We start from the raw sequence: 99,662 nt of genomic DNA on the forward strand, positions 1-99,662 counted from the left end.
TTATTGTATTTTCTCGTGTTTTATACGATGTTTCAAACATTCGGAAGCCAGGCTGCGCTTCAGGAAGCCGGCTTTTTCTATACTATTTTGCTGCTGATGCTGATTCTGCCTCTGCATCTGGTGCTTCACTGTCTGCCTGTATGGGCTGCCGGGAAAAAAGCGAAATTTGGCTTTCGCCGTTCCCAGTGGCCGTTTTTATTTTACTCGGTCAAGGAGCCTGTACCTAGAACGCTCAGCCTCGTTTCTACGCTTTTCCCGGCTGCCGTCTTGACACTCACTGCATTCGCAGCAGCAGCGCTGCTCCCTGCCTACACGCATGTCATCGGCATTGTTTCTGCTTTTCATTTTGGGCTCTGCACCTATGACTTCTTTACCGCCCGTCAAATGTTTGCAGCTCCTAAGGAATGTCTGATTGAAGACAACCGCTCAGGCTTCCACATCGTGCAGCCGATCCGTGAAATAGAATCAACCGGTACAGAGTGAGTAAAAGCCAGCCGCTAACTTGGATTCCCGTTAGCGGCTGGCTTCTTTTATCTGTGCTTTATCCGTACGGATTTCAGCAACTTAATCAGCAGGCGTGATGCGAAAACGAAGTTCGTCATCAGGCAGGTCAATGACTTCTGCATAAATAGCTGTATCACCGGTATCCAACTGGGCCAGGTCCATGTATAAGGCAGCTTCTTCAGGAACGGGTTCAATCCACTCTGGCAAGTCGAGCGAATCGCCTATCAGCTGAAACACTTGAGCTGCCGGCAAGTCTACCCCTCCGGCACGAAATCCGTCTTCGTACAGCCAAATATTACCGTTGTCATCTACTTCCGGCTGGAACTGTACCTCAACTGGTATATTGATGCCGAAAAGCCGGAATTCCGACGTGAAATAGACGGCATCTTCCAGATACAAATCAAACTCTTCTGCATCCTCCTCTTCCAGTTCACGCTGCAGCCAGTCATTTGCATCCGCTCTCGTCGTTGTGACTGTGAGAGACGGCGATTCGGCCACCTGTCTGTCCGGTACGGTAAACGTCTCTTCAGGCTCTGCTGACAAAAGGTGATTAAGCCATAGCCAGCCGCCTGCGGTCACGAGTATTACTCCTGTCAGCAGCACAAAAAAAGCGGTTTTCCATCGATTCATTTTTCTCCCCCTGACGTGACTGTTCATTTCAATTAAGGCGTATCTCTGGTACACTAATAGTGTCTTTATCCTATTCCCTGTACAGCAAAAACGTAACGTTGATTTACAGGCGCCGGTTTAACCGGTCAGACCAGGAGGCTTGTATATGTATATTCCCTATATCTTGTTCGCGCTTTTCTATTTATTCGTTATTAATACGATGACGAATACGCTGTGCGTGACAAAAGAAATTCCTGATGAGAAACAGCCAAAAATTTTCCGTACCGTAAACGTGCTGATCACCATCTTAATTACGACCTCTTTCGTTCGTATTTATCTGGTGTAGCTCTACTCGGAACATGCCGCCGGTCTTGTGACCAGCGGCGTTTTTATTGGTTTATCCTTTCCATTCAGGAAGCGTGTTAGTTGACAGAGTAAGCTTCCCGACTTGCCGGGTTTATGCTACGATAATGACAGAAGATGTAAAGGAGTGGCCAACATGAAAACTGTTCTCCTGATCGGAATCCTTCTGCTCGCTGCCTGCTCGGAGCCGGAGTCCGACTCGACTGAAAACAACCCGAATGCAACGGATCCGGACAATGCGAATGAGAATGACGCAGTTGACAACCTGGAGGATGAAAACAATCTCGAGGAAGAGCCTGCAGCTGTGGCTGAAGTAAACGGTGAATTGATTGACGAGCAAACGTTTCATGAGGCGCTTCGTGAACAATACGGCGAAAATGTGCTGCAAGTTCTGATCCAGGAAAAAGTGTTTGAAAAAGAAGCAGAGGAGCTCGGCATTACTGAGGAAGAAGTTCAGGCTGAAATTTCTTATTTGATGGATACGATGGGCATCGAGGAAGAAGAAGAATTTTACACGATGATGGAAATGCAGGGAGTCCAATCAGAGTCTGAGCTTCGAAAGAGAGTGCTCCAGCATTTAGTTATGCAGGAAATGACCGGCCACGACGGTGAATTCAGTGAAGAAGATCTGCGGGAAGAGTATGACCGTGGTGCTGAACTGACAGCCCGTCACATTTTGACTGGTGACAGAGAAACGGCTGAAGAAGTGCTTGATCAGCTGGAAGAAGGCGAATCATTTGCTGATTTGGCTGAATCCTATTCGCAGGATCCCGGCTCAAGCAGCGAAGGCGGAGAGCTTGGTACATTCGGCAGAGGAACGATGACACCTCCTTTTGAAGCAGCTGCCTTCCTGCTGGAAGACGGTGAATACAGCGAGCCGGTTCAAAGCCAATTTGGCTATCACGTTATCGAGGTAACCGATCGAACACCGTTTGATGAACCTTTTGAAGAGGTACAGGACCAGCTGCAGCAAAGTCTCAGCGACCGCTATCAGTATCAGGTGAACCGAATCCAGGAGTCGATGATGGATGAGGCTGATGTCACGATTTTAGATGAGGACTTCCAATCTATTTCGGATGATCAACCATAAAATGGGTTTGCCTCCATGTAAACAGGGTACATGAGTTGTACCAATACTTATTATATGGAGGTTTTTGAATGACCCCTGTCAGACTGCACGAACTCAGCTATGGCGAAATACATCAGATTCTCGTGGAAACCGTGCTGGATCAGATGGAGCAGAGCGTTGAGCAAAGTCCGCTCGTCTATTTTCCAGTTGTTCATGAGCGGGTAGAATCGTTCCTGCTAGTCAATTGGAAGGACGTCTTTGAAGACTGCCGTACTCTCACTGTGGAGGAGTGGAAGCAATCCGAATGCTTCAAGCTGTTTGAAAGGGAGGTTCTCCATGAGTGCCTGTCCAACCGTTTTGAACAGAATATGACGGACCGGCTGTTCTCAGAGGATAAAGAAGCGAACGTATAGACAACGCACATACTTACTATAAGAAAAGGCTGTACGCCGAAGCAGATTGCTTTTGCGTACAGCCTTTTATATTCATAAATTCTTGGCAGCACTACTGCTGGTTTTCACATGTTTGGATGATAAAAACTGCGCTGTTCCATTGCAAAAATCCGCTCTGAAAATTCGCCGGGAGAGGTCCGTTCCAAGGCGCGGTCCATCATCGCCATCCGGGCATCGATATTATCAATCATGTGAAGCATTTCCGCCTCTCGAATCATCGGCGGCTTAGGGCTGCCCCACTCCCCTTTCCCGTGATGGGACAAGATCATATGCTTAAGCAGAAGAATTTCTTCTCCTTCAATTTGCAGTTCTGCTGCTGCGGTCTCAATTTCTACATGCATCATCGAAATATGTCCAAGCAGCTTTCCTTCCAGCGTATATTGAGTACCAAGCGGCCCCGTCAGTTCATTCACTTTTGCAAGATCATGCAGAATAATACCGCCGTAGAGTAAATCTTTATTGAGCGATGGGTACAATTTGGCGAACGAGCGTCCCAGTTCAAGCATCGACACGACGTGATAAATCAAGCCGGAGGAATATTCATGATGATTTTTAACGGCCGCAGGCGATACTAAAAACGCTTCCTGATGCTTCTTTAACAAATGCCGGGTTAACCGCTGAATTTTAGGATTGTCCATCGCAAACAGATACTCGTTTACTTTTTCAAGCATCGCCTCGATACTCATTGGAGCGCTCGGCATATAATCCTCAGCCCGTTTGTCGTGAGCCGGCCGCACCGATTTCAAACGAAGTTGACGCATCCCCCGGTAATCCTGTACATCTCCCTGCACATAGATGACCGTTCCTGTTCGGTAAACAGATTCATCCTCCGGCTTCACTCCCCACATTTTTGCCTCAATGTCACCCGTTTTATCGGTCATCATCAATGACAAAAATGGTTTTCCATTGCTTGCTATCCCTTTTTTGGCTTGTTTAATCAGCAGAGCCAATTCAACCGTTTCTCCTATTTGATAGTAGCCAATCCCTTTTTTCAATGTCGAAACGCCCCTTTATGATTCCATTTTTTCCAGTATAGCACACACGTTCGTCACAGCGCACGGGGGTGGAAATTCCATCCGAATGAAACAGGAGCTGCCCCATTGACAGCTCCTGTTCAAGTGTTTGTTTACGTGCCGTATCCTTTTACATCATCAGTTCCTTCACCGAGAGCAGGCTGATTCGGAAAACGGATGGTAAACGTCACTCCGTCCCCTTCATTTGTTACTTCTGCCTGTCCTCCGTGCAGTTCGGCTATGCTTTTCACAATCGCAAGTCCCAGACCAAACTGCCCTTTATTGCCTTTTCGAAACGGCGTGAACAGATGTTTAAGCTCATCATTCGGAATCGCTTCCCCATTGTTATGCACGTGAATCAGGTTTTCATCAGCAGTTGCTTCAGCCCGCAGCTCAATGGCATCTACCGCATAGCGAAGCGCGTTTTCTACAAGATTTTCCAAAAGTACCCCGAGCTGATCTTTATCAGCCTCGAACATCACATGGTCTCCTGCAACGAAAATAGAAACGTCTTCACGAGTCATTCGAAACCGCTGCTCCACCTTATAGGCAATGGAGCCGAAAGGGAACTCCGTCTTTTCCATCGGCGCTTCCTTCAGCGAATCCAGCTTAGTGTAATAGAGCATATCCTTCACACGTTTTTCCATCCGGTTCGACTCTTCAATAATGATATCCATCGTCTGATCGACGTCTTCTTTCGGCGTAATCCCATCTTTAACAGATTGCGCATAGCTTTTTACGATCATAATCGGTGTTTTCAGTTCATGAGAGGCATGCTGCATAAAAGTCTTTTGAGCCGAATCGTACCGGATCAGGTTCTGCCGCATCTTCTCGAATTGGTTGGACAGCTTTTCGAAATCCTCATCGCCGTCCCAATAGAAAGGCTCCTTCCAGTTACGTTCGGCAATTTGCTCAAAATGATTTCCAAGACTCGTCAGCGGCTGTCTTAAGTAATGCTTCAGCCAGAAAGCAGGCACAAGACTCATTAACCCTGCAAACAGCATAATATAGCTGAGCTGGCCCCAAAGCCGATCTACCATTTGGTCCCGATAGGTATCCCACATATAGGAAATATGATAGGCTTCCCCGTTTGTAGTGTACACTTTGTAGACAACATAAAAAAGCGTGGCACCATTATAGGTGAGCTCATATCTGCCGCGCCTCGTCATCTGCTCCTGGGCTCTCGCTCCCATTTCCTGCAGGGCCTCATCCGGTACCGGCTCTCCTTCACCTTCTAATGTAGCAAGCTGGTTCATAAGAAAAAAGTGGAACACAGAGCGAGCCGCTTCCCGTTGTTCAATAAAGTCCATTTCTGTCTGCGGCGGCACGACATGTTCTCCGCCTGGATTCGCGTACCGCATTTGTTCCTGCTCGATAATGCGGTACGTTTCTTCTGTCAGAGCACTTTTTAGTGAAATCGGATAGATTACACCGATCATCAGGGCGACAAGCAGCAGAATCGAAATAAACGAAAACCAGATCCGCTGAGTCAGGTTCAACCGAATCATGATGAGAGAACCCGGTACCCGTATCCGTAGAGTGTTTCAAGATGTATGCGCGGCAGCTTTTTGCGGACACGCCGTACAACGTCGTCCACTGCCCGCTCCGATCCGAAATAGTCGGTGCCCCACACATATTCAATAATCGTCTCTCTGGACAAGGCGTCTCCAATATGGGAGGTGAGCAGAATGACCAGATCCATTTCTTTAGTAGTCAGTTCAATATGTGATTCGCCGTCGTGCACGGTTCGCGAGGTAGGGTCAATTGTATACCCATTCAGTTCAATTTTATCTTTATCTGTTTCATTCGGAGGATAAACCCGCGAAAGCATCTTCTTCGCCCGGATAACAAGCTCTTCAGGAAGAAACGGCTTCGCTAGATAATCGTCGCTGCCTAGCTCCAGTCCGAGAACCCGGTCCAGGTCTTTATCACGGGCAGAAATGAAGATTACCGGCGTATCGGCTTCAGCCTTAATTGACTTCAGCAGCTGATAGCCGTCCATGCCAGGAAGCATGATGTCCAGAATCCAAAGGTGCGGCGGCGTGGAAATATGTTCAGACGCATCTTTCCCATCAGTAAAGTGCTGCACCTCCCATCCTTCCTTCTCCATATATGCCTTAATTACTTTTCCGAGATTTTCTTCATCTTCTACTAAATTAACAGTAAACTGACTCATACAATTTCCTCCTTCATCAACGGCTTTCGTTTGCTGCAAGCATGAAGCCGCGGTTGCTGATAGTGACAGTAGTTTCATCTATTTTAATATACTACGCGTCATTTTGAAAATCCGATGGGTATTTTACACGAAATTCAGTAAATCAGCGCTCCAGCAGATGCCTTTTCCCTCCTGCTGCCTGCAGCCACTCTTCTTCGATCTGACCGTGGCAAGTAAAAAAAATAAGCTGAGAAGGGTGTGCTGATGCCTCCTTGAAGAAAGCAGTACGGCGATCTTTATCCATGTTAACGACAGGTTCATCCATGATGAGCGGGAACCGTTCCCGTTCTGCAGTAAGCGACAATCTCAGTGCTGTATACAGCAGCTCTCTCGTTCCGCGGCTCAGCTGGTCCGGGTTAAACAGCTTGCCTGTATGGGATTCTGCTGCAAACGAACCCTCTCCAGGCATCGATATAGAGACATACCGTCCTTTCGTCATTCGATTAAATAAATCAGACGTGCGCTTCATCACAGCTGGAAGCTTTTCTTTTTCATACGTATCCGTCAGCTTCTGCACAGCAGCACCGGCAGCTTCCAGTACAGCCCATCTCCGGGCAGATGATGCTAGTGACTCCTGCAATTCGTAATACTGCTGGGTTAATACTTCATAGGTGCCTTCCTCTTCAAGCTGTTTGATCAACAGTTTCGTTTCAGCGGACTTCCTTTCTGTCTGCACAGCTTTCGCTTCCAGTTCCTGCAGCGATTCTTCCAGTTCATCCAATGCCGCTGCCTCATAAGGTAATTCCAGCAGCCTTAAAAGCACTTTACGATCGGGGACAAGATCAAGCATTCGGTTGAAGCAGTTTTCTGCTTCCAGTTCTGCTTCTCGTCCCGCTTCAAAGCGTCGCAGCAGCTGATCAAATGCGGTCCGATCTTCCTCGTCTGCTTGACGTCTGAGCTCTGCCAGCTCTCGTTCCAGTGAGGAGAGACGGGTTTCGATCGCGTTCAGCTCTGTCTGCTGGCTGCGAAAGCGCCGCTGCTCTTCTTCACTGGCAAGACTGCTTCGTTCGAGCCGTTCGAGCTTAACCTGCAGTATTCCTTCCATCTCAGAAGGAGAGGATGCATTTCCAGCATAAGAAGCCGCTCCTTCCATCAGTGCATCGAGCTTGCCGGCTGAAATCCGATACTCTCTTTCATAAGAGGCTGTCTTATCAGCGGCTTTGTCATAGCGCTGTTTTAACGATAATAACGTCTCTCGTTCGGCTGTTGATAGCTCGTAATAAGCATCACCTGGCGCTTCTTGTGGCTTGTTTTTCAGATAGAGTGAAACAGCGGCTGAAATGACGCCTCCGATCAATGCCAGAACTGCCGTCACATATTCTGCTGCAAGAAAGCCTGCGGCTGCCAGCATGAGCAGAATGGTTGTTGGAAGCCACCAAGTCAGCGATGGCAGCCTGCCTCCAAGCTCCGCGGTACGTTCAGCAAGCACGTCAGCCGCAGGCAGCTGCCGAAGGGGTATTGCAGCAGGATTTTCCTGTTCAAGCGTTTGCTGCTCCTGCTGCAGCTGTGCTAATGAAGCACCTGCTTCTTCCAGCTGATTATCCAAAACACGCCGTTCAGGAAATGCTCGCACAAGTGTCCGCAGTCTGGCAAGTTCAGCCTCTTCCTCAAATGCAGCCGGCTGCTTCATCGTATTTAGCAGAGTTCGCTTCTTCTCATAAAGATCAGCCTGCAGCTCTTCTTTTTCACGGTAAGCTGCTGCTGTTGTAACGGAGAGAAGACCGGAATCTGCAGCCTTTGCTTTCCAGTTCAGCCAGTTTACTTTGATTGGCTGCAGTTTTGCTAAGATCTCAGCTTCCCGTCGTTTTGCTTCACCTGTTTGCCGCTTGGAAGTGATCGTCTTTTGCTCTTCTTCGAGCAGCGCGTCTTCTTCTTTTAATTGTTCATATCGATCCAGCTCTTGTTCTGCCTGTTTGATCTGCTGTTGCAGCTGATCCAGCTTCGCAGCCGTTTCATTCAGTTCCGTTTTTCTGCCGCGCGGTTTAAAGAGTTTTGTACGGTCTTTGCTGCGTCGTTTATCCTCTTCGATTAACCGTTTAAGTCCGCTGAAAGATGTATCATAAAGCAGACTGCCAACCTCCTGAGAATCGCGCTTCTGCATGTCCTGAAGGTGATCAAGGTCCAATCGGTACAAAGAACGAAAAATAGGCAGACTGATGTCGGTAAGCAGTTCACCGTGATACGGCTCACCGTTGCAGTAAATGCTTCGCTCACCGCGGATCGTCCGTTTTTGTTCCCGCTCAATCAGCCAGCTTGTGCCGCTTTCCTCAAAAAGCAGCGAACCGCCGGCTCCTGTCATCTCCTGGTCCGAAAAACCGAACAAAACTCCTTCGATGAACGCCATAATTGTCGTCTTGCCGGCTTCATTTTTCCCTGTGAAAATCGTGCGGTTTTCCAGCTCCCAAAACTGGTCTTTCCATTTATAGTAGGAGCGAATATAAATACGGGTCAGCTTCACTTGGAGGTCCCTCCTGCCGAGATCAGTTCACGCCATACATCCTGCCAAAACAACTCATCTTCCTTCAAACTATCCGGCAGGTGTCTCGAAATAACCGGATGCTTCGTCAACTGGTGCAGGGAGCCGTCCGCCTTCATATCGTTAACGGCCAGTTTTAATTCGTGCTGCAAGTCGCTCGCTAACGCTTCAGATTCACGCTCTGTATGGTTGAAAATCTTATCGAGAATAATGCCTGATGCCTCTGCTTCGTCTGCAAGCATCAAATGAAGGTCAACCTGGCCTGACGTCTCAAGTCCGGCAATAGATAATGTGCCTGCCAGAATAATGCTGTAAAGCGTATTCGTGTTTAACCCGGCAAAACAGGCTGAAACGAGCTCGTCTATCGTTTCAATTCCCGTGCAGTCAATCGAGACATTCTCACGTACAAACGGAGCTGTTTCCATAAAGGTGACCGCCGGAGGTCTGTCTGCTTCAAGTTCGACCATCAGCACTCCCTTCGCTCCCGTTTCTTTCCGGCTTGCTCCAATTATACTCCCGGGGTAATGAATCGGCGGTACTTTCGAAAGCTCGCTTCGCTGATGTATATGACCGAGCGCCCAATAGTCAAAGCCAGCTTCTTTCAGCTCCCGCAGCTGAAATGGAGCATAGTCGTGCGCCGCCCCAGCTGCCTCCTGGCCATGCAGCAGGCCGATATGAAAACCATTATCGGGCTGCAATTTCAGCTTGTTTATTGGTGAATCCGGATGAGAAGAGCCTGAGTAACTGAACCCATAAAGATGCACGGTTTCTTCCCTGCATGAGAGCGTTACCCGCTCGCCTTCCTCTGAAAACACGTGTACATTTTCCGGCATCGGCAACGCGGCACGTCCGCTGATTACCGGATCATGATTCCCATGAATGATGTATACCGGAATGTGGCGGCGGGCAAGTTTTTCCAATTCGCTGCGCAGATACCGCTGGGCTGATAGGGACCGCGTTTCGTAATGATATAAATCTCCGCTGATCAGCATAAAATCGACACGTTCTGCAGCTGCTGTCTCACACGCGTTCGAAAAGGAAACCTTTGCCGATCTTTGAAGTGCAGCTTTTTGTTCAGCTGGAACGGTTTCCGGGATGCTCACCGGACGATCTAAGTGAAGATCGGCACAGTGTATAAAACGAATCATGGGGCATGCCTCCTGAAAATCAGTAATGAATACTCATTCACTTTATGATAAACTATTTAAAAAGGCTCTCGCTCAGACGGCCGTGAGGAGGATCATGCATGAAGACCTATTATTTAACCGCCTACAGTAAAAAGGGCGACCATCTGCTGAACGAAACGCTTGAAGCTGAAAACGATGAGGAAGCCGGCAAAGCAGCACTCGCGAGACTCAAAGAAGAGGATCTCGAGCACGTGCCGAGCAGACTCGTCCGCTCTTCAGCCGGTCTCGTACATTTTCATCCGTAAGAGCGCTATTCTTTAATCGTATAAAACGTTCCTGACGTTCGGCTCAGAATTTCGCCTTGATCATCTTTGATCGTACATTCTGCAAATTGGACACCGCTGCCTTTCTTCAGGAAGGCAGCTTTTGCGTGCAGGGAACCGCTCCTTGATGTCCGCAGGAACTGGGTTTTCAGTTCGAGCGAAACGGAGGGCCTCTCATTGAAGGCTGCACACAGATGTCCGAGAGCTGTATCAGCAATGTAGGTGATGATCCCCCCGTGTATAAAGCCGACCGGATTAAACATCAGTTCTGTCACGGGAGCATCCAGATGAACCTCTTCGCTCTCCGCTATGTAATCAAATTCAAAATCAAACAAGGAGTACAAAAAGACATCCGGTGATCCGTCTTCATGTGCCTTCATCGCTTGGCGTACTTTTTCAATAAGCTCTTCTTCTCTCATTGACTTTCCCTCCTGTTTGCCGCTTTAAGGCAGCGGTTCCTGCTTCTAGTGTATCACGAACGTGTATTCTGCTGAAACAGAACTTAGGCAATCCAGCCGAACATGAAAAAAGCGCCGGTTCCTTTGCAGGAACCGGCGTTATCGTTACTATTATCCGTTCTGTTCTTCTGTTCCATAAAGCGCTTCTAGCGGGCTCGTGATAATCTTGTTGATCTCACCGACGAGCTGGCTCATGCGCTGTTCTTCTTCCATGAGCTTCATGATCTGTTCATGCTGCTGTACCAGTTCAAACTGCTTCTGAGCCTGCTGTACTTCTTCCTCAGAAATTTGTTCTCCCTGCATTTGCTTCTGTTGAAGGTCCATCTGAACGCTTCGGAAATTATCGAGCATTTTTTTTGCTACTTCATCGTTTTCGATATCTTCATGAAGCTGCTTCAGCGTTGTAAATTCTTCACTCGCCTGCAGCGCTTCTGCAAGCTCATTGGCCTTTTCAAAGTGGTCTGCCATTCGAAAAATCCTCCTTGGTTTTTCAGCGCCTTTGCGCTGTGCTATTCAAGCTCCGTTAGACTGTAACATAAATGGGCGCGGAATGCATCCCATCAGAAAATAAACAGAATAAAGATCCCTTGGATCAGTCCCACTAATGCCCCGATCAAGCCACCCAGTACAGCGATCATCTTCAGCTCGCGGCGTGCGATAATTAACAGCATCTCTTCAAGCCGAGAGAGAGGGAACGTGTTAACTTCTTTTGTAACAAGCTCTTTGATCCCAATCTGCTTCATAATGGATTTAATATAGCGTGAAAGAATCGTCGAGGCGGATGCCAGCACGGATGGAATGACCGTTTTGTTTAACAATTCTTCATATCGCATGCTCCATCCGGAAATAGGACCGCCCCATTCGCCGATTACCGGTGTACGGCCGACCGCTGATTCCGTTAATTTCGTGAGCCATTCCTCCAGCTTCTCATCGCTGACATAGTCATCTGCAGATGTTTCCAGAATCCCCTTCCATTCCCTGTGCATGAGTTCAATAAGAAGCTTTTTTGTCTGCTTATCCTGTAAGAACCGCACGAGCTCTCTGGAGATCAGCTCCCCCATGGAGAACCGTTGAGCCACTCTGCTGAACATTGTTGAGACACTTCCTCTGGAACGAAGGTACGTTTTCAGCATACTGTCTATTTGATTTATTCCTTCCGGGGACGCGACATAGTCGGTACCCTTCGTGACAATCTGATCCGCTAACAGCGGAAAATAAGATTCACAGCGGTCAATCCAATTATCCGGAACCCAGTTTTGGAAGGGCTCGCGGCTGTATTCCTGAATGATCACGCGAAGTCTGTCTGCTAAACCTCGTTCGACGGATTTGCGGAGCGACAACAGCTGATCCTTCATGCCGAGGTGTTCTTCCATCCACTCATCAAGCGTACGCTCCTCTTGCAGCAGGTCCTTGACTCCCTCCTGCAGACGACCCTGAACTTCTTCAAACAAAATTCCGTCTCTCAGCTTCTCCTGCATGCCTTCCGGAGTCACTAAATGATCTTCAACGAGCTTTCCCAAATTGTCGGCAATCTCGCCGCGCCGCTTTGGAATAAGCCCGGGTGTAAATGGAATTTGGAACGATCCGATAAACCATGGGCGATAAGGCCTGAACAGCATTCGGATCGCTATGATATTTGTACCTCCCCCTACAATTGACCCGATCAGGATCAAGAGGAGCAGGATAGTCCAGTCACTCATACAATCATCCCCCTGCACGGCTGCTTATGATAGTATAACGTACGCGACAGGTGAAAACCAACGAATCCTGTTAACGCGCGGGCTGGTTCATGGTACGATAAAAACAGCTTTAAAGGAGGGACACGTGATGATTCAGCATTTTCAATGGAAGGAGCAGCCGTTCGGCTGGAACTTCCACTTCTATTATAAACAGGTGAGATACCGCGGGATTTATCAAAAAGATGGAAAAATTGTATGGAAGCAGCCTGATGCTATTGACGATCAGTCTTTTTTAGAGTCGTCTGTGCATGATCTGATGCTCTATCATGTCTATGAGGATCACCGGCAATGAAGCGTTTTACAGTCACCAGAGGCTCCGAAACGCACCACATCGAGCCGGAAGAGCTCAATCAGGAGGAGCTTCAGCTTCTGCAGTCCATTCTCGATCGGCAGCAGCCTGCCCAGGATTTTCCGCTTCCGAATGATCCGCTTGCTCTAGCGCTGCACCGGCTGCTCGTACTTGAAGAAGAGGTTCCCGAGACGGCATGGAGCGAAAAGCTTTCATTCCCGCTGCGAGTGATTCACTTTCGTTTTCCAAAACAAATTGACGAGCAGGAGGCATTCTCCCAGGCTGCTTCTTCTCTTTTTCCGGGAAGCAGGTTTATGCTTTGGAAATCTCATCGGGACAGCATGATTCTTCAGGAAACGGACGATGCCTTTGAAGATGAACTGAACCTTTCCTCTGTAGTCGATACACTGGCAGCAGACTTTTTCGTTCGTCCTTCCGTCTGTGTCGGCTCCATGATTTTGTCTCCCCAAGGATTAAAAGAGCATATTGACTGGGAACACCAGCTGTTTCACGATACGGCAACTGCCTTCCCTAAAAAACATACCTTCCTTGAACAAGAGCTGCTGCTCTATTTCATGCTGAGCCGGTTTACCCCACAGACGATTACCCAGATTCGCCGGCAGCTGAAGCCGGTCGAGGAAGAAAGCGAGCTGCTCGAGTCGGTGCGATGCTTTCTGGAATGCAACCTGAACATCAGTCTTGCTGCCAAAAAAATGTTTATGCACCGGAATTCCATGCAGTACCGGGTCGATAAATTTATTGAGAAAACGACGCTCGACATCAGGCAGTTTCAAAACGCAGCTGCTGTCTACCTCATGCTTTTGACAATGCCTTCTTCCGGCAGCCGTTCTTGAAACAACAGCGTGAACAAAGCCTAATCAAGAGATCGAGCTGTTGACAAAAGCACGGTATGTGCCTGTTTATTCGTTTTTACGCGGTCCTTCTTCGTTCGCGCGCAAATGCGTTCCACGTCCAGAAGCGAATTGGTTCTTCACGCCCCAGGCGAATGTCGCAAAGCATGGGCCTCACCATTTGTAGATAAGCCGTTGCACAGGTGGAGGAACGCAGGCTCGTGCCTGACGACATCAAGAGCCTTGATTTCGGTTGTCAGCAGGGACTGTATGCACTTTTGTGAAAGCGCATGCATCTTGCACAATCAACAGCCAGTTTTTTTGTGCACGGTTACCATAGATATGAAAACCCTTACAGGATACACTGATTACAGATTAGAAAATGAGTTTGTGGGAGGAATTAAAATGGCTGATATTACGTTTAAGAATTTGTACAAAATTTACGACGGTGATGTACAGGCAGTTACTGACTTTAACCTGGACATCGCTGACAAAGAATTCATCGTCTTCGTTGGACCATCAGGCTGTGGAAAATCGACAACGCTTCGAATGGTAGCCGGTCTTGAAGATATCTCAAAAGGTGACCTTTACATTGGAGACGACCGTGTCAACGATGTGGCACCTAAAGACCGAGATATTGCAATGGTGTTCCAGAACTATGCGCTTTATCCACACATGAACGTATATGAAAACATGGCGTTTGGGCTGAAGCTGAGAAAATTTCCTAAGCAGGAAATTGACGAACGCGTCCGTAATGCTGCCAAAATTCTTGGCCTGACTGAGATGCTTGACCGTAAACCGAAAGCAATGTCCGGTGGTCAGCGTCAGCGTGTTGCCCTCGGTCGTGCCATCGTTCGAAATCCAAAGGTATTCCTGATGGATGAGCCTCTTTCCAACTTGGATGCGAAGCTTCGTGTGCAGATGCGTGCAGAGATCATCAAACTTCACCACCGGCTGCAGACAACTACCATTTACGTTACACATGACCAGACAGAAGCGATGACGATGGCTTCCAGAATCGTCGTCATGAAAGATGGTCTCGTACAGCAGGTCGGTGCTCCGAAGGACATTTATGATTATCCGGAAAATATTTTCGTCGGCGGATTCATCGGCTCTCCTGCCATGAACTTCCTCCACGGAAAACTGACTGGAAATACATTCAGTATCGGTGAGCATACCGTTACGATTCCAGCCGGCAAGATGAAAATGCTTGAAGGCTACGACGGCAGAGATCTTGTACTTGGTATTCGTCCGGAAGATTTCCATGATGAACCGGTCTTCCTGGATGCAGCTGAGAACAGCCGCTTTACTGCGACGATTGATGTAGCTGAACTTATGGGTGCGGAATCCTACCTCTACTCAAAAGTCAGTGATCAGGATTTTATTGCACGAGTCGATTCCCGTACGGATGTAACCGGCGGTACGAAAATTGATCTCGCATTTGATATGAACAAAGCTCACTTCTTTGATCCAGAGACTGAGCAGCGAATCCGCTGATTCCCTGTAACAGGGTTTCAATATTCCCCCTTTTTGAAGCTGTTCCAGCCATGCCGGCTGCGGACAGCTTCTTTTCATGTTTTTCTTTTCGCAGCAGTATGTTCATGCTAAACTAAAACAAACATATGTTTGCAGGAGGTCATTTATGAATTTTACTGCGATTGACTTTGAAACAGCATCAACTGAACAGGGAAGCGCCTGCGCTATCGGCCTTGTACGCGTTGAGAACAGCGAAATCACGCAGGAAGTCTACTCATTAATTCGTCCGTTTTCGCCGTATTTTGATCCAAAATGTGTACGGGTTCACGGGATAACGTGGGAGGATGTAAAGAGTGAGCCGACGTTTCAGGAGCTTTGGCCGGAGATCGAGCCGCTGATTCAGGATCAGCTTCTAATTGCACATAATGCAAGTTTTGACATGAAGGTTCTTCGTTCTGCTCTGCAGGTATGGGGGATCTCCGGTCTTTCTGCTGCTTATAACTGCTCGGTTCAAGTATCCCGGAAAACGTGGCCTGAATTTTATAATCATAAATTATCCACTGTAGCCCACGAGCTGTCGATTGATCTTAATCACCACCATGCACTGGATGATGCACGGGCAGCTGCATCCATCATTATAAAGGCTCAGGAAATTCATAACGCATTCTCCGAACAAGCCTTTCTGCAGCACCTGAACCTTCACAACGGCTCGATTGCACCCGGCGCCCACTTCACTCCAGCGGCCAACCGGAAGCGAAAGCAGCTCGCTCTCTCCTCAAACGGTCTTATTCAGTCGGACAGAAGATAAAAAAGAGCTGCCGCCGGATCACTCGATCCGGCGGCAGCTCTTTTCGTAGGCAGATTTCTAATTTAATGGCTTCGTGTAAGTCAATCCATGGAAAGCGGGGCGCCGGTTGCTTCCTGAATTTCTTCAGGTGTTGAACCATCAAGTATTTCATCAAGGACCAGACCGGTTTCGGTCACATCGATAACGGCTCGTTCGGTGATAATCCGATTAACAACGCCAAGGCCGGTTAACGGAAGGGAGCATGATTTTACGATTTTAGGTGTCCCGTTCCGGCTGACGTGGTCCATAATGATAATCACGCGTTTAGCACCGTGAACGAGATCCATAGCTCCTCCCATTCCTTTGATCATTTTGCCCGGTATCATCCAGTTCGCCAGATCTCCAGACTCGGAAACCTCCATTGCGCCAAGGATAGCCACGTCAATATGACCTCCGCGAATCATAGCAAACGATTCAGCGCTGCTGAAATAAGCGGCACCTTTCGCTTCTGTCACCGTTTCTTTTCCGGCATTAATCAAATCTGCATCGACTTCGTCGGCTTCCGGATAAGGCCCGATCCCGAGCAGCCCGTTTTCTGACTGCAGCATTACTTTTTTATCTGCATCCAGGTAATTTGCTACCATCGTCGGCATACCGATACCGAGGTTCACGTAATCGCCGTCTTTGATTTCTTTTTCAGCCCGTCGTGCGATTCGTTCGCGCTTTTCCTTTTTTTCCATCCGCTCTTCCTCCTTCATCAGGCTTCTTTCACGGTGCGCCGTTCAATCCGATTTTCCTGAACAGCTTCGATTATGCGGTTGACGTAGATCCCTGGTGTATGAATCGACTGCGGGTCAAGCGTTCCCGCTTCAACCAGGTTTTCTACTTCAGCGATTGTCACTGCTCCGGCAGCCGCAATCATCGGGTTGAAGTTTTGAGCTGTTTTACGATAAATTAAGTTGCCGTACGTATCACCAGTATGTGCACGTACGATGCTGACATCTCCGGTAATGGCATGCTCGAGTACGTACTCCTTGCCATCAAACGTTCTGACTTCTTTACCCTCTGCAATCGGTGTGCCGACTCCTGCAGGCGTATAAAAAGCGGGGATGCCTGCTCCGCCGGCACGGAGTCTTTCCGCTAAGGTTCCTTGAGGTACAAGCTCAACTTCCAGCTCTCCGTTGATCACCTGACGCTCAAATTCCTTATTCTCACCGACGTATGACGCATAAATCTTGTTAATCTGCTTTTTTTCAAGCAGCAGGCCGAGTCCCCAGTCGTCGACTCCGCAGTTGTTGGAAACAATCGTTAAATCTTTAACGCCGCTATCGACAAGCGCCTTAATGACATTTTCAGGAATGCCACACAGGCCAAAACCGCCGACGAGAATAGTCGAGCCGTCCTTTATATCAGCTGTGATGTCTGCCGTGTCTGTGTATAGTTGTTTCACAACGATCATCCTCTCCTGATTAATTACGCGCTATACGGGATAAATTGGACGCTTTCTCTCTGAAAAAACGACATCTTTACCGGCATACAGCTCAAACCGGGATGCCAAATTGTCTCGAAGCGCGCCTGCAGGTATGACATCGTCGACAATCATTTCGGATGCAAGCCTGTAAATATCTATGTTTTCCTGATATTCTTTCCGCTTCTCCGCTATAAAAGCCGGTCGGTCTGATTCGTCCAGCGCCGCTATTTTATTTGCATACACAGCGTTCACTGCTGCTTCAGGTCCCATCACTGCTATTTGAGCAGAAGGAAGCGCTATGCAGGCATCTGGTTCAAAGGCCGGCCCTGCCATCGCATATAAGCCAGCTCCATATGCTTTTCGCACGACTACTGAAATTTTAGGAACAGAAGCAGAAGACATAGCTGCTACCATCTTTGCACCGTGACGGATGATCCCTGCTTTTTCTACTCTCGTTCCAATCATAAAGCCCGGAACGTCAACGAGGAAAAGCAGCGGAATACCAAATGCATCACACATCGTAATAAATCTCGCTGCTTTATCGGCAGAATCGTGAAATAGTACGCCGCCCTTCTGCTTTGGCTGATTTGCGATAATTCCTACTGTGCGCCCTTCTATTCTTGCCAGACCGGTAATCAGCTCCTTTGCAAACAACGCCTTCACCTCAAAAAAGCTGCTTTCATCAATCAGTCCATCGATAAACTGATGCATATCGAATGGCACGTTCTGATTGGCAGGCACAAGCTTTTCCAAATCCTTTTCAACAGCTGGTACAGCTTCTTTTACTGCGGAAACTGTTTGATAGTTTTCCGGCATATACGAAAAATAAGAGCGGGCTGCTTCAATCGCTTCAGGTTCATCAGCCGCCAGTACATCCCCACAGCCCGAAACAGAGCAGTGCATTTTAGCGCCGCCCATTTCTTCAAGACTAACTTTTTCCCCAATGACCATTTCTGCCATTCGCGGAGAACCCAGATACATACTTGCATTGCCTTCTACCATGATGACGATGTCACAAAACGACGGAATATATGCTCCTCCGGCAGCAGAGGGACCGAACAACACACAAATTTGCGGAACCATCCCGGAAAGCTTTACTTGATTATGGAAAATCCGTCCGGCACCGCGACGGTTTGGGAACATCTCGATCTGGTCCGTAATCCTTGCTCCAGCGCTGTCTACCAAATAGAACATCGGAGCTTTCAGCTTTAGTGCGGTCTCCTGAATACGAATGATTTTTTCGACCGTCTTTGCCCCCCACGATCCAGCCTTCACGGTTGAGTCATTGGCCATTACACACACGGTGCGGCCGTCTACTTTACCGATCGCCGTGATAACACCGTCTGCAGGTAATCCTTCTGTCTCAGCGTTGGCAAATTTTCCATCTTCCTTCCACGAGCTGTCATCAAAAAGACGTGCAAGCCTGTCCCTGACAAACAGCTTGCCTTTTGAAGCATTCGCTTCATGATATTTCTCATTCCCGCCTTTTTCAATCTGCTCCACCCGCTCCTGCCAGGTTTTATCCAGTTTCAGCGTCATTCCTATCTCTCCTTATCAGCGTCCTGTAAATTCAGGCGGCCGTTTTTCCTTAAAGGCTCTTAACCCTTCAAGTCGATCTTCTGTCCCGATTGTCTGTTCATACTGCTTGCGCTCCAGCTCGAGCCCGGTCTGCAGGTCTGTCTGTATTCCCTGATTTACAGCTGTTTTTGCGGAACGAATGGCGAGTGGTGCACGGCTGTTAACGAGCCCAGCCATCATAGAGGCTTCCTCGTACAAGTGCTTCACCGGCACATATTTAAGGATCAGACCGCTTTCTTCCGCTTCATCTGCCGCAAGCTTGCGTCCTGTCAGAATCATTTCTTTTGCTTTCTGCTCCCCTATTAATCTCGGGAGCCGCTGCGTACCTCCAGCTCCTGGAATGATCCCCAAACCGGTTTCTGCGAGAGAGAAAAAAGCTTGATCGGTGCTGATTCGAAGATCACAGGCTAAAGCCAGTTCCAGACCTCCACCGATGGCATGGCCGTTTATAGCAGCGATAACAGGCTGCGGCATCTCGTAAACGCTTTCAATAAAGCTTCGAATGGAGGCTACTGCCTGCCATACTTCAGATTCCTGCATTTTAGAACGCTCTTTCAAATCAGCTCCAGCACAAAACACTTTCTTGCCCGCACCGGTTATGATGACAGAGCGGACAGCTGTGTCATGACGCCACTCCTGCAGGACGTCAGAAGCCTGTGCAATTAAGTCGCTGCTCAATGCATTCGCAGCATCCTCGCGATCCAGCGTAAGCCAGCCGGTCCGATCTCTTACTTCCGCCTGTATCATCATGCGCCATCCTCCTCTTCCTGCTGCAGCTGCAGCTGGTAGCTTGGCAGCTTAGTGCCGACGTGCGGCTCAATGTATTCTGCAGCTTTTACGAGCCCCTTTAGCGATACACCTGTTTTCACGCCGAGCGCATCCATCAAGTACTGCACATCTTCTGTCGCAACGTTGCCGGTAGCCCCTTTTGCATACGGACATCCTCCCAGACCCCCGTTGGCGCCATCAAATACTTGAATATTCTGCTCCAGACCGGCCATAATGTTTGCACAGGCGAGTCCGCGCGTATTATGGAAATGCAAAGCCAGTCTTCCTGTGGGTATGGTGGTTTTTAACTGGCGGATGACCTGCTTGACCTGAAGCGGATTTGCTACGCCGATCGTGTCTCCAAGCGACAACTCATCTACCCCCATGTCAAGCAGGGCATGTGCCGTCTTTTCCACCTGTCCGATCGACACCCTGCCTTCATACGGGCATCCAAAAACAGTAGATACATACCCTCTCACTGTTTTCCCCGCAGCTTTTGCTTCTTCAGCTACCTCCCGAAGGAGTGTCAGCGATTCTTCAGTCGACTTATTAACGTTCCGTCTATTGTGTGTGTCGCTTGATGAGACGAACAACCCTATTTCGTCGACGTCAGCACGAAGCGCGCGCTCAAGCCCTTTTGCGTTCGGAACGAGCGCCGCATACGTCACACCTTCTTTTCGCTTTAAATACCGGAACACATCGTCGGCATCAGCTAGTGCTGGGATCCACTTAGGTGATACAAATGACGACACTTCGATATAGGTGAGTCCGGCATCCGTAAGCTTTTCGATCCAGGCAACTTTTTTTTCCGTGGAGACAAGCGCCTGCTCATTTTGCAGACCGTCTCTAGGACCGACTTCCTTCAGAACAGCTTCCGCTGGAATCGTCATACGCCTGTCCCTCCTTAGCCGAGCTTCACTACGACATCTTCTTCATTCACAAAGCTTCCTTCTTCTACAAGTACTTCGGAAACGGTGCCGCTTTGTTCGGCTGCGATTGGAATCTCCATTTTCATAGATTCTAAAATCACAACTTCGTCACCCTCCTGTACCTCGTCGCCTACTTTTACGTTAATTTTCCATACGTTCCCTGCCATCGTTGTTTGAATGTCTGCCATCTTCTGCTCCTCCTTTACATTAATTCGTCTGCATTAAAAAGTGTGTATTTATTTCGGCACGCTGAAAACGCGGATCCTTCAACACCTCGATCAACATTGGGATATTTGTTTTGATCCCGGCTGTCTCCGCCTGTTCCAGTGCATCAATCAGCAGATTTACTGCCTGTTGTCTAGATTCGCCGCGGGCGATCACTTTTCCTACCATCGGATCGTAAAAAGGGCTGATCGTATCTCCTTCTACAAACCCCATATCATAGCGGATCCCTTCTACCTCAGGGAATTTCCAAGCTGTGATCGTTCCCGGAGAAGGGAAGAATGTTTTTGGATCTTCCGCATAAATTCGAGCTTCGACTGAAGCTGCTGCTGCATCAAACCGGACAGGAAGCTCGTCTAGTGCAGATCCGGAAGCAAGCAGGAGCTGCCATTCTACAAGATCGGTGCCGGTTGTTTCTTCAGTTACCGGATGTTCAACCTGTAAACGCGTGTTCATCTCCAAAAAGTATACATCCTCTTCGGCGCTTACGATAAACTCAACGGTTCCCGCATTCCGGTAGTGAATCGAAGCAGCGGCGCGGCGCGCTGATTCCTCAAGCGCTTCAATCGTTTCCGCAGCAAGAGCAGGTGCAGGTGCTTCTTCGATCACTTTCTGGTGCCGGCGCTGAACAGAACAATCCCGTGTCCCAAGCACTCGGACGTTGCCGTTTCCATCTCCAAACACCTGTGCTTCTACGTGGCGAGGATCAATGATGTATTTTTCGAGAAATAAATCACCAGATCCGAAAAAGGTCTCTGCCTTCTTCCGCACAGAAGCCGCTGCTTTCACAAGCTGTGTCTCATCGTCAACACGCTGCATGCCGATACCGCCGCCGCCTGCTGCTGCTTTCAGCATAACGGGGAAGCCGATGCTGCGAGCGGCAAGCACGAGTTCTTTTTCAGATTCTCCGTCAAGCACCCTTCCTGGTACAACTGGAACAGAGGCAGCTTCCATGAGTTTTCTCGCCTGAATCTTGTCTCCCATTTTTGCAATGGACTCAGGTGCAGGACCGATAAAAAGCATCCCTTCGGCTGCTACTCGTTCAGCAAACTCGGCATTTTCAGACAGCAGACCATAGCCGGGATGAATCGCATCAGCACCAAAATCCTTTGCCGCCTGCAGGACCGCGTCCATGTTCAAGTAGCTTTCTTTTACGCGGGCTCCGCCGATTTCCACTGATTCATCCGCCATCAAAACATGCTGAGCGCGGCTGTCAGCCTCCGAATAAACGGCGATACTGGTAATATCGAGACTGCGGCACGTACGGATAATTCGGCAGGCGATTTCGCCGCGGTTTGCAATTAACAGTTTATTGATCATATTTAGTTCCCCCTTCATCAGGCTTGTGGACAGCCGATTTCACGTGCAATGACCAGACGCTGAATTTCAGATGTGCCTTCCCCGATCTCCATCAACTTCGCATCCCGTAAAAACCGCTCGATTTTATATTCGCGCATATAGCCGTATCCGCCGTGTATCTGCAGCGCTTCATTACAAGCTCTCGTTGCAGCTTCAGATGCAAACAGCTTCGCCATTGCCGCTTCTTTTTTAAATGGCTTTTTATGATCCTTTAACCAGGCAGCCTTCAAAATCATGTTTTTAGCAAGCTCCAGCTCCATTGCCATGTTGGAAAGCTTAAATTGGATAGCCTGAAAGCTGCCAATGTGCCGCCCAAACTGCTTACGCTCATTGCTGTAAGCTAGTGCAGCCTCATAGGCTGCACGGCCGATGCCAAGTGCCAGTGCGGCAATAGAGATCCGGCCGCCGTCAAGCGTGTATAAAAACTGATTAAACCCTTTTTCCGCGTCCCCAAGAATGTTTTCCTCCGGGACTTCTACATCTTCAAGAATGAGCTCTGTCGTATTCGATCCTCTTACGCCCATTTTTTCGTACTCTGCTCTGATCGTAAGTCCTTTGGCATCAGCAGGTACAATAAATGCAGAAATTTGCTTTCGTCCGTTTTCACGCTCCCCGGTTACCGCTGTTACGATAATCGTCCTTGCATAGCTCGCGTTTGTAATCCAGCACTTTTCCCCATTGATGATATAGCGGTCGCCTTTCTTCACGGCCTTCGTCCGAGTTCCGCCTGCATCTGAACCGGCATTTGGCTCAGTCAAACCAAAAGAACCGAGCGTTTTACCTGATGCAAGCGGCGTCAGATGCTCTTGCTTCTGGGCTTGTGTGCCAAAATGATAAAGCGGTGACGCTCCGAGAGATACGGCTGCAGCATAGCTTAACCCGGTGCTTCCGCAAACTTTTCCGATTTCTTCAACTGCGAGGATATAGGAAATAGTATCTCCGCCAGAGCCGCCGTATTCTTCCGGAAATGGAATTCCAAGCAGACCAAGCTCCCCCATTTGCTTAAAAATCTCTTCAGGAAACCGTTCCTCTTTATCGATGCTGTCTGCAATCGGGGCAATTTCTTTTTCTGCAAAATCCTGTACCATATCTTGAATCATGCGCTGTTCTTTCGTCAGTTGAAAATCCATTCTCTTCTCTCCTCTCCATTATGTAAGGGCTTACATTTTACCGCAAATAAGAAACGGCACTGACTGAGCATTCGTTCAGATTGTACCGCTGTAAATAAAAGTATAATAGAGCGCATGTAAAATGTAAAGCTGCTCGAAAAATTGATTACGATCAGGGAAATGGCCGCTGTCAAAGCGGCCAGAACGTCATAATATCGAATACGCCGATAAAAATGATTAGAACGCCCGCTGCGGTTTGCACCCACTTACCGGCTTGCTTGCCTAATTTAACTGCTTTGCCTCCCAAGTCCAAATACCAAATAACAAATACAAGAAGCAGAAAAGGCAATGTTGTACCAGCTGCGAACAATGCCGGCATGATCGCTCCAGCAGGTGATGCCACTGCAGCCGGCATCATGAGGACGAAGAACAGAATGAACATCGTCGGGCAAAATGCGAGTGAGAAAGTAAACCCGAGCAAAAATGCCCCTCCTCCCCGTCTCGATTTTTTCTCAAATCGATATGGTATGCGGAAATTCAGAGGAAGAAATCCGGCTAGAAATAACCCGATCGCGATCAAAAGCGGCCCGATCATCCAGCGGAAGGGTTCAAAGAAAAGCGGGAGCTGCCGCTGGAATTCCTGTCCGAGCAAAAACACGATAAGTCCCAGCAGTGAAAAAGCTGCTGCTTTGCCTGCTAAAAACTGAACGGTGTCCAGCCAGGAAATACCTTTACGGATGGAATTGGAACCATAAAGCGTCATCGCTGTAATGTTGCCTGACAGCTGACAAGGAGCAAGTGCTCCGACGATTCCTAAAGCAAACGCATACAGCATCGGAAATGACTGGACGCTTTCAGCTGCATTCATAAATGGATCCCGTATAATCTGGATGATGCCGTCAACCGTTTCAAACATATAATTAATCCTCTCTTAAATGAAAGTGTGGAATAAACTGCTATTGTCTTTGCAACCGATGCATATGTAAAGTATATCAGGGTAATAGAGAGGTAAACACGTTAAAGAGCTGGAGGAATGATGATGCACATCTCTATTTTTGGCGCGACCGGCAGAACCGGAAGCGAATTTACTTCAAGAGCACTTCAGGCGGGCTGGACGGTGACTTTGCTGATCCGCTCACCGGAGAAGGTTCCTGAAGCGTGGAAAAATCATCCGTCCGTTACAATGATTACAGGAAACGCTCTGTCTAAGGATGATGTATCCAAAGCCATAGACAGCCGTACAGAAGCTGTTTTTTCCGCTCTCTCCACGGATAAGGCCGATGTATTAAGCCAGGCTGTACCTGCTATAACAGCCAGAATGCAGGAGCTGGGGATTTCACGATTTGTGTCGATTGGTACTGCTGGTATTTTAAATGCGATGCACACACCGGATAAATTTCGTTACGAAACGGATGAATCTAAAAAACCGATGACTCGCAGTTCGATCGAACACGCCTTTGTGTTCCATCATTTAACTGACAGTGAGCTGAACTGGACTATTTTTTGTCCAACTTATCTTCCTGACGGCACTGAAGCACGTCCTGTTTCATGGAAAATTGACTTTATGCCGAATGCAGGCAAGCGTATCACTCCTGCTTCTACTGCAGCTTTTGTTTTTGAACATTTTTTGAACCCTCAGTTTTCTCACTGTCGTGTCGGTCTGGCAGAGGAATCGGAGTCATAAACGGCAAAACCGGACCCGGGCTCACTTGAGCGTTTAGAGACCGCAAGCCCTGTTCCTGTTATTGAGAGCCGCTGCAAGTTCGTTCCCATCTGCCCCCATTTTAACAGTGTTTAACGCTGTCTAACAGGAGCAGGCTGGGCTATTTGTCAGATAAACCCTTTGCTTCGACCAAACGCCATCCAGTCCCGGCTGCTCGCTATATGCAGCTTTTTTGCAGCGCTGCGCCGGTGATTTTCTACGGTTTTTTCCGATATACCGAGCACTGCTGCTGTTTCCCGAACGGTGTAGCCGTGAATTCGCATACGAACAGCTTCTTCTTCTCTAAGCGTCAGTTCTTCAGCTGAGCTGCTTTGCAGGACTACTGCTCCCGGCTTCAGGTCCCCTCTCATAATACGGCTCAATCTTCGCATCCATTCGTCCAGCGAAAGGGTATCATAAAGCGGAAGGTCACGGCTTTTATCCTCTTCAGTCCCGATCAAATAAACGCCTGCTCCAGCTTCCTGGTGAAAGGAAGCCGGTGAAAGCGCACCTGGCAAGGCTGTATGAACGAAAATGTGTGTGAAAGAGTACAGTCTCATGCTTTTATACAACTCTTCGCGCGTGGCAGCTGTTACCATATAGTCAATGTCTCCCAAATCATACAGCAGCTGCACGAGTCCGTGCCTCATTAATTCGTGGTTCATGCCGATCAATACACGCATGTTAAAAACCTCCATTCACAAAACCGTCGTAAGCTGTTCAATAATTGCTCACAAATTCACATAACTTAGGGGTTATCCCCTATAAACGACCGTGATATTATCTATTATTATATATTTACGAGCGACTGAGCTCTACTATTTGAGTTTAATGACTGAGGGGGAGAATATATGTTTTTTGAGAACGATCCGGTCCTCTTAAGCAGAATACTTACCTATTTGACACTCGGGTTTCATGCTATATTCGCCACGATCGGTGTCGGGATTCCGATCATGATCGCCATTGCAGAGTGGATGGGGATTAAACGAAATGACCCGCACTATACGCTTTTAGCGAGACGATGGGCACGAGGGTTTGTGATCACAGTCGCTATCGGTGTCGTTACCGGTACTGCGATGGGACTGCAGCTAAGTCTGCTTTGGCCGAATTTTATGCAGGCTGCCGGCCACACAATCGGCTTGCCGATGTTTATGGAAGTTTTCGCCTTTTTCTTTGAAGCGATATTCCTCGGCATTTATTTGTACACGTGGGACAGGTTTAAATCGAAGATGCGCCATTTCCTGCTCGTTATTCCGATTGTAATCGGAGCGACAGCAAGTGCTTTCTTCATCACAACGGTCAACGCCTTTATGAATGCGCCGCAAGGTTTTGATATTATCGACGGCGTCGTTACAAATGTAAATCCATTAGAAGCCATGTTTAACCCGGCTACGCCGACGAAAATATCTCACGTGATCATTACGTGTTATTTAACAGCTGCTTTCGTGCTCGGTGCAATTGCTGCGGTGAAAATATTGCGCGGCAATAAATCCGTGTACCACCGCAAGGCCCTTCACATGACAATGGTTGCCGGTGCCGTATTTGCGGTTGGAACAGCTGTGATCGGAGATCTTTCCGGTAAATATTTGCACGAATATCAGCCTGAAAAGCTGGCTGCTGCTGAGTGGCACTTCGAAACTGAAACCGAAGCCCCGCTTATACTTGGCGGCATCATAAACGAAGATAATGAAATAAGCTATGCTCTGGAAATCCCTTACGCACTCAGTATCCTAGCAGGAGGGACGCCGGATACAGAAGTAATTGGCTTAAATGAATTTCCGGAAGAAGACCTGCCGCCGCTTTTTGTCCACTACTTCTTTGACTTAATGGTGTTTATCGGCATGTACCTCGCTGCCGTTAGTACACTGTTCGTCGTGATGAACTGGAAGAAGACGTGGAATGCCTTTAATAAGCCGCTGTTGATCATGGTCGCTGCTGGCGGACCGCTTGCGATTGTTGCCATGGAATCAGGCTGGATCTTCGCTGAAGTTGGTCGACAGCCGTGGATTTTAAATGGCATCATGCGAACCTCGGAAGGTGCTACTACTTCCGGACAAGTCGGATTAATGCTCATCCTGTTTGCTCTCTTATATACAGTACTCGCTGTTACATGCATCGGGGTGCTCCGTAAGATGTTTAAGCGCAACCCGGTTGAGCGGGAGATGTATAAGCGCGATATTCAAAACTATGAAGTAAAGTAATGACAGAGAAAGGAGTGGTCCGGTGTCATACGAAGTAATTGGAATTACAGTTCTCTGGCTGTTTTTATACGGCTACCTCATTGTTGCATCCGTTGATTTCGGCGCCGGCTTTTTCAGCTACTATTCGAAGCGAACGAAAAAAGATCACATGATTCACCCAATCATTCAACGCTATCTTTCACCGGTATGGGAAGTAACGAACGTATTTCTCGTATTTTTCTTTATTGGAATTGTCGGCTTTTTTCCGGAGACTGCCTATTACTACGGGACGGCACTGCTCGTCCCGGGCAGTATCGCGATAATTCTTTTAGCGATACGGGGCTCCTATTATGCGTTTGCCACTTACGGAGCTAAGGAAAGTAATTTTTATAACTTTCTGTATGGAGCAACAGGCCTGTTGATTCCGGCGTCGCTTACGACAGTACTGACAATTTCTGAAGGTGGCTACATTACCGTAGAAAACGGGAACGTCGAACTTTTATATGGAGAGTTATTCGGCAGCCTCTATTCATGGGGCGTCGTTATTCTTGCGATTGTCAGTGTTCTGTTCATCTCCGCTTCGTTTCTAAGCTATTATGCAGCACGGGCAAAGGATGAAACAGCGCTGAAACTGCTCCGAACGTATGCCCTCACATGGGCGTTTCCTTCTATCGGAATGGGAATCATTGTTTTCTTCCTGCTCGGAGGCCGAAATCCGGAGCATTTTGCCGGAATGCTCGACCTCTGGTGGATGTTTGCAATTTCAGCTGCTGCATTTACAACCGCATTCGTGCTGATTTTGAAAAAGCGAAACTACGGCATTGCCTTTATCATGGTCATGATCCAGTATTTCGCCGCATTTTTTGCCTATGGGGCTTCTCACCTGCCCTATTTGCTATACCCGTATTTAACTATTTACGACGGGTTTACGAATGAAGCGATGGCTACAGCACTTATCATCGCCTTCATTGCAGGTCTGCTTCTGCTCGTCCCATCCCTGTATCTGCTCATGAGACTATTTTTGTTTGACGCCGATTATGTTGAGGGTAGAAAATAACGAGAGGAGAATGATCCATGACTGATTTTCTGATATTTTGGGCCCCGCAGCTTGTTTTAGTCGCGTGTGTCGTGCTCGTCTTTTTGTGGGCTGCTAAAGGGAGGCCGCCGGCTTTCGTTCGGAACGCTGAAGCAGTAAACTACGATTCCGAGCAGGAAGCAGAGGCTTCTGCGCCGGAGCTTCACGATAAAAAGGCATCCGGCTCGTAAATCAAAACGGTCCTATTGTTTTGTTCAGCCTGAATGGCCTGTTCCGTTTCTGGAACAGGCCATTCAGGCTGTTGGAAAAGTCTTTCAACTTAATTATTTATTCGTTTGGTTGTTTTTCCCCTCTGTTAACCGAGCCTGCCGTGGGCTGGCCTTCAGCTATTTCTCAGGGTGACGTGACCCCTGTATGAAGGGAAGAAAGGCACGGCTTCACTCGGACACAGGCTTCTTACAAGAAGCCTTCAAGACCCAGTCCGGCTCCGCTCGTGCGTGGATGCCGCTCGCAGATCTGAGCGGCACGGAATCTTCAGGCTGCGTGGCTTCCACGTCCCCGCCGGACACGAAGGGAAAATGGATTTGTTTGTTGGAGAAAAACGTTCCGATCGGTAGATACGACTGTTCCATGGTACATGCGTGAAAGCACTAGTAATCCTTATTCGACATCGAAGCGTTGCCTATATAAAGGTTCCATCCATATGGAACAAGCACGTGTGAATCATCACCAGGCGTTTCAACCGGACTGGCAGCTGCCAAATTGGAGGATCTCGACTCCAGGAGGATCCGAACGAGGCGAAGATCCGGCGGACAGCAGGAGGGAGTGGTTAGCTGAGGCCGTTCCCTCCGGAAAGCGAGTGTCCGTAGATGCAGGCAGGTGCAACGTTATTCACTTAAAATGACTTTATCCATACTCTGTATGGCCTGTTCCGTTTCTGGAACAGGCCATTCTTTATTGGAGCTGTTAATAATCGTCTTGTTTTACCTTATCGTAAGCAAAATATGTTATAACTGTATTAATACATATCATACACTTCAGGGAGGCCACCTATGTTTTATCGTATTGATACGAAAAGCCCCACTCCCCTTTATGAGCAGCTTATTTTTCAAATCAAGGATTTATATATACAAGGTATTTTAGCACCCGGGGAAAAACTGCCCTCGATTAGAGAGCTGTCGTCAATCATTCTTGTAAACCCGAATACGGTCAGTAAAGCTTATCAAGAGCTCGAACGCCAGGGAATCATTTATACCGAACGCGGCAGAGGTACATTTTTAACTGAGAACAGAGCGCTGCTGCAGCAGGCACCGGAGCGCATGGAAATTAAGAAGCAGCTGAAAGAGCTTGTGCATCGAAGCCGCAGCTGCGGAATCGCGAAATCAGAACTGCTCCACTGGGTGGAGACAGCCAGTGAGGAGGTCGAGTCATGAACGTTCAGCATGTATCCAAAATTATTCATCATCGTACTATTTTAAAGGATATTGATTTCACCATAGAGAGTGGATCAATCATTGGCATTGTCGGCCGTAACGGAGCCGGGAAAACAACCCTGCTTCGCACCATGGCCGGTATTTTGAATCCTACTTCGGGCAATGTGCTCATGAACGAACAAAGTATTTTTACCCATCCTCATCTAAAAGAGAACATTATATTTGTGCCGGATTCGACCGAGGCGATGAAAAACTATTCCACTAAAGAAATGATTTTTCTCTATAAAACCATATACCCTCACTTTGATGAAGATTATATGAAAGAGCTCATGGATCGCTTTCAACTTGAGCAAATTAATAAGATCGGCAACTATTCCAAAGGGATGAAAGCCTTGTTTCAATTAATAGCCGCATTTGCTACAGGGGCCTCTTATATATTGCTGGATGAACCTACTGACGGACTGGATGTCATTGTTAAACGCCAGGTGCTGCAGTTATTAGTGGAAGAAGTGGCCGAGAAAGACTTGTCTGTCCTTATTTCGTCTCATCGTCTGGATGAGCTGGAGTTTATGGCAGATGAAATTATTATGATTCGTGAAGGTGAAGTTGACAGCCATTATAAGCTGGGCGATCTCAGCAGTCAGTATCGAAAGGCACAGCTTGTTCCATCGTCTCCTCTTCCTGATCATATTCGGAATAACTTATATATTCTCGACGAAACAGGCCGGGTATTAACTATTTTATTTAAAGCGGACAGCAGCATTGCAAAGGAGCTGGAGAAGAGCAACCCTGTTTTATTTGAAACGCTGCCATTGTCGCTGGAGGATTATTTTGTCGCTAAGCTTGGAGGTGACCGCCTTGCTGAATAAAGCACTGTGGTTTCAAAACTACAAGCAGTCCAAACTGCTGATCTGGGCGCTGTTCGTCTTATTTATTTTACAGATGCCAATTCAGGCGATTTTATCTATCGAAACGTGGAACGAACGGGCGGAGCAGGCTGGTGAAGCTGAAGAGTACGTTTACGAAGTACAGTCGTGGGACGTTCAGCAAATATTTTCGCAGGGGACGTTTACTATATTTATTGCGCTTGCCATTATCTTCTTTGCCGTTCTGCTTGTCGGTCTTGAACGAAATACGCGGCGCAACGACTTCACTTTTTCGTTGCCATTCAGCCGCAGGCAGCTCTATTTAGCAAAGTGGCTGCTTGGAACAGCTATCATAACCGTGTTTTTTATCCTTAACTTTCTGCCCGCCTACTTTATTATTTCTGCCTCAGAATTTGACTACGGACTGCATCTGGTGACGAGCCTGGAAATATTTTGGGCTCCTCTGCTTGGATATATTTTCTTTTTTACCTTTGCGTTGTTTATCGGCACGGTAACAGGGGAAATGATTTCGCAGACAGTTCTTACACTTATTACCGGTTTTCTGCCAATGATTCTACTGACTTTGACTCAGGAATTCATGCGCGTCCATAACTTTTATTTATTCTCACTTGGCTCTCAGCCGAGACCAATCGTTTATTTAACTCCGATTTACTATACGATTGGACAAATGGGGGAGTTGATCGGCATCAGCCTGGCCGTGCTGTTTACTGTTTTGTTCCTGTATGCAGGCGCAGTGCTGTACACTCGAAACAAAGTCGAACACAACGGCGAGTTTTTTATCTTCAAGCAAATTAATCCAGTCTTTTTTACGTTTCTTACCGTGATCGCCTCTCTGTTTGGCGGTAGTCTCGTCGCTTCGCTTGCACCTTGGAGTGCTGATGCCTTACGAATTATTGCTTACTGGATTGGGTTTACCACATTTTTGCTATTTGCTCTTCTTGCAGTCAGAAGGCTGATCACGATGAACGTTACTTTTCGTGGAAAACCTATGTAATTCTGCCAGCATTCGTCTATAAACTGCTGCAACATTCTCTTTTTCGCTGAAAGAAGTAAAACGGTTGCAAAGCTTGTATATACAAATTATAATGAAATCAGTTACGTTGTATATACAAGTTGCTGCTTTATGAAAACGGTTTAGGAGGGTCATACTATGGCAAAATATGAGCAGCAGGTTCGTGACATACTCGAAGCAATCGGCGGAGAAGAAAACGTCGAAAAAGTTACGCACTGTGTCACCAGACTGCGCTTTGCTTTAAGAGATGAAGACTTAGTGGATGAGGAAAAATTGGAAGCCATCGACATTGTAAAAGGCTCCTTTTCCACGAATGGTCAATTCCAGGTTATTATCGGCCAGGGAACGGTTGATCAGGTTTACCGCGATATGATGTCGGTGACGGACATAGGCGAATCATCAAAATCGGAGGTAAAGGATGCTTCTGCGCAGAAGATGAACCCCTTCCAGCGTGCAATTAAAACACTCGCTGATATTTTCATTCCGATACTTCCCGCCATTGTTACGGCCGGACTTCTGCTCGGTTTGAATAATATTCTTACCGGTGAAGATATCTTTTTTGATGGTCAGTCCGTCGTAGATGTATACCCGCAGTGGGCTGATCTTGCTGAAATGATCTTTATCATTGCTCACGCCGCCTTCCAGTTCTTACCTGCTTTAATCGGCTGGTCTGCAGTTAGACGATTTGGAGGCAGTGATCTGCTTGGTATTGTTCTCGGTTTAATACTTGTCCATCCAAACTTGTTAAGTGCCTGGGAATATGCGGACGCCCAGACGGCCGGAGAGGTTCCCGTCTGGAATGTATTCGGATTGAACGTGGAGGCTACAGGCTATCAGGGCCAAGTGCTTCCTGTACTCGCTGCGTCCTTTATCCTTGCTAAACTGGAGCTGTGGCTGCGCAGTAAAACACCTGATGCCATTCAACTGCTTGTCGTCGCTCCGGTTGCACTGCTCGTAACAGGACTAGTTACCTTTATTGCTATCGGTCCCATTACGTTTGCAGCAGGTAATGCGATCACGGATGGCTTTGTATGGTTGTTTGATTTCGCACCTGCTGTCGGCGGTTTCGTGTACGGACTTCTTTATGCCCCGATGGTTGTAACAGGGATGCACCACGCTTTCCTTGCAGTGGATCTGCAGCTTGTCGGCACAGGCGATGGAACATTCCTATGGCCGATCCTGGCACTGTCCAACATCGCTCAAGGTGCTGCGGCATTCGCTATGTTCTTCGTTACGCGCAATGAGAATGTAAAAGGTCTTGCCGGTACGTCAGGGCTTTCCGCATGGCTTGGTGTGACAGAGCCTGCGATGTTCGGGGTGAACATCCGCTTTAAGTTCCCATTCATCTGTGCGATTGCCGGTGCTTCTATTGCGGCAACGTACATTTCGATTAACCGAGTACTCGCGGAATCGGTCGGGGTCGGCGGTGTGCCTGGTATCTTCTCGATTCAGGCAGGTTCATGGCTCGAGTTCAGCATCGGTATGGTCATTGCGATCGTCGTTCCATTTGCGCTCACATTGCTTTACGGACGAACAATTGCAAAAAGCCAGTTTAAGTAAACCTGTCTTTGCTCCTGCAAAGGCTAATGATTAATTGATTAGAGAACAAGAGGACCTCTCCATTTGGAGGGGTCCTCTTGTTCTCTGTGAATTGACTGTGAATAACTTCCGCTGGTTTTCGTTTTTCTCTGTACTGCTTAACCAACTGTGTCTTTAATTGGACAAAGCAGCGAGAGCGACAGCGATTTTCGCGCCATTTTTCGCATTGTTTTCGACGAGCGCAATATTTGCTGTTAACGTTTTCCCGTCGCTGACCTCCTTCAGCTTATCCAGCAGGTAAGGCGTTGTCTCTTTCCCTTTAATCCCATCCTGTGCTGCTTCTGCGAGTGCTTCAGTAATTCGCTCTTCCACCCATTCTTTATGAAGAGCAGATTCAGATGGCACTGGATTTCCGATGACCGTTCCTCCAGCGAGGTCCATTACTTTTTTCTGCTTTAGAATACGAGCTGCCTCTTCTGGAGTTGAAACTGCTGCTGAAACGTCATAGCCGCTGTCCTCATAATAAAATGCCGGGAAACGGGAGGTCTGATATCCTATAACCGGTACGCCTTTCGTTTCCAGATACTCCATTGTTAAACCAATATCAAGTATTGATTTTGCTCCAGCACAAACTACCGCCACGTTCGTCTGAGCCAGCTCTTCCAAGTCCGCAGAAATATCCATCGTAGCTTCCCCCATGCGGTGAACGCCACCAATGCCTCCAGTGACGAAAACGTCGATTCCAGCCATTTCTGCACAGATCATCGTAGCTGCAACCGTAGTGGAACCATAGGCACGCTTTGCGAGCACGACAGGCAGATCCCGCCTGCTGACCTTTTCAACATCCTCTGCGTCTGCAAGTTCACGCAGCTCTTCTTCTGATAAGCCGACTCGTATTTCCCCGTGCATGATCGCAATCGTGGCAGGAACGGCCCCTTCTTCCCTGATAATTCGCTCTACGCTCATGGCCGTATCAATGTTTTCTGGATATGGCATTCCATGTGTAATAATCGTCGATTCCAAGGCTACAACGGGCTTGCCTGCGTCTAATGCTTCCTGTACATCATGTGACAGCTTTATCCATTCATTCATGTTATATCCCTGCTTTCATTCAATTTTAGCGGTGTCTTCTATTGTTTGCGCCTGCATCAGCGTGATCGGATGCTGCTTTCCTCGGATTCGACCACCTGTTTTGCAATATGCAGGGCATGCGGAAGCACCTCTCTTATCGGCTGTTTCCTGGCAAGTGCCTGAATCAGCACAGAGGCAAAGGCATCTCCTGCGCCCGTTACATCAACGAGCCGCTCCGAAGCAGGCACCGGAAACTGTTCGACACCTTCTTCTGTTACATACTGAACGGGGCGAAGTCCGTCTGTAATCACGGCCTCTTTCACACCAAGCTCCAGGAGATTCTCTGCTCCACCCTTAGTCAGCGCCTCTGCCTCCAGTCTGTTTAATACGATTAAGTCATATCCGCTTAACGTATCAGGGACGCGATCCATTTTAGCTGCAGAAACGGGTATAAGAACCAGCTTCTGCTCTGGACGCTTCCACTGAGCCAGGCGGCAGAGCGTCTGTTTTGGTAAATTAGTATCTGCAACCAGGACAGGAGCATGTTTTAATCTGCCCTTTTCCTCCTCCAGCACTTCAGGAGTAAACGCATCATAAATGTCCATATCTGCCAGCGCGAACAGCATCTCATGCCGGCCATCCAATACTACCGTATACGTGCCCGTGCTCTCCCCTCGCAGCTGCTTCACCACATGTCCGCTGTCCGGCAGCGATGCTATCACTTTTTCAGCTGCTGCATCTGCACCGGTTACGGTCATCAACGACGCACGCTGACCCAGCTGATTAAGATTCACACATAAGTTGCGTGCTACACCGCCCGGACTTTCGCTGCTCGTGACAGGATTTGAATCATACATCTGAAACGCATCAGCCGTCAGCTTGCGATCGAGGTTCGCTCCTCCCAAGCAAAAAACGCCAGCTGGTTCATTTACGATGTATGCTTTACCAGCAAGAATGCCTTCTTTGATAAGTGTTGAAATATAACCGGCGGCTGCTGAACGGGATAGACCGGTTTTTTCTGCGAGTTCTTTCTGACTAATAAAAGGATTTTGCTTGACTGCCTCCAAAATCTGCTGCTTTTTATCCATCAGGCTCCCCCTTCCTGTACCGTTATATTCCTCTTTACCCATTTTAAACTTTTGTTTATATTTAGTCAAATGTTTATTATGATTTCCCCTACATAAAATGATCCTTCGACGGGTATAGTAGAGATAGCACATTTTGAAGAGCAGGATTATACATATCCGTCAGGAGGGCTGCAGTGAAAAACAACGCATTATACCGTATTTATGTCATCGTACTCATGTTCATTAAATTTATTCTGCAGCTTTACTGGTTTAATAAACGAAATCCATCCTGGGATACCTCAACTCAGGAAAAATGGGAGAAGCTTGTTCAAAAACAAGCGAAAGAATACCGTATAAAAGCGCTCCATCTGGAAGGGCTGATGATCAAGGTTGGTCAATTTTTAAGTACTCGAGCAGACATCATGCCGGATGTATTTCTAAAAGAATTGGCTGACTTAATTGATCAGGTCCCGCCTGTCGATCCCGAAATCTCAAAAGGAATTATTGAGAAAGAATGGAAACGGCCGATCAGTGACTACCTGCAGGAAATCAGCGATTCTTCCATCGCCTCTGCTTCTATTGGAGAGGTGTTTAAGGGAAAATTAAAGGACGGACGAGAGGTCGCTGTGAAAGTGCAGCGTGCCAATATTGACCGCATTATTAAAACAGACTTCAAAGCACTGAAGCTGGTGCTCTGGATTACGAAAAAATTCACGAAGTTTGGAAAGGAAATCGATACGTCCGCACTTTACAAAGAAGTCGTCCAAGTCATCGGGGATGAGCTTGATTACGACAAAGAAATGCGGAACGCGCAAAATTTTCAGCGCCGCTTCTCTGGGAGCGACGCGTACTACATTCCTCAGGTTTATGAAGAATACAGCACTCATCGAGTGCTCGTGATGGAATGGATGGATGGGAACAAAATAACGGACCTTGCTTTTCTAAAAGAAAACGGAATTGACCGCAAAGACACTGCTGGAAAGCTCTTTCAATTTTTCGTTGATCAGCTTTTGGATCAGGGGAGGTTTCATGCTGACCCCCATCAGGGAAACATACTCGTACAGAAGGACGGAACGATCGTCATCCTGGACTTCGGAATGGTCGGTTATATTAATAAACAGGATTCAGCAAGCATTCGCAGAATGATTCAAGGATTTGTACTCGATGATTATCAGCTCGTCATTGATGAACTGCAGCAGCTGGGCTTCCTGCTCCCTCATGCGAATAAGTCAAAACTTGAATCAGTCCTCCGCAATTACGTTAATATGTATTTGTCATCAGATATTTCCGAGCTTGATCAGGAAATTGTAGAGGAGATCTTCGAAGACCTGCAGAAAATAGTTAGAGAGCAGCCGATCCAGCTTCCAGCTGAATTTGCTTTCCTCGGTCGTGCCGCTTCTATCGGGCTTGGCGTTATAACGATTGTCGATCCGGATATCGATTTCATAGAGCTCGGTAAACCAGTCGTCATGGAATGGCTCGACGAAGCAGATGAGCGTAAAGGAAGCATCCAGGCTCAAGTGTTAAAAGATTCGCTGAAGCCGATGCTATCTATTCCCCGTAACGTCAACGAGTATCTGGAAGCACCAAATTATGCACGCAGGTCTGCCGAACGGAGGCAGCTCAGATCGTTTGACCATCAGCGGTATTTATGGCTTTATTCCGGGTTTGGCCTGCTGCTGCTGATCAGTCTTCCAGCCGTGTACACAGCACTCTGGCTGGAACAGCTTCTGCTTCTGTACGTTTCCGGAGCTGCTGCCGGCACCGGAGCGGCCGGCGGTATTTGGACCTTGATCCGCCATTACAGGTGGACGTCTTCTTTTCGTGAAAATAATGATTAAGTGGAGGGATTGCCATGAGCAACTTATTAAAAACAGGTTTTCTATTAGGTCTTGGTGCTGCGGTTACAAGTAAAGAAAAGGTGGACCGCTACATCGATGAGCTGCTGGCTAAAGGAAAGGTGACACCCGTTGAAGCAGATGAGCTTTACCAAAAGCTGCTTCATAAGGGAGAAGCGACCGAAGAAGAGTGGAATTCCCGCTCTAAACAAAAAGTAAAAGAAATGCTTCACGATTTCGATCTCGTTACAAAAGAGGATCACGAAGCGCTCCGGCTCCAGCTGGAAGCATTGCAAAAGCGCATTGATGCACTTGAGAGCCGAGAGAATGACCAATAAGTCCACACTATTGTTAACTAAACGAACCGGTGGTTATAAACATAACCACCGGTTTCAGAGTGTTGATAAAGTCAATTTGTTTACATGTTTATTCGATTGATTGACTTTCCCCTCTGTTTACCGGCGGAAGCTTGCCGTGGGCTTGCCTTCAGCTATTTCTCAGGATAAACCTCTGAGAAAGGATCTTCAGGCTGCGCTAATTCCACAGGCGTCCCCGCCGGACACAAAGGGGAAATGAATTTGTTTGATGGAGAAAAACGTTCCAATCGCTGGACGCTGCGGCTTTTTTTGGTGGATACGTTGACGTTCATCCCGATTCGACACCGAAGCGCTGCCTAACGAAAGGTTCCCTCTATATGAAGCAAGCTCGTATGAATCATCACCAGGGTTTCAACCGGACAGCCAGCTGCTAAATCGGAGGACCTCGACTCCGAGAGGATCAGAACGAGGCGAAGATCCAGCGCTTCTGACGAAAGGAAGAAGCGGTTAGCTGAGCCCGTTCCCTCCGGAAAGCGAGGGTCCGCAGATGCAGGCAGATGCAAAGTCATTCACCTGAAATGACTTTATCAACAGCCTGGAACCGGTGGTTATAAACATAACCACCGGTTCGTTTTTATATGATAAGCATGTTTTAATCGAATTCGCCTTCTGCAAACGATCGAAATCCGTTTTCCTCGTTCGACTGTACCGTACTTACTTTTTGTAACGGTCCTTTTGTTTTTTGGACAACGATTTCTCATCGCGTGTCTGCTTCTGCTCCTGTTTTAAAATCCAGTACCAGATCAGTCCCCAGTAAATCCCTGCCGCAAAAAAAATCAGGATCGAAGACAGGTGCCTCAGCATCGCCTCGGGAGCAAGGAAAGACTGCAGATCTCCCCGGTAAATGAGGAGGAGGCTGACCGGAATGTAAAGAAGCGAAATGAAAACAAAAAACCGAGTGACTCCCTCTTTTAACACAAATTGCTTCCAGCCATACTGTACCTGCTCACGCATGCGGGCTTTTTGACGCTTCATGGCTATCTCCCCTGTTCCCCGCTTTACTGTTGTTTAAATTCATACTCTCGTGAAATCCCTGCTTCTGTGTAACCCAGCTTTTCATACAAGGCCTTCGAAGCCTGGTGATCGGCATCCGTATTAACGCTGCAAAATTCATAGCCCTCTCTCATCAGTCTCTCGGTTAAAGCTGCTACACACGCAGCTGCATATCCCCGCCTTGCGTATTCTTCCGGCGTATAAACATAGTTTACAACGACTCCATTTGTTAAATCCCTGGCTTTTTTCGCCATTGAAACAGGCGTGTAGTCCGGATCCCGCCAGAAATAAACCTGGTTGCGGCGAATTTCCCTCATTACTGTTTCTTCTAACGTATTTACATCCTCCTGTCTTAAGGAACCGAGCGCAAATGTCTCCGTCCAATCCATCACCAGTGCAGCATCGTCCTCACTGGCATAGGTCAGCTTGCCGGGTATGTCGGGCATAGCCGCATGACCGGTAATATTGTAAATGATCTGCTGCTTCGTCAAAACAGCCTTCGTTCCCGTGATTGACTCCCATGCTCCAGCAAACGTATCTGCAGCCTCCATACACCCGACAATGCCTGGCAATACCACGCTGCGATGATGCAGCCAGGCTGCTGCTTCCTTGAGCCCGCTTGACGTTCCGCAGACGATCATTTTTCGTGGTGGCGTCTGGAGCAGTATGACTTCCGGCCGGCTGCCCGAAAATCCTGCAGCTAAAAACGCACTTGGCTTCTTGCCCTGCTCTTCTTCCCACTGCAGCTGCCGAAGCAGACCAAGAGGCAAATTATGAAGCACTTCCTGACGTTCTAAAAAAACACTTGTGTCACGCAAAATAGCAGCAGGTGACTGATATTCGTGGAACTCCATGTCTATCGCCCTCCTGATTAATCCTGCAGCTTTAAGCCGGCTTGCCGAAGTGCCTGCTGCAGGCTGCTCACAATCGTCAAGTCATCAAAACGGATGCCCAGGCTTACAATCGTCTGAGCGATATCAGGCCGCATTCCTGAAAATACAACCGTTACGCCGGTAATGCGCAGCGCCTCGTGGAGCTGATATAAATTATGTGCCACATACGTATCTATCATATGCACTCCTGAGAGATCGATAATCATCGTAGTAAGCTGAAGCTCCCTGCTTCGCTCGAGAGACTGATTCATGAGTTCTTCCGCTCGTTTTGTATCGATCGTGCCGATTACCGGAAGAATAGCCGTATCTGCAGTCAGCGGTACAACCGGTACAGACAGCTCCATGATTTCCTTCTGAGCTTTTTCAAATACCGCCTCGTTGGTTGTTGTATATGCACGCGTAAATGAGTAGATAGCGCCATCAATCAGTGGATTTAATCGGTCTGCCAGCGTATAGTAGTCGGTAAATTGGTGCCGCTCTTCCTGAAACCGGCTGCGGATAAATCGATAGAGCTCTTTACGCATGACGGGTACAACGAGCATCGCTTTTTCCGCTGAAAGCTCGATTTCTGCTGCCCGCTTGCCAAAACGCTCCCCCCAGCTGTGAATCCGATCTAACGCCTGCTCAGCATCATGGAGCTGAAGTCCATCTGCAAAAATTTGAATGAGTACCGCAATCTCTTCTTCTACATTTGCTTCGGATATTTTTGTGAAGTGACCGTCGTAGTTGCGTTTAAATTCTCGTTGAATATCTGTTGCGATCGTGCTGCTGTTTGCTTCGATGTCCTGGCCTATCTCCTTCATCTCTTCCTGAAATGTCAATTCACTCACTCCTTCACGTTAAAAAAACAGGTAATCCCTATGTGTTCGATCTGATCACTGGTATACTGTAAAGACAATTTAATCAGACGGAGGCTTTTCATGTTAGGACACATTCCCATCTCCCCGCTTGAACCGAAGAAACCAAAGCGGAAATTCCCGAAATTAATTGCTGCCTTCTTTACCGTTACTGCACTTGCAGGCGGAGTTTATTACGTGGGCTGGTAAACGGAATCACAGCGCTGATCGTTCATTGAACGCCACGGTGCTCGGCATTGCTGCAGACCAGCAGGTTGAAAGAAAGTCATTTGTTTCGTTTACTGCAAATAAAGCCGCCATTTCCATTTAACATGATGCGCAGCGGTAAAATAAAAAAGAAGCGCTAGAAGATACTATTCTTCAGCGCTTCTTTTTTTCCTGTCTGAATACGGGAATTTCTATAAATCAAGCAAGTCCTCCCGATCTTGGTCGGTTGTAATGATCGGAGCTTCTTTCTGGATAACCAGCGTGTGCTCGTACTGAGATGATAGAGAGCCATCTCTTGTTCGCGCCGTCCATCCATTGCTGTCCATCTTCGACTGCCATTTGCCAATATTGATCATCGGTTCAATCGTAATGACCATTCCCTCTTTCAGCCTTGTTCCTTTGCCTGCTTGTCCATAATGGGGGATATTCGGTTCTTCATGAATCGTAGGGCCAATTCCATGGCCTGCAAAATCGCGGACGATACCATATCCATAAGGTTCAATGTAGCTCTGGATCGCAGCACCGATATCTCCAATCCTGCTGCCGTGCCTTGCTTGTTCGATGCCTTTATATAGTGCCTCTTTCGTCACGCGGTTCAGCTGCTGAGCTTCCTCGCTCACTTCACCAACTTCATACGTCCAGGCAGAATCCGCTAATCCTCCATTTAAATCAACAACGAAATCCACCGTCACGATATCTCCCTGTTTCAGCTTTGTCCGTCTCGGAAATCCGTGGCAGATTTCATCATTGATCGAGGCACATGTGGCAAATTCATATCCCTGATACCCTTTTTGGGCAGGCTTTGCACCGTGAGCACGTAGTGTTGTTTCAACAAATTCATCAATTTCCAGCGTCGAGATACCTGGTTTGATCATCGTTGCTATTTTACGGTGAAGGCTCGCAACTAAAACGCCTGCTTCCTTCATCAATTCAATTTCCCGCTGGGACTTTCGTTGAATCATGACGACACATCCTTTTCTTCTTGTTAAACCTCTCTCATCATATCAGTCTGCTTGATTGCGCTCAACACTTTGGCGGCGCCTGTTCTCCATCTTCCATACACCAATTGCGCCAAGCAGACTAATCAGATAAAATTCATAACCGGCCCCGTAGAAACGAGCGGCAGGTCCTGCTGTAACGGACGCCAGACAAATGACGTACAGCAGTCCGGCCCATATCGGTCTCATACTTTTATCCCTTCTTCCTCTATAGAGGTTTCATCATGGCAAGTTCCACTCTATAATAATAACAGAATGAAAATGAAGACGCGCTGAACTGTGAGCTTCAGGTGATTCAGCCGATGAATGTTTTTCACGCTTCATTTCCGGTTATACCTATAAGAAGCAGCCTTTTACTTCTTCTCTCACCCTGCTTTTCCCCCTTTTTGTTCACTCTCTTTTTCATCTCCACCGATTTATGGGATAATCTATGAATTATAACATCCATATTTCAGACTATAACAATCCCGTTTCAGTATATTAAGAAACATGAAATCCTATTGCCTCCTTGTTTCCTGGCTGATACGATTAGCCTCGTTGAATGAAAGCTAGAACAACGAAGGAGGTTTCTTCACATATGAAGAAAATGAATGAATCGTTAACGTCCATCAAGCGTCTTGGTCTCTCGGCAGTCGCAGCAGGTGCTATTCTTTTTGCAGGCGGTAACGCCGTAAGCGCAGATGAAGGAAGCGAGTTGGGTGAAGAGCTTCTATATGAAGGTAAAACGAGCGTTCACGTTGAAGAGCTGAATGAACTGCTTTCAGAACGCGGACTTCTTGAGGAAGGCAATGACGTTTACACTGCAGACACTGCAGCGGCCGTAACTGACTTCCAAAAGGAATACGACCTGATGGTAGATGGTCTGGCAGGAGTTCAGACAGCTAAGGCCCTTTCCGAACTGTCTCATGGAGACACAGGTTATCTTGTAGAAGAACTACAGCAGGATCTGAATGATCTTGGAAAATATAACTTTGATATCGATGGTATCTTTGGTCCAATTACAGAAGAAGCTGTACAAGAGCTTCAAGCTGCATACGGTCTTGAGCAGTCCGGAGTAGCAACTCCAGAGACGATCAGCGCCCTTTACGATGCTGTCAATGCTGCACCTCAGGCACAGGAAAATGCCGCAGATGAATCAGCAGTAGCTGAAGCGGCTGAAGAAGAGGCAGCAGCTGAAGAGGCAGCAGCCGAAGAAGCAGCAGCCGAAGAAGCAGCAGCCGAAGAAGCAGCAGCCGAAGAAGCAGCAGCCGAAGAAGCAGCAGCTGAAGAAGCAGCAGCCGAAGAGGCAGCAGCTGAAGAAGCAGCAGCCGAAGAAGCAGCAGCTGAAGAAGCAGCAGCCGAAGAGGCAGCAGCTGAAGAAGCAGCAGCTGAAGAAGCAGCAGCTGAAGAAGCAGCAGCCGAAGAAGCAGCAGCTGAAGAAGCAGCAGCTGAAGAAGCAGCAGCTGAAGAAGCAGCAGCTGAAGAAGCAGCAGCCGAAGAAGCAGCAGCTGAAGAAGCAGCAGCTGAAGAAGCAGCAGCTGAAGAAGCAGCAGCCGAAGAAGCAGCAGCTGAAGAAGCAGCAGCTGAAGAAGCAGCAGCTGAAGAAGCAGCAGCTACAAGTTCTTCCTCTGGTGAAGCTGAAGGTGAAACGCTCACAGTAGAAGCTACAGCTTATACTGCAAACTGCACTGGATGCACAGGTGTTACCGCTACAGGTATCGACCTGAATGCAAACCCTGACCAGAAAGTAATCGCTGTTGACCCTAACGTGATTCCACTTGGTTCTACTGTAGAAGTAGAAGGATACGGAACAGCTATCGCTGGTGACACTGGCGGCGCTATCACAGGCAACAAAGTTGACCTGTACATGCAGAGCCATCAGGAAGCAATTAACTTTGGTCGCCAGACAATCAATGTAACAGTTGTCGATACTCCTTAATGTAAATCACTTTGAGCTCCGGTATACAGCCGGAGCTCTTTTCTGTTGTTGTTCATCTATTGCACATTTCGACATTTCCGATTCCTTCCTATATACTGAATGGTAAATAGGAGGGATATAAATGACCGATTTTTACATAAACCGATTTGATATTCGCGATACCGAAAATTTAAAACAATCCTTTGATGCTCTTTTGAATGAGTCTCCTGCTACTGAAGACGAGTGGAATGATTGGCTCGCGCGCAGATCGGCTCTTTTAGATGAAATTGAAGAAATCATTACCGGCCACTACATTGAATTTCAATGCTTCAGTGATGACGAGCAGAAAAAAGCACAGGTGGAATTTGACCAGCAGCACATTGAACCGCTTCGAAAAGCATTTCAGTCGGAGGCTGACAAAAAATTCCTTCGGTCTGCTGCAGCTCAACGCCCCTCCTCGTCCCTCACGTATTTAGTAAAACGCCTTCACAACCAAGATCAGCTGTATACAGAAGCAAACACACGGCTTGAGATCGAGGAAGATGCACTTGCTACGAGGTATTTTGAAATTACGGGATCGATGAATGTAGAATGGGAAGGAAAACCGCTATCGCTTAGTGAGCTCTCTCCGAAACTCGAATCAAGTGACAGGGATGTTCGCGAAAAAGCATTTCGTCTCATCAGCTCCTGCTTTGAAGCTGAGCAAAAAGAGCTGCAATCCATTATGAGCAGCCTTATCCAGCTTCGACAGAAAAAGGCAGATAACGCAGGGCTTGCAAATTATCGCGATTACATGTTTCAAAAATACGAGCGCTTCGACTACACTCCGGAACAATGCAGACAGCTCGCCGATTCGATTAAGCGTCATATCGTTCCGCTTAAAGAAAAATATGCGCGCCTGCATATGTCAGAGCTCGGCCTTTCTACCTATCGTCCTTGGGATCTGCGAGGTACTCCCACGAATCATGAGCAATTGAAACCTTTTACAACCGTACTGGAATTAACAGAAAAATCTAAAACGGTTTTAAATCGTGTCCACTCATCTTATGGAAGTCTGCTTGAATCGATGGACGAGCATAACCGGCTTGATTTAGATGCGCGCCAAGGTAAAGCTCCAGGCGGCTTTTGCTCTTATCTTCCTGTCAGCCGCGATTCGTTTATTTTTATGAACGCTGCGTCTGTTCACGACGATATGATCACGATCCTTCATGAAATGGGCCACTGTCTGCACAATGACCGCTCTTCCGGCTTTCGTATACATGAATATCGATCTGCCCCAATGGAATCAGCTGAGCTCGCCAGCATGTCCATGGAACTGCTGACGATGAATCACTGGTCTGAATTTTATGGAGAGCCTAAAGACCTGATTCGTGCGCAGCGCGACCACTTTCGTGATATTATCAACTTCCTTCCAGTCGGGGCCGTGGTTGACCAGTTTCAGCATTGGATGTATGAGAATCCGCAACACACAGAACAAGAACGTCTGAAAGCATTCACGCGTATGCAGATCAACTTTGACGCTTCAACGGCTGACTGGTCTGGAATTGAGCACGCGCAGGAACTATCGTGGATGAGAATTCTTCACATTTATGAAGTGCCTTTTTATTTCATTGAATATGTAATCGCACAGCTGGGTGCTCTTCAATTGTACCGAAACTATCAACAAGATCCTGTTCAGGCGTTGGAGGCTTTCAACAGAGCGCTTCAGCTCGGAAGCTCAAAGCCGCTCCCCGAGGTATATGAAGAAGCCGGGATTGCCTTTGATTTTTCTGATGAGATGGTAAAGGAACTGGCTAATTTTATCGAGCAGCAGCTGGAAGCTTTAGAAAGGTAACGTGCTCCAATAAACGCTCTTTTTCACTGGCGAGGAGCGACCTTCCTAATCTTTACAAATAAATAGAGGAGGCGCATTTAGTGGCGCCTCCTCCCTTTTAATTCGATCGTTCTGTTCGTTTAATTTAATAAACGCCGCGGATAAGATCATGTACTTCCTGTTCATAAAACGCCTGCAGCCGCTGCATTTCCTCTTCTGTAAAGCCTTTTACACTGGCTGCCATGATATTCTCCATCGCCTGCTGTTCATTCTTAAAGCCTGGAATAACAGAAGACACTGCCTCATGCTCCAGCACCCATCGCAAGGCTGCTCTGCTCATGCTGTGTCGTCCTTCTGCAATCCACTCCAGCCGCCTGCTCAGCTCCACGCCGGTTTCAAACGGGATGCCAGCGAACGTTTCACCGACATTAAAAGCTTGACCGTCTGCGTTGAAGGAGCGATGGTCGTCTGCTTCAAACTGATGCCCTTGACTGAACTTACCTGTAAGCAGACCGCTTGCAAGCGGCACTCGCGCTAAAATTCCAACTTGTTTCTGCTGTGTCTCTGGGAACAAACGCTGCACGGGCTTTTGGCGAAATATATTAAATATTACCTGCAGCACATCTACCCCGTCGTGCTGCATGCTGGCAACTCCTTCTTCCACTGTTTCCACACTGACTCCGTAACTTTTTATCAAGCCCTCTTGTTTCAGCTTGTCAAGAACACCGAAGACACTGCCTTCTTTTATGATTTCCGGAGGCGGACAGTGAATCTGATAGAGGTCCAATGTATCTCTACCCAGTCGTCTCAGCGTCCCTTCCAGCCAGCCTCGGACGCTCTCCTCTGTATAAGAAGCCGGATCGTGGATGTCACCAGCGCGACAAAATTTACTGGCTATATAGATATCAGAACGGTCTGAGAAGGCTCTTTTCAACAGTTCTTCTGCATGACCATCTCCATAGACATCCGCTGTATCAAAGAAATTGACGCCTTCGTCTGCGGCTACTTCCAGGCCCCTGAGAGCCTCTGTGTCGTCTGTTTTTCCCCACGAACCTCCTGCTGCCCAGGTCCCGAAACCAATCTCGCTTATTTCCAGACCTGTTTTCCCAAGCTTTCGAAAATGCATGCCATCATCCCCTACTTTAAATGGTCGTATTTTTTTGCTTCTCTTTCCAAAATTCGTTTTTCCAGCTGTTTAAATGCTTCAATAAAGTTGGTTGGATCCTGTTTTACCTGGTAAGAAAATACGCCTCTGCTAGTATGAACGTACAGCAGTGCTTCCGATTCTCCGAGCTCTCTGAACGACATATCAAAAATAATTTCAGCCGGGAATTCCCTGCGGTGTGTAACCAGCTTATCTTCGTACAAATGCATAACCCGCTCATACTCAACATTCTGCTGATCAATAGAGGTTACTTCCCGTTCCACTTTGTAGTACGGGTGGCTTGCGAGCGGCTCCATGGTCGGATCACCTCCTCATTCTTCCTTCATCGTACCGCTGTTTATGTAAAATTACCAACAGAATAATTATCATCTGATAAACTATTCAGTGTACCGAAATACATCAGGGGAGTTTTTTGATGCAGTCCAAACCTACTTTTTTTTACGGCTGGTATATCGTTCTGGTCGGGGGCCTGAGTCTGTTTTTTTCCGGTCCTGGACAGACATACTCCAACTCAGTCTTTATCGATTCCTACATAACAGATTTTGCCTGGGAACGATCTCTTGTATCAGGTATTTATTCAGGAGCGACGCTTGCAGCAGGATTTCTGCTTTTTATAGCCGGTACGTCTATCGACCGCTACGGCCATCGTGCTGTCTCTTTAACGGTCAGCATTCTGCTGGCAGCCGCCTGCATCTGGAACAGCTTTGTTGTATCACCATGGATGCTCTTTGTCGGTTTCTTTTTGATCCGGCTGCTCGGTCAAGGTTCGATGACACTTGTTCCCAATACTCTTATACCCCAGTGGTTTGCTGCCAAACGAGGCAGAGCCTTCAGTCTGATGATGATTGGCGGCTTTGCAGGCTCTGTTGTGTTCCCTCCGCTGAATGCGTGGCTCATTACATCATTCGGCTGGCAGACAGCCTGGCAGGTGCTGGGCGTTTCCATTCTGGTTATTTTCGTACCAGCTGCCTTCTTTCTGATGAAGGACAAGCCGGCGCAGCTAGGTTTAAAGCCTGATGGTGCTGATCCTGACGGAATCGGGAGCGGCAGCCAGGCTAAAGAAGTTTCCTGGACATTGAAGGAGGCTGCCCGCACGAGACAATTTTGGCTCCTTCTCCTGTGTACCGGGATTCCATCAATGCTCAATACCGGGCTAACATTTCATCTTGTATCCATTGCCGGTGAAGCAGATCTCGGAATTGGAACAGCAGCCTTCATACTCAGTCTGATGGCTGCTGTCGGATTTCCTGTAAAGCTTGCTGCAGGATTAATATTAGAGCGCGTCAGCGTGCGCTATGTGTTCGCATTTGTTTTCATCGGCCAATTTATTTTCATCGCTGTACTGCTGATGACCGGTTCTTTTTACATGGCTGTTGTCTTTGGCCTGATCTGGGGATTTGTCGGCGGCCTGGAGCGAATTTGTATTTCCATGGTCTATCCAGAATATTTCGGTAAAACACATCTAGGCAGTATTAAGAGTATTGCCACCACGGTTACAGTTGCAGGCTCGGCATTCGGACCGCTCCCGTTCGGTATTGCCTTCGATCTGTTTGGTGGCTATACTGAAATACTGCTGATTATGCTGCTTTTTCCTGCCATTGGTACAGCCGCGTGCCTGCTTTCCCCGCCACCGGTTAAACCTGATACCGGAATAGCGAAGACATAAGCTAAATCTGCTATACTTTACTGTGCAGGCTATTTTAGAAAGGATGAACAGCATGGATATTTTTACAGTGCCCAGTCCTGATGACCCGGGTATGGGATATGCCTATCTCGTGATGACGCTCGTATTTATTGCTGCTTCTTTCAGCGTCTACCGTTTTAAGAAAGCAAATCGTAAAAAAGAAAAACAGGCAGAGAGTCTTCCTGTATATGATATGTACGAAACGAAGGAAGAGCACGACTCAAAAACCGCTTCAAAAGGAGACCGCAGCGAATGACAGAACCGTTTGTACAACACGGGAACCAACTGCTGCTTGACCGTTGGATGCAGCACATTCCCAATCTCACAGCAGGCTTCACCACCCGTCAGGGCGGTGTAAGCACTGGAAACTACACGTCTAACAATCTTGGACTGCATACACATGACGACAAACAACAAGTGGTTGCCAATCGGCATCAAACTGCTTCAGAAGCTCACACGTCGCTCGAACAGTGGGTCTTTGCTGATCAAACCCACGAAGACCAAATTGTGAAAGTGCCCCGGGCATTAGCCGGAAGCGGTTCTCTTGATTATAACGACACAATTAAGCGAACCGACGGCTTTTATACAGATGAAACCGGCGTCATGCTTTCACTTGGGTTCGCGGACTGTGTTCCGCTTTATTTTATTCACGAAGGCAATAAGCTTGCAGGCACGGCGCATGCTGGCTGGAAGGGAACGGTGCGCAACATAGGAGGAAAAATGGTGCGTCTCTGGACAGAGTTTGAAAACGTTCCGGCTGGAGAAATTTATGCTGCTGTCGGACCTTCCATCGGCTCCTGCTGCTATCAGGTCGACCAACGGGTCATTGACGAGCTTCACAAAGTACTGGCTGATTTTGAGCCGTATACAAAAAATGAAGACGGCACGTATCAGCTGCACTTAAAAGAAGCCAACCGGCTTTTGCTGATTCAGGAAGGCATTCCTCCTGAAAACATTCACGTTTCATCTTACTGCACCTCCTGCTCAGAAAAGCTTTTCTTTTCACACAGAAGAGATAATGGTAAAACTGGGCGCATGCATTCCTTTATTGGATTCACCCGCTGACCGCCGGTGCTTCTGCCGCTCGCGCCTAACTGAATTCAATTAAATGAATAATATACAGAATAACGTTGTCCATAAATAAAGCGGCCCTCCTGTTGGAGAGCCGCTTCTTTGAAAACGTGAGCCACCTTAAGAACGTTTCGTTTTGAATGATCGTTTTGCCTGCAGTGCTTTCTTCGACAATCCTGTCAGAGGACTTTGAAACAGCTTCTTCGTCCACCAGGCATCGGACGTTTGCTTTACGATCTCTGTTCTAGCCGGATAAGGATGGGTAATGGAAGAGAGGTCTTTCAATGGATGCCCCTTCGATTTCATCAATACCACTGTCTGCATCCAGTCAGAAGCATTGCGTCCTAATGCGTGAGCGCCGAGAATTGTTCCGTCGCGCTTCGTGATCATTTTGACGAACGAATCACTGTCTCCTTCAGCGATCATTCTGTCAGCGCTACTCCCCCTGTAAACCTCATAGTCTCCGCCAGTTTGTTCTGCCGCTTCCGCCTCTGTTAATCCTAAATGAAAAATTTCCGGATCGGTATAGAAACACCACGGCATGTTATCATACTTGATTTTTCTGCCTAAACCGAACAGCGCGTTTGCAATTACGATTTTTCCTTCCTCGCCTGCACCATGGGTAAATGGGAAACGTCCATTAACGTCACCGACGGCATAAATGTTGGCAGCTTCTGTTTGCAGCTTGTCATTTACCTTTACTGACCCGCCTTCCGTGAGTGAAAGACCCGCTTTTTGTACCATCAGGCTTTCGCTGTTTGGTTTTCTTCCAGCTGCAATAAACAGGGCATCAGCTTCAATGCTCTCACTGTACCGTCCCTCCGTCTCTACAAATGTTTTAGCTCCATCCCGATAGACTCTTGATGCTTTAGTGCCTGTCAAGATACGCAGTTCTTTACGAAATTGGGCAACTGCGCGATCCGCGATTTCACGGTCTTCCTTTATAAGCAAATGATCTGAGTTTTCAAGCACTGTCAATTCAGATCCGAGCCTAGAAAGCGCCTGCGCCATTTCCAGTCCGATCGGCCCGCCGCCTACCATCACCACCTTCTCTGGAAACTGACTCGTATAAAAAACCGATTCATTTGTGAGGACGCGGATTTGCTCAATTCCTTCTATCGGCGGAATAGCCGGAGACGAGCCGGTAGCAATCACTATTTTCTCTGCTTCGAGGGATGTCCCGTCTTTTAAAACGATTCGGTTTCCTCCGGCAAATGAAGCTTCCCCGGTAAAAACATCGATCCCTTCCCGTTGAAAGCGTTCGTGGCTGTCATGCTCCTGAATACTATCAACAGCTTGTTGAATAGAAGCAGTTACCTTTTTCCAGTCAGGCCTTCCAGAAACAGAGATGCCAAACCTCTCGGCAGCCTGTCTTGCATCATGCACCTCTCTCGAAGCTGCAATCAGAGCTTTCGATGGCACACAGCCATAGTGAAGACAGTCTCCTCCAAGCTGTGGTTCTTTTTCTACAAGCGCCGTTTTAGCTCCGAAGCGCGCTGCGCCGGAAGCTACTGTTAGTCCCCCGGAGCCGCCCCCGATCACGATAACATCATATTTCATGAATCATCCGCCTCCTTGGTTGTTTTCCCAGCAAATTTATTACGGAAGAAAAGTGGAATTGCACTGACTGCAATAAAAACGGCGACAGCCCCGGCAATCAGCTGAATGTTCCCTTCCATGACGCTTGCCCCTAAAAATGCATAAGCAAACGCACCAGGAATAATGCCAATCCATGTGCCAAAGAAGAACGCCCTCAGCTTTACTTTTGATATTCCGCATAAATAGCTGATCATATCAAAATTAAAAATAGGAATCAGCCGGATCATTAATACATAAATAAAGCCGTTTCGTTCGAGCTGGCGCTGGAGTTCTGCACCTCTTCCTTTCCATTCTTTTCCCGCAATATTTTTTCCTAATCTTCTTGCTACAACGAATGACAGCACGGCACCTGCTGTGGCTCCCGCTACAATAAGAGCCGTACCGTACAGCGCTCCAAATATGAGTCCTCCCGCAAGAGATAATATGGAGGCAGGAAACAATATCAGCGGCCGTACTGTATATAAAATCACAAACACAAGCGGTGCCCACACTCCAGCTTCACTGACCCATCGCTCAATTTCTTCAGGGGAAATCTGTATGAACTCCCTATTTAGATAAATAAGTACGCCAGCAGCCACAGCGACTGCTGTCATTTTAAGCAGAAACGATTTTGATACCATCTGCTTCATGCGATCACCTCCCTGCTATCGTACCGGATAGAGGAGGAAAATGCTGTAACCGCGCTTACTACGCTTTTGTAAGCGCTTCAAAAATATTTACAAAACAAGTGTTTAGAGGTACTTTACCGCTACACAGCAAGCATGTAAGCGATTACTAGTAGTCGCATTGTTTAGAAATGTTAGAATTATTGACAAATAGCTGTTGACGACGCCTGTTAAGGGGCGTAAGATAAGGCTCATCATCAACTTTCGTAAATATTCAATCTATTCAGAAAGGAGTGGACGGTATGAGCAGTCAGTGGATTTATCTTAATGACCGCCTCGTGAAAAAAGAAGAGGCAGTTGTTTCGGTGTTTGACCATGGATTTCTCTATGGAGACGGTGTCTTCGAAGGAATTCGTGCATACAGCGGCAACATCTTTAAGCTTGATGAGCATCTGGACCGGCTTTACGATTCGGCCCAGTCCATCATGATGACAATCCCATACACGAAGGAGGAAATGTCCTCCATTATTGTCGATACAATCCGCCGAAATAAGCTTGATTCTGCTTATATCCGTGTTGTTGTCTCACGCGGTCCGGGAAACCTTGGACTGGATCCTGCCAGCTGCAGCCGGCCCAATGTGATCGTTATCGCTGAGGCACTCGCTCTTTTTCCGGAAGAACTTTACAAGCGGGGGCTTCGGATGGGTTCTGTGGCTACCCGCCGCAACCGTCCCGATGTTTTAAGTCCTCAGGTTAAATCATTGAACTACTTGAACAACATTCTTGTGAAGCTTGAAGCGAACCAGGCTGGCGTCGATGAAGCTCTGATGCTTAACGACGAAGGCTACGTAACAGAGGGCTCTGCCGATAACATTTTCATCGTTAAAAACGGATCTATTGTAACACCGCCTGTTTATCTCGGAGCTCTCGAAGGCATTACCCGCAACGCAATTATCGAGCTTGCTGAGGAACTCGGCTACAGTATCGCAGAAAAGCCGTTTACGCGGCATGATGTGTACACAGCCGATGAAGTTTTTCTTACTGGTACAGCTGTTGAGGTCATCGCCGTTATCGATGTGGATGGACGCAAAATCGCCGACGGACGACCTGGTCATATTACCGGCCACCTGCTGTCCGAGTTTCGCAGAGTCACCCAAACAGACGGCGTAAAATGCTATGCCGATAAGGCCGACGCAGTATCCTGACAAACCTATACACGTAACTCGCCGATAGGAAAAAAGGCTGAAGATACAGCTGTTACAGAGATCCGGGGATGGTGGAAGCCCGGAACAGCTCCTTTAGACGACATCATCCTGGAGTGCCCTGCTGAACGCGTAAAACGCTTATAGGCCGGGCCGGGTGCCCCGCACCCGTTATCAAATTGGAGCAGGAATCTGCTCCGTAAGCCGGTATCTGCGAAGATGCCGGGAATCCGGGTGGTACCGTGAAAGCAAAGCTTTTCTCCCCGCAGCACGCTTCATTTATGAAGCGGCGCGCGTGTGGAGAAAAGCTTTTTTTATTTATTCTGACTGGGAGGTTATAAACATGAAAGTCGAAACAAAAGCAGATGCACGACCGGCAGTCAAAACCGGGGCCGACGTTCTTATAGAGTCATTGGTGAATCAGGATGTAGATACGATTTTCGGCTATCCAGGCGGCGCTGTTCTCCCGATCTACGATGCGCTGTACCGCTCGGAAGCCGAGTTCGAGCATATTCTTACCCGGCACGAACAAGGAGCCATCCATGCTGCAGAAGGCTATGCTCGCGTAACACGACGCCCGGGTGTCGTTCTTGCCACATCAGGTCCTGGCGCAACCAACCTGGTAACAGGCATCGCCGATGCGATGATGGATTCTCTGCCGCTTGTCGTACTGACCGGGCAAGTCGCAACGACGGTAACCGGAACGGACGCATTTCAGGAAGCGGACATCATGGGAATAACAACGCCGATAACAAAGCACAACTATCAAGTGCAGTCGGCATATGAGATCCCGCGAATCATTAAAGAAGCATTTCATATCGCTTCTACCGGCAGACCTGGTCCTGTTGTCGTCGATATTCCGAAAGACATTTCGGCAAACCCTTGTTTTGATACAGATGAATCCCCTTTTCATCTGCCCGGGTATCAGCCGACGATTCATCCGAATCCGCTGCAGATAAAAAAACTGTGCGATGCTGTACAGAAAGCGAAAAAGCCTTTAATCCTGACTGGAGCCGGCGTTCTGCATGGCGGAGGATCCGAAGTACTCCTGGATATAGCAGAATCCTTTCAGATCCCGGTAACCTCCACCCTGCTCGGCCTTGGAGCATTCCCTGGTGATCACGAGCTGTTTCTCGGAATGGCAGGCATGCACGGCACGTATACGTCTAACATGGCGATTACAGAATGTGACCTTCTCATTAATGTCGGTGCCCGCTTCGATGACCGGCTGACCGGAAACTTGGAGCACTTCGCCAAAAATGCCGTCGTCGCTCATATCGACATTGACCCTGCTGAAATTGGTAAAAATGTACACACGCATATTCCGATCGTGTCGGACGCAGGTGCTGCACTGAAAGAATGGAAGCGTCAAATGAAAGAGGGACCGGATGCTCATGAATCGTGGCTGGCTGAGCTTCATGAAAGCACGCGTGAAAATCCTCTCTGGTTCAATAATCCTCCTGAAGGAATGGTTGCTCAATGGGCCGTTAAACAGATTTATGAAGCAACCGACGGCGATGCGATCGTCACGACGGACGTAGGACAGCATCAAATGTGGGCAGCTCAGTACTTTCAATTTAAGCGTCCGGACCGCTGGGTCACTTCCGGAGGACTGGGTACGATGGGCTTTGGATTCCCGGCTGCAATCGGCTGTCAGCTCGCCAGACCGGACGAAACGGTTATCGCCCTCGTCGGCGACGGCGGATTTCAAATGACGCTTCAGGAACTGAGCGTTCTCCAGGAACGTCATCTGCCGGTCAAAATCGTTATTTTAAACAATCAGGCGCTCGGCATGGTTCGGCAGTGGCAGGAAGAGTTTTACGAAGAACGCTACTCTGAGTCTCTCGTTGCCTGTCAGCCGGATTTTGTGAAGCTGGCGGAAGCCTACAGCATCCGCGGGGTGAAAATTGAAAGCCGGGATGAGTTTGAATCGAGCATTAAAGGGCTCCTGGAAAGCGATGAGCCGGTGCTGATCGACGCAAGGGTTATCCAGCAGGAGAACGTCTTCCCTATGGTGCCGCCAGGCAGAGGAATCAATGACATGGTAGGAGTGAAACCGAGATGAAACGAATCGTAACGCTAGTCGTTCAAAACCGCAGCGGCGTTCTTAACCGGGTCACCGGCCTCATGCACAAACGGCAGTTTAATATCGAGAGTATATCTGTCGGCCGGACGGAGCAGGACGGCATCTCGAAAATGACGTTCGTTGTGGATGTGGAAGATCATCGCAAGCTCGAACAGCTGACGAAACAGCTTCATAAACAAATTGATGTACTAAAAGTAACAGACCTATCTGAAAAAGCGATCGTGGCAAGAGAACTGGCAATGATTAAAATCGTGAGCAATGCGTCTGTCAGAAGTGAAGTGCAAAGCATTATCGAACCTTTCCGGGCTGATGTCATTGACATCAGCAGAGACAGCTTATCGGTACAGGTTACCGGCAAACCGGAAAAGATCGAAGCACTGATCGATCTGCTGAGACCATACGGCATTAAGGATATTGCCCGTACCGGTCTGACGGCTTTCTCCCGCGGCCAGCAGCCGCAGGCGTCAGAGCTGACGCAGTTTTCACTTTTAAAATAATTTAACTTTATGGAGAGGATGAAGAAACATGACAAAAGTACTTTACAACCACAATATTGATGAGGCTGTTCTAAAAGAAAAGAAAATCGCTGTAATCGGGTATGGCTCTCAGGGGCACGCTCATACACTTAACCTGAAGGAAAGCGGATTTGACGTTGTTGTCGGGCTTCGTCCAGGAAAGTCATGGGACAAAGCGGAAGAAGACGGCGTTGAAGTGAAATCGGTGGCAGAGGCTGTAAAAGAAGCCGATGTCGTGATGGTAGCCCTTCCAGATGAGCATCAGCCGACGATTTACAAAGAGCACATTGAACCAAATCTGGAAGCAGGAAATGCGCTCGTTTTTGCTCACGGCTTTAACATTCACTTCAGCCAGATCGTTCCTCCTTCAGACGTAGATGTGTTTCTCGTAGCACCAAAAGGACCTGGACATCTCGTCCGCCGTACGTTTGAAGAAGGAGCCGGCGTTCCTGCTCTCTTCGGCATCTACCAGGATGCTACCGGTCAGGCAGAAAATCTTGCGCTTGCTTACGCAAAAGGAGTCGGCGGCGGACGTGCCGGCATTCTCGAAACGTCCTTCCAGGAAGAAACCGAGACCGATCTCTTCGGTGAGCAGGCTGTTCTCTGCGGAGGCGTAACAAGCTTGATCAAGGCCGGTTTTGAGACGCTCACAGAAGCTGGCTATCAGCCGGAAGTTGCCTATTTCGAATGTCTTCATGAAATGAAACTGATCGTGGATCTGCTTTATGAAGGCGGATTGGAAGGCATGCGCTATTCGATCTCTGACACTGCTCAGTGGGGCGATTTTGTTTCCGGACCACGAGTAGTTGATGAAGATACAAAAGCACGGATGAAAGACATTCTCTCCGACATTCAGAACGGCACATTCGCTCACGGCTGGATTCTCGAAAACCAGGCTAACCGTCCGCAGTTCAATGCTATCAATGCCCGCGAAAACAAGCATGAGATCGAGGAGGTAGGCCGTAAGCTGCGCGAACTCATGCCTTTTGTAAAGCAGGGGCAAAAGAAGAAGGATGTGGTGCAGAATGGCACGCGTTAATATATTTGATACAACACTCCGGGACGGCGAACAGTCGCCCGGAGTCAACCTCAACAGGCTGGAAAAGCTGGAGATTGCCAAGCAGCTTGAACGCCTTGGGGTCGATGTGATGGAAGCCGGCTTTCCCGCTTCTTCACAGGGTGACTTTGAGAGTGTCCGTGAAATCGCCAATACGATTCGCAACGTTTCCGTTACCGGGCTGGCAAGAGCTGTTAAATCAGATATTGATACAGCATGGGAAGCATTAAAAGACGGGGCCGATCCAAGGCTGCATGTCTTTATTGCCACCTCCCCTATTCACATGACATACAAGCTGAAAAAAACTCCGGAAGAAGTTATTGAGAAAGCAGTTGAGATGGTCTCCTATGCGAGAGAACGGTTTCCTAAAGTCGAATGGTCAGCAGAGGATGCTTCCCGTTCGGACTTAGCCTTCCTCGCTGAAATTATCGAAAAGGTGATTGATGCCGGAGCGACCGTCATCAACCTTCCGGATACTGTAGGGTACACGACGCCGCTTGAGTACGGCAACATGTTCCGCTACATGCATGAGAACGTGCCTAATATCGATAAGGCAATTTTATCTGCGCACTGTCATGACGATCTCGGTATGGCACTTGCAAACTCCATCGCTGCAGTCGAGAACGGCGCCGGTCAAGTTGAAGGTACAATTAACGGCATCGGAGAACGAGCAGGAAATGCCGCTCTTGAAGAGCTTGCAGTCGCGCTGAAAATCAGACAGGATTTCTACCCGGCTGAAACCGGGCTGACGCTTAAGGAAATTAAGCGCACGAGTGATCTCGTCAGCAAGCTGACCGGCATGCATGTGCCTCGTAACAAAGCAGTCGTCGGGCAGAATGCCTTTGCCCATGAATCCGGGATCCATCAGGACGGTGTTCTGAAGCACGCTCAGACGTACGAAATTATTACACCGGAAATGGTCGGCGTCACATCCAATTCTCTCGTAATGGGCAAACATTCCGGCAAGCATGCATTCAAAGATAAACTGAAGCAGCTTGGCTATGACTTATCAGATGAGAAGGTGCTCGAAGCCTTCACCGAGTTCAAAAAGCTTACCGACACAAAGAAAGAAGTGACGGATGATGATCTGTTTACCATTCTCACAGACGTTCAAACGAAAACGATCGATGTGAAGAAATATGAGCTGAATCACTTCCAAGTCTCTTATAGTGATGACGGGATCCCAACTGCAACTGTAAAGCTTGAAAAACCTGATGGTTCAGATATTGAACATCAAGCAGACGGTCAGGGTGCCGTAGAGGCGTTGTTCAACACGCTCGATCAAATGATTGAAGAAGATGTCCATATCACTGATTTCCAGCTGAGCTCGGTTGGAAGCGGACGAGATGCACTCGCTCAGTCTAATGTTAAAGTCACTGTAAACGGAACGGAATACAGCGGAAGAGGATCGTCACAGGACGTTCTGGAAGCGGCAGTGAAAGCATTTTTAAATGCGGTTAACCGCGGATTTTATCACCAGCCGGCAGCAAAGGCTCAAGGGGCCGGTGCTCACTGAGCCCCCTCTTCCCCGCTGCCTGCTACCTATAAAAAGGAGGAATTATCAATGAAAAAGCATATTGTCGTACTGCCTGGAGACGGGATCGGTACTGAAGTAAGTGAGGCAGCGAAAAAAGTACTCGAAGCAGCAGCCGAGGAATTTGATCATACGTTCACGTTTGAGCATCATGATATTGGAGGAACCGCAATTGATCGCCACGGCTCTCCGCTGCCGGAATCAACGGTTGCTGCCTGTAAGAACGCAGATGCTGTTCTCCTCGGAGCAGTCGGCGGACCTAAATGGGACCAGAATCCCTCCCATCTGCGGCCGGAGAAAGGCCTGCTGGGAATTCGAAAGGAATTGAACCTTTTTGCAAACCTTAGACCTGTTCAAGGCTTTTCCAATTTACTGCACGCTTCTCCTCTCAAACGGGAAGTCGTTGAAAACAGTGACCTGCTGATCGTCAGAGAATTGACGGGCGGCCTGTATTTCGGCACCCCTAGTGAACGACGTGACGGCGGCGACAGCGTAGTAGACACGCTGGCTTACAGCCGGCATGAGATCGAACGAATTGTTAGGCGCGCATTTGAAGCTGCATCCGTCCGCCGCAAGCATGTGACATCGGTCGATAAAGCAAACGTATTAGAATCCAGTAAGCTGTGGCGTGAAATTGTAGAAGAAATCAGCAGCGACTATCCCGAAGTTACAGTAGAACACATGCTGGTCGATGCTGCTGCGATGAAGCTGATCACGAACCCTTCTCAGTTTGACGTAATTGTAACGGAAAACATGTTTGGAGATATCCTTTCCGACGAAGCTTCTGTTTTAACTGGATCGCTTGGCATGCTGCCATCTGCAAGTCTGAACGAAAGCGGCTTCGGACTTTACGAGCCGGTACACGGTTCAGCACCGGATATTGCCGGAGAGAATAAAGCAAATCCACTTGCAGCTATTCTGTCTGCTGCCATGATGCTAAAGCACTCCTTCGGGTTGAACGAAGAAGCGCAGCGTATCGAATCTGCCGTTGCAGAAGCGCTGGAGCAAGGTTACCATACCGCTGATCTTGATCTGCCCGGCGGTCAGCAGGTGAATACAGAGCGTATGACAGAAACAGTCATTGACCTGCTGAAAGCGAACACGACGACAAGCAGCATCATGAGCTGCTACATTTAACTATATTCAGGAAGGTGAAGAGAAAATGCAGCCAAAAACGATTGTAGAGAAAATATGGGAGAAGCACGTCATTCATCAGGAGACCGATAAACCCGATCTTCTGTATATTGATCTTCATCTGGTGCATGAAGTAACTTCACCGCAGGCGTTTGAAGGACTGCGCATGAAAAACAGACGAGTGCGCAGACCGGATAAAACGTTTGCTACGATGGATCATAACGTGCCGACCATTGCCAGACACTTTATCAGCGATCCTGTTTCCAGAAAACAAATGGAAACGTTATACAACAACTGCCAGGAATTTGGCGTGGAGCTCGCTGACATCAACCATCCCGATCAAGGCATCGTTCACGTTATCGGACCTGAACTAGGGCTGACTCAGCCGGGAAAAACAATTGTCTGCGGCGACAGTCACACGTCTACTCACGGCGCGTTTGGAGCACTGGCTTTCGGTATTGGCACAAGTGAAGTGGAACATGTGCTTGCTACACAGTCTATCTGGCAGGCAAAGCCTAAAACGATGAATGTAAAAGTAAACGGCAGGCTCTCCCCTTCCGTGACCGCGAAGGATTTGATTCTCGCCATCATCGGCAAGTTCGGTGTCCGTTTCGGAACCGGTCATGTGCTGGAGTATACCGGCGAAGCTGTTCGCGGACTTTCGATGGAAGAGCGGATGACCATCTGCAACATGTCCATCGAAGCAGGGGCCCGAGCTGGTCTGATCAGTCCTGACGATACGACTGTAGACTACCTGCGTGGTCGGCGAAATGTACCAGAAGGTGAAGCTTTTGAAGAGGCGGCAGCAGAATGGAAAGCCCTGGCAACCGATGAGGGAGCTGCCTATGACGCCGTTGTCGAAATCAATGCAGATGAAGTAGAGCCTCAGGTAACATGGGGAATTAACCCAGGCATGTGCCTTCCGGTCAGCGGCTCTGTACCCCACCCGGAAGCAGCTGAGACACCAGCTGAGCGTGAAGAGATTGAACGGGCTTTAACGTACATGGGTCTTGAGGCCGGACAGCCAATTTCTTCTGTACCTATTCAACACGTTTTTATCGGCTCATGCACAAACTCCCGTCTCAGCGACCTGCGTCGTGCTTCTGAAGTGATTCAGGGACGAAAGGTTCATCCTGACGTTCGGGCTCTTGTTGTTCCTGGCTCACAAACGGTCAAACAGGCCGCCGAAGCCGAAGGTATTGATAAAGTGTTTACAGAAGCCGGATTCGAATGGCGGGAAGCAGGCTGCAGCATGTGTCTGGCCATGAATGACGATGTCGTTCCGGCAGGTGAACGATGTGCCTCTACTTCCAACCGCAACTTTGAAGGCCGTCAGGGAAATGGAGCGAGAACACATCTCGTTGCACCTGAAATGGCGGCTGCCGCTGCGATTGAGGGCAGATTCGTAGATGTCCGCAGCTATTTTACCAGCCCTGTTTAAAAGGGACGTTAAAGGAGTGTCACGATGGAACCGATAAGAAAGCATGAAGGTGTCGTTTATCCGCTTAACCGCTCTAATATTGACACCGATCAGATTATACCGAAACAATTTTTAAAGCGAATAGAACGTCAAGGCTTCGGCCAATTTCTCTTTTACAACTGGCGGTTCGATGACAATGATCAGCCTAGAGTGGATTTTTCGCTGAATCAGGACCGCTTTAAAGATGCGACGATCCTCGTAGCTGGGGAGAACTTCGGCTGCGGTTCTTCCAGAGAGCATGCTCCATGGGCACTGCAGGATTATGGATTTATCGTGATTATCGCACCGAGCTTTGCCGATATTTTCTATAATAATTGCTCTAAAAACGGTATCTTGCCTATTCAGCTAACACAAGCTGAAGTTCAGGAGCTGATTGAAAAAGCAGAAACTCCTGGTTACAGCCTGACCGCTGATTTGGAACGCCAAAAAGTATCAGATGCCGAAGGTTTTGAAGCTTCTTTTTCGATTACACCATATATGCGTGAAATGCTGTTGAACGGCTGGGATGAAATTTCAGTTACTCTCACGCTTGAAGATAAAATATCGACCTATGAAGCCTCACGCGGCTGATAAAGAGTATACGAATGATGGGGGGTGTTCCGTATTAGCGGAACACCCCTTCAGGCTGTTTATAATGCCCAACAACTTACATGCCGCAGTCCGGATATGCACGTGCGATCTGCCGTTCAAAAACAAAGCGGCAGAGAATCTTCATGCTGCTTGTTGCGCACCCGCCGAACGTGTCAGTGACACGTATCTTTTCATTGGAGAAAGAGGTTGCAACAGGTAGACAAGTCTGCTCGTTTCCTTATATGGTGACATTGTTGAAACACGGCCATTTTTATTCGGCAAAGGCAGATCTAAAAAGCTCGTGCCGCCCATCAACAGGCACTTGAAACGCACTGCCAGCTGCCGATATCGGAGGGCTCGGCTTAGAACGAGGCGAAGATCCGGCGGACGTCTTGCAGGAGTGCCAATTTAGATAATGGCACGCTTGGAAGCGGTTGGCTGAACATGGATACACGAAGGACACCCTTTCAATCAGAAAGCACCACTCTTCTATTTTAAGATGCACAACTTCTTTATCTGCGTTATAATGAAGTGTTGGATTTATGATCGTAGAAAGAAGGGAACAAACCATGACAGCTTCACGTAAAACGTTTGCTATTATCTCACACCCGGATGCCGGTAAAACGACGCTTACTGAGAAGGTACTGCTTCTTGGAGGCGGAATCCGCAGTGCGGGTACTGTAAAAGGAAAGAAAACTGGAAAATATGCGACTTCAGACTGGATGGAAATAGAGAAACAGCGTGGAATTTCCGTTACTTCCAGCGTGATGCAGCTTGATTATGAAGGCACGCAAATTAATATTCTCGATACACCTGGCCACCAGGATTTCAGTGAAGACACGTATCGGACATTGACAGCAGTTGATACGGCTGTCATGGTAATCGACAGCGTCAAAGGGATCGAAGCACAGACCCTGAAGCTGTTTAAAGTGTGCCGCATGAGAGGCATTCCAATTCTGACGTTTATCAACAAGCTCGACCGCGAAGGAAAAGAGCCGCTTGATCTGCTCGAAGAAATTGAAGAAACACTCGATATGGAAACGTATCCGATGAACTGGCCGATCGGTACAGGAAAGCGCCTCAAGGGCATTTACAGTTTATCCGGTGATAACGTGGAAGTGTTTGATGAGAACGAGCGTCGTATCCTGCCGCTTTCTGACGCCGATATGCTTGAGGATTACGAGAAAGAAACGCTGGAGGAGGAAACGATGCTGCTGCAGGAGGCTGGAAATGCTTTTTCCGCAGAAAAAGTAAAACGCGGTGAAATGACACCCGTATTCTTCGGATCGGCCCTCGCTAACTTTGGGGTGCAGTCGTTCCTTGATCACTTCGTGGAGCTGGCTGCTGATCCCCAGCCTCGAAAAGCGGATGGCGAGTATATTCAGCCGGATTCAGATCAGTTTTCCGGATTTATTTTCAAGATCCAGGCTAATATGAATCCGAACCACCGGGACCGCATTGCTTTTCTGCGTGTCTGCTCCGGCTCATTTGCACGCGGCATGGAGGTGAAGTTATCCCGCTCCAACAAAAAAATGAAGCTGAATCAGTCCCACTCCTTTTTCGCCTCGGACCGCGAGACTGTTGATAAAGCGATGCCCGGTGATATTGTCGGTTTATACGACTCTGGAAACTTTCAGGTTGGCGATACGCTTTGCACCGGACAGGCTCTTCAATATGAAGAGATGCCGCAGTTTCCGCCTGAGAAATTCGCAAAGGTAACGGCGAAAAACGCCTTGAAGCACAAGCAGTATCACAAAGGCATGGAACAGCTAGTCCAGGAGGGTACCATTCAGCTTTATAAAACGCCTTATTTTGAAGATTACATTATCGGCGCTGTTGGTGAACTTCAGTTCCAGGTGTTTGAATATCGTATGAAAAACGAGTATAACGTAGACATTGAGTTTCATCACATGACGCATGAGCTGGCCCGCTGGGTCGTCAAGGGAGATATCGGAGACGGAATGACGGACAGCCGCAAAATGCTCGTAGAAGATCAGCAGAAGCGACCTGTTCTGCTCTTTGAAAACGACTTTGCCCTGCGCTGGTTTCAAGATAAATATCCTGATGTTACGCTCGCCACTGGATGGGAAGTTATGGAATAACTCGTCACAAGCTCCGCTTTATGCGGGGCTTTTTTCTGCTTTCTGAACTGCTGTGATCTGCACAAAAAAACAACCCGCATCTACTTGGATACAGGCTGAGCACGTTGAATCGTATACTTTTTTTTCCCGGAGCCACTGCAATCCCTGCACGTCACAATTCGCGTCACCAGCCAGAGTTTCTGCTTCGTTTTCCCCTTTCCTTTGCATTCCCTGCAAATGTACATGATCGCCACCTGTACCCCTCCTCTACTTATGACCCATTGTACGATATTTATCTGAATATTTCCACAAATTGAACTGTATTTCTCCGTTGATTTTCTTACAACCCTCTTTTTTGCTGCGCTATTGTCGTTTCTCTTACTCTGTAGAAGGGAATACACGCAGTAATGGCTTCGATAAGAGAGCCTTTTGTGTGAAAGGAGCGAACGATGTGCAGGACGTTTATGAACAGTTTAAAGAAGTCATTCTAGCCATTCTCCCGCTCGCTGCCGTCATCATCATTTTGCAGTATACGGTCATTGGACTTCCTCCCGAATTGTTTTTTCGGTTCATTGCCGGGGTCGTGATGGTCGGACTGGGGTTGTTTTTATTCCTTGTCGGGGTACATATTGGCCTGCTCCCGATTGGAGAAATGATCGGGTCAGCTCTTCCAAAAACAAATAAGATTTGGTTGATCCTGCTTACTGGTTTTATCCTCGGCGTCGTCGTAACCATTGCTGAACCGGATGTGCGAGTTCTGTCTTCTCAGGTAGATGATGTATCAGGAGGAGAAATTGCAAACCTCACGCTTGTCTATTCCGTTGCGTTAGGAGTTGGCTTTTTTGTTATGATGGCGATGGTAAGAACCGTATTTAACATTCCTTTGAAGTATTTGCTTGTAGGGGGCTATACGGCTGTCGGCATTCTCGCCTTCTTTACACCTCCCACTTTTCTTCCTATTTCATTTGATGCTGGAGGCGTGACAACTGGTCCGATGACCGTTCCGTTTATTCTGGCACTTGGTGTTGGAGTTGCATCCGTTTTACGTGGAAAATCCTCTTCAAGTGAAGGATTTGGTCTCGTGGCCCTCGCATCAATTGGCCCCATATTAGCTGTAATGGTTCTGGGGGTGATGTACGGATGATCGGAATTCTGTTTGAAGATATTGGACACGTTATATACGAGGTAGCGTTCGCAGTCATTCCGCTGCTCATCTTCTTTTTTGTGTTTCAATTCTTTTTTTAAAGCTTGATAAAAAGCGGATTCGGGATATCTTGGTTGGACTCGTCCTGACATTTGCCGGTCTTGTCTTATTTCTTCAAGGTGTGGAAGTAGGCTTTTTCCCCGCGGGAGAAGCAATCGGTGAAATTTTAGGAGAACGCGACAACACGCTGGTTTTACTGCCTGCTCTCGGCTTTTTGTTCGGGCTTGTCGCCACCTTTGCAGAACCTGCGATACGCATTTTAAATTACGAAGTGGAAAAAGTGACTGCTGGCTCCATTTCTAAAAATGTCATGCTGATCACGCTGTCTATAGGAGTTGGGGTTTCTATTGCCCTTTCCATGTTCCGGATCGTTATTGGGTTTCCACTCTGGTATTTAATCCTTCCAGGCTACCTGCTGGCTTTTGCACTCGTTTTTATATCAAGCGATCGATTTATATCCATCGCCTTTGATGCAGGAGGTGTGGCAACTGGACCAATGACCGTAACGTTCATCATGGCAATAGCTGTCGGCGTTGCAAGTGTCACCGAAGGCCGGGATCCGCTCATGGATGGATTTGGAATGATTGCGCTTGTTGCATTAACTCCAATTTTGGCTGTCCTTATACTAGGTCTGCTGTTTAAATGGAAGGAGAGTAGCAGTTCATGAATACCATGCGAAAAGACCATAAATTACTCGTTACCATCGTAAAGCGCGGTAAAGCTTCCAGAGTAACGAAAGCCGCTAAAGCAGCCGGTGCTGAAGGCGGCACCACTTTACTCGGAGAAGGTGTCGGCATTCACGAAAAAAGGCAATTTTTCGGACTGGATGCGCTGCATGAAAAAGAAATTGTGCTGACGCTGATCCCCGAGGATATTCTTGCAGATGTTGTGCATGCGATCACGTTAAAAGCGAAGCTGAATGAACCTGGCCACGGGGTCGGCTTTCTTCTTGACGTCCGTCGAACACTCGGTATCGCCCATCTTGGCTATGAGGATGAAGAAAAGGAGCTGGATGATATGACAGATGATATTAAACATAAAGGATTCAATCTGATCATTACGATTGTCAATAAAGGTGACGCCGGAAAAGTAATCGATGCCTCCAACCGGGGCGGAGCCGAAGGCGGAACAGTAATGAACGGCCGCGGCAGCGGCATACATGAGAAAGCAAAGCTGTTTTCTCTTCAAATTGAACCTGAAAAGGATGTCGTGCTCACCCTAATCAAAAAAGAGATGACGAAACAGGTGCTTGATGCCATTAACGAAGATGTTCATATCAATGAGCCTGGTAAAGGTATCGCCTTTATACTTCCTGTTGAAGAAACGGTCGGGATCCACCACTTGATGCAGCATGAATCGGATTCGGAATAACTTATATTCTCCATCACATCAGCAAAGAGGCCCCCTTCCATAACAGGAAGGCAGGCCTCTTTTTTAGTACAGCTCCTCAACTTACTGAATCGAAATATGACGATGATGAAATGAGAAGCATTCTTTCATTCGATTAACGTTCAGCAAACGATCCAGCTCCTGGCTTCGTTTTACAGCTTCTGCAGAGGAAAAGCCGTATTTCATCGCAGCTTTAATCATTTCCTCGCGCTTCAGCTCTAATTCATCTTGCCTGGAAAAGCGTTTCTGCCCCATAATCTCTTCACCTTTTTCAACCAATATCGTTAGTAAACATCCAGCTGTCTGCTATTCTACCATATTTTAGCGGATGACGCTGGCTCATAAACCGCACTTAACGAATTTACAAATTTCAGGACAAAAGAAGGAATCATTGCTTTTTCTCTCCATCTATTCTCCTGATAAGCCTTTGCATGAGCGATAAAAAAGGAAAAACATCATCATGCTTTTGACCCCGCCGCTTTTTGACGGCTTTTTTCTAAACACTTCCGTTCGAAAAAACAGGACATCGGTCGGATGCCGGTGCCCTGTTTCCATCGGATTGTATTCGTTGTTAAATATCTTCAAGCCTTTTCAAAACCTGAGCCTTCAATTCACGGAGCTTCTCATCCGCTTCATCAGCTGATTCGCCTCTTACGCCGAAATAACACTTAATCTTCGGCTCCGTGCCAGATGGACGCAGACAGTACCAGGATCCATCTCTGTGAAAAATCTTCAGCACGTTGGAAGACGGCAGATCGATGACTTCATCGGTCCGGTCATCCATATACACGCGTGTTCCGCGCTGATAGTCTTCCACGAAATCAGTTTCTTCCGGAAGGTTTCCTTGGAGTACATCGTCGCGGAAAACGTTCATAATGCGCTGAATTTTTTCCGCCCCTTCTTTCCCTTTAAAGGTGAAGGATGCAAGATCCTCATAAAAGTAGCCGAATTCCTTATAGATCTCCTGCAAGCCATCATAAAGCGTCATGCCTTTTGATTTATAGTAGGCAGCCATTTCAGCAGCAGCAAGTCCAGGCTGTATAGCATCCTTATCACGTGCAAACGGCTCGATTAAATAGCCATAGCTTTCTTCATATCCGAATAAAAACGTATGCTCGCCTGTTTGGTCATAGTCCCGGATTTTCTCACCAATAAATTTAAAACCAGTTAACACGTCCAATGCTGTTACATCATAGGCATCCGCAATCACACGCCCCAGCTCTGACGTTACGATTGTTTTGATCATGACGCCATTATCCGGCAGCGTGCCCGCCTCTTTCTTTTTCATCAGCAAATAATGGAGGAGGAGCGCTCCCGTCTGATTGCCGCTTAAAACCGTAAAGTCCCCGGCTTTATTTTTAACAACGAGGCCGATGCGGTCGGCATCCGGGTCAGTTGCAATCAGAAGGTCGGCATCCACCTCTTCACCGAGCTTCATAGCAAGCTCAAAGGCGTCTGCCTCTTCCGGATTCGGAGAGCGAACTGTAGAAAACTCGGTATCAGGCACCGCCTGCTCCTTCACCGTATGCACGTTTGTAAAGCCGGCATCTTTCAATCCTCTTTCCATAGGCACAGTTGCCGTTCCGTGAAGCGGCGTGAAGACGATTTTAAGGTTCTTTTCCCAAGTTCGAATGAGCTCGCGGTCGGTTATGACTGCTTGCAGCTCTTTCGCATATGCTTCATCAAGCTCATCAAGCACCCATTCCAGCAGACCTTCCTCTTCAAGCTGAGCGGAAGGCTTCGTTTCCACCTCGAGCTCATTTTCGACTGCATTTACCATTGCAATCAGACGATCGGCGTCATCCGGAATCAGCTGGGCACCGTCGTCACCGTAAACTTTAAAGCCATTGTATTCCGGCGGGTTATGACTTGCTGTAATCATCGCACCGGAATGCGTATTCAAGTATCGGACAGCATAGGAGAGCTGCGGAGTAGGCCGCAATTCGCGGAATACATAGGTTTTGATCCCGTTTGCTCCGAGCGTGCACGCTGCTTCAAGTGCAAACTCTTTAGACATCCTCCGGTTGTCATACGCAATGACGACACCTTTGCGCTTTGCTTCTTCTCCTTCAGCAGCGATAAAATCAGCCAGTCCCTGAACGGCTTTTCGAACCGTGTAGATGTTCATGCGATTCGTTCCTGGTCCAATTTCTCCGCGCATTCCGCCGGTTCCAAATTCAAGCGTCTTATAAAAGCTGTCTTCCAGAATCGTCTGGTTGCTTTCATGCGACCGAAGTTCAGCTGCTAAAGCCGGGTCTAAATCCGTTTTTGTACTCCACTTTGAATATTGATCTCTCCAATTCATGCATCATCACCCTCCAGAGCTGGTATATACCTTTAGTTATACGCATCTTATAAGCACTAGTAAAGGGAAACCTGTTAATTTTTCTCTTTTGCAGGCACTGGATTGCGTGCATAGTAGATTTCTTCTTCTAAAACAGAAATGTGATAATCCAGCTCTTCTTCTGTCCAGTTGAATCGGACGGCCATATATTTCAGTACATTATCCTTATACCGCTGTACGAAATCAATATTGAAAAAGAGGGCTGCCGTTCGACGGTTGAAGAAATCGATTGGGGAATAAACCATTTCTTCTTCGATACCGTACACAAGTGAAGCAAATACACCGGCAGGCAGTCCGTAGATCTTCGCCTCTTCCCCCTGAAGCTCAAGAATTTCAAATACTCTCATGACGTTGGATCCGTAAAGATTAGACAATCGTTCTGCTTCGGCGACACTTAGTCCGAGCTTTACGCCTTCTTCAACCGCTTTTTGAATGAAGCTTTCCAACTGATCGGAACCTCCAACATCGCCCCCGGAAAGCTTCATTTTATCTGTTGTGCACTTTTTGCGGGAGCCTTCCTGCTTAGCAACGTAATCGACAATCCGCTCCGCCATTTTGCGGTAGCCAGTCAGCTTCCCGCCGGCAATAGAAATCAGACCAGATTCCGAGATAAATGTTTCATCTTTACGAGAAATCTCAGATGCACTCTTTCCTTCTTCATGAATCAGCGGCCTAAGACCTGTCCAGCTCGATTCTACGTCTTCGCGAGTAATGCTGACATCCGGGAACGTATAATTCGCTGCTCGGATCAAGTAGTCCAAATCCGCATCCGTCATGCGAGGCGACGCAATGTCTCCGATATAATGCGTATCCGTCGTTCCGATATACGTTTTACCGGCTCTCGGGATCGCAAATACCATCCGCTTATCATCCGTATCAAAGTAAACAGCCTGCTTGAGCGGGAAGCGGGACTGGTCTACAACAATGTGAACCCCTTTTGTAAGATACAGGTATTTCCCCTGCTTTGATTTATCTTTTTCGCGCATGTCATCGACCCATGGTCCTGCAGCATTTACTACATACTTTGCACGAATGTCGTGATGCACACCGGTTCGGAGATCTGTCACTCGTGCACCGACTACTTTACCATTCTCATACAGCAGGTTTTCGGCTTTCGTATAATTCACTGCATTAGCACCGCGGTGTACCGCTTCTTTAATCGTTTCCAGTGTTAAGCGGGCATCGTCTGTTTTATATTCAACGTAATAGCCTCCGCCTTTTAAATGATCTTCACGAAGCAGCGGTTCTTTAGCCAGTGTTTTCTCCTTGTTCAGCATTTGGCGCCGCTCGTGCTTGCGGACGCCTGCAAGCGTGTCATACGTTTTCAACCCGACAGAGGTAGCAAGCTTGCCGTAGGTACCGCCCTTAACGATAGGAAGCAGCATCCATTCAGGCTTCGTCACGTGAGGAGCATTTTCATAGACAATGGCCCGCTCCTGGCCTGTTTCTTTTACAATTTTAAACTCAAGCTGCTTTAAATACCGCAGCCCGCCGTGCACGAGCTTTGTAGACCGGCTTGAGGTACCGGCAGCGAAGTCCTGCATCTCTACCAGCCCTGTTTTAAATCCTCTCGATACTGCATCCAGTGCAATACCAGCTCCGGTGATTCCCCCTCCGATCACGAGTACGTCCATTTCTTTTCTGCTCATGTTCTGCAGGTATGTCTCACGCTGCAGTGCTGAAAATGGTTTTGCCATAAAAAAACACCCTTTCCATTGAATGAAAGGAAAAGAAACAAAAAGAGACCACAACAATGGAAGCGCTTCTATTCTGCTTCTTTGCTGTGGTCTCTCCGTATCTCCAGACCTTTATATTAATTTAAGACCATTATAGCACAAATTTACAATTTGTAAAACTAATTGCGCTTAAAGGCCATCGTCGCATGAACAGCTGTTTTCCAGCCGTCGTAAAGGTCTTTGCGCTCTTCTTCAGCCATATTAGGCGTAAAGCTTCGCTCAACGGACCACTGCTCAATCACTTCCTCTTTATTCTTCCAGAACCCTACTGCGATACCGGCAAGGTAAGCTGCACCAAGCGCCGTCGTTTCCTGAATAACAGGACGCTCCACTTCCGTTCCAAGAATATCTGCCTGGAACTGCATCAGGAAGTTGTTTGCGACAGCTCCGCCGTCTACACGCAGCTTCTTCAGATCGATGCCGGAATCAGCGTTCATCGCGTCCAGTACGTCTCTTGTCTGATACGTCAATGATTCAAGCGTCGCCCGGATAAAGTGTTCTTTCTCCGTTCCTCTCGTGATTCCGAAGACTGCACCGCGTACGTCGCTGTCCCAGTAAGGTGTACCTAGTCCTACAAAGGCAGGAACAACATAGACACCGTCTGTTGATTCAACACGTTCTGCGTAAGCTTCCGTTTCCTTGGCATCCTTGAACATTCGTAAGCCATCCCGCAGCCATTGAATCGCAGATCCTGCTACAAAAATACTTCCTTCCAAGGCATACGTAACTTTGCCGTCAAGCCCCCAGGCGAGTGTAGTCAGCAGGCCGTGTTCTGATTTAACCGGCTTCTCCCCTGTATTCATGAGCATAAAGCACCCGGTTCCGTAAGTGTTTTTAGCCATACCGGTTTCAAAACACGTTTGTCCAAACAAAGCTGCCTGCTGGTCGCCGGCTGCGCCTGCAATCGGCACCTCTTCTCCAAAGAAGTGGTAGTCAACCGTATTGGCATATACCTCGGAGGAAGGTCGAACTTCCGGCAGCATTGATTCCGGCACGCCCAGAATATCCAGCAGCTCTTTGTCCCATTCAAGGTCGTAAATGTTGTACATCAACGTTCTTGAAGCGTTGGAGTAATCAGTGACGTGTGCTTTTCCGCCGGACAACTTCCAGATCAGCCATGTGTCGATCGTTCCAAAAAGAAGGTCTCCGTTCTCTGCTTTTTCTCTTGCTCCATCCACGTTGTCGAGGAGCCACTTCACTTTTGTGCCAGAAAAGTACGCATCGATCAGAAGTCCCGTTTTATCACGGAATTTATCGGCATGTCCTGCCTCACGCAGCTCCTGGCAGATGCCGTCGGTCTGACGGGACTGCCAGACGAGCGCGTGATAAATTGGTCGACCTGTGTTTTTATCCCATACAACCGTTGTCTCACGCTGGTTCGTAATCCCAATAGCTGCAATATCGCTTGCAGGCACATTTTGATTATTTAGCACTTCTGCCATAACGCTCAGGATGGAGGACCATATTTCATTTGCGTTATGCTCCACCCAGCCCGGCTTAGGAAAATACTGCTTGAATTCTTTCTGAGCGACATCGACGATTTCTCCCGCCTTATTAAAAAGAATGGCTCTGGAGCTCGTCGTGCCCTGGTCGAGTGCAAGTACGTAGTTTTTTGTCATGGATATATTTCCCCCTTATGTTTTTATATGGCTGCTATGCCTTTTTACCCTGAGGCGGGTTGTGGAAAACCTGCTTTTCTGTGTGCATTTTGATATGACGCTTTTCAAGCATGAAAGTCAGTACCGTTACAGCTGCGAACAATGCAACAAACACCCAAAGAAGCGGATGAATAACCCCTTCAAACACTGCTGCATAGAACAAGGCACCAAGACCGCCGCCGATGATTGGTCCAGCTACCGGCACCCAGGCATACCACCACTCAGATGACCCTTTCCCTTTTATCGGAAGCAGCGCGTGTGCGATACGCGGGCCAAGGTCACGGGCTGGGTTAATCGCATAGCCGGTCGTTCCGCCGAGCGATAAACCGATAGCCACAATCAGAAAGCCGACAATAAGCGGATTCAACCCTTCAGTGAAGGCGTTTGCACCAATGAACAGAATACCAAGCACGAGAATGAACGTTCCAAATGCCTCGCTGAAAAAGTTGGATGGTGTGTGTCGAACAGCCGGGCTCGTTGAAAAGACGGCCAGTTTGAGTCCCTGCTCTTCTGTTTTGTTAAAGTGCGCGACATACTGCAGATAAATAAGGGACGCACCAATAAAGGCTCCAATCAGCTGTGCAATAATGTAGCCCGGCACCTGTGCCCATGGAAACTCTCCAATAGTAGCAAGTCCGACTGTTACGGCCGGATTAATGTGTGCCCCGCTGATATCACCGACTGCATAGATGGCCAATGCAACACCAAGACCCCACCCTGCCGTGATAACGATCCACCCGCCTGCATTTGATTTCGTTTCACGGAGCACTACCCCCGCTACGACTCCGGCACCAAAAATAATCAGAATCATCGTGCCTAAAAGCTCTCCCCAAAACGGTGTCATGATTTACTCCTCCTCATTTTGTAAGATTTGGAAACAAAAAAGAGACCAACAAAAATTTGACTCAGTGTGCATACATTACTGAGCAAATATTCATTGGTCTCCTAAGTCTCCATGAATAAACTATTAACTTGCTTTCATTAAACCATGCTATGAAAGCGTTGTCAACGTATTTTTAATTTTCTGTGATTTTCCACAGCTTGCGATTTGAAGTTGTGACGGCTACTGCTCCTGCTGCCAAGGCCGCTTCCACCTCGCTGCGGCTGCGGATAAGGCCTCCTGCAATAATTGGAACTCCAGTTTCTCTGTGAACCTCTTCAATAAATTGCGGAATCAGTCCGGGCAGAATTTCCACGCAGTCCGGCTGAATCGTTCTCATCATTTGATAGCTGGACTCAAGCGCCAGGGAATCAAGGAGAAACAGTCGCTGAATTGTTATCAATCCAGCTTTTTTAGCAGTAATCAGCACGTTTTTGCGGGTCGAAATTAAACCGTCCGGACGGATGTCCTGTGACAAAAACTGAGCTGCAAATTCATCATTTTTCAGTCCCTGAACGAGATCGGCGTGAAGCAGCACCTTTTTTCCTTCTTTTTTAATCATACGTACCAGGCTCTTAAGCTGGCCGATATGCGTGTTAAGCAGGACAATATAGTCACTGTCAGCGTCGAGGGCCCGGTCCACATCCTTCAAATCCCGTATAGCCGGAAGCACCTGTGCACCATTAAACATCCAATTACCCCCTTCTGTTCCGCTCATTTTATCTCTTTTCAGTCTGCAGTGCCACCTTTTTTAAAACGGAAGACTGTTTTTTCGTGAAAAACCTCTCCTGGCTGCACAAGGAGGTCTTCTGCTTTCCCCGGGACATGCTGGGTTTCGATACAGACCGCTCCATGCTTCATAAAGCGGCGTTCTTCCCCTGGTTTCCCGGTCAGTTTGTTGCCTGTATAAATGACGACCGCCGGCGCTGATGTTTCAACCGTCATCTGCATGCCTGATGCGGGATCTTCCAGCAAAATAGGTCCTGTTTGGTCCAGTTCAAATGGGTGGTCAATGCCGCCTGCAGCAGAAAGCTGTTCATGTTCCATATCGAGCGCATCGCCAATTCGCTGACCTTGTTGGAAGTCAAACGGTCCTTCAGCTGTCATTTTTTTAACGGGAAGGCTCTCTGCATCGATGCTCCAATAGGTGCCCGCAGGAAGGGTCAGTCGATGATCGCGGATATCTGCGCTGCCGAAATTGAAATAGGAATGATGCGTCATGTTTACTGGAGTAGCTTTGTCCGAAGATGCTTCATACGAAATGTGAAGGGCATCTGCTTCAACGCGATAGCTCACCTTTACTTTCAGGTTCCCCGGAAAGCCGCCCTCTCCATCCGGGCTCGCAGTCGTGAAAATAAGCTCATTCTCTCCTTCTTCCACCTCGAAAAAATGAGAGGAAAAACCGTTGAAACCGCCATGAAGATTATTATTGCCGTCGTTTTTATCCAGTTCGGCGGCGGCGCCTCCTGTTGAAACGGATGCCCCCGGAATTCGGCCTGCGGTCCTTCCAATCAGCGCCCCGATGTAATCCGGGTTTGTGCTGTATGTAAATGGATCCTGGTAGCTCAATACCAGGTTGCGGCTTCCATCTGCGTAAATGCCTGTAATAACGCCTCCGTAGTTTAATGCCGTCACTTGAAGTCCGTCTGGATGTCCAATGGTATAGGCAAACACGTCTTTTCCTTCAATGGTTGCAACTGCCTGTTTCATGTCGTTCATCTCCTTTTATTTCTTCTGGACAGACGAAGAAGGCTTCTGACGGTAACATCAGAAGCCCCGTCTTTACTGGAAAAACTGCTGGGTAGGAAAGCGATTATTCATTATCTGTCAGGTCGTCTCATTCTTTAAATGCTGCTCTACCCGGTATAAATCGTGGCGCCGATCCTTCCATTGAGTCACGTTGCCGGATTTTCTGGACCGTCTTAACAGCTCTAGATCAACGTCACCGACAACGACCGTTTCAATGTTCGGATGACATTCCCCGACTATTCCATCGCGAGGAAATGCAAAGTCAGACGGCGTAAAGATTCCGGATTGTGCATATTGAATATCCATGTTCTCCACATGTGTCAGGTTTCCAACTGTCCCAGTAATCATCGTGTAAACCTGGTTTTCAACAGCTCGCGCCTGTGAACAGTAGCGGACCCTTAGATATCCCTGCCTGTCGTCGGTACAAAACGGTGTAAAAATGATATTGGCTCCTTTTTCCGTGGCAATTCTTCCGAGCTCCGGAAATTCAATATCGTAACAGATCTGAATCGCAATTTTGCCGCAGTCTGTGTCAAATACTTCTACACTGTCTCCGCCCTGAATTCCCCAGAAACGTCGTTCATTTGGGGTAATGTGAATTTTATACTGCTTTTCAATCGTTCCATCGCGCCGGAACAGGTAGGCGATATTATATATGCCGCCTTCTTCTTCGACGAAGTGGGAACCACCGATAATATTGACATTGTACTTAATAGCCAGATCTGTAAACAGATTAATGTAATCCTCTGTAAAGTCAGTCAGCCTCCGAATGGCACGGCTTGGACTCTTCTCTTCGATAAAGGATAGCAGCTGTGTCGTAAATATTTCAGGAAACACAACGAAATCGGACTGGTAGCTCGCGCCGACATCTGCATAATATTCGCATTGCTGAGCAAATTCATCAAATGAATCAATTTTCTTCATCATGTATTGAATCGCACAGATTCGCACTGGGAAAGCTGTTTTGAAGTGACGTTTCGTCGTAGGACGATAGTCAACATTGTTCCATTCCATCAGTGTCGCATATTTCATGGATGCAGCGTCATCCTCCAAATAATTACGGTTCACCCGCTTTAACGTAAACCCGTTCATCACTTGAAATGTCAAAACAGGATCAAACACGTTGTGGTTCATTACCTCTTCCACATACTGGCGCGGGGACATTTCTTCCGAGTAGCGTCTATAGTTCGGAATGCGTCCGCCGATAATAATCGACTTCAGGTTCATTTCTCTGGCCAGCTCTTTTCTGGCTTCATAGAGGCGTCGCCCAATTTTCATCCGGCGGTAGTCGGGGTGAACCGCTACTTCAATGCCGTAAAGGTTATAGCCTTCAGAATCATGGTTCGTAATGTACCCCTCATCGGTGATTTCATCCCACGTGTGCTGATCATCATATTCATCAAAATTAATGATCAGACTTGAGCAAGAGCCAATAATTTCTCCATCAAGCTCTACGCAAAACTGACCTTCAGGGAATATTTCCAAATGGCTGATCAGCTGCTGGCGTTTCCACGGATCCATATTCGGGAAACAGAGCTTGCCGAGCTCCACAATTTCATCTATATCTTCGTACCGGATCGTACGAATAATAATTTTCTTTTCAAATTTGGACATGTCCAATGTTGACAACGCATTCACCTCTTTCACATGCATGTACGCTAATGCGCACCTACCCTATCTTAGCACAGATGAAGCCGCTCAGAAATCTTTTCCACTGCCGCATGACGTCATGCAGCTCCTCTCAAGCAGCTGCAAAACGCCGCCTCTGTCAGACAGAGACGGCGTAAGCAATACTTAACGGCTTCCTTTTGTATATGGCTGATTCAATGCTTTCGGCGGCTCTGCTTTGCCGACAAATCCAGCGAGAGCAAAAATCGTCAGTACGTACGGCAGGATCAGGAAGTAAACCTGCGGAATGTTTTGGAATCCCGGCAGCTGTTGTGCTGATGTACTAAGCGCCATCGCAAATCCAAAGAAAATGGCTGCCCCCATGGCACCAAATGGGGTCCATTTTCCAAATATAAGGGCTGCAAGTGCCATAAAGCCCTGACCGACAATCGTACCTGCCGCAAAGTTCCCTGCGATCGTAACCGCATAGACAGCACCGCCTGCACCGGCGAATGCACCACTGAGCATAACGCCGATATAGCGCATACGCAGCACTTTAATTCCCATCGTATCAGCTGCCATCGGATGTTCACCAACTGCGCGCAGCCGGAGACCAAACGGTGTTTTGAATACGACGTACCACACTAAAACGACAATCAATAGTGCAATGTACGTTGTTAAATAAACGCGTGAGAAAAGCATTGGTCCGAGAATTGGAATATCACTCAAAATAGGGATGTTCGTTCGAAAAATTCGCGCACTGATCGTATCGGTTTGACCGCGGTCGAATACTTCTCGCACGATAAAAACAGTTAGACCAAGTGCCAGAAAGTTCAGTGCAACACCGGAAACGATCTGATCCGCCCGAAACGAAATCGAGGCTACTGCATGAAATAGAGAGAAGATCGCACCAATGACGATCGCAAAGCCAATCCCCATCCAGGGAGAAAGGTTCCCAAAGCCCATGCCTTCAAAGATGAGTGTTCCCATAATCCCGCCGAAGGCCCCCATGACCATCAGACCTTCCAGGCCGATATTGACGACCCCGGAACGCTCACTGAACAAGCCGCCCATAGCTGTCAGCATCAGGGGAGTAGCTGCAATCAGCGATGCAGGCACAATAATGTATAGTATTTGCAGTATCACATCCATTTACTTATCCCCCTTCCGGCTAGCGAGGCGCCCGAGTCCCCAGCGGATGATATAGCTGGATGCTACGAAGAAAATGATCAGGGCGATAATAATTTCAACCAGCTCAGGTGCAACGCCTGCCCGCGACTGCATCATATTCGCTCCCTGCTGCAGACCGCCAAACAGGAATGCAGCGAGGAAGATCCCGACAGACGTACTTGCTCCGAGAAGGGCGACGGCAATCCCATCAAAACCGATATTCGTAAATGCCGGCAGAATGTTGGCGTACTGATACGTTCCAAGTCCTACCATGGCACCGCCTGCTCCGGCAAACGCACCGGACACAGACATGGAGAGAATAATATTCGCGTTTACGTTCATTCCTGCATAAAGCGAGGCATTTTTGTTATAGCCGACAGAACGCAGCTCGAAGCCTTTTTTCGTTTTCCATAAAATAAACCACATAAGTACACATGCTGCTGCGGCAATAAAGAAGCCCCAATGCAGCCTGGAAAACTGAGTCAGTTCGGAAAGAAATCCTGATTCAAGTGAAGCGGTACTGTTAATAAACCCGGTCCGCTGACCGCTGTCCAGCAAGTACGTACGTATCAATGAATTCGTCACATGCATCGCAATATAGTTCATCATAATCGTGACAATTACCTCGTGGACCTGAAAGCGGGCTTTTAAATAACCCGGAACAAATCCCCAAAGAGCTCCTGCTACTGCACCTGCTGCGATAGCGAGCGGAAGGTGGATAATCATCGGCGCTTCAATTGCAAGACCGACGTAGACGGAGGTAAACCAGCCTACAATCAGCTGTCCTTCTACCCCGATATTAAGTAATCCTGTGCGAAAAGCGAAGGCAACAGCCAGCCCGGAAAAAATAAGCGGCGTCATTCGCTGAAGGGTTTCCCCAAAGTCATAAGGCTCTCCAACAATTCCGGCAATCAGTGCACTGTAACCTTCAATCGGGTTATTCCCACTGAAGAGCATAATGACTGCCCCCGCCGCAAAACCAAAGAAGATGGCAATGAGCGGGATCAGAATGTTGAATCCTCTTCCCTGCATAAAGTTTTTCATGTGGCTGGCTCACCTGCTTCCTTCGAACCGCCTGCCATCAGCAGACCTAGTTCTTGTTCCGTCGTTTCATCGGAGTTCACTATTGCGACAATTTCCCCTTCATAAATAACGGCAATTTTATCACTGACGTTCATGACTTCTTCCAGTTCCAGGGAGACAAGCAGAACTGCCCGTCCTTTATCCCGTTCTTCGATCAGCTTCCGGTGGATGAACTCAATGGCTCCAACATCCAAACCTCGTGTAGGCTGTGCTGCAACGAGAAGATTCGGGGAACGGTCTACTTCCCTTGCGATAATTGCTTTCTGCTGATTCCCGCCTGACAGCGCACGTGCCTGCGTTTTTTCCGACGGCGTACGAACGTCGTATTCCTCAATCAGCGATTTTGCTTTTTCATACATCAGGTTGTAGTTCAGTACGCCTGTGTTTGTAAACGGCTTCTGATAATATGTTTGCAGCAGTACGTTTTCCCCGATTGTAAAATCAAGTACAAGCCCGTGCTTATGACGGTCCTGCGGAATATGTCCGATTCCCGTTTCGGTCACCTTACGAGGTTTCAAAGACGTTGTATCCGTTCCGGAAATGGAAATAGTTCCGCTCTTTGCCTTGCGAAGTCCGGTGATTGCTTCCACAAGTTCGGTCTGACCGTTCCCGTCAACCCCAGCAAGACCAATAATTTCCCCTTCACGTACTTGCAGGTTCAGCTTATTGACGACATCAACACCTCGTGAATCTTCAACAACGAGATCTTTCACGTCCAGTACAAGTTCTTTCGGCTCAGCCGGTCCTTTTTCCACCTGGAAGCTGACTTCTCTTCCGACCATCATCTCTGCCAGACTGCTCTCTGTTGCTCCCTCCACCTCTACGGTGCCGACGCCTACTCCGCGGCGAATAACCGTACAGCGGTCACATACCTGCAAAATCTCCTTCAGTTTATGAGTGATGAGGATAATCGATTTTCCTTCTTTGATCAGGTTGTTCATAATTTGAATCAGTTCTTTAATTTCCTGCGGGGTAAGTGCAGCTGTCGGCTCATCAAAGATGAGAATCTCAGCGCCCCGGTAAAGTGTTTTTAAGATCTCCGCACGCTGCTGCATGCCAACTGAAATATCCTCAATTTTTGCACGGGGATCTACGCGCAGGCCGTAACGGTCAGAAATTTCCTGCACGTCTTTTTCCGCTTTTTTTAAGTTAATCGTACCGCGGGAGGTCGGTTCACTGCCCAAAATAATGTTTTCTGTGACGGAAAAATTCTGCACGAGCATAAAGTGCTGATGCACCATGCCGATCCCGAGGTCGTTGGCTACGTTCGGATCCGTGATGTTCACCTTCTCACCACGAACCTTAATTTCTCCTCGTTCGGGCTGATACAAGCCGAACAAGACGTTCATAAGCGTTGATTTCCCGGCACCATTTTCTCCAAGAAGGGCATGAATTTCGCCTTGTTTGACCTGCAGCGTGATATTGTCATTCGCTACGATGCCCGGAAACTCTTTGCGGATATTATTCATTTCGATTACGTATTCCACTATTAACAACTCCCTGTGTAGTGCAGTTAAAAGATGACAGCTGGAAGCATGAACCGCTTCAGCAGAAGTCCCGGTGTTACTTGTCTAATCCTGTCGAAACTTGTCATTTAAACCGGCAAATGGGTATAAACAAAGGCTAGTACAAGACTAGCCTCTGTTTGCCGGGTGAAATTGACATTCAAACCGGATGTGCCGGGTCAGTATTTAGAGAGAGTCCATGAACTCCTCATACTCTTCATCTGTCTGTGGAACTTCAATTTCTCCGTCTGTGATCATCTGCTCGTATTCTTCAACAGCTTCGATTGCATCATCAGAAACGTTGTCCTGAGTTTCAGCAATACCTACACCATCATCCTCAAGACCGAATTCAAGCGTTTCTCCGCCTGGGAAGTTGCCGTTCATCGTATCTTCAGAGACTGTATATACTGCCTGGTCTACACGCTTAACCATAGAAGAAAGAATGACGTTTCCTTCGTCCCATCCGCCTTCTGTCAGCGCCTGATCCTGGTCAACCCCGATAGCCCAGACAGTTTCGCCGCTCTGGTTACGGTCAATTGCTTCTGTGAATAGGCCGTTTCCTGTTCCGCCGGCAGCGTGATAGATAATGTCAGCACCATTGGAATACATTGTGTCGGCAATGTTTTGGCCTGTTGAAGCATCGTTAAAGTCTTGAGCGTACTGTACGGCAATTTCAATATCAGAGTCAACGTAGCTTACGCCAGCTTTAAATCCATTTTCGAATTTTTTGATGAGCGGGCTTTCTACGCCGCCGATAAATCCAACTTCATCTGTTTCTGTATGCATCGCTGCAATAACACCTACTAGGAAAGAGCCTTCGTGCTCTGCAAACGTGATACTAGCAAGGTTATCAAGCGGATTGCCATCATCATCTGTAACCACTTCATCAACGATTGCAAAATTCTGATCCGGGTTTTGCTCGGCCACCGTACGAACGTCGTCAGCCATCAGGAATCCGATTGCAAACGAAAGATCTGTCCCTTCACGTGCCAGCTGCTGCAAGTTTGGCAGGTAGTCCGCCGCATCTCCAGACTGGATATAATCTACATCAGCTTCCGGAAAGTCTTCGCCAAATTCAGTCAGACCTGCCCAGGCAGATTCGTTGAATGAACGATCATCAACCCCGCCGACATCTGTAACCATTTTGGAAGAGAAGCCTTCGCCGCCTTCGCCTGCAGCTTCGTTTCCGCCGTCTTCCTCGCCTTCATTGCCAGCGTTTTCGTCAGCGTCATTTTCCTCAGCAGCATTGCCAGCATTTTCGTTTCCATCATTTACCGGAGTGGTGTTTTCATTGTTGTCCCCGTCTCCGCAAGCCGCTAGCAGAACTCCTGCAGTCAGCACAGATGAAAGCAGCATCGTTGTACTCTTTTTCATGTCGAGCATCCCCCTAGAATAATGTATTATTTCAGTTTTTATCCCTTAAAAATAGAGAAAGATAAAAACTCTGAAACCATTATGCCACATTATGTCTCAAAATATAATCTTAAAAACGCTTCCAACTAAGAAAAAAATCACATGTTTGATGTCTGACCTCTTACCATGACATACGACATGCGTTGACAGCGTTTTCTTAAGTGCCTTCAATATACCACCTTTTACGCAACAAATAAATAGATTTTAAACAAAATTTCATATTTACTTGAAAAGAATTAACTATTCTGCTAATTCACTCATCTTGGTTCATTCGACATCTTCTCTACCGATTATGTCCGTGTTCAGAATGAACCTATGTACATGCATCCACTCTTGCAAGTGTGCCGCTTTTTTGTTTTTGTTTGAAAAGGTCTTTCTATTTCACAGATTTATGCGATTCTTTCACCGAGCCCCCTTTTTTTCAAGCATTTACACTGATACACTATGGAAACAATCTATTGGGAGGGGAATTTCTTGCAGACTGCATTGCTGTGCAATCAGGATCGTGATGATCGGAAGCTGATTGCGGATGTACTCGTGGAAAATGATGTGCAAGTGGTGGAAACGGACTCTTCAGAGCAGGTTCTGGCTTATGTTGAGCAGCTGGAACCTGAAATGGTCATTCTCGATATTATTATGGCGTCAGGAGATGGGATCTCTCTGCTGAAGCAGCTGCAGCGTATGCCGGGCAGTCCGTGCATCGTGTTAAAGTCGTCCTGTCATACAAGAGGACACCTGCGAAAAGCGCTTCAGCTCGGTGCTGATGCTGTGCTGCCTAAACCTGTTACTGCCGAGCAGGTCCGGCAGCTTGCGAACGTTGCCGACCGCCGTGCCATGTACCGGCGCTTTCCGGTGGATAGACAGCTTCAACATTAATGATTATTCTTTCGAACCGAACACCAAAAAGGCCGTCTCAATCAAATGATTGAGACGGCCTTTTCGTTAGGCGCTGCAGCTGCATTACGATGTCGTGCTGCCTGCGTATTTCTGCCTGGAGCGAATGACAGCCGCTGTTAAAAGCACAGCCATCACTCCCGCTGATGCTTTCCCGATCAGCATCGGGATGGTCATTTCCGGCTCCAGTGCCGCCGTAAAGCCGAGGTGCCCCCCCAGCAGAAATGCCCCGCTCACACTGAAAGCGACATTCATCAGTTTCGCTTCTCTGTCCAGCGTATGAAGCTTTTTGTAAACAGGTATACTGTGAGCGAGCTGTGTGAGAAACCCGATCCAGCCATCGGCGCTGATCCCCCCTTTTCGGGCTGACAGCTTGTCGTGAAGCGTTCGCTTTAAAAAATGCACAAGCGGAAAAGCGCCCGCCAGTGCAAGCACGATCAAGCCTACAATTTCCATCGATTCGCGGAAAGGAGTGAGGCCCGGCATAATCACGACGCCGGTAAGCTCCTGTACGATCAGGATAAAAATGACGACTGTAATAAAAGCCATGATCAGCCTTCCACCCGTGATGAAGAGCTTGACTATAGACGAGCCGGCCCAATAAAGTCCAGCAACCATGCCCATAACCAGTACCGCAGCAGGGATGAGCTGCTGCAGCACGAACATAGCCGGCATTCCTGCTGCAAGACCAGCAAGAAAAGCACCGGCAGGAACAGGAATCAGCCCCAGCATAATTCCTTCTGCGAACACCGTATGATCTTCTTTATGTATCAGCCCAAGTGCAACAGGCACCGTAAACACGAAAACCGGTCCGAGCATCGTTGCCAAAATAATACCGGAAAGCAGTGCAGCCTCCCTCGTTTCCGCGAGTTCCAAGGCGAGCGGGTACCCTCCCATATCCACTGCCAGCAGCATGCCGGGAAACATACCAGGATCGGCCCCGATTAATGTAAAGACCGGAATGAGGATGGGGCGAAGAAGTTCTGCCAGCAGCGGAGCTACTGAGATCATTCCTACCATGACAAAGGCGAGAGGCCCCATCGTGCGGAACCCCTCGTCAAAAGCTTCTCCGTAGCCTTTTTTATTTCCTCTGATTTTGTCTGCCGCACCGGCTGCTGCGGCAAGCACAAGTATCCAGATAACAAATTGGTTTAACAGCATCTGTCCTGCTCCTTCTGCTTCGTTGCTGCCAGGTCCTCAGCTTTCCCTTCTGCTCCTCATAAAGGTAAGGACAGCCGGGTCTATTTTATCATCATCCTGCCAGCGTTCCTCAAAATTCTCCTGCATAAAATAGGCTTCAAGTGCTGCTTTCACTTCATCTGTATAAGCAGCCGCTTTCTGATTAAGCAAGTTTTCGCGCACTAAATGCTCCTGCACTTCCTCCAATACTTCTCCATCCAGCTCCAGCAGATCGTTTTCATCAGGTCTGGTAAAGTAAAGCTGGTGAAGCTCGTACAAACGTCTCAGCTCAGCAAGCGGCTCTTTATGATCATCAACACGCAAATCATATTTTCGATCATTATAGCCGCCGTACCCGCCTTCCCGCTGCACGATAAACAGTGCGGCAGACTGCTTGCCCCTTGAATCTCCGCCGGCTGCTTGAGCGGCATCCAGTGCAGCGAGCAGCCGCTCCGCTATCGGTCCCTCCGAAGATTCGAACGACGCTACCATCTGTTCAACGGTTTCTTTATTTTTCAGGATGTTTCCCTGAGCGGTGCAGTAGCGCCCTTCACGGTGACCGGCCCAGTCAAAGCATTCGCTCCCGGTATATGCCGCTGTCCGCCCATTTTGATCCATAATAGCAAACTGCCTTAAAGCGGCATCTTTATCATCTGCTATCAGCTTTTCCACAACTTCCGCTGCTGAAAACCCTTCCTTCAAGAGCTGCAGGCCGTCCGGTCCAAACCCGGTGTTTGCAAACGACTGCGTTGCGACGGCCCCTGTTCCAGCCTCAGCCCAGGGGACCACGGCGCCAACACCAAGAAATTTGGACTGCACGGCTATTCCTGTTTCGCCTGTCTCTGGATCAAATCCGATAATCGAATATGTAGCAACTTTCGGTATGCTCATCAATTGGGACCCTCCTCTTTTCATCCATGATAAGCTTCCTTTCTTTCCTGGTCAATCAGAGAGTGACTCAGGTTTAGCATCCGCACTGGCTGGGAAGAACCTTTGATAGGTCCCATTACAGGAACCGGAAGATTACGCAAAGGAGGCACTACCCATGCGAGTACTAGTTATTGGAGCAAACGGCCAGATTGGCCGGCACGTGGTACGGATGCTCGGTTTGAGCCCGGAGCATGAAGTAAACGCAATGATTCGAAAAGAAGAGCAGCGAAAAGATATGGAAGAGCTTGGCGCTGATCACGTAACGATCGGTGATCTTGAACAGGATTTTTCCCACGCTTATAACGGAATGGATGCTGTGATTTTCACGGCAGGCTCCGGAGGTCACACCAGCAAAGAACAAACAGACGTTATCGACCGCAAAGCTGCTCAGCAGGCAGTAGATGAAGCAAAGAAATCCGATGTAACCCGCTTTGTGATGATCAGTTCGATTATGGCTGACGAAGCGGAGAACGCTCCAGACAACATAAAACATTACATGAAGGCAAAACTGGCAGCCGATGAGCATCTGATCGAAAGCGGACTGGTTTATACCATCATCCGTCCGGGGCCTCTCACGAATGATGCTGCACGCGGTACAATCCACGCTGTGAGCAAGCTTGATAACTACGATGGTTCTATCCCGAGAGAAGATGTTGCTGCTACGGCGGTTAATTCCTTGACGCTGAAAGAAACCGAAAACGTCATTTTTGAAATGATGACTGGCGATGTACCGGTCGGAGAAGCATTAAAAAATTTAAAATAGTTTGCACGTCCCGCCCCTCCGGATTATACTGATGACAGGCAGTATGACTGGAGGGGTGTTTTTATGGCTTTCCTTGACTCGTTAAGCAATGACAAAAAGCTGGAATATGGAATCGTTGCTGCGCTGCTGCTTATTTCGGTGGCAGTCGGTATTTTCGTCGGTATGAATGAAGAGTGGTTTCTCCGCCGTAACTTCACGGCAGGATATATGGCAGGCTCTTTAATGTCCGCAGTACTTCTGTTTGGTATTTACCGGACAATTGCTTTCTTCGTAAACCTGGCCCGCGGGCAGAAGACGAAACCTGAAGACGAATAACCTGCACAAGCAAAAAAAGAGCGGCCCTCTGCGGAGAGCCGCTCTTTTTTTGTTTCGTTGACTGCATCGTTATGCACTTATAAACGTCCGTTCGCTTTCTCAGAGGACGTTACGTTTCACCCATCCCCTGCCGCAGCCTTCTCCACGTAATTGGACCGGCTATCCCGTCTGTTACTATAGACTGGTCCTGCTGAAACTGTTTGACAGCCGCCTCTGTTTCTCTTCCAAACCAGCCATCTGCTCCAAATGCCGGCAGTGAATACCCGGCTCTCATCAGCTTCTCTTGAAGCCTTATGACTGCTTCTCCTCTTGCACCATACCGCACGATCTCCATTCCCTTCAGCTCCCGTCTTAGCTCAGAGACGGAGAACCCAGGACATTGCGTATGCTGACGCGGAAGCTCCCGATGTCCGCGAACATCGGTTCCGGCAATACTCCACTTCTGCTGGAGGAATCGAACCAGTTTTTTCAACTGCTCCTTCTGCTGAGCGGTGAACGCCCCGTTGCCAGTCAGGCAGATTCCGATATTTCCCGTATTATGGCCAGCTACGTGATAGCTGCGGATCGTTTCATCATGGCACTGGATAATCTCTCCGGACCTTTCGATCACAAAATGATAGCCGATCCCTGGCCACCCTAATGTTTCCACATGATAGCGGGCAAATGCAGCTGCACTGCCGCCTGCAGTTCCGCTGTGATGAATGGTTATCCGCTTTGGCGCGTGCCCGCTGCTGTACGATCGTTCAGAATGCGTTGCAAGTTTCGGTTGTGTCATTCTCAAAAAATCCCCTCCTCATCTGCATGTACATATTCCTGCAGAAAAAGGAGGGGATTCTGATCAGCCTTCAGCTTCCATCAAATCATTTATTTCATTTTTGTATAAATCCGATTTCCCGCCGAAGACGGCTTGAATATTCTTATTGTACTTCATCACACCTGCTGCGCCGAGAGCTTTAAGCTCTGCTTCGTCGATTTTCTCCGGTTCCTTAACGGTAACCCGGAGTCTCGTAAAGCAGGCATCGACGTGATCGATATTCGTTTCTCCGCCAAGCGCTTCAAGAATAGAGGCAGCTGTTTTCTGATACTCTTTTTCGCCGCTCTGCTTCTTCTCATTGAAGTCTTTACGCGTATAAAGCTTCGCTTCAGAACCGCCCCGGCCAGGGGTCGCAATGTCCCATTTTTTAATGACGTAAGAGAACAGGAAGTAGTAAACGAAAAAGAAGACGATTCCCATTACGATGTTCATCCACCAGTTGTTCGTGCCAGGCAATATATTGACTAGTACATAATCAATCAGTCCGGATCCTCCAGCCCAGCCGAGATTCACATCAAGCATGTATGCCACCGCAAAACTGACGCCTGCCAGGAGCGCATGAATCACAAACAGGACGGGAGCCACGAACAAGAATGTAAATTCGATTGGCTCGGTGATGCCCGTCAGAAACGCGGTACCAGCTGCTGCGATCAGCATCCCTTTCACGACTGGCTGGTTTTTCTTGTCAGCACAACGGTACATCGCCAGTGCCGCACCGAGCAGCCCGAACATGATAACAGGGAATTTGCCTGCCATAAAACGACCTGCTGTTACATCGACACCTTCTGCTACTTGGGCCAGGAAGATATATTGATCACCTGAAACAAGCTGACCGCCGACTTCCTGGGTTCCTCCAAGTCCGGACCACAAAAATGGCGCATACCAGATGTGGTGAAGTCCTGTTGGAATAAGTACCCGTTCTAAAAAGCCGTACAGCCCAATGTACAATGGATTGGTCGCATCGGAAGCAATAACATTAGCTGTTGCATCAATCACCGATTGAATTGGCGGCCAGATCGCCATCATGATAAATGCAAGTCCGATCGAAACAAACACCATAACAATTCCTACTGATCTGTCCCCCGCAAAAAATCCGAGTACTTCCGGCGGCTGAAACCGCTTAAATTTTGAGTGCACCCAAACGGCCGTCAGCCCGACTACAATCCCGCCGAGCACCCCGGTTTCCAGCGTAGGGATCCCTACTGCCATGCCATATTCACCAGATTGTTCCGCCATCTCCGGCGTAATCCCCAGCACGAGTGAAATCGTATTATTCATGATGACATATCCAAGCAAAGCTGCCAGAGCTGCTATCCCTGATCCTCCTGAAAGACCGATTGCAACTCCGAGAGCAAAGATGATCGGCAGATTTTCAAAAATACTAAGCCCGATCGTATTCATACCCGCACCAGCTGCCTGTACAGCATCTGCCTGCAGGAAGGTCAGCGTGTCAGCAAGCGGGCCCGTGAGAGCCGCTCCGATTCCAAGCAGAATGCCTGCTGCCGGAAGCAGGGCCACCGGCACCATAAGCGATTTGCCAAATTTTTGTAATCCTGCAAAACTGAACATTCAGGATCCTCCTTTTTTTAATCCTTGCACTGGAGCTTATAAAAGTTCCGGCCAATACCCCTGATTCGCTTCGATCAAATCGTCCAGAATATTCCGCGCAGTCGGTGTATCAACAACTGTCCGGTTCAGTGTTAAGGCCTGCAGCAGTCTGTTGTAGCTCTTTTCATAATAGGCGTCGACGACGAGCTGCTCAAAAGCGAGCTGTCCTTCCATTAATCCTTTATAAAAACGCGGGATTTCTCCAACCGCCATTGGCTTCGGTCCATCGCTCGTGAGCAACGCAGGTACTTCCACCATGGCATCTGCAGGCATATTGGAAATAATGCCATTATTCTCTGTTATCACAATAAACGTGTCACGGTTGTTATAGGCGAGAGAAGCAGCGACCCGGATCATGTAACATCCGTGAATATCAACCTCGAGGTCCGCGTTCGCTGTCGTATTATCTGCAATCAGCTGGTCCGCCAGTTCATGCACGCGCTTTTCTCTGCCGTTTATGACTTGCCGGGCTCTCGTATTCGTCACATCGTCCTTTGACGCCATATCGGACGGATACAGGTAATACTGCAAGTACGTATTAGGCAGATACTCTGGAAAATCGTTCAGCATAATCTCCACCTGTTTAAATGTCTTAATCCAGGACGGATCATTTACGATTTCTGAGTCTTCCGGCAGGAAACCGTCCTCTGTAATTGCACGTTTAATATCGTCTGTAAGGCGGTTGCCTTCTTTATCATAAATGTCTGTAAACCAGCCAAAGTGATTGAGTCCAAAATACTCCGGTACGAGATCCCAAATTTCTTTTCCAAGAATTTTGGCGTAGCTGACCATAATCGCAGCCGGCATATCGCAGATATTCAGCAGCTTCTTATCATCCGGAAATTCTCTTCGAAGTGCTTCTGCCACAATCGCCGCCGGGTTCGTATAGTTCAGCACCCAGGCCTCCGGTGCATAGGAACGGATATCCCGAACGAGATCAATCATGTCTCCGATGGAACGAAGGCCATATGCCATCCCGCCTGGTCCGCATGTCTCCTGCCCGACAACGCCATGCTTAAGCGGAATCTGCTCATCCAACTCTCTCATCTTTAAGCCGCCTGTACGAATCTGGACGAAAACAAAATCTGCCTGTTCAAATGCTTCTTTTTTATCTGTAGTCCAGCTGAAGGATTCCAGCTCAGGATACTTATCTTGCAAAATCACTTGCGCAGCGCGGGCATTTTTCTCCTGACGTGCTTCGTCTGTATCGTAAAAGATAATGGACTGCAGCGGAAAATGCTCCTTTTCCTCAATCAAGCTCATAATCATTCCCAGTGTGTAAGTGCTTCCCGCACCTGCTACAACGAGACGTTGTTTTTTCATTTAAATCTACCTCCGTTTATTTGTATTTCATTTGTATTATTTTATTTAATACAAATATAATACAATATAGACGGGACGTCAACCTTTGCTATAAAATTGTCTATACATGACATATACACGTAAAACGACAACTTGTCAGAGTAAGCTGGAAACGGAGGTTTTTGCTATATGCGAGGTACATCCCCTCTCTACAAACAAATTGCTGCTCGCATGAAAGAGGAAATTACAAAAGGTGTATGGAAGCAGGGAGATGCTATTCCTACCGAAGCCAAGCTGTCGGAGCGGTTCGGCGCCAGCAGAGTGACTATCCGGCAAGCTATTAAGCAGCTCGTTCAGGAGGAGCTGCTGTATAAAGTGCAGGGAAGCGGTACGTATGTAACAGAAAATAAATTTGAACATAATATATACGCCCTTCAAGGTTTTACGGAGGAAATGGAGGCGTTAAATAAAACAACCTGGAACAAAGTTCTTCAGTTTTCTGTTACCGAGCCTGACAGCCGCATTCGTCAGATTCTCGGTTTAGAGGAAGGTGAACAGGTTTACTACATTCGCAGACAGCGCTGGGTCGATGATAAGCCGCTCGTTGTGGAGGATACCTATATGCCGCTGTCCCTCTTCCCCGAGCTATCTTATGAAACGATGAAAGGCTCAAAATATGCTTACGTTGAACAGGTTAAGAAGCTTCGCATTAAGGAGAGCTTCCAGGAAGTGATTCCGATCCTTCCCGACCAGTCAATACGTGAACTGCTGCAAATGAAGGAACATATTCCGATTATTAAAGTACATTTATTCTCACGTCTTTATGATGAAACTGTTTTTGAATATACGGAGATTCACTTTAAAAGTGATGAATACAAATTTACAATAATGGCAGGACGGTCATAAGCGAACCGTACCTGCTCTTTCTTTATCGACACGAAAAAGAAGACTGGTTAACAAAATCCGAGCGAATCAGCTTCGTATTTGCTAAGACTCTGTTTCATGCGCCTTTAGTCAATCGCGTCATTTTCACTCATGAAATCATAAAGCAGAATCATGTGCGAAAACCTGTATCGCTGTTTTTCCTTTCTTTTATCAGCTGGACATTCAGCACGAAGGTCCAGCTGATTTCAGAAACCGCCTAGTAAAGTTGAAACCATACTCTCAACCGTCCTAATGAAAAGTCACCGCTTTCACCTATAAATCATTCATAATCCAGCTTCCGCTTCTTGCAAATTTGCAGTGATTTATTGTATAGTTGGTAATTGTGCGTGAACGGTCTCTCAAGGAGGGAACGTTGTTTTTATTAAACGGATTAGGGTATATACCATTATGACTAGAGAGGAGAGGTGAGAGAGTTGAAAAAGCTCACAATCGTTTTTTGGGTTGCTTTAGCTATACTATTAGTATTCGTTGTACTCGGTGTCGCCATTCCCGAAGCATTTGAAGCCCGAAGCGGGGCACTTCGAGGTCTGATCTCCGACAACCTCGGCTGGTACTATTTGCTTGCTGTTACGGGATTCGTTTTAGTTTGTGCCTTTATCATCGTCAGTCCATACGGAAAAATTAAACTTGGTAAGCCGGATGATAAACCGGATTACAATTACTTAACCTGGTTCGCTATGCTCTTTAGTGCAGGCATGGGGATCGGCCTCGTGTTCTGGGGAGCGGCAGAACCTATTTCGCACTTTATGGTGGATGCACCAACAGCAGAAACCGGATCGGATTCTGCCATTCTTGAATCTATGCGCTACTCCTTTTTCCATTGGGGTGTTCATGCCTGGGGTATCTATGCAGTGGTAGCGATGGCACTTGCCTACTTTAAGTTCAGAAAAAATGCGCCAGGTTTGATCAGTGCTACACTGGAACCGGTGATGGGGAAATATTCAAGAGGCCCTGTAGGCCATACAGTAGACATTATTGCTGTAACCGCGACAGTCGTCGGGGTGGCGGGCACACTCGGTTTTGGTGCAGTGCAGATTAACGGCGGTCTCGCCTTTTTGCTCGGTATCGATACGAATTTCACGGCGCAATTTCTAATTATTATCGCCGTTACCGTCCTATTTATGATTTCGGCTTACACAGGATTGAATCGGGGGATCAAGATTCTCTCAAACGTAAATATGATTCTTGCATTTACGCTCTTTTTCTTCCTTTTCATTTTCGGACCAACATTGTTCAACTTAAATTTGTTCACGAATACCATCGGCACGTATATTCAGCAGCTGCCGAGCATGAGCTTCCGAATTTCGCCTTTTGATGAAGATGAGAGAGCCTGGATTGACGGCTGGACAATCTTCTACTGGGCATGGTGGATATCCTGGGCACCATTTGTTGGATCCTTTATAGCCCGCGTATCGAAAGGTCGAACGCTTCGGGAATTCGTTTTAGGTGTTCTGCTTGTTCCTTCTGTAGTCGGCTTTCTATGGTTTTCAATTTTTGGCGGATCTGCCATCTTCCTTGAAACGAATGGAGTCGCTGCTATTTCTGAGCTTGCAACAGAAGAAGCCCTCTTCGGGGTTCTTGATAATTATCCACTCGGTGCAGTGATGTCTGTGATCGCAATAACGCTGATCGCAACCTTCTTCATTACTTCTGCAGACTCCGGAACGTTCATTCTCGGTATGCAGACAACGAATGGTTCCCTCACACCGCCTAAATCGGTGAAGCTGGTCTGGGGTCTGATGCTTTCAATTACTGCATCTATTCTGCTATTCACAGGTGGACTGCAGGCATTGGAGAACGCGATGATTATTGCAGCGCTTCCGTTCTCGATTATTATGATCTTAATGGCTTTCTCTCTGATTAAAGCATTGCAAATCGAGCGCAAAGCACTCGATGCAGAAGCCGCGAAAAGACGTCAATAACACACGTAAGCCCGTCCGGTTGATAGGACGGGCTTTTTTTTGCGCGTATAATCGCAATTGATGCTCTTTAAGGCCTTTGCCTTGCGTGCATGATAAAGACTGCTGAAAAAAAACGTCAGCAGTCCATTCGGGTAGTCTGTTTCGATTTAGATTCTGGATGTTCCTACACCCTATCGGATAAACCGAATACTCTCCGGCGGCCAGAATGCCATGTTAGCCCTTCCTACGATTTCCTCCATAGGGACATATCCGATCTGACGGCTGTCGATACTGTTCTGCCGATTGTCGCCCAGTACGAAGACATGCCCATCCGGGACAGTCTGCTCATCTGTCAGATCCTCCAGCTGAAAATCGTCGGTAAAGTAATCAGAACCGTTTTCCGTGCGCGACTCTTCCAAAAACTCTTCCTCAACCGGTTCGCCATTGACATAGAGTGTATCGGCTTCATAGTATAAATCATCTCCAGGCAACCCGATAATCCGTTTAATATAGTCCGACTCTTCGTCTGCATGAAAAATAATTAAATCAAACCGCTCCGGCTCCATAAAATCATAGCCGATTTTATTCACAATAATACGCTCTCCATCCCGGATCGTCGGCATCATCGACTGACCGTAAACAATATAGTTTGTAAACATGAATTCACGTACGATAAAGGAAAAGACAGCTACAATTAAAACTGCCTGTAAAATACTCCAGGAAAGCCGGAGCCAGAACGGCTTTTCGTACATGCCGTTTATTTGTTTTTTTCGTTTAAACATGTTCATCTACCTCCACGTATCGCCCTGTACCTCTACTTTTTAATTGCCCGTTCCGCCCGGAACTAAACTGGTATTATTTTGGTCGCTCTTGAACAGTTCTTTCCATCTTCTGCAAATCAGTGTAAACTGAATACAGCAGATATGTGCACGATATACAGGAGGACCACTATGATTCGGACGGGACTGGGCTTTACTGCTGTAGCTGCTCTCGCTGCAGCCTTTACTTTTCTCTCAGGAGAACTGCTTAAACAGATTCCTGAAACCCCAACTATTCACGAAGTACTGGATGAAGAAATTCAATTTGATGCTGCTGCGATGACATTAAACAGCCGGATCATGGACCGGCACGGCGTTCTAGTTTCAGATGTATACAGCGGAGAGAATCGTATCTTCACGCCTCTGCATGAAATGCCTGAAGTAGCAGCTAACATGTTTTTAGCAGTAGAAGACCGGAATTTTTATGAACACCGCGGTTTTGACGGGAATGGCATTGCCCGAGCCTTGATGGTTAATCTTCAAGCTCAGGAAATTGATCAGGGCGGGAGTACAATCACGCAGCAGGTAGCAAGAAACCTGTATTTAACGCACGAGCAGACTTACGAGCGAAAGCTGTCTGAAATTCTGTATGCCTATCAAATGGAACGGGAAATGTCGAAGGAGGACATTTTAGAGCTGTACATGAACTCTATTTACTTTGCGAATGGTGTTTACGGATTTGAGTCCGCCAGCCAGTTTTATTTCAGCCGGCCTTCCTCAGAGCTTTCTCTTGCGGAGATTACCTTCTTGGGCGCCATTCCGAATTCCCCCTCCCGTTTTGATCCGCTTGTCAATTCGGAAGCGACAATGGAACGGCAGGAAGTTATGCTTGAACGGATGGTCTCAGCAGGCATCCTTTCGGAGAGTCAGCTCTCTGAGGCACTGGATGAACAGATCGTCCTCGATTTAAGCGAGCGGACAGATGACTTTCCGGATTATGTTTCGTATGTTCATCACGAATTTGAAGAGCTGCTGATCGATCAGGAAAACCTCGACAGGGAGGCTGCTTCTGAACGAGCTCAGGAGCTGCTGCAGCAGGGTGTTATCATTGAAACGGCGCTCGATCCGACAATTCAGAATGCCGTAACGGAAGTAATAAACGACCGGTTCAGCACTTCTGATATTCAAGCAGCAGCGTCTGTCATTGATCATGAAACAAATGAAATCACAGCGATCACCGGCGGCACAGCTTATCAGAAATTTGATTTTCACAGGGGCTGGCAAGCCTCCCGTTCTCCAGGTTCGACAATCAAACCGCTGCTGTCATTTGGACCTTACATGGATGAAACCGGTGAAAACAAAGCAGGAAGCTATATTGATTCAGGGCCATTCTCCAAAAATGACTATCGTCCCCGAAATTTCGGCGGAGCAGAGTACGGAGTAGTCACATTGGAACAGGCGTTTAAACAGTCTCACAATACTGCCGCCGTTAGAATGCTGGATAAAATATCTCCGGAAACGGGATTCTCTTATTTGCGCAAGTTTGATTTCCCAACGCTTAAAGAGGAGGATATCCGGCTGCCAGCTGCACTTGGAGGCTTTTCAGAGGGCATGAGTGTGAACGATATGACGCGTGCCTATACCGTGTTTCAACAAAAAGGAGAGTATCGAACGCCAAGAGCCATCCGGCAGGTAACCACACTGAATGGAGATGTTATCGTTGAAGGAGAAAGTGCTTCGATCAGAGTATATTCAGAGGAAACGGCGGATACAATTCGGGGAATGATGAAACGAACTGTGGAAAGCGGTACGGGTACGGCTGCGCACTATGATACTGCCGGCTATCTTGGCGGTAAAACAGGCACGTCGGATGAGTATCATGACCTTTGGTTTATTGGATCTAATGACTGGTACACAACCGGGATTTGGATAGGACGCGACCAGCCGCAGTCACTGGAAAGCCAGTCAAGAGATCAGGTGCATACGAGACTGTGGAGAAACATCATGCAAGAGTTGCCGACGGCTCCTTAATCCCGTTAAAGCGCAATAATAAAAGAGAGCTGTCCTTTTCGGGACGGCTCTCTTTTCAGTATATCAGCTGTTGGGTGTTTACAGCGCTTCTACTCAGCTTTACTGCCTGCGGGGTACCAGTTGCCGCTGACTCACCTGCAGAAGCTCTAGGAGCCTGTCACGCGATCTCCTGACTGCTGCACTATACAGGCAAGCTCGAAATTACAGCGCTGTAAAGCCGCAGCAGCAAAAAGCCAATCGCTGATACAAAGACAAGCCAAAACAACAAATGGAAAAACATAAGCCCAATAAGCGGCCCTACGCGAACATGAGGGCTGACCCGGTACACAAAAAAGATAAAATAGCTGAAGCATGCTGCTGCAAAAACACCAGCAAGCAGCCGGATATCGAGAACCGCTGGCAGCGCAAGAATACCACCGATAAGAAAGATCCAAGACCCGCCTCTAAGCACACGAATATCGACGCCTTCTTCTTCCTTAGAAAAGAACAGCAAAGATAATTCATTCACCGTATCAGCTATCAATTTTAAAGCGGCAAACAGCATGAAAAAGAATATCCACAGCACACCGACTAGTACGAGAACAATGCCTTGTTCAGAAAAAAACTCTACCATTCCGGAATACAAGCCGATCTCCTGCAAGTATCCGGTGACAAGACGTTCGGTATACACGGCAAACGCGAGGCTGAAAAACAAAATAGAAATAAGGGGAAAGTGACTCGTTATGTAAAAATTCTTCATGTAACAGGCTCCATTTCAACGGCATTTATCTTTTCAAGTATAGCAGAAAAAAATGGCAAAACCTATGTTCTCCGTAAAGAACACAGGTTTTGCCTGTTCTTTTTTTATAAATGATGCGGGACATGGTACTCATATATTTTGTTGCTCTGTGTTGGACTTTTATCCAAATTCTCTCTTCTAGGCTTATGCGCTTTTTTAAAAGCATCGCTATTGATCCAGTTATTATAGTCTTCTTTCGTTTCCCATTTTGTTAGTACGACTGGATAATTTAAATCTTCATCTGGCTGTAAAAACATAAAATCCAGACAGCCTGGCACTTCCTTCATTTTTTCTGCGCTTTCTGAGAATCGTGCAGCAACGTTCTCCCGGCCTTCCGGAGGAACATGGAGCTCGTTCATTACGACGTACACAGTGCAACACCCTCTCTACTCAAGATACTTTTCATTATAGCGTTTGTCTTCAAACATGAAAAGCTGTCTGCATCCTTGCTTTTTTTCCACTGCGAAACGTGGTATATTCATTAGTAGAGATCAAAAAGGGAGGCACTCATCTTATGGATTTATTTCTTATTCTCGCAATCTGTGTCGCGTTCGTGATGTCCATTTTTACTGCCGGCTACAATGCAAAATCAAACAAAAACTGATTCGTACATCTTCATCAAGCTGGTACGGCTATACAAAACGCTTCCGGAGCATCATCTCCGGAAGCGTTTTTTACATCTGCTTTGTTTACAGCGCAGCATGTTATTTAGGCGGCACCGCTGCTTCGTCCGCTGCCGGTTCAAGCAGCGAGACAAAGTCTTGTTGGCGCATTGCCTCGTAAACAAGTACAGCAGCGGTATTAGACAGGTTTAACGACCTGACGTTAGTGGTTTGCGGGATGACAAGGCAACGCCCGTTAAAATGGTCAAGCACCTCTGGAGGAAGTCCTTTCGTTTCCTTGCCAAACACAAAGAAATAATCCCGATCTGCTCTTGAGAAATCTTTCTCCGTATAACTAACTGCTCCTGTTGTCTCGATCGCATAAAACTCGCCGTCCGGATATGCCTCCATCAGTTCATCAAGATTGTCGTGATGGTGGACAGAGACTTTTGGCCAATAGTCACATCCTGCCCGCTTCAACATTCTGTCATCAGTAGAGAATCCAAGCGGATGAATTAAATGCAGATGGGCATTTGTTCCAGCACATGTTCTCGCAATATTTCCCGTATTAGCAGGTATTTCTGGTTCGTGTAATACGACGTGTACACTCATGCTTACAGCTTCCTTTCTTAACTTTGCACGCGGTCAAGCGCTTCTACAAACTCAATTACATCAGATTCAGACACATTCTGTCCGATTACCTGATAGTAGGACAAGCCCTCTGCCGGAGTTTGGAATAAATCAAACTGTCGGACAAACGTATATTGCACCCGCTCCTCCGGATTTGACAAACTCGTCCACTCTCCAACATAGTCATGAATTGCAAGCGGCATTCCATCCGCCGGGCTATTCAAGTCTCCAGCCCAATTACCATCATTTAAATAATCTCTCAGCTCTACTGGATCCAGTCCTTGGATCTGCTGGTCCTGTATAAGTTCCACCGTCCCCTTTTCCGCATGTTCGTAGATAGATACAATTAAATTGTCGTCTTCCACAACTTGTTGAAGCTCCCAGTCCTCATTGAGCTGGACCGGTTTTAAGACGCTTACATTCGTTCCAGCGTCCGCTTCGTCAAGCGCGGATTCGTCACCGGCGCAGGCGGACAAGATAAACAGCATGCATATCCCTATCCATATCTTTTTCATTCAACTCACCGTTTCCTAATTCGACTTTGCATAAACTGTTTCATGGTGCAGCTTTTCAGCTGATTCAATCGATAAAAGCCGTTTTTTCCATTCAAGCCCGCCTCCGTATCCGACGAGAGCTCCATTAGCTCCAATAACCCGGTGGCACGGAATCACAATCGGAAGCGGATTCCGATTGTTCGCTCCGCCAACCGCCCGAACAGCTTTTGGCGAGCCGGTCATTTCGGCTACCTCTTTATAAGACCTGGTTTCTCCATAGGGAATAGCAGCGAGCTGCTTCCACACAGCTTGTTGAAACGGTGTACCGATAAGCTTAAGAGGCACTGTAAACTGTTTCCGCTGCGACTGAAAATAGTCACGAAGTTCTGTCTCAAGCTGATCCAGCAGCGGAGTACTCCCCTGCTTGAAGTCGAGTTGGGAATCACGATAAAGCTGCTTCAGCCGTAAGGGTACGTTCTCAGCTGAATCAAAGTGAATGAGTGTCACGGCCCCTTCTTCAGCAGCTGCACTTAGTGTCATTCCCTCAACAGCCATCTCACGATAAATGATCATATGTCGTTCCCTCCTCAGCTGTTACAGTTAATTGGTACGAAACAAGATCTTTTTCATTTCATCGGCTGCTTCCTCATCCGGTTCAGCAACATAGGCAGCATGAATCCGGGTCAGCGTCTGCGGGTCGCTGCATATTTCAGCAGCAGCCCAGGCCGCGGTTGCCCGAATCACGGGCCGCGGGTCCTGTTCCATACGATCAAGCACTGCTGGAAGGGAAGCTTTTTCTTTATACACCCCCAGCGCAATCAGTGCATTACGCTGAATCGGCTTCTTCCCCCTCCATGAACCGGCCATCTGGCCATACGTATGTTTAAATTCTTTGTTTGACATAGTTAAAAGCGGTTCGAGCCTCGGTTTTACCTTCTCAGGATCCGGTTCAAGCTCAGAATGACGATGCTCGTCTATTCCTTTGTTTTCTGGACATACAGTTTGACACGTATCGCATCCGTACAGGCGGTTGCCGATTTTTTTTCGAAACGGTTCGGCAACCATGCCCTTTGTTTGTGTAAGAAACGCAATGCACTTCTGCGAATCCAACTGGCCCCCTTGGACAAGGGCACCAGTCGGGCATGCATCAATGCACTTTGTGCAGCTGCCGCACTGTTCTTCAAGCGGCATATCTTCTTCAATGGATACGGTCGTGATCAATTCGCCCAGATAAACGTAGGAACCCAGGTCGGGTGTAATAACTGCACAATTTTTCCCGGTCCAACCTATACCAGCCCGCTCTGCAACAGCTCTGTCTGAAAGTTCTCCAGTATCAACCATGCTTCTGCTTCTCGAGCCAGGAGCTTCCTGCTCTAAAAACGCTTCAATCTGGGTCAGCTTACGCCGAAGCACATGATGATAATCTTCACCCCAGCTAGCCCGGCAGAACAGCCCTCGGCGATCTCCTTTTACTGACTTGGGAGCATTCTTCATCTTCGAAGGATAGGCGATCGCTATACTGATAATGGTTTTAGCCTGAGGAAGAAGCAGCTCAGGAGTTGTCCGTTCCTCTATCGATCCGTATTCAAAGCCCGATGCATATCCCAATGCCTGCTGAGTGCGCAGCCGCTCCTTCAACGTAACAAATGGGTCAGCGGGAGCAAATCCGATACGGTCAATGCCAATCGTTTTACTGAAGGCGGTTATTTTTTCTTTTAACGTCATGATGTATCCACCTTTTCCTGCAAAACCAGACCATGTTTTCTCTAAGAAGTCTACTATTCAGAGCGAACATTGTCAAATTTTATGTAAACACAAAAAAAGCAGCCTACGCTGCTGTATGAGTAATTCTGGTACCGGAGGCCGGACTTGAACCGGCACGCCCAGAGGGCATCGCATTTTGAGTGCGACGTGTCTGCCATTCCACCACTCCGGCTTACGAAATATAGTTGGTGCCGAGGGCCGGACTCGAACCGGCACGGTAATTACTTACCGCAGGATTTTAAGTCCTGTGTGTCTGCCAATTCCACCACCCCGGCACTGTAAAACAGAACTATGTAAGAAAATGGAGGCGACAACCGGATTCGAACCGGTGATGGAGGTTTTGCAGACCTCTGCCTTACCACTTGGCTATGCCGCCTCATTACTGGAGCGGGAAACGGGATTCGAACCCGCGACCCCCACCTTGGCAAGGTGGTGCTCTACCACTGAGCTATTCCCGCAAATGTGATTAAAAAAATGGCAGGGCTAGCAGGATTCGAACCTGCGAATCACGGAATCAAAATCCGATGCCTTACCGCTTGGCTATAGCCCTAAAATTTAATATGGGGCGGCTGATGGGAATCGAACCCACGAATGCCGGAATCACAATCCGGTGCGTTAACCACTTCGCCACAACCGCCGCAGTTAGAAGTGTTTCATGGTGGAGGGGGAGAGATTCGAACTCCCGAACCCGAAGGAGCGGATTTACAGTCCGCCGCGTTTGGCCAACTTCGCTACCCCTCCAAATGAAAATGGTGCTGGCCAGAGGACTTGAACCCCCAACCTACTGATTACAAGTCAGTTGCTCTACCAATTGAGCTAGGCCAGCATAAAAGTGGTGGCTCGGGACGGAATCGAACCGCCGACACACGGATTTTCAGTCCGTTGCTCTACCGACTGAGCTACCGAGCCACTATGTAAATTGGTTGCGGGGGATGGATTTGAACCATCGACCTTTGGGTTATGAGCCCAACGAGCTACCAGACTGCTCCACCCCGCGGCAATATAAAAAGTATGGTGGAGGATGACAGGCTCGAACTGCCGACCCCCTGCTTGTAAGGCAGGTGCTCTCCCAACTGAGCTAATCCTCCAAAAACAGACAATTTGTCTGATTGAGATAAATAAGTATGGTGACCCGTACGGGATTCGAACCCGTGTTACCGCCGTGAAAGGGCGGTGTCTTAACCACTTGACCAACGGGCCATCTGGCGGAGAGCGAGGGATTCGAACCCTCGGTACGGGTTAAAACCGCACACACGATTTCCAATCGTGCTCCTTCGACCTCTCGGACAGCTCTCCTTGTATGGCTCCACAGGTAGGATTCGAACCTACGACCCATCGGTTAACAGCCGATTGCTCTACCACTGAGCTACTGTGGACTATGGATACATGAGCGTACCCGCTCAAAACCGGATAACGCGAAAACGAATCGTGTGTCTTGGTCGCTC

Annotated in this window: 98 protein-coding genes and 14 tRNA genes (1 of these 112 cut by a window edge); 44 read left to right on the plus strand and 68 right to left on the minus strand. The window is 47.9% G+C overall.

Annotation, left to right across the window (positions count from 1 at the left end):
- Positions 1-483 carry the 3' portion of a DUF3267 domain-containing protein gene (locus tag ACFO4L_RS16955; protein ID WP_377910848.1) on the plus strand. 78 nt of this gene lie to the left of the window's left edge, so the window shows 483 of its 561 coding nt (coding positions 79-561); its start codon lies off the left edge, out of view; its stop codon occupies positions 481-483.
- A gap of 81 nt (positions 484-564) precedes the next feature.
- On the opposite strand, the gene ACFO4L_RS16960 is transcribed toward ACFO4L_RS16955, so the two are convergent.
- The gene (locus ACFO4L_RS16960) at positions 565-1,134 is read right to left on the minus strand and encodes a YpmS family protein (protein WP_377910849.1); all 570 of its coding nucleotides are present in this window, start codon (positions 1,132-1,134) and stop codon (positions 565-567) included.
- A 145-nt stretch (positions 1,135-1,279) separates the two neighbouring features.
- Here ACFO4L_RS16960 and ACFO4L_RS16965 point away from each other — a divergent pair, with 145 nt between their 5' ends.
- From ACFO4L_RS16965 to ACFO4L_RS16975, 3 genes are all read left to right on the plus strand, one after another.
- Positions 1,280-1,459: a hypothetical protein gene (locus ACFO4L_RS16965; RefSeq protein WP_168004882.1), complete on the plus strand. Its 180-nt coding sequence runs from the start codon at positions 1,280-1,282 to the stop codon at positions 1,457-1,459.
- A 153-nt stretch (positions 1,460-1,612) separates the two neighbouring features.
- Entirely contained in the window at positions 1,613-2,566 is a 954-nt protein-coding gene (locus tag ACFO4L_RS16970) for a peptidylprolyl isomerase (protein ID WP_377910851.1), read from the plus strand.
- Between the two features lie 68 nt (positions 2,567-2,634).
- The gene (locus ACFO4L_RS16975) at positions 2,635-2,958 is read left to right on the plus strand and encodes a hypothetical protein (protein ID WP_377910852.1); all 324 of its coding nucleotides are present in this window, start codon (positions 2,635-2,637) and stop codon (positions 2,956-2,958) included.
- A gap of 104 nt (positions 2,959-3,062) precedes the next feature.
- Here ACFO4L_RS16975 and yhaM read toward each other — a convergent pair whose 3' ends face one another.
- From yhaM to ACFO4L_RS17000, 5 genes are all read right to left on the minus strand, one after another.
- Entirely contained in the window at positions 3,063-3,992 is a 930-nt protein-coding gene (yhaM, locus tag ACFO4L_RS16980) for a 3'-5' exoribonuclease YhaM (RefSeq protein ID WP_377910853.1), read from the minus strand.
- Between the two features lie 131 nt (positions 3,993-4,123).
- A complete protein-coding gene (locus tag ACFO4L_RS16985) occupies positions 4,124-5,518 on the minus strand; it encodes a sensor histidine kinase (protein WP_377910854.1) in 1,395 nt (464 codons plus the stop codon).
- Positions 5,515-6,186 (minus strand): response regulator transcription factor, encoded by a 672-nt coding sequence (locus tag ACFO4L_RS16990; protein ID WP_377910855.1) that lies wholly within the window; start codon positions 6,184-6,186, stop codon positions 5,515-5,517. Before ACFO4L_RS16990 ends, ACFO4L_RS16985 begins: the two co-directional genes overlap by 4 nt.
- Positions 6,187-6,328: 142 nt before the next feature.
- Positions 6,329-8,683 carry an ATP-binding protein gene (locus tag ACFO4L_RS16995; RefSeq protein WP_377910856.1) on the minus strand — a complete coding sequence of 785 codons (2,355 nt, stop codon included), beginning with the start codon at positions 8,681-8,683 and terminating at the stop codon, positions 6,329-6,331.
- Positions 8,680-9,849, minus strand: a complete 1,170-nt coding sequence (locus tag ACFO4L_RS17000) for a metallophosphoesterase family protein (protein ID WP_377910857.1) — start codon at positions 9,847-9,849, stop codon at positions 8,680-8,682. The genes ACFO4L_RS16995 and ACFO4L_RS17000 overlap by 4 nt, the downstream gene beginning before the upstream one ends.
- Before the next feature lie 98 nt (positions 9,850-9,947).
- On the opposite strand from ACFO4L_RS17000, the gene ACFO4L_RS17005 reads away from it, so the two are divergent.
- Positions 9,948-10,133, plus strand: a complete 186-nt coding sequence (locus ACFO4L_RS17005; RefSeq protein WP_377910858.1) for a YhzD family protein — start codon at positions 9,948-9,950, stop codon at positions 10,131-10,133.
- Positions 10,134-10,138: 5 nt separating this feature from the next.
- Here the strand turns inward: ACFO4L_RS17005 and ACFO4L_RS17010 are convergent, their stop codons facing one another.
- From ACFO4L_RS17010 to ACFO4L_RS17020, 3 genes are all read right to left on the minus strand, one after another.
- Positions 10,139-10,570 (minus strand): PaaI family thioesterase, encoded by a 432-nt coding sequence (locus ACFO4L_RS17010; protein ID WP_377910859.1) that lies wholly within the window; start codon positions 10,568-10,570, stop codon positions 10,139-10,141.
- 150 nt (positions 10,571-10,720) lie between these two features.
- Complete coding sequence (locus ACFO4L_RS17015; protein ID WP_377910860.1) at positions 10,721-11,077, minus strand: YlbF/YmcA family competence regulator; 357 nt, start codon at positions 11,075-11,077, stop codon at positions 10,721-10,723.
- A 92-nt stretch (positions 11,078-11,169) separates the two neighbouring features.
- The gene (locus ACFO4L_RS17020) at positions 11,170-12,309 is read right to left on the minus strand and encodes a DUF445 domain-containing protein (protein WP_377910861.1); all 1,140 of its coding nucleotides are present in this window, start codon (positions 12,307-12,309) and stop codon (positions 11,170-11,172) included.
- Between the two features lie 127 nt (positions 12,310-12,436).
- Here ACFO4L_RS17020 and ACFO4L_RS17025 point away from each other — a divergent pair, with 127 nt between their 5' ends.
- The 4 genes from ACFO4L_RS17025 to ACFO4L_RS17040 all read left to right on the plus strand — a co-directional run bounded on the left by ACFO4L_RS17025 (position 12,437) and on the right by ACFO4L_RS17040 (position 15,772).
- Entirely contained in the window at positions 12,437-12,640 is a 204-nt protein-coding gene (locus ACFO4L_RS17025) for a DUF5342 family protein (RefSeq protein WP_377910862.1), read from the plus strand.
- Positions 12,637-13,491 (plus strand): helix-turn-helix domain-containing protein, encoded by an 855-nt coding sequence (locus ACFO4L_RS17030; RefSeq protein WP_377910863.1) that lies wholly within the window; start codon positions 12,637-12,639, stop codon positions 13,489-13,491. Before ACFO4L_RS17025 ends, ACFO4L_RS17030 begins: the two co-directional genes overlap by 4 nt.
- 402 nt (positions 13,492-13,893) lie before the next feature.
- Positions 13,894-14,985, plus strand: coding sequence for an ABC transporter ATP-binding protein (locus tag ACFO4L_RS17035; RefSeq protein WP_377910864.1), 1,092 nt, complete (start codon positions 13,894-13,896; stop codon positions 14,983-14,985).
- A 145-nt stretch (positions 14,986-15,130) separates the two neighbouring features.
- The gene (locus tag ACFO4L_RS17040) at positions 15,131-15,772 is read left to right on the plus strand and encodes a 3'-5' exonuclease (protein WP_377910865.1); all 642 of its coding nucleotides are present in this window, start codon (positions 15,131-15,133) and stop codon (positions 15,770-15,772) included.
- Between the two features lie 80 nt (positions 15,773-15,852).
- On the opposite strand, the gene ACFO4L_RS17045 is transcribed toward ACFO4L_RS17040, so the two are convergent.
- From ACFO4L_RS17045 to ACFO4L_RS17085, 9 genes are all read right to left on the minus strand, one after another.
- Positions 15,853-16,491: a 3-oxoacid CoA-transferase subunit B gene (locus ACFO4L_RS17045; RefSeq protein ID WP_377910866.1), complete on the minus strand. Its 639-nt coding sequence runs from the start codon at positions 16,489-16,491 to the stop codon at positions 15,853-15,855.
- Between the two features lie 17 nt (positions 16,492-16,508).
- Positions 16,509-17,201 carry a CoA transferase subunit A gene (locus tag ACFO4L_RS17050; RefSeq protein WP_377910867.1) on the minus strand — a complete coding sequence of 231 codons (693 nt, stop codon included), beginning with the start codon at positions 17,199-17,201 and terminating at the stop codon, positions 16,509-16,511.
- A 30-nt stretch (positions 17,202-17,231) separates the two neighbouring features.
- Positions 17,232-18,761, minus strand: coding sequence for an acyl-CoA carboxylase subunit beta (locus tag ACFO4L_RS17055; RefSeq protein ID WP_377910868.1), 1,530 nt, complete (start codon positions 18,759-18,761; stop codon positions 17,232-17,234).
- 15 nt (positions 18,762-18,776) lie between these two features.
- Complete coding sequence (locus ACFO4L_RS17060) at positions 18,777-19,550, minus strand: enoyl-CoA hydratase-related protein (protein ID WP_377910869.1); 774 nt, start codon at positions 19,548-19,550, stop codon at positions 18,777-18,779.
- A complete protein-coding gene (locus ACFO4L_RS17065) occupies positions 19,547-20,458 on the minus strand; it encodes a hydroxymethylglutaryl-CoA lyase (RefSeq protein ID WP_377910870.1) in 912 nt (303 codons plus the stop codon). The genes ACFO4L_RS17060 and ACFO4L_RS17065 overlap by 4 nt, the downstream gene beginning before the upstream one ends.
- A gap of 14 nt (positions 20,459-20,472) precedes the next feature.
- On the minus strand, positions 20,473-20,685 hold the full coding sequence (locus ACFO4L_RS17070; RefSeq protein ID WP_377910871.1) for an acetyl-CoA carboxylase biotin carboxyl carrier protein subunit: 213 nt from the start codon (positions 20,683-20,685) through the stop codon (positions 20,473-20,475).
- A gap of 19 nt (positions 20,686-20,704) precedes the next feature.
- Entirely contained in the window at positions 20,705-22,039 is a 1,335-nt protein-coding gene (locus tag ACFO4L_RS17075) for an acetyl-CoA carboxylase biotin carboxylase subunit (protein ID WP_377910872.1), read from the minus strand.
- Between the two features lie 17 nt (positions 22,040-22,056).
- On the minus strand, positions 22,057-23,208 hold the full coding sequence (locus ACFO4L_RS17080) for an acyl-CoA dehydrogenase family protein (RefSeq protein ID WP_377910873.1): 1,152 nt from the start codon (positions 23,206-23,208) through the stop codon (positions 22,057-22,059).
- Positions 23,209-23,377: 169 nt separating this feature from the next.
- Positions 23,378-24,103, minus strand: coding sequence for an urease accessory protein UreH domain-containing protein (locus tag ACFO4L_RS17085; protein WP_377910874.1), 726 nt, complete (start codon positions 24,101-24,103; stop codon positions 23,378-23,380).
- Positions 24,104-24,220: 117 nt separating this feature from the next.
- On the opposite strand from ACFO4L_RS17085, the gene ACFO4L_RS17090 reads away from it, so the two are divergent.
- Complete coding sequence (locus tag ACFO4L_RS17090; RefSeq protein WP_377910875.1) at positions 24,221-24,871, plus strand: NAD(P)-dependent oxidoreductase; 651 nt, start codon at positions 24,221-24,223, stop codon at positions 24,869-24,871.
- 146 nt (positions 24,872-25,017) lie between these two features.
- On the opposite strand, the gene ACFO4L_RS17095 is transcribed toward ACFO4L_RS17090, so the two are convergent.
- Positions 25,018-25,572, minus strand: a complete 555-nt coding sequence (locus ACFO4L_RS17095; RefSeq protein WP_377910876.1) for a response regulator transcription factor — start codon at positions 25,570-25,572, stop codon at positions 25,018-25,020.
- Positions 25,573-25,740: 168 nt separating this feature from the next.
- Here ACFO4L_RS17095 and ACFO4L_RS17100 point away from each other — a divergent pair, with 168 nt between their 5' ends.
- From ACFO4L_RS17100 to treP, 8 genes are all read left to right on the plus strand, one after another.
- Entirely contained in the window at positions 25,741-27,090 is a 1,350-nt protein-coding gene (locus ACFO4L_RS17100; protein WP_377910877.1) for a cytochrome ubiquinol oxidase subunit I, read from the plus strand.
- A gap of 22 nt (positions 27,091-27,112) precedes the next feature.
- Positions 27,113-28,126, plus strand: coding sequence for a cytochrome d ubiquinol oxidase subunit II (locus tag ACFO4L_RS17105; protein WP_377910878.1), 1,014 nt, complete (start codon positions 27,113-27,115; stop codon positions 28,124-28,126).
- Between the two features lie 17 nt (positions 28,127-28,143).
- A complete protein-coding gene (cydS, locus tag ACFO4L_RS17110; RefSeq protein WP_377910879.1) occupies positions 28,144-28,335 on the plus strand; it encodes a cytochrome bd oxidase small subunit CydS family protein in 192 nt (63 codons plus the stop codon).
- Positions 28,336-28,808: 473 nt separating this feature from the next.
- Complete coding sequence (locus tag ACFO4L_RS17115) at positions 28,809-29,009, plus strand: hypothetical protein (protein WP_377910880.1); 201 nt, start codon at positions 28,809-28,811, stop codon at positions 29,007-29,009.
- Positions 29,010-29,157: 148 nt separating this feature from the next.
- A complete protein-coding gene (locus tag ACFO4L_RS17120; protein WP_377910881.1) occupies positions 29,158-29,538 on the plus strand; it encodes a GntR family transcriptional regulator in 381 nt (126 codons plus the stop codon).
- A complete protein-coding gene (locus ACFO4L_RS17125) occupies positions 29,535-30,407 on the plus strand; it encodes an ABC transporter ATP-binding protein (RefSeq protein WP_377910882.1) in 873 nt (290 codons plus the stop codon). Before ACFO4L_RS17120 ends, ACFO4L_RS17125 begins: the two co-directional genes overlap by 4 nt.
- Entirely contained in the window at positions 30,397-31,419 is a 1,023-nt protein-coding gene (locus ACFO4L_RS17130) for an ABC transporter permease subunit (RefSeq protein WP_377910883.1), read from the plus strand. The genes ACFO4L_RS17125 and ACFO4L_RS17130 overlap by 11 nt, the downstream gene beginning before the upstream one ends.
- Positions 31,420-31,575: 156 nt before the next feature.
- Complete coding sequence (gene treP / locus ACFO4L_RS17135) at positions 31,576-32,997, plus strand: PTS system trehalose-specific EIIBC component (RefSeq protein ID WP_377910884.1); 1,422 nt, start codon at positions 31,576-31,578, stop codon at positions 32,995-32,997.
- 153 nt (positions 32,998-33,150) lie between these two features.
- Here the strand turns inward: treP and ACFO4L_RS17140 are convergent, their stop codons facing one another.
- Positions 33,151-34,068 carry a pseudouridine-5'-phosphate glycosidase gene (locus ACFO4L_RS17140; protein WP_377910885.1) on the minus strand — a complete coding sequence of 306 codons (918 nt, stop codon included), beginning with the start codon at positions 34,066-34,068 and terminating at the stop codon, positions 33,151-33,153.
- Between the two features lie 56 nt (positions 34,069-34,124).
- Entirely contained in the window at positions 34,125-35,135 is a 1,011-nt protein-coding gene (locus ACFO4L_RS17145; RefSeq protein ID WP_377910886.1) for a carbohydrate kinase, read from the minus strand.
- A gap of 173 nt (positions 35,136-35,308) precedes the next feature.
- On the opposite strand from ACFO4L_RS17145, the gene ACFO4L_RS17150 reads away from it, so the two are divergent.
- Both ACFO4L_RS17150 and ACFO4L_RS17155 read left to right on the plus strand, forming a co-directional pair.
- A complete protein-coding gene (locus tag ACFO4L_RS17150) occupies positions 35,309-36,955 on the plus strand; it encodes an ABC1 kinase family protein (protein ID WP_377910887.1) in 1,647 nt (548 codons plus the stop codon).
- Between the two features lie 14 nt (positions 36,956-36,969).
- Positions 36,970-37,290, plus strand: coding sequence for a phasin family protein (locus tag ACFO4L_RS17155; protein ID WP_377910888.1), 321 nt, complete (start codon positions 36,970-36,972; stop codon positions 37,288-37,290).
- A gap of 693 nt (positions 37,291-37,983) precedes the next feature.
- On the opposite strand, the gene ACFO4L_RS17160 is transcribed toward ACFO4L_RS17155, so the two are convergent.
- Genes ACFO4L_RS17160 through ACFO4L_RS17170 form a run of 3 tightly spaced genes read right to left on the minus strand, consistent with a single transcriptional unit; the run spans position 37,984 to position 40,036 of the window.
- Positions 37,984-38,304 carry a hypothetical protein gene (locus tag ACFO4L_RS17160; RefSeq protein WP_377910889.1) on the minus strand — a complete coding sequence of 107 codons (321 nt, stop codon included), beginning with the start codon at positions 38,302-38,304 and terminating at the stop codon, positions 37,984-37,986.
- Between the two features lie 23 nt (positions 38,305-38,327).
- Positions 38,328-39,176: a GNAT family N-acetyltransferase gene (locus ACFO4L_RS17165; RefSeq protein WP_377910890.1), complete on the minus strand. Its 849-nt coding sequence runs from the start codon at positions 39,174-39,176 to the stop codon at positions 38,328-38,330.
- 17 nt (positions 39,177-39,193) lie between these two features.
- Complete coding sequence (locus tag ACFO4L_RS17170) at positions 39,194-40,036, minus strand: STAS domain-containing protein (protein ID WP_377910891.1); 843 nt, start codon at positions 40,034-40,036, stop codon at positions 39,194-39,196.
- Positions 40,037-40,135: 99 nt separating this feature from the next.
- On the opposite strand from ACFO4L_RS17170, the gene ACFO4L_RS17175 reads away from it, so the two are divergent.
- Positions 40,136-40,261, plus strand: a complete 126-nt coding sequence (locus ACFO4L_RS17175; protein WP_377910892.1) for a hypothetical protein — start codon at positions 40,136-40,138, stop codon at positions 40,259-40,261.
- Between the two features lie 209 nt (positions 40,262-40,470).
- On the opposite strand, the gene map is transcribed toward ACFO4L_RS17175, so the two are convergent.
- Both map and ACFO4L_RS17185 read right to left on the minus strand, forming a co-directional pair.
- Positions 40,471-41,241, minus strand: coding sequence for a type I methionyl aminopeptidase (gene map / locus ACFO4L_RS17180; protein ID WP_377910893.1), 771 nt, complete (start codon positions 41,239-41,241; stop codon positions 40,471-40,473).
- Positions 41,242-41,283: 42 nt separating this feature from the next.
- Positions 41,284-41,466 carry a hypothetical protein gene (locus ACFO4L_RS17185; protein ID WP_377910894.1) on the minus strand — a complete coding sequence of 61 codons (183 nt, stop codon included), beginning with the start codon at positions 41,464-41,466 and terminating at the stop codon, positions 41,284-41,286.
- A gap of 388 nt (positions 41,467-41,854) precedes the next feature.
- Here ACFO4L_RS17185 and ACFO4L_RS17190 point away from each other — a divergent pair, with 388 nt between their 5' ends.
- Together ACFO4L_RS17190 and ACFO4L_RS17195 are read left to right on the plus strand one after the other, a co-directional pair.
- Positions 41,855-43,195, plus strand: coding sequence for a peptidoglycan-binding protein (locus tag ACFO4L_RS17190; RefSeq protein WP_377910895.1), 1,341 nt, complete (start codon positions 41,855-41,857; stop codon positions 43,193-43,195).
- Between the two features lie 121 nt (positions 43,196-43,316).
- On the plus strand, positions 43,317-45,008 hold the full coding sequence (locus tag ACFO4L_RS17195) for a M3 family oligoendopeptidase (protein ID WP_377910896.1): 1,692 nt from the start codon (positions 43,317-43,319) through the stop codon (positions 45,006-45,008).
- Between the two features lie 124 nt (positions 45,009-45,132).
- Here the strand turns inward: ACFO4L_RS17195 and ACFO4L_RS17200 are convergent, their stop codons facing one another.
- Together ACFO4L_RS17200 and ACFO4L_RS17205 are read right to left on the minus strand one after the other, a co-directional pair.
- A complete protein-coding gene (locus ACFO4L_RS17200) occupies positions 45,133-46,113 on the minus strand; it encodes an aldo/keto reductase (protein ID WP_377910897.1) in 981 nt (326 codons plus the stop codon).
- Between the two features lie 11 nt (positions 46,114-46,124).
- Positions 46,125-46,448, minus strand: coding sequence for a hypothetical protein (locus tag ACFO4L_RS17205; RefSeq protein WP_377910898.1), 324 nt, complete (start codon positions 46,446-46,448; stop codon positions 46,125-46,127).
- Between the two features lie 119 nt (positions 46,449-46,567).
- Between ACFO4L_RS17205 and ACFO4L_RS17210 the strand changes: the two genes are divergently transcribed.
- The 3 genes from ACFO4L_RS17210 to pgeF are packed head-to-tail and all read left to right on the plus strand — an operon-like array spanning position 46,568 to position 48,901.
- On the plus strand, positions 46,568-47,818 hold the full coding sequence (locus tag ACFO4L_RS17210) for an MFS transporter (RefSeq protein WP_377910899.1): 1,251 nt from the start codon (positions 46,568-46,570) through the stop codon (positions 47,816-47,818).
- Positions 47,819-47,870: 52 nt separating this feature from the next.
- Positions 47,871-48,092, plus strand: coding sequence for a hypothetical protein (locus ACFO4L_RS17215; RefSeq protein WP_377910900.1), 222 nt, complete (start codon positions 47,871-47,873; stop codon positions 48,090-48,092).
- Complete coding sequence (gene pgeF, locus ACFO4L_RS17220; RefSeq protein WP_377910901.1) at positions 48,089-48,901, plus strand: peptidoglycan editing factor PgeF; 813 nt, start codon at positions 48,089-48,091, stop codon at positions 48,899-48,901. Before ACFO4L_RS17215 ends, pgeF begins: the two co-directional genes overlap by 4 nt.
- 126 nt (positions 48,902-49,027) lie before the next feature.
- Here pgeF and ACFO4L_RS17225 read toward each other — a convergent pair whose 3' ends face one another.
- Both ACFO4L_RS17225 and ACFO4L_RS17230 read right to left on the minus strand, forming a co-directional pair.
- The gene (locus tag ACFO4L_RS17225; protein WP_377910902.1) at positions 49,028-50,467 is read right to left on the minus strand and encodes a dihydrolipoyl dehydrogenase family protein; all 1,440 of its coding nucleotides are present in this window, start codon (positions 50,465-50,467) and stop codon (positions 49,028-49,030) included.
- Complete coding sequence (locus ACFO4L_RS17230) at positions 50,464-51,135, minus strand: TVP38/TMEM64 family protein (RefSeq protein ID WP_377910903.1); 672 nt, start codon at positions 51,133-51,135, stop codon at positions 50,464-50,466. Before ACFO4L_RS17230 ends, ACFO4L_RS17225 begins: the two co-directional genes overlap by 4 nt.
- A 278-nt stretch (positions 51,136-51,413) precedes the next feature.
- On the opposite strand from ACFO4L_RS17230, the gene ilvE reads away from it, so the two are divergent.
- The 12 genes from ilvE (at position 51,414) to ACFO4L_RS17290 (ending at position 65,345) form a co-directional block, all read left to right on the plus strand.
- Complete coding sequence (gene ilvE, locus ACFO4L_RS17235; protein ID WP_377910904.1) at positions 51,414-52,316, plus strand: branched-chain-amino-acid transaminase; 903 nt, start codon at positions 51,414-51,416, stop codon at positions 52,314-52,316.
- Between the two features lie 340 nt (positions 52,317-52,656).
- Positions 52,657-54,378 carry a biosynthetic-type acetolactate synthase large subunit gene (gene ilvB / locus ACFO4L_RS17240; RefSeq protein ID WP_377910905.1) on the plus strand — a complete coding sequence of 574 codons (1,722 nt, stop codon included), beginning with the start codon at positions 52,657-52,659 and terminating at the stop codon, positions 54,376-54,378.
- Complete coding sequence (ilvN, locus tag ACFO4L_RS17245; protein WP_168004935.1) at positions 54,375-54,896, plus strand: acetolactate synthase small subunit; 522 nt, start codon at positions 54,375-54,377, stop codon at positions 54,894-54,896. The genes ilvB and ilvN overlap by 4 nt, the downstream gene beginning before the upstream one ends.
- 28 nt (positions 54,897-54,924) lie before the next feature.
- Entirely contained in the window at positions 54,925-55,953 is a 1,029-nt protein-coding gene (gene ilvC, locus ACFO4L_RS17250; protein WP_377910906.1) for a ketol-acid reductoisomerase, read from the plus strand.
- Positions 55,940-57,487, plus strand: coding sequence for a 2-isopropylmalate synthase (locus tag ACFO4L_RS17255; protein WP_377910907.1), 1,548 nt, complete (start codon positions 55,940-55,942; stop codon positions 57,485-57,487). Before ilvC ends, ACFO4L_RS17255 begins: the two co-directional genes overlap by 14 nt.
- A 48-nt stretch (positions 57,488-57,535) precedes the next feature.
- The gene (gene leuB / locus ACFO4L_RS17260) at positions 57,536-58,642 is read left to right on the plus strand and encodes a 3-isopropylmalate dehydrogenase (RefSeq protein WP_377910908.1); all 1,107 of its coding nucleotides are present in this window, start codon (positions 57,536-57,538) and stop codon (positions 58,640-58,642) included.
- A gap of 25 nt (positions 58,643-58,667) precedes the next feature.
- Positions 58,668-60,080, plus strand: a complete 1,413-nt coding sequence (leuC, locus tag ACFO4L_RS17265) for a 3-isopropylmalate dehydratase large subunit (protein WP_377910909.1) — start codon at positions 58,668-58,670, stop codon at positions 60,078-60,080.
- Between the two features lie 24 nt (positions 60,081-60,104).
- The gene (gene leuD, locus ACFO4L_RS17270; RefSeq protein WP_377910910.1) at positions 60,105-60,689 is read left to right on the plus strand and encodes a 3-isopropylmalate dehydratase small subunit; all 585 of its coding nucleotides are present in this window, start codon (positions 60,105-60,107) and stop codon (positions 60,687-60,689) included.
- 569 nt (positions 60,690-61,258) lie between these two features.
- Positions 61,259-62,791, plus strand: a complete 1,533-nt coding sequence (locus ACFO4L_RS17275; RefSeq protein ID WP_377910911.1) for a peptide chain release factor 3 — start codon at positions 61,259-61,261, stop codon at positions 62,789-62,791.
- 430 nt (positions 62,792-63,221) lie between these two features.
- On the plus strand, positions 63,222-63,914 hold the full coding sequence (locus tag ACFO4L_RS17280; RefSeq protein ID WP_377910912.1) for a DUF1538 domain-containing protein: 693 nt from the start codon (positions 63,222-63,224) through the stop codon (positions 63,912-63,914).
- 130 nt (positions 63,915-64,044) lie between these two features.
- Positions 64,045-64,641 carry a DUF1538 domain-containing protein gene (locus ACFO4L_RS17285; protein WP_377910913.1) on the plus strand — a complete coding sequence of 199 codons (597 nt, stop codon included), beginning with the start codon at positions 64,045-64,047 and terminating at the stop codon, positions 64,639-64,641.
- A complete protein-coding gene (locus ACFO4L_RS17290) occupies positions 64,638-65,345 on the plus strand; it encodes a P-II family nitrogen regulator (protein ID WP_377910914.1) in 708 nt (235 codons plus the stop codon). The genes ACFO4L_RS17285 and ACFO4L_RS17290 overlap by 4 nt, the downstream gene beginning before the upstream one ends.
- Before the next feature lie 81 nt (positions 65,346-65,426).
- Here ACFO4L_RS17290 and ACFO4L_RS17295 read toward each other — a convergent pair whose 3' ends face one another.
- The 12 genes from ACFO4L_RS17295 to ACFO4L_RS17350 form a co-directional block, all read right to left on the minus strand.
- On the minus strand, positions 65,427-65,618 hold the full coding sequence (locus ACFO4L_RS17295; protein ID WP_377910915.1) for an aspartyl-phosphate phosphatase Spo0E family protein: 192 nt from the start codon (positions 65,616-65,618) through the stop codon (positions 65,427-65,429).
- 316 nt (positions 65,619-65,934) lie between these two features.
- A complete protein-coding gene (locus ACFO4L_RS17300; protein ID WP_377910916.1) occupies positions 65,935-67,668 on the minus strand; it encodes a phospho-sugar mutase in 1,734 nt (577 codons plus the stop codon).
- Positions 67,669-67,742: 74 nt separating this feature from the next.
- Positions 67,743-69,404 carry a glycerol-3-phosphate dehydrogenase/oxidase gene (locus ACFO4L_RS17305; protein WP_377910917.1) on the minus strand — a complete coding sequence of 554 codons (1,662 nt, stop codon included), beginning with the start codon at positions 69,402-69,404 and terminating at the stop codon, positions 67,743-67,745.
- 158 nt (positions 69,405-69,562) lie between these two features.
- Positions 69,563-71,062 (minus strand): glycerol kinase GlpK, encoded by a 1,500-nt coding sequence (glpK, locus tag ACFO4L_RS17310; RefSeq protein ID WP_377910918.1) that lies wholly within the window; start codon positions 71,060-71,062, stop codon positions 69,563-69,565.
- Between the two features lie 34 nt (positions 71,063-71,096).
- Entirely contained in the window at positions 71,097-71,945 is an 849-nt protein-coding gene (locus tag ACFO4L_RS17315) for an MIP/aquaporin family protein (RefSeq protein WP_377910919.1), read from the minus strand.
- Positions 71,946-72,117: 172 nt separating this feature from the next.
- Positions 72,118-72,672: a glycerol-3-phosphate responsive antiterminator gene (locus ACFO4L_RS17320; RefSeq protein ID WP_377910920.1), complete on the minus strand. Its 555-nt coding sequence runs from the start codon at positions 72,670-72,672 to the stop codon at positions 72,118-72,120.
- Positions 72,673-72,710: 38 nt separating this feature from the next.
- Positions 72,711-73,691 (minus strand): aldose epimerase family protein, encoded by a 981-nt coding sequence (locus ACFO4L_RS17325; protein ID WP_377910921.1) that lies wholly within the window; start codon positions 73,689-73,691, stop codon positions 72,711-72,713.
- 117 nt (positions 73,692-73,808) lie between these two features.
- Complete coding sequence (locus tag ACFO4L_RS17330) at positions 73,809-75,344, minus strand: GNAT family N-acetyltransferase (protein WP_377910959.1); 1,536 nt, start codon at positions 75,342-75,344, stop codon at positions 73,809-73,811.
- A gap of 180 nt (positions 75,345-75,524) precedes the next feature.
- Positions 75,525-76,490: an ABC transporter permease gene (locus tag ACFO4L_RS17335; protein ID WP_377910922.1), complete on the minus strand. Its 966-nt coding sequence runs from the start codon at positions 76,488-76,490 to the stop codon at positions 75,525-75,527.
- Positions 76,491-77,540: an ABC transporter permease gene (locus ACFO4L_RS17340; protein ID WP_377910960.1), complete on the minus strand. Its 1,050-nt coding sequence runs from the start codon at positions 77,538-77,540 to the stop codon at positions 76,491-76,493.
- Between the two features lie 8 nt (positions 77,541-77,548).
- Positions 77,549-79,078, minus strand: coding sequence for an ABC transporter ATP-binding protein (locus tag ACFO4L_RS17345; RefSeq protein WP_377910923.1), 1,530 nt, complete (start codon positions 79,076-79,078; stop codon positions 77,549-77,551).
- Positions 79,079-79,282: 204 nt separating this feature from the next.
- On the minus strand, positions 79,283-80,470 hold the full coding sequence (locus tag ACFO4L_RS17350; RefSeq protein ID WP_377910924.1) for a BMP family lipoprotein: 1,188 nt from the start codon (positions 80,468-80,470) through the stop codon (positions 79,283-79,285).
- Between the two features lie 513 nt (positions 80,471-80,983).
- Here ACFO4L_RS17350 and ACFO4L_RS17355 point away from each other — a divergent pair.
- On the plus strand, positions 80,984-81,385 hold the full coding sequence (locus tag ACFO4L_RS17355) for a response regulator (protein ID WP_377910925.1): 402 nt from the start codon (positions 80,984-80,986) through the stop codon (positions 81,383-81,385).
- A gap of 84 nt (positions 81,386-81,469) precedes the next feature.
- Here ACFO4L_RS17355 and ACFO4L_RS17360 read toward each other — a convergent pair whose 3' ends face one another.
- Entirely contained in the window at positions 81,470-82,564 is a 1,095-nt protein-coding gene (locus ACFO4L_RS17360) for an ethanolamine utilization protein EutH (RefSeq protein ID WP_377910926.1), read from the minus strand.
- A gap of 36 nt (positions 82,565-82,600) precedes the next feature.
- Positions 82,601-83,473 carry a DUF1028 domain-containing protein gene (locus ACFO4L_RS17365; RefSeq protein WP_377910927.1) on the minus strand — a complete coding sequence of 291 codons (873 nt, stop codon included), beginning with the start codon at positions 83,471-83,473 and terminating at the stop codon, positions 82,601-82,603.
- Between the two features lie 154 nt (positions 83,474-83,627).
- Here ACFO4L_RS17365 and ACFO4L_RS17370 point away from each other — a divergent pair, with 154 nt between their 5' ends.
- Entirely contained in the window at positions 83,628-84,275 is a 648-nt protein-coding gene (locus tag ACFO4L_RS17370) for an SDR family oxidoreductase (protein ID WP_377910928.1), read from the plus strand.
- Positions 84,276-84,338: 63 nt separating this feature from the next.
- The gene (locus ACFO4L_RS17375) at positions 84,339-84,590 is read left to right on the plus strand and encodes a hypothetical protein (protein ID WP_377910929.1); all 252 of its coding nucleotides are present in this window, start codon (positions 84,339-84,341) and stop codon (positions 84,588-84,590) included.
- 109 nt (positions 84,591-84,699) lie between these two features.
- Here ACFO4L_RS17375 and ACFO4L_RS17380 read toward each other — a convergent pair whose 3' ends face one another.
- The 3 genes from ACFO4L_RS17380 to ACFO4L_RS17390 form a co-directional block, all read right to left on the minus strand.
- Complete coding sequence (locus ACFO4L_RS17380; protein ID WP_377910961.1) at positions 84,700-85,365, minus strand: peptidoglycan recognition protein family protein; 666 nt, start codon at positions 85,363-85,365, stop codon at positions 84,700-84,702.
- A gap of 63 nt (positions 85,366-85,428) precedes the next feature.
- On the minus strand, positions 85,429-86,973 hold the full coding sequence (locus ACFO4L_RS17385) for a PTS transporter subunit EIIC (RefSeq protein WP_377910931.1): 1,545 nt from the start codon (positions 86,971-86,973) through the stop codon (positions 85,429-85,431).
- Positions 86,974-87,009: 36 nt separating this feature from the next.
- Positions 87,010-88,335: a 6-phospho-alpha-glucosidase gene (locus ACFO4L_RS17390; protein ID WP_377910932.1), complete on the minus strand. Its 1,326-nt coding sequence runs from the start codon at positions 88,333-88,335 to the stop codon at positions 87,010-87,012.
- A gap of 168 nt (positions 88,336-88,503) precedes the next feature.
- Between ACFO4L_RS17390 and ACFO4L_RS17395 the strand changes: the two genes are divergently transcribed.
- Both ACFO4L_RS17395 and ACFO4L_RS17400 read left to right on the plus strand, forming a co-directional pair.
- On the plus strand, positions 88,504-89,220 hold the full coding sequence (locus ACFO4L_RS17395; RefSeq protein WP_377910934.1) for a GntR family transcriptional regulator: 717 nt from the start codon (positions 88,504-88,506) through the stop codon (positions 89,218-89,220).
- 452 nt (positions 89,221-89,672) lie between these two features.
- Positions 89,673-91,181: a glycine betaine uptake BCCT transporter gene (locus ACFO4L_RS17400; protein ID WP_377910935.1), complete on the plus strand. Its 1,509-nt coding sequence runs from the start codon at positions 89,673-89,675 to the stop codon at positions 91,179-91,181.
- Between the two features lie 170 nt (positions 91,182-91,351).
- Here ACFO4L_RS17400 and lepB read toward each other — a convergent pair whose 3' ends face one another.
- Positions 91,352-91,942 (minus strand): signal peptidase I, encoded by a 591-nt coding sequence (lepB, locus tag ACFO4L_RS17405; RefSeq protein WP_377910936.1) that lies wholly within the window; start codon positions 91,940-91,942, stop codon positions 91,352-91,354.
- A gap of 168 nt (positions 91,943-92,110) precedes the next feature.
- Here lepB and ACFO4L_RS17410 point away from each other — a divergent pair, with 168 nt between their 5' ends.
- Positions 92,111-93,949: a transglycosylase domain-containing protein gene (locus tag ACFO4L_RS17410; protein WP_377910937.1), complete on the plus strand. Its 1,839-nt coding sequence runs from the start codon at positions 92,111-92,113 to the stop codon at positions 93,947-93,949.
- A gap of 181 nt (positions 93,950-94,130) precedes the next feature.
- Here the strand turns inward: ACFO4L_RS17410 and ACFO4L_RS17415 are convergent, their stop codons facing one another.
- The 20 genes from ACFO4L_RS17415 to ACFO4L_RS17510 form a co-directional block, all read right to left on the minus strand.
- On the minus strand, positions 94,131-94,688 hold the full coding sequence (locus tag ACFO4L_RS17415) for a DUF5366 family protein (RefSeq protein WP_377910939.1): 558 nt from the start codon (positions 94,686-94,688) through the stop codon (positions 94,131-94,133).
- Positions 94,689-94,792: 104 nt separating this feature from the next.
- Entirely contained in the window at positions 94,793-95,098 is a 306-nt protein-coding gene (locus tag ACFO4L_RS17420; RefSeq protein WP_377910940.1) for an antibiotic biosynthesis monooxygenase family protein, read from the minus strand.
- Positions 95,099-95,431: 333 nt separating this feature from the next.
- Positions 95,432-95,941, minus strand: a complete 510-nt coding sequence (gene trmL, locus ACFO4L_RS17425) for a tRNA (uridine(34)/cytosine(34)/5-carboxymethylaminomethyluridine(34)-2'-O)-methyltransferase TrmL (protein ID WP_377910941.1) — start codon at positions 95,939-95,941, stop codon at positions 95,432-95,434.
- 17 nt (positions 95,942-95,958) lie between these two features.
- The gene (locus ACFO4L_RS17430) at positions 95,959-96,474 is read right to left on the minus strand and encodes a hypothetical protein (protein WP_377910942.1); all 516 of its coding nucleotides are present in this window, start codon (positions 96,472-96,474) and stop codon (positions 95,959-95,961) included.
- A gap of 15 nt (positions 96,475-96,489) precedes the next feature.
- Positions 96,490-97,026: a methylated-DNA--[protein]-cysteine S-methyltransferase gene (locus ACFO4L_RS17435; RefSeq protein ID WP_377910943.1), complete on the minus strand. Its 537-nt coding sequence runs from the start codon at positions 97,024-97,026 to the stop codon at positions 96,490-96,492.
- 27 nt (positions 97,027-97,053) lie between these two features.
- A complete protein-coding gene (queG, locus tag ACFO4L_RS17440; RefSeq protein ID WP_377910944.1) occupies positions 97,054-98,178 on the minus strand; it encodes a tRNA epoxyqueuosine(34) reductase QueG in 1,125 nt (374 codons plus the stop codon).
- Between the two features lie 126 nt (positions 98,179-98,304).
- A tRNA-Leu gene (locus ACFO4L_RS17445) sits at positions 98,305-98,389 on the minus strand.
- 14 nt (positions 98,390-98,403) lie between these two features.
- Positions 98,404-98,492 (minus strand) — tRNA-Leu (locus tag ACFO4L_RS17450).
- A 27-nt stretch (positions 98,493-98,519) separates the two neighbouring features.
- Positions 98,520-98,593, minus strand: a tRNA-Cys gene (locus tag ACFO4L_RS17455).
- A 7-nt stretch (positions 98,594-98,600) separates the two neighbouring features.
- Positions 98,601-98,675, minus strand: a tRNA-Gly gene (locus tag ACFO4L_RS17460).
- A gap of 17 nt (positions 98,676-98,692) precedes the next feature.
- Positions 98,693-98,767 (minus strand) — tRNA-Gln (locus ACFO4L_RS17465).
- A gap of 11 nt (positions 98,768-98,778) precedes the next feature.
- Positions 98,779-98,854: transfer RNA gene (locus ACFO4L_RS17470), tRNA-His, on the minus strand.
- A 19-nt stretch (positions 98,855-98,873) separates the two neighbouring features.
- A tRNA-Tyr gene (locus ACFO4L_RS17475) sits at positions 98,874-98,958 on the minus strand.
- A 9-nt stretch (positions 98,959-98,967) separates the two neighbouring features.
- Positions 98,968-99,043, minus strand: a tRNA-Thr gene (locus tag ACFO4L_RS17480).
- A gap of 7 nt (positions 99,044-99,050) precedes the next feature.
- Positions 99,051-99,126 (minus strand) — tRNA-Phe (locus ACFO4L_RS17485).
- An 11-nt stretch (positions 99,127-99,137) separates the two neighbouring features.
- Positions 99,138-99,214 (minus strand) — tRNA-Met (locus ACFO4L_RS17490).
- Between the two features lie 15 nt (positions 99,215-99,229).
- A tRNA-Val gene (locus ACFO4L_RS17495) sits at positions 99,230-99,305 on the minus strand.
- A 37-nt stretch (positions 99,306-99,342) separates the two neighbouring features.
- A tRNA-Glu gene (locus ACFO4L_RS17500) sits at positions 99,343-99,417 on the minus strand.
- 3 nt (positions 99,418-99,420) lie between these two features.
- Positions 99,421-99,513: transfer RNA gene (locus tag ACFO4L_RS17505), tRNA-Ser, on the minus strand.
- A gap of 5 nt (positions 99,514-99,518) precedes the next feature.
- Positions 99,519-99,593, minus strand: a tRNA-Asn gene (locus ACFO4L_RS17510).
- Between the last annotated feature and the right edge of the window lie 69 nt (positions 99,594-99,662).

Origin of the sequence: Bacillus daqingensis (genome assembly GCF_042654445.1) — a bacterium.
GTDB classification, from domain to species: Bacteria; Bacillota; Bacilli; order Bacillales; family Salisediminibacteriaceae; genus Alkalicoccus; species Alkalicoccus luteus.

Coding starts and splice junctions, on each gene's coding strand:
- ACFO4L_RS16960 (WP_377910849.1), bottom strand. CDS start 1,134: ATGAATCGATGGAAAACCGCTTTTTTTGTGCTGCTGACAGGAGTAATA.
- ACFO4L_RS16965 (WP_168004882.1), top strand. CDS start 1,280: ATGTATATTCCCTATATCTTGTTCGCGCTTTTCTATTTATTCGTTATT.
- ACFO4L_RS16970 (WP_377910851.1), top strand. CDS start 1,613: ATGAAAACTGTTCTCCTGATCGGAATCCTTCTGCTCGCTGCCTGCTCG.
- ACFO4L_RS16975 (WP_377910852.1), top strand. CDS start 2,635: ATGACCCCTGTCAGACTGCACGAACTCAGCTATGGCGAAATACATCAG.
- ACFO4L_RS16985 (WP_377910854.1), bottom strand. CDS start 5,518: ATGATTCGGTTGAACCTGACTCAGCGGATCTGGTTTTCGTTTATTTCG.
- ACFO4L_RS16990 (WP_377910855.1), bottom strand. CDS start 6,186: ATGAGTCAGTTTACTGTTAATTTAGTAGAAGATGAAGAAAATCTCGGA.
- ACFO4L_RS17000 (WP_377910857.1), bottom strand. CDS start 9,849: ATGATTCGTTTTATACACTGTGCCGATCTTCACTTAGATCGTCCGGTG.
- ACFO4L_RS17005 (WP_377910858.1), top strand. CDS start 9,948: ATGAAGACCTATTATTTAACCGCCTACAGTAAAAAGGGCGACCATCTG.
- ACFO4L_RS17010 (WP_377910859.1), bottom strand. CDS start 10,570: ATGAGAGAAGAAGAGCTTATTGAAAAAGTACGCCAAGCGATGAAGGCA.
- ACFO4L_RS17015 (WP_377910860.1), bottom strand. CDS start 11,077: ATGGCAGACCACTTTGAAAAGGCCAATGAGCTTGCAGAAGCGCTGCAG.
- ACFO4L_RS17020 (WP_377910861.1), bottom strand. CDS start 12,309: ATGAGTGACTGGACTATCCTGCTCCTCTTGATCCTGATCGGGTCAATT.
- ACFO4L_RS17025 (WP_377910862.1), top strand. CDS start 12,437: ATGATTCAGCATTTTCAATGGAAGGAGCAGCCGTTCGGCTGGAACTTC.
- ACFO4L_RS17030 (WP_377910863.1), top strand. CDS start 12,637: ATGAAGCGTTTTACAGTCACCAGAGGCTCCGAAACGCACCACATCGAG.
- ACFO4L_RS17035 (WP_377910864.1), top strand. CDS start 13,894: ATGGCTGATATTACGTTTAAGAATTTGTACAAAATTTACGACGGTGAT.
- ACFO4L_RS17040 (WP_377910865.1), top strand. CDS start 15,131: ATGAATTTTACTGCGATTGACTTTGAAACAGCATCAACTGAACAGGGA.
- ACFO4L_RS17045 (WP_377910866.1), bottom strand. CDS start 16,491: ATGGAAAAAAAGGAAAAGCGCGAACGAATCGCACGACGGGCTGAAAAA.
- ACFO4L_RS17055 (WP_377910868.1), bottom strand. CDS start 18,761: ATGACGCTGAAACTGGATAAAACCTGGCAGGAGCGGGTGGAGCAGATT.
- ACFO4L_RS17060 (WP_377910869.1), bottom strand. CDS start 19,550: ATGATGATACAGGCGGAAGTAAGAGATCGGACCGGCTGGCTTACGCTG.
- ACFO4L_RS17065 (WP_377910870.1), bottom strand. CDS start 20,458: ATGACGATTCCAGCGGAAGCTGTTCTGAAGGAAGTCGGTCCTAGAGAC.
- ACFO4L_RS17070 (WP_377910871.1), bottom strand. CDS start 20,685: ATGGCAGACATTCAAACAACGATGGCAGGGAACGTATGGAAAATTAAC.
- ACFO4L_RS17075 (WP_377910872.1), bottom strand. CDS start 22,039: ATGATCAATAAACTGTTAATTGCAAACCGCGGCGAAATCGCCTGCCGA.
- ACFO4L_RS17080 (WP_377910873.1), bottom strand. CDS start 23,208: ATGGATTTTCAACTGACGAAAGAACAGCGCATGATTCAAGATATGGTA.
- ACFO4L_RS17085 (WP_377910874.1), bottom strand. CDS start 24,103: ATGTTTGAAACGGTTGACGGCATCATCCAGATTATACGGGATCCATTT.
- ACFO4L_RS17090 (WP_377910875.1), top strand. CDS start 24,221: ATGATGATGCACATCTCTATTTTTGGCGCGACCGGCAGAACCGGAAGC.
- ACFO4L_RS17095 (WP_377910876.1), bottom strand. CDS start 25,572: ATGCGTGTATTGATCGGCATGAACCACGAATTAATGAGGCACGGACTC.
- ACFO4L_RS17100 (WP_377910877.1), top strand. CDS start 25,741: ATGTTTTTTGAGAACGATCCGGTCCTCTTAAGCAGAATACTTACCTAT.
- cydS (WP_377910879.1), top strand. CDS start 28,144: ATGACTGATTTTCTGATATTTTGGGCCCCGCAGCTTGTTTTAGTCGCG.
- ACFO4L_RS17115 (WP_377910880.1), top strand. CDS start 28,809: ATGGAACAAGCACGTGTGAATCATCACCAGGCGTTTCAACCGGACTGG.
- ACFO4L_RS17120 (WP_377910881.1), top strand. CDS start 29,158: ATGTTTTATCGTATTGATACGAAAAGCCCCACTCCCCTTTATGAGCAG.
- ACFO4L_RS17125 (WP_377910882.1), top strand. CDS start 29,535: ATGAACGTTCAGCATGTATCCAAAATTATTCATCATCGTACTATTTTA.
- treP (WP_377910884.1), top strand. CDS start 31,576: ATGGCAAAATATGAGCAGCAGGTTCGTGACATACTCGAAGCAATCGGC.
- ACFO4L_RS17140 (WP_377910885.1), bottom strand. CDS start 34,068: ATGAATGAATGGATAAAGCTGTCACATGATGTACAGGAAGCATTAGAC.
- ACFO4L_RS17145 (WP_377910886.1), bottom strand. CDS start 35,135: ATGGATAAAAAGCAGCAGATTTTGGAGGCAGTCAAGCAAAATCCTTTT.
- ACFO4L_RS17155 (WP_377910888.1), top strand. CDS start 36,970: ATGAGCAACTTATTAAAAACAGGTTTTCTATTAGGTCTTGGTGCTGCG.
- ACFO4L_RS17160 (WP_377910889.1), bottom strand. CDS start 38,304: ATGAAGCGTCAAAAAGCCCGCATGCGTGAGCAGGTACAGTATGGCTGG.
- ACFO4L_RS17165 (WP_377910890.1), bottom strand. CDS start 39,176: ATGGAGTTCCACGAATATCAGTCACCTGCTGCTATTTTGCGTGACACA.
- ACFO4L_RS17175 (WP_377910892.1), top strand. CDS start 40,136: ATGTTAGGACACATTCCCATCTCCCCGCTTGAACCGAAGAAACCAAAG.
- map (WP_377910893.1), bottom strand. CDS start 41,241: ATGATTCAACGAAAGTCCCAGCGGGAAATTGAATTGATGAAGGAAGCA.
- ACFO4L_RS17185 (WP_377910894.1), bottom strand. CDS start 41,466: ATGAGACCGATATGGGCCGGACTGCTGTACGTCATTTGTCTGGCGTCC.
- ACFO4L_RS17190 (WP_377910895.1), top strand. CDS start 41,855: ATGAAGAAAATGAATGAATCGTTAACGTCCATCAAGCGTCTTGGTCTC.
- ACFO4L_RS17195 (WP_377910896.1), top strand. CDS start 43,317: ATGACCGATTTTTACATAAACCGATTTGATATTCGCGATACCGAAAAT.
- ACFO4L_RS17200 (WP_377910897.1), bottom strand. CDS start 46,113: ATGCATTTTCGAAAGCTTGGGAAAACAGGTCTGGAAATAAGCGAGATT.
- ACFO4L_RS17205 (WP_377910898.1), bottom strand. CDS start 46,448: ATGGAGCCGCTCGCAAGCCACCCGTACTACAAAGTGGAACGGGAAGTA.
- ACFO4L_RS17210 (WP_377910899.1), top strand. CDS start 46,568: ATGCAGTCCAAACCTACTTTTTTTTACGGCTGGTATATCGTTCTGGTC.
- ACFO4L_RS17215 (WP_377910900.1), top strand. CDS start 47,871: ATGGATATTTTTACAGTGCCCAGTCCTGATGACCCGGGTATGGGATAT.
- pgeF (WP_377910901.1), top strand. CDS start 48,089: ATGACAGAACCGTTTGTACAACACGGGAACCAACTGCTGCTTGACCGT.
- ACFO4L_RS17225 (WP_377910902.1), bottom strand. CDS start 50,467: ATGAAATATGATGTTATCGTGATCGGGGGCGGCTCCGGGGGACTAACA.
- ACFO4L_RS17230 (WP_377910903.1), bottom strand. CDS start 51,135: ATGAAGCAGATGGTATCAAAATCGTTTCTGCTTAAAATGACAGCAGTC.
- ilvE (WP_377910904.1), top strand. CDS start 51,414: ATGAGCAGTCAGTGGATTTATCTTAATGACCGCCTCGTGAAAAAAGAA.
- ilvB (WP_377910905.1), top strand. CDS start 52,657: ATGAAAGTCGAAACAAAAGCAGATGCACGACCGGCAGTCAAAACCGGG.
- ilvN (WP_168004935.1), top strand. CDS start 54,375: ATGAAACGAATCGTAACGCTAGTCGTTCAAAACCGCAGCGGCGTTCTT.
- ilvC (WP_377910906.1), top strand. CDS start 54,925: ATGACAAAAGTACTTTACAACCACAATATTGATGAGGCTGTTCTAAAA.
- ACFO4L_RS17255 (WP_377910907.1), top strand. CDS start 55,940: ATGGCACGCGTTAATATATTTGATACAACACTCCGGGACGGCGAACAG.
- leuB (WP_377910908.1), top strand. CDS start 57,536: ATGAAAAAGCATATTGTCGTACTGCCTGGAGACGGGATCGGTACTGAA.
- leuC (WP_377910909.1), top strand. CDS start 58,668: ATGCAGCCAAAAACGATTGTAGAGAAAATATGGGAGAAGCACGTCATT.
- leuD (WP_377910910.1), top strand. CDS start 60,105: ATGGAACCGATAAGAAAGCATGAAGGTGTCGTTTATCCGCTTAACCGC.
- ACFO4L_RS17275 (WP_377910911.1), top strand. CDS start 61,259: ATGACAGCTTCACGTAAAACGTTTGCTATTATCTCACACCCGGATGCC.
- ACFO4L_RS17290 (WP_377910914.1), top strand. CDS start 64,638: ATGAATACCATGCGAAAAGACCATAAATTACTCGTTACCATCGTAAAG.
- ACFO4L_RS17295 (WP_377910915.1), bottom strand. CDS start 65,618: ATGGGGCAGAAACGCTTTTCCAGGCAAGATGAATTAGAGCTGAAGCGC.
- ACFO4L_RS17300 (WP_377910916.1), bottom strand. CDS start 67,668: ATGAATTGGAGAGATCAATATTCAAAGTGGAGTACAAAAACGGATTTA.
- ACFO4L_RS17305 (WP_377910917.1), bottom strand. CDS start 69,404: ATGGCAAAACCATTTTCAGCACTGCAGCGTGAGACATACCTGCAGAAC.
- glpK (WP_377910918.1), bottom strand. CDS start 71,062: ATGACAAAAAACTACGTACTTGCACTCGACCAGGGCACGACGAGCTCC.
- ACFO4L_RS17315 (WP_377910919.1), bottom strand. CDS start 71,945: ATGACACCGTTTTGGGGAGAGCTTTTAGGCACGATGATTCTGATTATT.
- ACFO4L_RS17320 (WP_377910920.1), bottom strand. CDS start 72,672: ATGTTTAATGGTGCACAGGTGCTTCCGGCTATACGGGATTTGAAGGAT.
- ACFO4L_RS17325 (WP_377910921.1), bottom strand. CDS start 73,691: ATGAAACAGGCAGTTGCAACCATTGAAGGAAAAGACGTGTTTGCCTAT.
- ACFO4L_RS17330 (WP_377910959.1), bottom strand. CDS start 75,344: ATGTCCAAATTTGAAAAGAAAATTATTATTCGTACGATCCGGTACGAA.
- ACFO4L_RS17335 (WP_377910922.1), bottom strand. CDS start 76,490: ATGGATGTGATACTGCAAATACTATACATTATTGTGCCTGCATCGCTG.
- ACFO4L_RS17340 (WP_377910960.1), bottom strand. CDS start 77,540: ATGCAGGGAAGAGGATTCAACATTCTGATCCCGCTCATTGCCATCTTC.
- ACFO4L_RS17350 (WP_377910924.1), bottom strand. CDS start 80,470: ATGAAAAAGAGTACAACGATGCTGCTTTCATCTGTGCTGACTGCAGGA.
- ACFO4L_RS17360 (WP_377910926.1), bottom strand. CDS start 82,564: ATGCTGTTAAACCAATTTGTTATCTGGATACTTGTGCTTGCCGCAGCA.
- ACFO4L_RS17365 (WP_377910927.1), bottom strand. CDS start 83,473: ATGAGCATACCGAAAGTTGCTACATATTCGATTATCGGATTTGATCCA.
- ACFO4L_RS17370 (WP_377910928.1), top strand. CDS start 83,628: ATGCGAGTACTAGTTATTGGAGCAAACGGCCAGATTGGCCGGCACGTG.
- ACFO4L_RS17375 (WP_377910929.1), top strand. CDS start 84,339: ATGGCTTTCCTTGACTCGTTAAGCAATGACAAAAAGCTGGAATATGGA.
- ACFO4L_RS17380 (WP_377910961.1), bottom strand. CDS start 85,365: ATGACACAACCGAAACTTGCAACGCATTCTGAACGATCGTACAGCAGC.
- ACFO4L_RS17385 (WP_377910931.1), bottom strand. CDS start 86,973: ATGTTCAGTTTTGCAGGATTACAAAAATTTGGCAAATCGCTTATGGTG.
- ACFO4L_RS17390 (WP_377910932.1), bottom strand. CDS start 88,335: ATGAAAAAACAACGTCTCGTTGTAGCAGGTGCGGGAAGCACTTACACA.
- ACFO4L_RS17395 (WP_377910934.1), top strand. CDS start 88,504: ATGCGAGGTACATCCCCTCTCTACAAACAAATTGCTGCTCGCATGAAA.
- lepB (WP_377910936.1), bottom strand. CDS start 91,942: ATGTTTAAACGAAAAAAACAAATAAACGGCATGTACGAAAAGCCGTTC.
- ACFO4L_RS17410 (WP_377910937.1), top strand. CDS start 92,111: ATGATTCGGACGGGACTGGGCTTTACTGCTGTAGCTGCTCTCGCTGCA.
- ACFO4L_RS17415 (WP_377910939.1), bottom strand. CDS start 94,688: ATGAAGAATTTTTACATAACGAGTCACTTTCCCCTTATTTCTATTTTG.
- trmL (WP_377910941.1), bottom strand. CDS start 95,941: ATGAGTGTACACGTCGTATTACACGAACCAGAAATACCTGCTAATACG.
- ACFO4L_RS17430 (WP_377910942.1), bottom strand. CDS start 96,474: ATGAAAAAGATATGGATAGGGATATGCATGCTGTTTATCTTGTCCGCC.
- ACFO4L_RS17435 (WP_377910943.1), bottom strand. CDS start 97,026: ATGATCATTTATCGTGAGATGGCTGTTGAGGGAATGACACTAAGTGCA.
- queG (WP_377910944.1), bottom strand. CDS start 98,178: ATGACGTTAAAAGAAAAAATAACCGCCTTCAGTAAAACGATTGGCATT.